This window comes from Herminiimonas contaminans, assembly GCF_015645465.1.
GTDB classification, from domain to species: Bacteria; Pseudomonadota; Gammaproteobacteria; order Burkholderiales; family Burkholderiaceae_D; genus Oxalicibacterium; species Oxalicibacterium contaminans.
This window is the reverse complement of the sequence record NZ_JADOEL010000005.1, coordinates 54,299-168,264: the sequence shown is the minus strand read 5'-3', so window position 1 is coordinate 168,264 and position 113,966 is coordinate 54,299. Positions and strand designations below refer to the sequence as shown.

The following is a 113,966-nucleotide window of genomic DNA, read 5'->3' as shown; positions in this document are numbered from 1 at the left end:
AACCGAAACACCGCCAGTCTCGGCATTCCGTAATGCTGCGCGCGGCCTGATAGGTCAGACCGCTGTCCGCGACATCAATCCTCATGCTTACCTTTTGGCAGAGCGCAAGGCCGGCAAGGCAGCATTCAAAGCGATGGCCGCTGGTGATGCTATGGAAGCTGCGATTCAGAAGCAGCGTGAGCTGCTGAATCACTATCTGTACAGGGAGGCAACTGCAGCACGGGAGGCCACAGACGAAATATATTCCTATGCCCGCAAATTCCTGAAGGGCAAAGCGCGCACCAAGTTCGGTAAAGCTGGGGCGACCTATCTGGAACAAATCGATGACCTGCTGGATCAGTACGAATTCGCCGATGTGTCGAAGACTGATATTGTCCGCCGTGAAAAGCTGCTGAATTTCATTTCTGAGAAACTTGAAAATGGCGAGTCGGTACAGATTCCTGATTCCGTCCTGCTGGACGCTGAGCGCCGAAACTACAAAACGCTGGCGTTCGACCAATTGCTTGCCGTTCGTGATGCCATCGCCAATATCGAACACCTGGTCAATCTGAAGACAAAACTGCTTACAGACAAAGCCAAGCGCGAGCTGGCGGATGTCGTGGCCGAGGGAGTCGAATCAATCGTCGATAACGCGAAGGGTGAGAAGCGCGCGCCAATTGGCACACGCACATGGCTGGATTCCGCCCGCGAGATGCGCGACGGCTACTTTGTTGCTCACCGCAAGCTGTCTTCATTGTTCGGCGAAATGGACGGCTTCAAGACCGAGGGTTTCATGTGGCGCACCTTCATGGCGCCAATCAATGAGGCAGGGAACCGTAAAGCGGTTTTGACTGAAGAAGCGACGCAGAAGTTGTCGGCACTGTATGACCTGCTCCGCAAGCCTGGTATCGGGAACAAGATCAAGGGATTGGGGCTGCTCTCAAAAGATTATTACCCGTCGCTGGGCATGAGCATGTCTAAGTCTGACATCCTTTCCCTGGCATTGAACTATGGGAACGATGGCAATCGCCAGCGTATCCGTGACGGCTACAACTGGACTGACCAGCAAGTGCTTGCCGCACTGGATAAATTGCAGCCGCACGAATGGCAGTTCGTAGAAGGCATGTGGAAATTGATAGATTCCTATTGGCCGGAAATATCAGCTCAGGACAAGCGCGTCAACGGGGTCGCTCCGGAGAAGGTTCAGGCGTCCGGCTTTGTGTTGCCAAGTGGCCGCCGCATCGAGGGCGGCTATTACCCCATTAAATACGATGAGCGCCACTCTGTGCGCTCCTACACCGATAGGGCGAAGGAAGAAGCCGACCGCATAATGCGCGGCGCTGTGGCGCGTCCTGGCGTCGATACGGGCTTCACTGAAGGACGTGCCGGGAAAATCATTAATCGCAAGATAAAGCTGGATTTGGGCGTCGGCCTGCAGCACATCGACACGGTATTGCAAACGCTCACACATCGCGAAGTGCTGATCGACCTTAACAAGATTCTCGGCTCATCAAAATTGAATGGTGCGATTCTCGACTATTACGGTATCGAGACTTACAAGGCGATTTCCGACGCGATAGTCGATGTTGCTGCCGGCGAGGTCGGAGCGCGCGACTCGGTAGAGCGGAGTATGTCGTGGTTGCGTAGCGGCGTGACCGTGGCGGCAATGGGCTGGAAGGTATCGACGGCACTGATGCAGCCTTTGGGCTTTACACAGTCAACCGTCAAGATCGGTGCCAAGTGGATGGGGCGCGGTATCTCGCGCTACATCGGCGACGCGCTGCATATGGAAAACGCCACGAAGTTTGTCTATGAGCGCTCTGACATGATGCGTCTGCGCACCAAGACTCAGAACCGTGAAATTGCTGAAATTCGCAACCAGATAAGTGCCGGCGGACTGAAGTCTGACATCGAATCCACCTATTTTTACATGATCGTAAAGATGCAAGCAGTTGTCGATATTCCCACATGGCTGGGGGCTTATGAGCGCTACATGAGCGAAACAAACAACGATGAGCCGCGAGCGATCGCACTTGCAGATCAGGCGGTAATTGACGCGCAAGGCGGCGGCCAGGTCAAGGATTTGGCCAGTGTGCAGCGTGGTGGGCCATTGAAAAAAATGTGGACTACCTTCTATTCATACTTCAGTTCGACATGGAACCTTACTGTCGAATCGGCCAAGCGTACCGACTTCCGCAAAGTTGACGATGTTGGACGTTTTGCCGTCGACATGATGCTGCTGTACACGATTCCGACTGTCCTTTCCGGCGCCCTGAAGGAAGCAATGGGAAAGGGCGATGATGACGATGACGAATGGTATGCATGGCTGGCCAAGGAACAATTGAGCTACATGACCGGTACCTTAATCGGTGTGCGGGAGTTGTCTGGCGCCATTCAGGGCATGTTTGGGTATAGCGGACCCGCCGGCGCGCGGTTCTTCGCCGAGGCATCAAAGTTGGTCAAGCAGGTCGGACAGGGTGAGGCGGACGCAGCCTTTATCAAAGCGGCGAACAACACGGCCGGGATACTGTTTCACTATCCTGCTGGGATGTTGCAAAACCTGGTGGATGGTTTTATTGCAATGAAAGAGGGTAAAACACAGAACCCTGCCGCGTTGGCATTCGGTGCGCCGCGTGAATAATTTCAATATGCAATTGATTTCTCCCGTTCTTTTCGCAAAAAATCGCGCACAAATGAATGGGGTGAAGCAATGACCGTACAGTCAACGAATAACAAGGTGTTTGCGCTAGGGGACGGGGTAACTCGGGAAATCCCCTATGGATTCCGCATTTACCGCGAATCTGACTTTGTTGTCATTCAAACCGACTTGCTTACCGGTATCGATTCCGCTCCATTGATTTTGCACACCGATTATGAGGTCACCGGTGCCGGCGGTTACAACGGCGGCAACATCGTTCTGACGAATCCTGCGCCGCTCAACACGCGGATTACTGGCATACGCCTTCTATCTACAACGCAGCTTACTGATTTGCGTAATCAAGGCAGCTATTTTGCGGAGATTCATGAAGACGTGTTCGACCGCCTGGCTATGGTCGGCCAACAACAGCAGGAACAAATTGACCGCTCGTTTAAGCTGCCCGTCAGCGTTAGCGATGTGTCAGCGGAATTGCCGCGCCCGGTACCCGGTCGCGGCTTAAAGTGGTCGGCTGATGGTACGAAGCTCATCAATAGCGATGTAGATCCGGATAGTCTTGCTAGTGCGGCTGCGGCAAGTGCGCAAGATGCTGCGAATAGCGCTTTCTCGGCGAATGTTTCATTGAATGCGGTTATCGAGGTGGTGAATGAGGTCGAAAATGCCCGACTTGATGCAGAGGCTTCAGCTAGTGAGGCGGAGGCGAGTGCGGCATCAATCAATCCTACGAATCTAGTGCACCGCACTGGCGGTGAATCCATCGCTGGCATCAAGACATTTACCGATTCGCCGATCGTCCCAACTCCAACAACTGCAAATCAAGCAACAAACAAATCTTATGTTGATGGACGAATCGGTCGGTTGATTGGCTTTCAAGTAATAACAGCAACTGGCACGTACACGAAAGCAACAAACAATCCAGCTTTTGTAGTGGTGGAGGTTCAAGGTGGTGGTGGTGGTGGAGGGGGTTCTGCTGCTACTTCGTCTGCTTCAGCCGGTGGTGGGGCTGGTGGTTATGGGATGAAAAAAATTCTTGCATCGGCTCTTGCTGCAAGTGAGACCGTAACTATTGGCAATGGCGGGACGGCTGGGGCCGTTGGTGGCACGGGTGGGAATGGTGGGGCGTCTTCATTTGGTTCTCATGTGACATGTTCCGGAGGCGGTGGTGGGGCTGGCAGCGCGTCTGTTGGCTCTCTTGTAGGCGGTGCAGGAGGGGTGTCAACTGGAGCGGATTTGAATTGTGTTGGTAATCCTGGAGGACGTTCCAATACTAATCAGAGTGTTTCAAACGGATACAACGCGTCTGGTGAAGGCGGTGCATCTCGTTTCGGTGGTGCAGGTTTTTCTGTTGCAAACGGATCGGATATGCGCGGTGGAAATGGTGCGGCTAACTCTGGTTCTGGTGGTGGTGGTAGTGCTACTAACGCGGCGGGACAACTTGGTTCAACTGGCGGCTCTGGAGTTGTCATCGTTTGGGAGTATGCGTAATGAAATATGCGCTGATATTTGAAGGGAGAATTGTCGACGTTGCAGCTCTCCCGTTTGACGTCCATGAATCAATGTCCTGGGTGCCTTGCCCGGACGACTGCACCATGTCCACCCATGAATATGTTGACGGTGTTGTGCGCGAAAAGGTGATTGAGCCAGAGCCTCCGGCAGTGCCGCAGGTTATCTCCCGCTTTCAAGGTATAGCGCAGTTGCATAAGGCCGGCTTGCTTGACCAGGTTAACGCGATCATGGCCGACCCAGCTACCGACCCGCTGACCGTTATCGCCTGGAACACTGTGCAGGAATTTCGCCGGCAGTCACCCATCATTCTTGCAATGGCACCATTGCTGGAATTGACGGATGAAGACCTTGATCAGCTTTTTACTCTGGCGGCTGGGATTGAAGGATGAGGCCGACAGAGAAAATAGGCGAGCGCCGTGCGACAGATCCTGTATTGAATGCCGTCAAAGGTCTGCAGCGCAGCTTTGACCAGCGACATACAGAGAGTGCAAACCATATGGAAATTTTAGAAGGCAAGGTCGACCGTGTCCTTGCTGGTTTCCCTGATGGCGATCCAGATGGTCATCGCCGGTTTCATGAATCCATGATTCGTAAAGCTGAAGCGCGGGAAAAATTCTGGAACGACATGCGCGCCAAGTTGATCGAACGCGGCGTGTGGGCGACTTTGTTGGCGCTTGGCGGAGCCGTGTTGTTTGCGACAAAGGAGTATTTGCACAAATGAACTTCGATGAAGCATTCGACCGTCTGATCGGACATGAGGCCGGTTTCAGCAAAGACCCAAAAGACCCGGGCAACTGGACTGGCGGCAAGCCGGGCGTTGGCGTTTTGAAGGGTACCAAGTTTGGGATTGCTGCAAACACCTATCCGGACATCGACATTGAAAATCTCACGCTAGCCACGGCCAAGGCGATTTACAAGCGCGACTGGTGGCTGAAGATCGGGGCTGACGAAATTGATGGGGCGATCATATTTCAGCTTTGGGACTTTGCTGTGAATGCCGGCATGGGGAATGCCAAACGTGCGTTGCAGCGCGCAGTAAGGGTGGCAGACGATGGGAAGATTGGCGCCATGACGATTGCAGCAGTAAAGGCGATGTCTGTGACTGATGTACTCATGCGTTTCAATGCGCAACGTTTACGCCACTACACATCATTGTCGACATGGCCAACATTCGGGAAGGGTTGGACAAACCGGGTAGCCGGAAACCTCGATTACGCAGCGGAGGATTCATGATCATGACCAAAGTCGGCGGACGGCGCTTTCTGCTCACGCTCGGATGCGGCATTGTTTGCACCTGGTTGATGTGGGAGGGGAAGATTACTGATGTCGTCTTCCGCGACATCATCATCGGTACGGTTGCAGCCTACATCGCTGGCAACACAGTGCAGAAAGTGAAGGAGCCGAAGGAATGAGCGTGACCGCCAAACTCGTCGCCGCGCTGGTATTCGTACTGGCGTTGGTCAGCTCCCACTGGTATGTCTATAACGCTGGCAACCGGAATGGATCCAATGCCGTCTTGGTCAAGCAACAGGAATCTGACCTGCAGGCGTGGAAAGACAGTGCCGCCGACATTGCAATCGAACTCGACCGCCAGCAAGCGGCTAACCTGAAGGTGTCCAATGACTATCAAAAAGAATTGCGCGATATTCGCGCTTATCAGCCTGCTGGCCGGTTGCGGCTCCCTGCCTCGACCTGTGACCAAATTGCCGGAAAAACCGAAACCACAGGTGCCAGCCGATCTGATGGTGCCACTTCCGGAACCATTGCACTTCCAGAAGACATTGAACGAAGACTTCGGGATCGTCGCAAAGAAGCAGACGGAGTGACAGCCATTTGTCGCGGCCTGCAGAACTGGGCTATCGAGAACGGGTTTTATCCGGCACCGGTGCCGCCGTCATAGCGTCCGCTGGATACGGCCGCAAGAAAGATCGCGCTATTTCCGGATTTCTGCATGACAGCCAATCATCCCAATCAGTAGCTGGCACAATCACGAGCGACCGCTTTTCCTCGCCTGGCTTGTGAAAGTGATTCATCAGCGGATGGTCATCGGCATTGATGGTCAGCTGCGTAAAGGAATGCACTGTTTCACCTTCAGGCGATTTTGATTCTCGCCAAAGGCCGGCCACCGCAAACGGTGACGCGTCGGCCATGCCTATTCCCCAGCGCACGTGCTTGCCGGTTTCCCAATTGGGCTCGTAGAACACTGTCATCGGCACCAGGCACAATTGACCCTCGCGCCAGGGCTTCGCGTAGCTGCGTCTTTCGCCAATCGTTTCCGCCCGCGCATTCATGGTGCTGAATTTCTTGCCGGTACCGTGTATCTGGTTCTGCGGCACCATGCCATACGAAGCGATGATTGTTTCCCGTTCGCCGCGATCATCAAATCGAATGATTGGCGCGTCATAGTCCTGCCATGTTTGATCCGGCCAGGTGGCGTCTGTTGGTGCCGGCGACCGGAATATCTCAGCTAATTCCTCGCGGCGGGAAGGCGTGTAGGTGACGCACATAGAACACTCTGTAGTTGTGGCTGACCGGCCATTTTGAAGCCTGTTCGCCGGGTTTGATATACTGTATTTTTGTACAGTAATTGGAGTGCATCATGAAAGATTGGACTTATATTGAATGCCACTATTTCGTCCGGACAATCGATCCAATAAGTAAGAAGTGGTACACGACGCGATGGCGCATGACCGAGCAAAACGCAAAGGAGCTGTACGCCGAAGGCGAGTATGAAATTTTGTGGGATACAAAAGTGGAGCGACTTCTTGGCGGCGATATGGAATCGATATGCTCAAGTTCGTTTTTGAAAAAACCGAAGCTGTGAATTTTTGCGTGGCAGAAAAATGCACACACCAATGAAAAAAGGCTCCCATTTCTGAGAGCCTTTTTTGATCTTCTACTACTGTATTCGTGGTAGGCCGTGCGGGATTCGAACCTGCGACCAACGGATTAAAAGTCCGCTGCTCTACCAGCTGAGCTAACGACCCGAAAGACAGCTATTATAGGAACGTTTATTACCCCTGTCAATCACATCTCTGCTTTTTCTCTAAGGTTTTTTCTATCCCGTGATTTGACACTGGCATAACCTGCACTTTCCCTCTGTATTCCCCTCTGTCTGTAGCCGCATGATGCCGGTCTTGCATTAGCGGGGTGGCACCTGCTACGGGCAAAAAAAATCGCCCGACTAGCGGGCGAGGGGGCAATCGTTAAAACATATTTACTGGCGACTATAAGCAGATCGTCCCCTGTATATATGAGTGCTGATTATTTAAAGTTTGCCAGGCGTTCTTTTGCGGTTTGCGCGGCCGGAGCATTCGGAAATTTTGCGACCAGGGATTCCAAGGTTTTCTTGGCTGCCGAACGGTCTTTCAATTCCACTTGCGAACTGGCGATGTTGAGCAATGCGTCAGCAGCTTTTGGATTGTCCGGATATTTTTTCAACAGTGCCTGCTGCGCAGCGATCGCATTTTTGTAGTCACGTTGCGCATAGTAGGCATTGCCTATCCAGTACTGGGCCGAAGGTGCGTATGCAGATTCAGGATAGCGCTGGATGAAGTCTGCAAACGAACTGCCTGACTTTTTGTAGTCGCCAGCCTTGAACAAGGCGAGGGCGTTGTCGTAAGCGTTCTGTTCTGATTGCCCGACCATTGCATCCTTGCCGTCCACTGCAACGACTTGCGGTTCCAGCTTGCGCAGGCGATTGTCGAGATCGACGTAGAAGTCTTTTTGTCTTTGCTGCAGGTTCTGCACTTCATTCGACAAGACTTCGATCTGGCCATTGAGGCGGGAAATTTCCTGCTTCAATGCGTCGTTCTGGTTGGAGAGCGTAAGCACTGCGGATGTTTCCGCTTTGCTTTGCTGGATACCGTCGACTTTGCTGCGCAGATCAATGATCGCTTTGCGAGCCTCATCGTCGCCGAACAGCGCAGCATGCGCTGACAGCGACGCACAAGAAAATGCGGCCATCAAGGCCGCAATAAGAGTCTTTTTAATCATTGGCTAGCAAAGATTAATAAACGATATCGGCACGGCGGTTTTCTGCCCATGCTGCTTCGTCGCTACCCAGTGCTTTTGGTTTTTCTTTGCCCAGGGAGACAGCTTCCATTTGCGATTCAGGTACGCCTAACAGGGACAAGGACTTACGTACTGCTTCTGCACGTTTTTGGCCGAGTGCCAGGTTGTACTCTGCGCCGCCGCGATCATCGGTGTTACCTTGGATGATGATTTTGCGACCCTGGTTGCTCTTCAGGTATTTAGCGTGGTTTTCAACGACTTGCTGGAATTCCGGTTTGACGATGTAGCTGTCGAAGTCAAAGTAGATGCTGCGTTTTGCCAGTACACCTTGTGGGTCGTTCAATGGATCGCTGGATGCATTGACGGTACCAACCGAGCGTGGATCAGCTGTTGCGCTTGAGCCAGTACGATCTTCTACTGGTGCTTTGTCGTCCAGTTTGGTTGACGAGCAAGCTGCCATCAGCAGTGCACTTGATAAGATAAAAACGGATGTTAAGGCGCGCATGTTATTCCCCTGTTTGTGTAAGTTAAGCGTTGGGTGTTAAAAATCGATATGGTGTGCATTATTTCATAAACGGGCCCCATGTGGGCTCACGTATATCGCCTGCCTGCGTGGTCAGGCGCTGTTTTACCTGACCATCAACCGAAACCACTGCCAGGGTGCCGCGACGGCCGGACTCGGTTGCATACATCAAATATTTACCGTTAGGCGAAAAGCTCGGTGATTCGTCTTTGACGGTATCCGACAAGCGTTGTTCCTGACCATTGGTCAAATCCAGCAGAAATAGTTGGAATTTGCCTTCGCGACGCGAAATATAGGCCAAATATTTGCCATCTGGCGAAATACGCGGGCTGATGTTGTAGCTGCCGCTGAAGGTGACGCGACGCGCTTCACCACCATTTGCGCCCATTTTGTAGATTTGCGGGCCGCCGCTGCGGTCACTGGTGAAGTAGATGCTTTGACCGTCAGCCGAGAATTGCGGCTCGGTGTCGATGCCGTTCGAGTTGCTCAGGCGGCGCAGGCCGGTACCGTCGGCGTTGACGACGAAGACCTGGGTCAGGCCGTCACGCGAGAGTGCGACTGCCAGGCGATTGCCGTCTGGTGCCCACGATGGTGCCGAGTTGCTACCCTTGAAGTTGGCGGCGACGGTACGTTTGCGGCTCACCAGATCCTGGATGTAGACGACAGGTTTTTTGTTTTCAAATGAAACATAGGCAACTTTGGTGCCGTCTGGCGACCATGAAGGCGAGATGATAGGTTCATTCGAGCGCAGTGCGACTTGAGTGCCTTCACCGTCGGAGTCAGCGATTTCGAGGCGGAATTCCTTGGCCGATTTGGTGACGTAAGCAATGCGGGTGGCGAACGCGCCCTTGATGCCGGTCAGTTTTTCATAGACGTCGTCAGCTACTTTGTGTGCCGAGACGCGCAGGAATTGTGGTTGCGAGGCCAGCGCCAGTGATGACAGCTGTGTACCTTTGACGGTGTCGAACAGACGATAACGCACTTCAAAGCGACCATCGGCCAGGCGCGATACGCTGCCGACTACGATCGCATCCGCGCCACGGGATTTCCAGTCGGCAAGGTTGAGCTGCGAGTTTTCGGTCAGGACGCCACCGGTATCGATGATTTTGAAGAAGCCGCTGCGTTGCAGGTCAGCCTTGATGATGGCGCTGATTTGCTGCGGAGCAAGCGTTTCGTCACCGAAGGCTGCAATCGCGACCGGAATCTGGTTGGCGCCGACACCTGCAATTTCCACCCGTAATTGTGCATGGGCGAGGGTGGTAATGAAGAGGGCAATTACCGCGAATGAGCGTAAGAAAGTCGTCTTTATCATGGCTTACTGATCTTTCGGTTTGTGAACGACGATAAAGCGGCTCGGAACGGTGCCGGATTTATCGGGTGGGAAAGGTTGCGAACGTTCGATCGCGCGTTTGACGGCTTCATCGAAACCGCCGACGCCTGATGACTTGCGCAGACGCGGTTCACCGCGCAGCGAGCCGTCAGGCAGCAGTTCGACATCGAATTCGACAGCAGGATTCCCGCTTAAGTTGTCAGGTACGATAAATGTCGTGTTTTGACGGATCTTGGCACGAATTTTATCGGCATAGCCACTATCCGCACGGCCGCTGCCTTGCGATTTGGCTGCTTCGCCGGTACCGCCACTGCCGACGGCACCAGTCAGGCGACGCATTTCGTCGGCACGTATCTTGTCGCGCACGGCGGCATCGGCTGCTTCCTGTTTGCGTTTTTTCTCAAGGTCAGCTTTTTGCTGTTGCTCGGCGGCTTTTTTATCGGCGGCCTGCTTATCCAGCTTTTGCTGTTTGTCCTGTTCAGCCTGTTGCTTGAGCTTTTTCTCTTTTTCTTCCTGCGCCAGTTTGTCCTTGCGCTCCTGCTCTTTGCGTTTCTTTTCGCGTTCGAGCGCGATGTCTACTTTCGGTGCAGGCGGTTCTATCGGCTCCGCTTTAGGCGTTTCCTTGATGATGGGCTTGGGTTCAGGTTTGGGTTGTGGCGTAGGCTCCGGTTCCGGCGGCAACGGTGCCGCTTCCTTTGCTTGCATGTCCCAGATCTCGGCTTGTACTGCGACCGGGGTTTCGCTTTGCCAGTCTATCCCTATCCAGAAAAACACCAGCAGCGCAGCATGCACCGCTGCCGCCAGCGTAATGGCGCGCCAGCGACCTGGTTCTTTCGGTACGGTGTACGGGGTGGTATCTGTCATAAAACTGCGGTTATAAAACTGGCTTCACTTGGTTGCCAGCCCAACTCGCTCTATCCCAAGTTTTTTGGCTTCCGAGATGGCTTGTATCACCTCGTCGTATTTGATGTTTTTATCGGCCGAAATCATGACTGGCAATTCCGGACGATCAGCGTGTATGGCTTGCAGTTTTTGCGCCAGTGCAGCGCGATTGGCGGCAGTCTCGGTTGCTGCCTTGCCGCTTTTGCTGCCCGCGATAGTCAGCGTGGCTGAGGTGTCCGGACGCAAGTCTATGCGTATGTATTCGGTCGGCGGCAAGGTCGATTTAGCTGCGTTCGGCAGATTGATGACGCCAGGATTGGTGAGCGGTGCCGCCACCATGAAGATCACCAGCAATACCAGCATGACGTCGATATACGGCACGACGTTGATTTCGGATTTGAACTTGCGGGAACGGCCGCCGCGCATGCTACCGGATGAGAATGACATCGCTGGCGTCCTTATCGGGTCTGGCGTTGCAGGATGTTCGAGAATTCTTCAACGAAGCTCTCGAAACGTATCGCCAGGCGATCGATATCGTGCGAGTAACGGTTGTAAGCAACCACGGCCGGGATCGCAGCGAACAGGCCGATTGCGGTTGCGATCAGTGCTTCGGCAATACCTGGTGCAACTGCAGCTAGGGTAGCTTGCTGTACGTTGGCCAGGCCACGGAACGCATTCATGATGCCCCATACAGTACCGAACAAACCGACGTAAGGTGACACCGAACCGACCGAGGCCAGGAAGGCGAGGTGAGATTCCAGTGCATCCATTTCACGCTGGTAAGCAGCACGCATGGCACGACGTGCACCGTCGAGGCGGGCATTGATGTGGAAAGCGTCGTTAGCACCCTTGGCTTTGTTGAATTCGCTCATGCCGGCTTCAAAGATGCGTTCCAGTGCTCCGGTCGAACCATTGTTTTTGCGACGGTTGGACGTGGCTTCGAGGTAGAGGGTGTTGAGGTCGCCACCGGACCAGAAGGCGCGTTCGAATTCTTCTGTTTGCAAACGCGCGTTTTTGATCGCGAACATTTTGCGGAAGATATAAGTCCAGCTCATGACCGACACGGCCAGCAAAAGCGCCATGACGAGTTGTACAAGAACCGAAGCGTTGGTGATGAGGTGGACGAAGGAAAGGTCTTGGGTGACGGTCATGGAAGTGTGATTTAGTCGAATTTGGTCAATTGTATGCGTATCTTGCTTGAGGCGGTGCGGTTTTGCCTTGCATTTGCCTTATGTATTTATGTCTGGAGCGCCTTGCGGGCAGATGTTTTACCGCTTAATCTGCCGCGCGTGGTTCCAGGGTTTTAATGCTATCCATTACCTGGCTGGGAATCTGGCTGGGTTTGAAGTTCTGTGTATCGACGCAACCGACTTTGATGCGTCCGGTCGCCAGCAATTCTTTATGCTCGCCGTTGATACGCCACGCTTCCTGTATGAACTGCACCGAAGCGCGGCCCATCCTTTCGACTACGACCGTTAATTTCAGTTCATTATCGAGTTTGGCTGGTGCGTGATAGTCCACTGCGGTGCTTTTGACGACGAACATGACGCCATGCGTTTCGGTCATCAATTGCTGGTTGATACCGGCGCTGCGCAGCCATTCGGTGCGCGCGCGCTCAAAGAATTTCAGGTAGTTGGCGTAGAAGACGACGCCACCGGCATCGGTATCTTCATAGTAGACGCGTACGGTCCACGTAAAATTTAACAACATCTTGGATATTTACCCTGGCTGGACAGTGCTGCAGCAGTGTCCTGTAGTGTGCTGATGAATACTGCAAATCAATGTTCGATTATCGATGATATTTAATCAGCATTACAAGCTTGTTACCTGAATTTACAGTTTTGGCTGCAGATAGCGCCTGCTTGCAGCCAAAATCCGGTGCTTTTAGGGGTCGCTTCAGGTATTGCGCTTGATGAACAGCGGTCCGAAACCCTGGCAAGTCGGCATCAATTCGATGTGGTTGATGTTGACGTGGGCGGGCAGGGTCGCGATCCAGTATGCAGTTTCGGCAATATCGGCCGGGCTCAGTGGCACCGTACCTTCATATACCTTGGCCGCAGCGGCATCATCTTTCAGCCTTACATTCGAGAATTCAGTGCCGCCAGCCAGACCCGGTGCGATATTCGACGCCCGGACGCCGGTTCCGACCAGGTCGGCACGCAGGTTGCGGGTGAATTGGTCGACGAAGGCTTTGCTGGCACCATAGACGTTGGCCCCCGGATAGGCATAAGCGCCAGCGCTGGAACTGATGTTGATGATGGTGCCGCGATTGCGCTTGAGCATTTCCGGCAGCAACAGGCGGGTGACGGTGACCAGACCCTTGCAGTTGGTCTCTATCATGGTTTCCCATTGTTCCAGCGAGGCGGATTGTGCCGGAGCGACGCCGAGCGCGAGACCGGCGTTATTGATCAGGACATCAATTTCTTGCCATTCCGGCGGCAGGCTGGCCAATGCTGCGGCGATGGATGCCTTGTCGGTGACGTCCATGGGAACGGTCAGTACCGACGCGCCGATTTCTGCGGCGAGCTCATCCAAGCGATCCTGGCGGCGCCCGGTAGCGATTACTTTGTGACCATGTTGTGCAAATTTGCGTGCCATTTCAGCGCCGAAGCCTGAAGTTGCACCTGTGACCAGAACGATCATGGGATTTCCTTTATGGAAAGAGTGCGTGCTTATGATGGGATAAGCAGTAGTACCGGATGCTGAATAAAACTGCGCATCCAGCCTTGCGGCCAGATGCGCATGGTTCTGCCTGGGGCTACCTTATTTGGCGGCTTGCGCGCGGTTAATCAGGAAGGTGGTCAGCAGGGGCACCGGACGTCCGGTTGAACCCTTGGCTGCGCCGCTTTTCCATGCGGTACCCGCGATGTCCAGATGCGCCCAGGTGTATTTCTTGGTGTAGCGCTCGAGGAAGCAGGCTGCGGTGACTGAGCCAGCTGCCGGGCCGCCGATATTCGCCATGTCGGCAAAATTCGACTTCAGTTGCTCCTGATAGCTGTCTTCGATAGGCAAGCGCCATGCGGTGTCGCCTGCAACTTTACCGGCTGTGAGCAATTCGTTGGCCAGCGCGTCGTGCGCATCGTCATTGCGGGTGAACAAGCCGGAGTTGTGATGACCGAGCGCGACGATACAGGCACCGGTCAGGGTTGCCACGTCGACTACAGCTGCCGGTTTGAAGCGTTCGACATAGGTCAGCGCGTCGCACAATACCAGGCGGCCTTCGGCATCCGTGTTCAGGATTTCGATGGTCTGGCCGGACATGGAGGTGACGATGTCACCTGGTTTGGTCGCGCTGCCGGACGGCATGTTTTCGCAGGTCGGGATGACGACGATGACGTTGAGCTTGAGTTTGAGCTCGGCAATCGCGCGCATGGTACCGAGCACGGAAGCCGCGCCACCCATGTCGTATTTCATTTCATCCATGGCTGCGCCCGGTTTCAGCGAGATGCCGCCGGAATCAAAGGTGATGCCTTTGCCGACCAGCACGACAGGCGCATCCTTGGCTTTGCCGCCGTTGTGCTTGAGGACGATGAATTTAGGTGGTTCGACGCTGCCGTTGGTGACGGACAGGAAGCTGCCCATTTTGAGTGCCTGCAATTGCTTGCGGTCCAGCACTTCGACGTCCAGCTTGAATTCTTTCGCCATTTTCTTGGCGGTATTGGCCAGGTAGGTCGGGGTGCAGACATTGGCCGGGAAGTTGCCCAGGTCCTTGGTCAGCTCCATACCGTTGGCCACGGCTACTGCCTGGGTAATCGCTTCCTTGGCGCTGTTGACTGCTGCCGACGGCACGGCAAAGGCGATTTTCTTGACGCCGTTGGGTGCCGGGTCTTTCTTGCTTTTCAGGCTGTCGAAACGGTAAGCCGCTTCGCGTGCGCTGAGGATGGTGCTGCGGATAGACCATGCGCTGTCGCGGCCGGTGACGGCGTCAAATGGCAGGGCAATGACAGCTTCGGTGCTGCCGAGGGTAGTAAATGCACGCACTACGGCCTGGGCCGCAGCGTTGAAATCCTTTTCAGACACCGCGTCCTGCTTGCCGAGGCCGACCAGCAATACGCGTTCAGCAACGCCGCCGTTCAGGCCGCGCAGCAGCAGGCTGGAGCCAGCCTTGCCGGTAATGTCGCCGGACTTGAGCGCAGCGCTGATTTCGCCCTTGCGATCCAGTGCCTGTGCTGCCGATGACAGTTTCTTATCTTCAAATACGGCAACTGCGATACAGCCCGTCTTGATAGCGCCGATAGTGCTTTTTGCGTCCAATGGTTTTATGCTAAAGTCCATGCGTTACTCTCCTTGTCGATTCACGATTATAGCCTCCCAATGATTTTTCAGCGCGCGCTCCGACGCGATTTGCTAAGTACCGCTGGCGCCGTCTTCACTACCCTTTTTACTATTACGATCACGGTCACCTTGATTCGTATTCTGGGGCAGGCTGCGGGTGGCAAGATCGCGTCCGCTGATGTGGTCGCGTTGCTCGGTTTTTCCGCACTCAATTACCTGCCCATCCTGTTGAACCTGACCGGCTTTGTCGCCGTGTTGCTGGTGGTAACGCGTAGTTACCAGGATTCCGAGATGGTGGTCTGGTTCGCGTCCGGCCTCAGCTTGGCCAAATGGATACGGCCGGTCCTGATGTTTGGCCTGCCTATCGTGACACTTACGGCAGTACTCAGCTTTTTCCTGACGCCCTGGTCCAATCAGCAAAGCGCTGTATATAAAGAGCGCTATGCGAACCGTGAAGATATCGCCCGCGTCTCGCCGGGTAAATTCCAGGAGTCTTCGTCGTCCGACCGCGTCTTCTTCGTTGAAGGTGTGTCCGGTGATTCGACCAAGGTGAAGAATATTTTCGTCAGCAGCATGCGCAACGGCAAGACCAGCGTGGTGGTGGCGAAAGAGGGCACGGTAGAGATAGATCCATCTGGCGATAAATTCCTCGTCATGCATCAGGGACGCCGCTATGACGGTGTGCCGACCCAATCCGATTTTGAGTTGATGGAGTTTGATCGTTACGGCGTGCTGGTTGCCAGCCAATCGAAAGCGCTGGTTGGCGATACCTCGGCGCGTGCGACTTCGACCCGTGAGCTCCTGAGCCAGCGGAATAACTTCAACGACGGCGAATTGTTATGGCGTATCTCGCTGCCTTTGATGGGCATCCTGCTGATGCTGCTGGCGATCCCGCTCGGCTTCGTCAATCCGCGTGGTGGCCGTTCGGCCAACTTGCTGATCGCGCTGTTCCTGTTTGTCTTCTATAGCAATATGCTGAGTTACGCACAGGCGACCGTGGTGCAAAACCGTTCGACCCTGTTGCTGGCCTGGTGGCCGGTGCATCTGGTGGCGCTGATCGTGCTCGCAGTTTTTTTTGCGTGGCGCCTGAAAGTGAATAGCCGTTATCACCCATTGGTGGCCTGGTCGGCGCTCAAGCGCACTTGCCTGGGACGGAAGGCGGCATGAAGATCCTGCAAAAATATTTTTCACTGGAAATCGGCCGTTCAGTCCTGTTCGTGCTGATCGCCTTCCTCGCCTTGTTTGCCTTCTTCGATATGGTCGGCGAGCTGAAGTCGGTCGGTCATGGCGGCTACAAGATCCAGCATGCTTTCCTGTACGTCGTGATGGAAATGCCAGGCTATGTGTATGAGCTGATGCCGATTGCTGCCCTGATCGGTACGATCTGGGCGCTGTCGCAATTCGCGGCACGGTCGGAATTCACCATCATGCGCGCATCCAGCATGTCGACTGCGATGGTGGGCATGATTCTGTTCAAGATCGGCGTGGTGTTCGCACTGATTACCTTTGTGTTCGGTGAATTTGTCGTGCCTATCACGTCGAATATGGCGGAGAAGATACGCGTCACCAGCCAGGGCGGTGCGCTGGCGCAGGAATTCCGTTCCGGCCTGTGGACCAAGGATGTGATTCGTACCAATGGCCAGGACGGTGAAGTCGTAGGCTCGCGTTTCGTCAACGTGCGTGAACTGAAGTCCGATGGCAAGCTGGTGAACCTGAAGATTTACGAGTTCAATCGCAATTTCCACCTGACCGCATTGATCACGGCAGGCTCGGCAGATTACGCCGGTGGCAATACCTGGACTTTGCATGACGGTACCGAAGCAGCATTCGGCGAAACCAAATTACAGGGTGCGGTCACCGCAACCGATATCACCACCGCGATTTCGACCAGCAAGTTTGCCAGCAAATCGCTGGTGTCCGAAATGACACCGGAGATCCTGTCGGTAGGCTTTACCGATCCGGCCACCATGTCCGCCATCGCACTGGTGAATTACACGCAATACCTGTCGGAAAACAATCGCGATACCGTGCGTTATGAAATCGCGTTGTGGAAGAAAATCGTTTATCCATTCGCCGTGTTCGTCATGATGGCGCTGGCCTTGCCGTTTGCTTATCTGCATTTCCGCTCCGGTGGCGTCAGCCTGAAGATTTTTACCGGCATCATGATAGGTGTCAGCTTCCAGTTGATTAACAGCCTGTTCTCGCATCTGGGTTTGCTCAATACCTGGCCGCCATTTGCGACGGCCATCCTGCCGAGTTTGTTATTCCTGACGGTGGCAGTGGGTGCCTTGCTGTGGGTTGAGCGTCACTGATGAAGACGCGTGCGCTGATCCTGTTTGCGCATGGTGCGCGCGATCCGCGCTGGGCCGAACCGTTCCAGCGCTTGCAGGCGCTGGTGCAGGCGCAATCGCCCGAGTCAGTGGTAAAGCTGGCTTTCCTGGAATTGATGACGCCGCGTTTACCTGAGCTGACTGCTGAGTTGGTACAGGCTGGCGTGACAGATGTGACGGTCGTCCCGGTCTTCCTTGGGCAGGGCGGTCATGTGCGGGCGGATTTGCCGCGCATCGTAGACGAATTGAAGCAACAACATCCTGCCGTCAGTTTCAAGATCGTTGAAGCAGTCGGGGAAAATGAACAGGTACTGAAGGCGATGGCCAGTTATTGCGTGGCCACGTTGGGTTGACTCTACTCAATCACGTGCGGCGAGCGCTGCACCTATCATCACCAGCACCGGTCCCTGCGTATCCAGCAAACCGCGTTCCAGTTCGCGCAAGTTCATGCGCACTATCTTTTGATTCGCCAGACTGCAGTTTTCCACGATGACGACGGGCAGGTCGGGGGATCGACCTTGTTCCAATAGTTTTTGTGCGGTGACCATGGCTTCACGGCCGCCCATGTACTGGATCAGCGTGTCGCAATCCGGCAGTGTGAGCTGGTCCGGTTGATTCGGTGCTGTGGCGGAAGTAAAAAAGGCAATGCTGCGTGCGATGCCGCGTTTGGTCAGCGGTAGCTGGGCCGCTGCGGCAGCAGCGAAAGCGGTGGTGATGCCCGGTATGATTTCGATTTCTATGCCGTGCGCTTCGAGCGCATGCAGTTCTTCATCGGCGCGTCCGAACAACATCGGATCGCCGCCTTTCAGGCGTACCACCAGTTTGTATTTGGCAGCGCAATCGACCAGCAGTTGATTGATCGCGAGTTGCGCGGTAGAGCGCTGGCCGCTGCGTTTGCCGACAGAGATTTTCTCTGCCTGCGGACACAGCTCCAGCATTTCTGGTGTGACCAGTGCGTCGTGCAGCACGACATCGGCTTGCGCCAGGATGCGCGCACCGCGTACGGTGATCAGATCGACGGCACCGGGCCCGGCACCGATCAGATAGACTTTGCCGTACGCTTTTTTCGTTTCAGTCATGCTGCAGTGTTTCTGGCTAGCGCCTCTTAAGCCAGACGGATCATGCCGGCAGCCACGGTTTGATGCGTGACTTCGTCAATCAGGATGAAGGAACCGGTGGAACGGATTTCATCATAGGCATCTGCGGCCAGTGGTTGCGCAACATTCAGCGTGACGCGTGCGATACCGTTGAGTTTGACTTCATCAGCAGGACGTTTTTCCTGGGTATTGATGTCGAGCAGGGTATCAATCTTGGTTACACGTGCAGCCACTTGACGGGTGGTGTGCTTGAGCCAGTATTTGCGACGGGTATCCAGCGCTTCTTCCGACAGCCAGCACAGGTCTGCAGTCACGGTCTTGAGCAATTCAGCCGGACGGTTTGCAGCGGACAACATGTCGCCACGCGAAATGTCGACATACTCTTCCAGCAGCAGGGTGATCGATTGACCGACCACTGCCTGTTCCAGCGAACCATCGAGGGTCTGGATATCTTTGACGGTGGCAGTCTGGCCGCTAGGCTGGATCACCAGCTTGTCACCCTTGCTGACTTTACCGGCTTCGATACGGCCCATATAACCACGGAAGTCATCGGCTTCATGGCCGTTGTGACGCGCGACCAGTTGTACCGGGAAGCGGAATGGTTCGTCGTGCGATTCATCGTAGACACTAAGCGATTCCAGCAATTCGATCAGGGTAGGACCCTGATACCACGGCATATTGCCTGCGCTTTCAACCACGTTGTCACCAGTGAGGGCGGACAGCGGGATAGGGCGGATGTCTTTCAGGCCCAGTGTTTTGGCGAATTCCGAGTAGGCTGCCACGATGCGGTCGTAGACGGTCTGGTCATAGTTGACCAGATCCATTTTGTTGACAGCCACAATGACGTGTTCGATTTGCAGCAAGTGTGCGATGGTCGAATGGCGTTTGGTCTGGATCAGCAATTTCACGCTGCCGTCGTCGCCCAGTTTGACCTTGGAGACGTCGATCAGGATGATGACGGCGTCTGCAGTCGACGCACCAGTCACCATGTTGCGGGTGTATTGCTCGTGGCCCGGGGTGTCGGCGATGATGAATTTGCGTTTAGGCGTAGCGAAGTAGCGATATGCTACGTCGATGGTGATACCTTGTTCACGTTCTGCTTCCAGGCCATCGGTCAGCAAGGACAAGTCGATGGTGTCGCCGACGGTGCGTTTGTGCTTGGCACGCGACATCGCATCCAGCTGATCAGCGAAGATGCCTTTGCTGTCGAACAGCAGGCGACCGATCAGTGTGCTTTTGCCGTCGTCGACGGAACCAGCGGTAATGAAGCGCAGCAGGCCGCGTTCAGCCGATGGGTTAGCGGCATTCTTGCCCGACAATTGATCTGCAACTACAGCGTTCATTAGAAATATCCTTCTTTTTTACGTTTTTCCATCGATGCTTCGGACGTCTGATCGTCCATGCGGGTCGCGCCGCGCTCGGTGATTTGGGTGACAGCTGTTTCTGCAATGATCGCTTCAACGCTATCGGCATCCGACGAGACCGGGCAGGTGCAGGAGATGTCGCCGACGGTACGGAAACGTACGGTCTGGGTTTCGACGGTTTCGCCTTCCTTGGCCGGGGTCAATGGTGTCAGTGGTACCAGCAAGCCATTGCGCGGAATTACTTCACGCTGATGCGCAAAGTAGATCGACGGCAGTTCGAGTTTTTCGCGGGCGATGTATTGCCAGACGTCGAGTTCGGTCCAGTTCGAGATCGGGAACACGCGCATGTTTTCGCCCGGGTGGACGCGGGTGTTGTACAGGTCCCAGAGTTCAGGACGTTGTGCCTTGGGATTCCATTGGCCGAATTCATCGCGGAAGGAAAAGATACGTTCCTTGGCGCGTGCTTTTTCTTCATCACGGCGGGCACCGCCTATGCAGGCGTCGAATTTGTGTTCAGCGATGGTTTCCAGCAAGGTCACAGCTTGTGCTGCATTGCGCGAGTCGGTCAAAGGATTGCGCAGGCGCACGGTGCCGCGTTTGATCGAGTCTTCGACCGAACCAACGATCAGGCGTTCGCCCAGTTCAGCCGCGCGCTTGTCGCGGAAGGAGATCACTTCGTCGAAGTTGTGACCGGTGTCGATGTGCACCAGCGGGAACGGGAATTTGCCAGGACGGAACGCTTTTTCCGCCAGGCGCAACATCACGACCGAGTCCTTGCCGCCGGAAAACAGCAATGCCGGGTTGGCGCATTCAGCTGCCACTTCACGCATGATGTGGATGGCTTCCGATTCCAGCCAGTCCAGGTGCTTGTTGCTGGCGCTATCGAGGAATAATTTGTCGACTACTGTGTTCATAGGATCTCAGGCGTTAGTTGCTACGGGTTTGATTCTGATCAGCTTGCCGTCTACGACGTGCAGGCCGCATTCCTTGGATTCCGGGTTTTCCCACCACCAGCGTCCGGCGCGTACGTCTTCGCCTGGCTGGATGGCACGGGTGCAGGGTTCGCAACCGATGGATGGATAACCTTTGTCGTGCAGCGGGTTGTATGGCACATGGTTGCTGCGTATGTAGTGCCAGACATCCTCTTCCGACCAATCCGCGAGCGGATTGAATTTGGTCATTGCATGCGCATCGTCCTGTTCCTGCACATCGAGTGCGGCGCGGGTGGTCGATTGCGCACGACGCTGGCCGGTCACCCACGAGTGCTTGCCTGCCAGCGCGCGGTTCAGAGGTTCCACCTTGCGGATACGGCAGCATTCTTTACGCATGTCGACGCTTTCATAGAAAGCGTTGAGGCCGTTTTGCTGGACGTACGCTTCCACCGCTTCCGGTTGCGGGCGATACAGCTCGACGTCGTAACCGTAGGTTTCCTTGATGCGGTCCAGCACGCTCAGCGTTTCTGCATGCAGGCGGCCGGTTTCCAGCGTAAAAATGCTGATAGGCAGTTTGTCGCGCAGGATCATGTCGGTCAGCACCATATCTTCCGCCGCCAAGCTGGAAGCGAAGACTGCAGGTGCGAATTGATCCGCTACGCGCTGCAGTATTTCCTTGGTGGCCGCTACCAGCGCGGCGAAATCTGCATCATTCATTTTGGTGCCGCAGCCTGACGATCTACACGACGGAACAAAGGTGTCTTTTTGTCCCACGATTGCTGATAGCTTTCGGAGAAGTCACTCAAGCCTTTCAATGCATCGTTGACGTCACGGTCAGCGCGCACTGCAAACGAGTTGAAGCCGACGCGCTGCATGTAGAACAATTGATCGCGCAATACATCGCCGACTGCACGCAGTTCGCCGGTGTAGTCGAAGCGCATGCGCAGGTTGTAAGCGATCGAGTAACCACGACCGTCACCAAATTTAGGGAAGTCGACTGCGATCATTTGCAGGGTGGCGGTGTCGTCTTTCAATGCTTCCGGACGTTCGTCGCTGGCGAGCCAGACGCCGACATCGTTGCGTGCTTTCAGGGTAGCAGCCTGTGCCTGCCAGACGGTCAGCGGGACGATGACTTTACCGGCTGGGACCACAACGGTTTCAGCAGTTTCACCTTCTGCCAGGCGCAGCAGGTTCCAGTCGTCGGTGCCGACTACGGCTTTGTCTTTGATGATGTTAAGCATATGCATCTTCTCCTGCGGCGTGCGCTACCTTGATCGGTGTTGCGTACACATGTTCCTTGAATGGCGTGACGCCGATACGGCGTGTGGTATCGATGAAGCGTTCATCTTCGATACGGTCGCGGACATAGACTTCGAGCAGGCGTTCGATCACGGTCGGCATTTGATGTGCCGAGAACGATGGGCCGATGATTTTGCCGATCGAGCTGGTATTGCCTTGTGCACCGCCGATAGATACCTGGTACCACTCAGCGCCGTCTTTATCGACACCCAGAATGCCGATGTTGCCGACGTGATGGTGACCGCAGGCATTGATACAGCCGGAGATGTTGAGTTCGATATCGCCGATGTCATGCTGGAAGTCGAGGCTGTCGAAACGCTCAGCTATCGCTTCCGCGATAGGAATCGATTTGGCATTGGCCAGCGAGCAAAAGTCGCCGCCAGGGCAGCAGATGATGTCGGTCAGCAAGCCGATGTTAGGTGTAGCGAGGCCGTGCGATTTAGCCGCTTCCCATACTGCGTAGAGATCGGCAATCTTGACGTCGGACAATACGACGTTTTGTTCATGCGTAACGCGCAGTTCGCCAAAGCTGTAGCGATCAGCCAGCTCCGCCATGAAGTCCAGTTGTTCGGCAGTTGCGTCGCCCGGCGGTACGCCGGTTTTCTTCAACGACAGCACGACTGCGGCATAGCCACTTACTTTGTGTGCCTTGACGTTGCGGCTGAGCCAGCTGTTGAAGGCTTTGTTTTCTGCCTTGTGCTGTTCAAACGCTGCATCTGTTGCTGGCAGGGTGTCGTAAGCAGGCATGGTGAAGAATGCGGAAACGCGTTGCAGCTCTTCTTCAGTCAGGGTGCCCGGACCGTCCTTGATGTCTTGCCATTCTGCTTCGACCTGGCGACGATATTCATCGATACCGATTGCTTTAACCAGGATCTTGATACGCGCTTTATAAATATTGTCGCGACGGCCGTATTGGTTGTAGACACGCAGGATTGCTTCCAGATAGGTCATGACGTGACGCCATGGCAGGAATTCGCAGATCACGCTGCCGAGGATAGGAGTACGGCCCATGCCACCGCCTACCATAACGCGGAAGCCGACTTCGCCTTGTTCGTTCTTGATCACGTGCAGGCCGATGTCATGCACGGCAGTTGCCGCACGGTCTTCGACTGCGCCATTGATGGCGATCTTGAATTTACGTGGCAGGTAAGCGAATTCCGGATGGAAGGTGCTCCATTCGCGGATGATTTCAGCATACGGACGCGGATCGACGATTTCGTCGGCGGCGACGCCAGCCAGTTCGTCCGAAGTGGTGTTGCGGATGCAGTTACCGGAAGTCTGGATCGCGTGCATCTCGACCGAAGCCAGTTCAGTCAGGATGTCTGGAGTCTGTTCCAGGTTGATCCAGTTGAACTGGATGTTTTGACGGGTCGTGAAGTGACCATAGCCGCGGTCGTACTTGCGGGCGATATGGCCGAACATGCGCATCTGCGCCGACGACAGCAGGCCGTACGGTACGGCGATGCGCAGCATGTAGGCGTGGCGTTGCAGGTAGAGGCCGTTTTGCAGGCGCAGGATACGGAATTCATCCTCTGCCAGTTCGTCGGACAAGCGACGACGGACTTGATCGCGGTATTGCGCGATGCGTTCTTTAACGATTTGATGGTCGTATTGATCGTAGCGATACATCTCAATTCCTTAGTAAACTAACTTGAAGGCAACGGTCGTCAGCGTGGTAGCCAACAGAACGCGCAATACTTTTTCCGGTATGGCTCGTGACGCCAGCGATCCGAGGGTGATGCCCGGCACGGAGCCCAGCAACAGCATGGCCAGTAATTCCCAATGGATCGATCCGAGCCACCAGTGGCCGAGCGCCGCAATTGCGGTCAAAGGCACTGCATAGGCTATGTCGGTACCGGCAATTTCGGCCGGTGTCAGGCGTGGATAAAGCAGAACCAGTATGGTGGCGCCGATTGCTCCTGCACCAATAGACGAGATTGTAACCAATGTACCGAGAATTGCACCCGAAACTATGGTCGCTATGACCAGTTTTTTGCCGTGGAATTGACGGTTGGGATGAGCGCTCATCCAGTTTTGCAGGCGGGTACGGAAAATCAGCGCGATCACGGTCAGCATGACGGAGCCGGCGATCGAGTAGCGTATGACCTGGCCGATTTCCTTGTCGAGGCCGCCGAGGTACTTCAATACGAGGGTAGTCAGCACCGCTGCAGGCAGTGCGCCCAGGCAGAGTTGCTTGACGATATCCCAGTGCACATTGCCCTTGTAACGGTGGGCAAAAGTGCCTGCGATCTTGGTGGTCGAAGCGAAGGCGAGGTCGGTCCCGACCGCTACCGTTGGCGAGACGCCAAACAGCAGGGTAAGGAGCGGTGTCATCAGGGAGCCGCCGCCGACACCGGTCAGACCGACCAGTAAACCGACAGCAAAACCTGAAACAATATAAGTAACCGACATAAGACCTCGCGCAAAGTAGGGCGAATAGTAATAAACTTGAGCCTTATTCCAAACTACTTACTAATTATTTGCTTATATGCTTTTTTGGCATAAGCAATAATGAAAAATGACTGGAACGCGCAAATGCGTGTATTCAGTTGAAAACATGAGGGGAAGACATGAATCTTCATCAACTTCGCTTCGTCCGGGAAGCGGTGCGGCAGAACTTTAATTTGACCGAGGCTGCCAAGGCACTGTTTACCTCTCAACCAGGTGTCTCCAAGGCAATTATTGAGTTGGAAGAAGAGCTGGGCGTCGATATTTTCTCGCGCCACGGCAAGCGTATCCGCGGCCTGACCGAGCCGGGACGGGCAGTTTTGAAGTCGGTTGAGCTGATCATGCAGGAAATTGACGGCCTCAAACGCATAGGCAATGAATTCGCCGCACATGACAGCGGCAGCTTTACGATCGCCACCACGCATACCCAGGCGCGCTATTCGCTGCCTAAGGTAGTACAGGCGTTTACACAGAAATTCCCCAAGGTGCGCTTGTCATTGCTGCAAGGCAACCCGAAGCAGGTCGCCGATATGGTGCTGATGGACCAGGCTGACCTGGCAATCGCCACCGAATCGATCGCCAGCATAGATGGCCTGATCTCCTTGCCGTGCTATCAATGGGAGCATCAGGTGGTGGTGCCGGTAGACCATCCCTTGCTCAAGTCCAAGTCGATCACGCTGGAAGAATTAACCGCTTACCCGCTGATTACATATGACAGCGCGTTTGCCGGACGCAACAAGATAGACCATGCGTTCAGTCTGCGTAACCTGAAGCCGGATGTGTTGCTGGAAGCGATCGATGCGGATGTGATTAAAACCTATGTCGAACTGGGCATGGGTATAGGCATCATCGCCGGTATGGCTTTCGATCCGGAGCGCGACAAGAACCTGCGTGCGATTCCGGCCGGACATTTGTTCGGTACCAATGTGTCACGCGTGGCGCTGAAGCAGGGCGCATACTTGCGCAGCTATGTATTTACGTTCATCGAGTTGCTGACGCCTACCCTCAACCGCAAGCTGGTCGAGCAGGTCTTGAACGGCGAAAAAGACATGTATGAACTTTGAATGAGTATTCACTATTTTGAACTGGAAGCAGAAGCAGCATGATTAAACCGGTAAACACCGATATGGCCGAGTACTACGCGGTCCGCGATAACTTCGATGAAGAGGATATCGAAAACCCGGACGGCGCAGATGCGCTGGACGACATCATGGACAATCTGCGCAACCTGATGACAGACCAGCATGTGCTGGAACTGGCGTGCGGCGATGGCTACTGGACCGATGAGCTGGCGGAATACGCGGCATCGGTGCTGGCAACCGACATCAATCCGGGTTTGCTGGAGCAAGCCAAAACCCGTGAGTTGCCGGAAGATATCGTGCAGTTTGCAGTTGCTGACGCGCTCGATCCCAAGGTTGAAGGTGAGTTCACTGCCTGCTTCGCCGGTTTCTGGTGGTCGCATGTGCGCCGCCAGGATCAGGTGGAAGTGATAGGTCGCATCCGCAAGATCATAGGTGCGGACGGCTTGCTGGTGCTGGTCGACAATTCGCAGGTCGATACCGAGAAAACCGTGATCGCGCGTACCGACCTGGAAGGCAATACCTACCAGATCCATGCGGCACCAAATGGTGAGCGTTACGAAGTCCTGAAGAATTACTACACCAGCAGCACCTTGCGCAAACGCCTGGGCCCTTTGCTGAAAGATATGCGTGTTCATTATTTTGAACATTACTGGATGCTGACCGCGCGTTTGCGCTAAGTCGCCTGTACCCTAAGCCGAGGAAAGTATGAGATCAACCAAAGCCACCGCCGCCGTTGAGCGACTGAAAGAACGTAGCGGGAATGAACACTATGCAATGGTGCGTACTTCTGAGGAGTTGTTTTATCTGGTCGATAACGCCGGTGATAAGCCGGTCATCGTCAGCGAACGTTTGCCGCTAGATGAATTCGTCATCTTCGTCAAAGCCTACGGTCCGCAGAAGCCGCGCCGCCAGACCAAGTCCGATATTGCTTTCGAAAAGCAACTGATCAAGCGCTGAATCTACAGTGCCCGCCGGACTGCGCGCATGACCGTAGAACAAACCGAACTGATAGATAGCGTCAGCCTGGATCAGGCGGGCGCAGTCTGCACTTTGGCTATCATCGACGACCTGGTTTGGGACGACCTGCATTTACAGCTGTTACAAACCAAGCTGAATACCTGTCTGCGCTATATAGAAAGTGGCGAAATTTTTGTCGCGTATCCGGCGTTGCAGGAACTGGTTGAGCAGGGGCTGGATTTTGCAATTGAGCTGCGCTGCATCTACGCACCCGGCAGCCACGCGAATTTGTTTCTCGAGAGTGCAGGAAATATCATCCGTGACGCAGGCTATATCCTGCGGGTAGGGCCACTCGGCTCTGACTATGCAGATGAGGCCTTGTAAGCCTGTAGTAAGGATTTGCAGCGATAAACGTCGGCATGTCAGTTGCATATGCGCTGCGTAAAAATCGTTATGAGGATACCGAATGAGGTATCCTTCCCCACCTAGGCGTAATATCCGTCGCCTTTGCCCTTAGCGATTCTGGTTTTGTGTTCTTTTTGGCATGCCTTGAGGCCGCAATCCCTGGAGCGTGATTTACTTTTTATAAGGATTGAATGATGAGACAACTATCCCGCGGCAGCAAATTACTCCTGTGCGCATTCGCAGCAGCAGCGAGTTTTTCTGCCAACGCCCTGGCCCAAAGCTGGCCAAATTCAACGGTAACGGTCGTGGTGCCTTGGCCACCAGGCGGTCCATCTGATATCGCAGCGCGTCCAGTCGCTAAACGTTTGACCGAAGACCTCGGCCATCCATTCGTGATCGATAACCGCGGCGGTGGCGGCGGCAACATCGGTAGTGCAGCAGTGGCACGTGCACCAGCAGACGGTAACACCCTGCTGATCACATCCAGCGCGCCTATCGTGATCAATCCTAGCCTGTACAAGAAAATGACCTTTGATCCGAGCAAGGATCTGGTACCTATCACCAACCTGCTGCGCGTGCCGCTGGTCCTGGTTGCCAACCCTGCCGTACCTGCCAACAATTTGAAAGAATTGATGGCATACATCAAGGCGCAAAAAGGTCAGTTCTCCTACGCTTCCGCTGGTTCGGGCACACCACAGCACATGACTGGTGAATTGTTCAAAAGCGTCACCAAACTGGAAATGACGCACGTTCCTTACAAAGGTTCGGCGCCAGCAATTTCCGATCTGTTGGGCGGTCACATTCCTGTGATGTTCGACAGTATGATCGCGATCATGCCGCACATTAAGAGTGGCAAGGTAAAAGCAATTGCAGTGTCCGGTGCACACCGTTCGCCACAATTGCCTGACGTACCTACTTTCGCTGAATCCGGCGTGCCGGCAGTGGTTTCCTACGCCTGGTACGGTTTCTTCGCGCCAGCAGGTACACCAAAAGCGATCGTGAACAAGATCAATGCTGAAACACAAAAAATCATGAAAGAGCCAGCATTCCAAAAAATCCTGGCAGATACCGGCTCTGACTATGTCGGCGACACCCCGGAAAACTTCGCTGCCTTCGTAAAAGAAGAGTCAGTGAAATGGGCGAAAGTCGTGAAAGAAAGCGGCGCGACCGTAGACTGATCATGACTTGCTATCCTGCATGGATAGCTAGCCAGTTAGCTCCCAAAGCCCTGTCCGAGACAGGGCTTTTTTTATTGTGTATTCAGTTTGCAGTGCTGATTTCGGTACACTACAGCTATCCCATTTTCATGAACCTCATCATGTCTGAAGCCATACGCCCGGCGACGCGCAACGATGCTGCGGCCATCTGCGAGATCTACAATCATTACGTGCTCAACACCGTCATCAGCTTTGAAACGGAAGCAGTGAGTGTGGATGAAATGCGGGCGCGCATAGACGACACGTTGCAGCAGTTTCCGTGGCTGGTGTACGAAGTTGACGGGCGCATACTCGGCTATGCCTACGCCAGCAAGTGGAAAGTCAGGAAGGCTTACCAGCATTCCGTCGAAGGCTCGGTCTATCTGTCGCAGGATAGTGGCGGACGCGGGGTTGGTACGCGCTTGTATCAGGCGCTGATCGGTGAACTGGCACAACTATCCGTACATGCAGTACTAGGCGGAATAGTCCTGCCGAATCCGGGCAGCGTGGCGCTGCATGAAAAACTGGGCTTTGTGAAAGTTGCGCACTTGCCGCAGATAGGGCGCAAGTTCGAGCAGTGGCTGGATGTCGGCTACTGGCAACTTATTCTGGACGAGAAAAACTGACCAGCTGCTGAGCTGCAACTGGTCGCTCGCGTTTTAATCCAGGGTTGCAATCACTGGTGTGTGATCTGAAGGTTGTTCCCATTTGCGCGGTACCTTGTCGATCACGCAGGCGGTGCAGCGTTTGGCCAGCGCGGGCGACAGCAGGATGTGATCGATACGCAAGCCACGGTTCAGGCGGAAGCCCATCTGGCGGTAATCCCACCAGCTATACAGTTTCTCCGGTTGCTCAAACATGCGGAAAGCATCGGTGAAGCCCATTTCCTGCATGCGTACAAACGCAGCGCGTTCCGGTTCCGAAACCAGTACCTGGCCTTGCCAAGCGACCGGATCGTGTACATCGCGGTCTTCCGGTGCGATGTTGTAGTCGCCGAGCAGTGCGACGTTTTCATGCTGCTTCAACTCCTGCGCCAGCAATGCATGCAAGCCTGCGAGCCAGCGCAATTTGTATTGATACTTGTCCGATTCCAGTGACTGACCATTCGGGATGTAGGCGCAGATGATGCGCACGCCTTGTATGGTGCCGATGATGATGCGCTGGTGTTCATCTTCAAACAGCGGATTGTTTTTGACTACATCTGTAATCGGATGGCGCGACAGGATGGCCACGCCGTTATAGGTTTTCTGACCGGTGTAGACGACGTGGTAACCGGCGGCCTCTATCTCCGCGACCGGAAATTTTTCATCGACAGTTTTGGTTTCCTGCAGGCAGAGCACATCCACCGGATTGTCGGTCAGCCATTGCAGGACTTGCGGCAGGCGGACTTTGAGGGAGTTGACGTTCCAGGTGGCGATTTTCATATGTGCAGCTATCCATTCGTGATGCGGGTGGGGCGTGCAGGCGGGGCAAAAGTTTGCACTTGTGCATGACGGCTGCGCGACAGATGCAGAATTGTATCAGTGCTACCGTGGTCGGCGTGACTGGCCGAATATTGTCATTTATTCATGCCATCTGCGCCGGCTGCCGCTTGCCGAAAACAGGCGCTTGTCGTAGAATCCTTGCACCATTTCGTCTCACGTGACTGGCGAATCCGGCTGATTTTCCTGCTGTTCTGGGTCAATTACGTCGTAAGGTGGGCTTACCCACCGTGAAGCGTGAGATTTCATTGCCGTGCGCCTGGGTAGCCCGAATGGAGAGTACGACTGAGGCTGCCTGCAAATTCCGGTTCCGGCCTCCTCATTCGATCCCAGGTAGTGTTGATTTAGCATGTTGTGATTCGTCACGGCCTGCGCGATTTAGCTTCCTGCCCATTTTTTGAACGATTGGAGTGATTCATGTTTTCAAAAGACCAGACCTTAGCAAAAACAGACGCAGAACTGTGGTCGGCCATCCAGAAGGAAAATACACGTCAGCAAGAACACATCGAGCTGATCGCATCCGAGAACTACACTTCGCCTGCGGTGATGGAAGCGCAAGGTACACAACTGACCAATAAATACGCCGAAGGTTATCCGGGCAAGCGTTACTACGGTGGTTGTGAATACGTCGATATCGTTGAGCAACTCGCGATCGACCGCCTGAAACAACTGTACGGCGCTGATGCTGCCAACGTACAACCGAACTCCGGCTCGCAAGCCAACCAGGGTGTGTTCCTGGCAGTCCTGAAACCAGGCGACACCATCATGGGCATGTCGCTGGCTGAAGGCGGTCACCTGACACACGGCATGGCATTGAACATGTCGGGCAAATGGTTCAACGTTATTTCCTACGGCCTGAACGACAAGGAAGAAATCGATTACGAAGCCATGGAACGCCTGGCACGTGAGCATAAGCCTAAGCTGATCATTGCCGGTGCTTCTGCTTATGCATTGCGTATCGACTTCGAACGCTTCGCCAAAATCGCCAAGGAAATCGGTGCTTACTTCATGGTCGACATGGCGCACTACGCCGGTCTGATCGCAGCAGGCGAGTACCCGAACCCGGTTCCTTATGCCGACTTCGTCACTTCGACCACGCACAAATCGTTGCGTGGTCCACGCGGCGGTTTCATCCTGATGAAGGCAGAGCACGAGAAGATCATCAACTCGGCCATCTTCCCAGGCTTGCAAGGTGGCCCGCTGATGCATGTCATCGCTGGTAAAGCGGTAGCGTTCAAGGAAGCATTGGCACCAGAATTCAAAACCTATCAGCAACAAGTCGTGAAAAATGCAGACGCGCTGGCGAAGGCATTGATCGCACGTGGCTTGCGCATTGTTTCGCATCGCACCGAATCGCATGTGATGCTGGTCGACCTGCGCGCGAAGAAGATCACCGGTAAGGATGCAGAAAGCCTGCTCGGTTCCGCGCACATCACCTGCAACAAGAACGCGATCCCTAACGATCCGGAAAAACCATTTGTCACTTCGGGTATTCGCCTCGGCAGCCCTGCGATGACGACCCGTGGTTTCAAGGAAGCGGAAGCGACCAAAGTAGGTAACCTGATCGCCGACGTGCTGGAAAATCCAAATGATGCGGCGACCATCGAACGCGTCAAAGCGGAAGTGAAAAAACTGACGGACGCTTTCCCGGTCTACGGTTGAGTTTGATTTAAAGTCTGTAGCATTACTAAAGCGTACTTCGGAAGAATGAAGCACGCTGCAGAATGGCCTTGTCGGGATGAGTGATCCAGGCAGGGCCATTTTGGGATGTAGACGGAAGCAGTCCCAGTATTTTCCCGGTAGTTATCGGTTAAGAATAATTAAATTCGATTGTTAAATTTTTGCTGATGTAACGATCCATAAGGCCAGGCACCGCGATGAAATGTCCTTTTTGCCAGCACGACGATACCCAAGTCCTCGACACCCGTGTCTCTGAGGAGGGCGACAGCATACGTCGTCGCCGCCGTTGTACCAGCTGTGATAAACGCTTCACTACCTACGAACGCATCGAATTGACGATGCCGGTCGTGGTCAAGAAAAATGGCAGTCGTACAGACTTCGATCCCAAGAAATTGCAGGGCAGTTTGCAACTGGCCTTGCGCAAGCGTCCTGTTTCGGCTGAAGCGGTCGATGCTGCCATCCATCGTATAGAACAAAAGTTGCTCTCCAGCGGCGCACGCGAAGTCGTTTCCGGCCAGATCGGTGAACTGGTCATGCGCGAATTGCAGCGCCTCGACAAAATCGCCTACATCCGCTTTGCATCTGTTTACAAGAGCTTTGAGGACGTGGCGGAGTTCCAGGATGCGATTGCGGAAATCGGTAAGCCTTCAGGGAAATAAGCGCGATGCAGTTTGCTTACACCATCATCTACGTGCCGGACGTAGCGGCGTCGCTGGACTTTTTTGAGCGAGCGTTCGGTTTTAACCGTAAATTCCTGCACGAGTCCGGTACCTATGGCGAACTGGAAACCGGTGCCACCACCCTGGCCTTTGCCGCGCATGAACTGGCGGATAAGAATTACAGCGGCGGACACATCGCTGCCCATACTTCACCGAAACCGCTCGGCATGGAGATCGCCTTCACCACGGACGACGTGGCGGCAGCACATGCCCGAGCCCTGGCTGCCGGTGCGACTGAATTATTCGCACCGATAGCCAAACCGTGGGGCCAGGTGGTTTCTTATGTGCGCTGCCCGGATGGTGCGCTGGTAGAACTCTGCACACCTATCGCGGCCTGATTGCTTATGTCAGATGCTCGCGTCGAACAACTGCTGAACGATATCAATCTGGTCAACCCGGAGCGCCATGAGTTGGTAATGGCAGCGCGGCGCGTCATTTATAAGGGAGTGAAGCAGGCGACGGAGCGTGTGATGTATGGCGGCTTCATGTTTGCCGCACCGAACGACTTCTGCGGCGTATTTGTCTACGCTGAACACATCTCCATCGAATTTGGCCGTGGCTGCGACTTGCAGGATGAGTGGCAGGTGCTGGAAGGCAAAGGCAAGCTACGTCGTCATATCAAGATCCATAGCCTGGATGAAATCAAAAGCAAGCATCTGGCGGATTATGTCAGGCAGGCGTTTGCAAACGCTAATGGCTGAGCACTAGTCCTGCTTACCCGCCACATTTTTTCATGTCTTTTTCTGCACTCGCTTTACTGATCACCGCTGGCTTTATTCATGCCGGCTGGAATATCGTAGCCAAGCGTGCGGGCGGTGATGCGCGTTTCGCCTTATTCACCAGTCTCTTCCTTGCCCTGGTCTGGACGCCGCTCGGTTTGTGGCTGGCGTGGGATGTGGTGCCGGGCTGGGGCTGGAAAGAATGGGCCATCATCCTGGTCAGCGGTATCCTGCACGTCATTTACTACGTCGTCCTATTGCGTGGTTATCGCAAGGCTGACTTAACGGTTGTTTATCCACTGGCACGTGGCTCCGGACCTTTGCTGTCATCAATGGCGGCGCTGTTATTCCTCGGTGAACAAATATCGGCGCTAGGTGTGGGCGGGATAGCAGGCGTCGTACTGGGCGTGTTCCTGATTGCCGGTGGCCCTAAGCTCTTCCTCGCCGCCAAGGATGCGGAACAGCGCAGGCGCGTGCACATTGGCATCTTCTACGGTTTGCTAACGGGTGCTTTCATCGCCTGTTACACGGTAGTGGATGGTTATGCGGTCAAGTTCATGCTGATGTCGCCTATCCTGATCGATTACATCGGCAACTTCATACGCATCGCGGTGCTGGCTCCGACTTACTTCCATGATCGCGCCACTGCGGCACAGTTGTGGCAGAAACAGTGGAAGTACGCGTTGATCGTCGGTGCGATCAGTCCCATTTCCTATGTGCTGGTGCTGTATGCTGTGAAGCTGGCTCCTTTGTCACATGTGGCTCCGGCACGTGAAGTGTCGATGCTGTTTGCCGCCATCATCGGTGGCCATTTGCTGAAAGAGGGTGATCGTACTGAACGCCTCATAGGTGCCCTCTTTATTGCGTTGGGTGTGATTGCGCTGGCGATAGCCTAGTCCTTGCTATCTTTCTTCAGCGATAATTTCCATACATAAATCTTCCCTGTCCTTTCGGGAGAATTCCGCGCGTCGCTAATCGTCATTTCCCATGTTGATGGGATGCGATTCGAGCTGCAACTTCACAAAATGTCTGTTCATTTTCGGCATGTTGTTTGTGTCACGGAGAACAGAAATGACGACTTCTGCGGCAGATGGCTTTTCACTGATCGAAGTATTGATCTCGATACTCGTGCTGACGGTTGGTGTAATCGGTGCTGCCAGCATGCAGCTCACCGCCTTGCAAACATCCCGCTGGTCTGCTTTTCAAACGACAGCCTTACACCTTGCTCTTGAGATGGCTGACCACATACGTAGCCATAGTCAGCATGTGCAATCGCGCGGTGTGAGCAATCCTTATCTGGCTATCGATTATCAGATTCCTTACCATCAGCCGGCGATCAATTGCTATGGAAGGGACGCCAATTGCAATGCAGAGGAGCTCGCGGAGTTTGAGATAGCGCTCTGGTTAAGGCGTGTCAGCAAAGAGCTGCCCACTGCACGCGTGCGGGTTTGCCGCGATACGCAACCATGGGATGCGAGCAGGCAGCGATATACATGGCGCTGCACCGAAAGCAGTGGCGCGCATTCCTATCCACTCATCTATATCAAGATAGGCTGGCCTGACCGGAGCGCAACAGACGTGGATTTTCCTCCCGTGCTGGTACTGCCTGTTGCGGCTCACTAGCCATGAAAGCGTTCTCCCACCAGCGTGGCATAAGCATCACGGAGCTGATGGTTGCCATGACTATCGGTTTATTCATCACATTGCTTGCGACTGGATTATTGGCGTCAAATCAGGCTGCGTATCTGGCGCAGGATCAACATGTACAAGTGCAGGAAACAGGGCGTTACGCGATGGAGATGCTGGCGCGTGCGATACGACAGGCCGGATACAAAAACCTGGCTGCCGCCAGCAGCAACGCAGATATTCATCCGCATGTGATCGGTATGGATGCGAGCAGCCTCAAGCGAACGACGGCAGGTATGGATGCTGCGGCTGCGTCTACGGTCGTAAATGGCAGCGACGTGCTGGCCTTGTCTTATTCCGGTGATGAGGCAATGTTTAATTGCGCCGGGTTGGCAGTGATACCTGGCGGCAAGGATGAAGAGGCCTGGAGCATGTTCTTTGTGGCACGGGACAGGGCGGGTGAGCCTGAGCTGCGTTGCAAATATCGCTCGAGGCGCGGCTGGAATGCGGATGCGATTGCGCGTGGCATAGAGTCGTTCCAGGTTTTGTATGGCATCGATGTGGATGGCAATGGCGTCGCGGATCGCTATCTCAATGCGAGCGACATCGTAGCCTTGGATGATGCAATGACCCTGAATGGAGAGAATGCGATAGCACGTCTGGCGGACAGGCAAAGCCGGACACACTGGAAGAAGGTGCGCGCTGTCAAAGTTTCGATATTGGTCAGGAGCGCGCATGCAGCGCGTGACGGAGATGCGCAAACGACGCATCACTTATTTGACACCTCCTATCAGAACGCGGGTGACATCGGAGTAATGATAGCCGAGCAGGATATGCCGCTTACCGAGCGCAAGCGGATACGCAAGGTATTTACGCAAACCATACAGTTGCGCAATGCCGGCGCGTCAAATGGTATCTAGGCGGCCCATGTGGCAAAGCAAATTCTCACAGGCCGGTGCGACATTGCTCACTGTGCTGGTGATGCTGTTGCTGATACTCATGTTGGGACTCGCAGCAGCGCGGATAGCCTTGCAGGGTGAGAAGGCAGCACGTAATGACAGGGACAGGCATATCGCTTTCCAGGCCGCAGAAGCTGGCTTGCTGGATGCAGAGATCGACATCGCACATTCTTTCGATGCCGCAATATCCCGTAGCCATATTTTTACTCAACACAGTGAGTCGGGCTTTCCCTTGTTACATGAGGAGGGCTGTAACAGGGGACTAGGCAATGCCCACCTGGGTTTGTGTCGCCCGGCTCCAGATGGCAGCGCAGCTGCGAGGGAAGGCATCAATTTTTTTGACGATACGGCCGACGGCGCCCATACGGTGCCTTATGGCCGCTTTACCGGGAATCAGTTTCTGGCCGGTATCGCTGCTTTGCCTGCAAGGGAGCCACGCTATGTCGTTGAATTGATGGTGGATCACAAGGTAAGTCAATTGACTGGCAAGCCTGCGTACTTTTACCGAATCACTGCCATAGGGTACGGCGCAAGTGTCGGCACGCAGGTGGTATTGCAAAGCGTTTACCGGAAGCGGCAGGCAGAGGCTTTAACTAAGGAGCAGCCATCCGTTGCTACCGGACGTCTGAGCTGGCGCGAGATTATTAACTGGCATGAACTGCATGCTGCAGGAAATTAAAACCGGAGGTGGAGATGCGTTGGCATAACGGGTTTACGCTGATAGAGGTATTGATCGCCTTGTTCATTATGGTGCTGCTCGCGGGTTGGGCTGTGCAGTCTTACCAACATGCTGTGGTGAAAGGCAAGCGGACGGAAGGCCGTGCTGCGCTGATGACGGTGATGCAGCAACAGGAACGCTATTACTCCGTGCATACGAGCTACAGGGCTTTCTCTTCGCACACGAATGATGAACATGTACACGGCATGAAATGGTTTTCAGGTGCAAGCAGTACCAGCAGCTCCTATGAAATCAGCGCGCAGCCATGCGGCGATGATGGCGTTCGACATTGCATACGCCTGATTGCACGCCCCGGGACCGAGCGCGTCAATTCTTCCTATCGCGATCCGCTATGCGGTACCTTGAGCCTGAATAGTCGCGGCGAAAAGACGGCAGATGCAGAAGGTTGCTGGTAAGGCTATGAGAGGCCGCGCGTATCACAGCGGATATTCGATAGTTGAACTGCTGGTGGCACTGGCGATAGTAAGCATCGTCCTGGCGAGCGGGGTGCCGGTATTTCAAAAGATCATACAAGCCCAGCGGCTGGCCACGGCATCGAATGCCTTGTTTATGGCTGTCAATCTGGCACGTTCTGAGGCCATTCATCGCGGGCGCCGGGTCGATCTGGTGCCGCTGGACGGCATGCAATGGCAGCGCGGATGGTTGGTGTTTATCGATGAAAACAATAATCAGCGACCGGACAGCCACGAAACCGTGTTGCACACCCATGCCGTGAAAGTAGCCGATTTGCAGATCACGCCACGCTTTAGTGATTCAAAAGTACAATATGTCGCATACAGCGGTACTGGCCGTAGCCATAGCAACGCTGGCAGGCAGGTCGCGCAGTCCGGGCACTGGCTGCTGGAGCTGGGACCATACAAGCGCAAGGTCGTGATCAATTTCCTGGGACGACCGCGCATATGTGACCCGCTGAAAGACAAGATCAGTTGCTGACAGGCGTATAGCGATATAGCGCACTGCAGCCGATATAACGACATCAACAGTAAAGATACACGTGGAAATTCATAGCGACGTACAAGGCATACGCCTGGCACTGGAACTGGCCGCCAAAGGCATGTTCACCACCACGCCCAATCCGCGCGTGGGTTGCGTCATCGTCAAGGAAAACAAAGTCATAGGCAGCGGCTATACGCAGCCGGTCGGTCATGCGCATGCCGAAGTGCAGGCGCTGAATGATGCGGCAGATCGCGGCTTTGATGTCAGCGGCTCTACTGTCTATGTCACGCTGGAACCATGCAGCCATCACGGCCGCACACCACCATGCGCCGATGCATTGATACGCGCGCGGGTCGGGCGGGTAGTGGCTGCCATCGCCGATCCAAATCCGCTGGTTGCAGGGCAGGGGCTGGCGCGGCTGGAAGCGGCGGGCATACAAGTAACGTGCGGCGTGCTGGAAGAAGAAGCACGCGAGATGAATATCGGCTTCCTGTCGCGCATGCAGCGCGGCAAGCCATGGGTACGCATGAAGAGCGCGGCCAGTCTGGACGGCATGACGGCACTGCATAACGGGATTAGCCAATGGATCACCGGTGACGAAGCGCGCGCCGATGGCCACTACTGGCGTGCGCGTGCCTGCGCCATCCTGACCGGTATCGGTACCGTGATGGAAGATGATCCGCAATTGAATGTGCGCGCCATCGACACCCCACGCCAGCCACAACGCATCGTGATCGATAGCCAGTTGCAGATCAGCCAGCACGCGCGTGTCTTGAGTGGTGGCGGCTCCCTGATCGTGGCTGCACAATCCAATCCGGAAAAAGAAAAGCCCTTGCGTGACCTCGGTCATGAAGTCATCGTGCTGCCGAACGCCAGCGGCAAGGTGGATCTGGCTGCGCTGATGCAGGAATTGGGACGACGCCAGATCAATGAATTGCATGTGGAAGCAGGCTTTAAATTAAATGGCTCACTGATACGTGAAGGCTGTGTCGATGAGTTGCTGGTGTATCTGGCACCGACGCTGCTGGGCGACGCGCAGCGCATGTTCAACCTGCCGCCGCTGGAATCGCTGGAGCATAAGAAAAACTTAACTTTCCATGAGGTCAAGCAGATCGGTGCCGATTTGCGTATCCTTGCTCGTTTCATCTAACTAATTTTCACGCCATCATGTTTACTGGAATCGTCGCTGCCATCGGCAAAATCACCCACATCACCCCGCTCGGCGATGCCGATGCCGGACACCGCCTGACCGTCGATGCCGGCGGCCTGCCGCTGGCTGACGTCGCGCTCGGCGATTCAATCACGCTCAACGGTGCGTGCATGACAGTGGTGGCTAAAACCGACAAACAGTTTGACGTCGACGTCTCGCGCGAAAGCTTGAATTGCACGGCAGGGCTGGATGCAATCGGCGAAGTGAACCTGGAAAAAGCAGTAACCCTGTCCGAGCGCCTCGGCGGTCACCTGGTTTCCGGCCACGTTGACGGACTGGGTACGGTCAGCAAGTTTGAGCCAGTCGGCGAGTCTTGGCTGCTGGCAGTCGACGCTCCCAAGGAACTGGGCAAGTTCATCGCGGTTAAAGGTTCTATCGTTATCAACGGTGTATCACTGACGGTGAATACCGTGGCCGATAGTGCAGCCGCATGTACTTTCTCGGTCAACCTGATTCCGCATACGGTACAGGTCACGACGCTCAAGCATCTTAAGGTAGGCAGCAAGGTCAATCTCGAGATTGATTTGATCGCGCGTTATGTTGAGCGCATGTTGTCGCAATCTAAATAAGTCACTGCATAAATTGCATCCATTTGGCCATGCTATTTCCAGCCTCGCTGGAATAGCTGGCTTGCCAGTAATTATCCTTTTTACGCTTTACTTCCCTCCATCGTACTGAATGCACTTTAGGGCATTTAGCTACACCCCAAAGTACGATTGCCTGCCTTACCTGCATAGCAGAGCATGAATCCCCGTGCCCGGGCTTTTCATGGGCTTCATGTATGTGCACCAGGATATCGGAAGGTAAATCGCATGCAAGCCCACTTTGCTTTGCCATTCCGTACGCTTACAGCTGTTATTCTCGGCTTGCTGCTCGCTTTTGCCGGTGCTCCGCAAGGACATGCGAACGACAAGCCGATACAGTTTTTTGATCCGGAAGACGGCAAGCTGGACCTGAGCGATTTTCTGCTTAACCACAAAGGTGCGCTGGTCGTGCCGACCATCATTACGGAACCGGCGATAGGCTATGGCCTGGGTGTGGGCATGGCTTTTTTTTCACAGTCAATTTCTGAAGCTGCCGCTGAAGCAAAGAATAGCGGCAAGGGTATGGCACCACCGAATATCACCGTGTTAGGTGGCGCAAAAACTGACAACGGAACCTGGGGCGCTGGCCTCGCGCATTTTCATACCTGGGACGCCGATCGTTATCGTTATCTTGGTGCCATCGCCAAGATGCATGCCAACCTCGACTACTATGGCCAGTCGAGTCGGCCCCGCGGCTATGAACTCGACGGTGTGTTTTTCATGCAGCAATTGCTGACGCGCGTGGGGGACTCCCATTGGTATGTCGGTCCGCGCTATGTCTACTTCGATTCGAATACGCGCTTTACCGGCGAAGTCGCGAATGAACTCAATCTCCCGGGCAGGGACCTGAAGATCGGTAAGCTGGGGCTGGTGGTTGATTACGATACACGCGACAACATGTTCTATCCGAGTCGCGGTACCTACGCTGAGTTTGAAGCGCAATTTGCTCGTGGTGCTTTCGGTGGCAAGCAGGATTTCAATCAATACAATGCGCGTGGCTATACCTGGCTGCCGCTTTCCGAGAAATGGATACTGGGCCTGCGTGCGGATGGACGTTTTTCCAGCGGCGATATTCCGTTCTATGCGCAACCTTATGTCGATCTGCGCGGGGTATCCAAAGGACGCTATCAGGATCAAAACGCCATAGTTACGGAGCTCGAGTTACGCTGGGATGTCACACCACGCTGGTCGGTATTGGGATTTACAGGTGCGGGCAAGGCTTATGGCAAATGGAATGACTTCTCGAGTGCATCAACCGCTACCAGTGTAGGCGCAGGCTTCCGCTATTTGATCGCGCGCAAGCTGGGACTTTCACTGGGTATCGATGTGGCGCGCGGCAAGGACGACAATGCGTTTTATATACAGATAGGAAGCGCCTGGCGTTGAGCTCAACGCGCTGCTCTACCAGTCCATGCGCATACCTATTTTGGCATCCCATGCATAGGCGGCCTTGTCGAAGGTTTGTTGATAACCGATGTTGCCGTAGAGGTAGGTGCGCTTGCTGCGCTTGGATGTCATGCCCGCCTTGATTTCCCACCAGCTGCCGCCCATGTCGGCACGAAACGGCAAATAGCCGCTGGCAGTCGATATCGATGTGACCGGATTGCCCCTGAATTCACGCCACACACTAAAGCGTACGCCGCCACCGGTGGCTTCTTCCTTGCCCTTGGTATCTTTGGCGATGCGCACACCCAGGCGCCCTTGCAGCGAATCCATATTGCTGAATTGCAGGGTAGAGCCAGCGTCTATCGCATCGTCCAGATGTAATGATTGATACACCAGTTGTCCTTGCGGTTCGACGATCCAGTCCTTTTCCATGCGTATCGGTTTGCCTATCTCTCCTGATACCGCCCAGCCCAGGCCATTTGTTTTCATGTCAGGCAGGCCGCGTTGTGAGCTGGCCTTGACGTCGTATTTGGTCACTTGCCCGATCAGATCTACATAAGCATCTTCTGCACTCATGTGTGTCCAGTAGCCGCCTATGCTGTAGCCGGTGAAGCGATTGTTGCCGGCCTGGGTTTGGTCATAGTGGATGACATTGGTTTTGGCGTAGCCTATCGCACCATAAATACCTGCCTGGTCCCTATGGCCATCTTCACGCGGCTTGCGATACAGATCGGTACCTACCTGTATGCCCTGGAAGCTGTAGTCGTAGCTGGGGCCATAGCCGTAGATGCCGCGCACGTCACCGTTGCGTGAACCGCGCATGCCGAGCAGGCGTCCCCACACATTGCGATCCTTTTTGTCGGCATCACCTGCAGCCAGGCCTGTTTGCGGGGACGGGCCTTCGCTGCGTCCTATGCGTTCATCCAGGGTATCGAGCAAGGTACTGCTGTATAGCAGCGCGCTAGGTGCGATCGCAGTGTAGACCGAGATTTCCGGACGGATGTATGGTGCAGGGCAGGGGGCACCCGGCATCGCACAGTCATTCTGCCGGGTGCGTAAATACCAGCCATCAGGATCACTGCCATCGAGTGCGCCGCGATGCAGTTCATATTCATACGGACCTGCCACCGCGGCGCGTCCCAGATGAAAAGCGCTGGTCGCCGTGGTACCACCAGCCAGGTTCTTGATTACCTGTATCCCGTTGCCGGTGGTGACTGCGCCGGGTCCGGTATTGTTGATAAGCAGGCTGGAGGTGCCGGATGCAGTACCACCGTTGATTACCAGTAAATCGGAAGGTGAGCCATCTGTAGCGAGGTAGGTGTTGAGGCCCAGCGAACCACCCTGGCCTATGTAGTTGTTAGTCGTCAGGGTGCGGTATGCACCGGCATACGGTGTGAAAGCAACCGTACCTGCATTCGTCAACGCCTGTGTAATCAGGGAGTTCGCGGTGACGTTCCAGCTCGCATTGTTGACGGTCACATTGGTGGCACCCAAGGAGGCACCGGTCCATGTTGTACCGGAAAGCAGTGTGAGGTCGGCGGTCGGTGCACCGGCAGCGGGTGCGGCGTATACGGCGCAGGGGCCGCCTACGAGTGGACCGGCGCTCTCTTCGAAGCAGTCACCTATACGTGTGCCCAGGTTGACTGCCACGCCGCTGACCCGTACATCGCCCGTTAGCACGCTATTGCCAGACGCCGTCAATTGCGCTTGTGCGCCGTTCGCCACATACAGCAGGTTGGCCGGACTGCTGACGCGCGCGCCATCGCCTATCGTCGCCACTAATAAGCCACCATAAGCTTCAATTGCATCACCCGAGGCACTGCTAAGTTCGCCGCCCGACATGTTGAAACGATTGGTATTGGCAGCTGAGTTATTGCTCGATACCAGGCCGCTGGTACTCGCGCCCGTTGCCCGCACTATTGAATTGTTCAGTGTGATGGACGCTTCGCCGGCAAAGGATTCGATGATCATGGCACCACCACCACCGGAACTTTGTATTTGCGTATTGTTGGCTGTAATTTGCGCTACATTGGCACCGGCTGCATTGGTCGTCGCTTTCAAACCATAGGAGGCATTACCTGTGGTCGTGATGGCATTGTTATCCAGTGTGACGGTGGCCGAGCCGGATGCAGTGGCGTTGGCCCATACGCCGTAACCGTTGCTAGGACTGACTTCTATTGTGGTGCCGCTACTGTAGATCGTACCGCCGCTGGTCGCCAGGCCGGCACGTGTGCTTGTCGCAGTCGATGTAAAACCGGTATACATCGCACCTGAAGCAGTCACGAGGTAGCCTGAGGATGAGGTGTACCAGCCCGCATTTTGGGACTGGCTGATGCGTATCAGATTGGTGCCGGTCAAACTAAGATTGCTACCTGCATTCACCATGACACCAAGTGTGGCATTGGCTCCCTGTATCGTCAGATTCTGTGCGCCAAGACTAGCACCACGTGTGACCACAACACCGGTACTGCCATTACCGGCACCGGCTCCGTTCAGATTGATCGTTATGCCGCTGCCCAGTGTGCTGCTCGTGTTATCAACCATCATGCCAACCGCGCCTATGCCTTGCATATTGATGACAGAGCCGGAGCGTAATCCAACCTGCCCACCATTGAGCATATAAATGCCGGTTGATCTTGCTCCGCCTGTGATGGTCGCGGCCGACGTCACATCCAGCAGGCTGCCACTGGCGGACGCGCCGAGTACGATGGAACTGGTGCCTGTGGTAGCTATATTGGTCGTGCCATGCAAGCGGATGCTGCTGCCGCTTTCTGCGACTGCACCGTAACCGGATGATGCACCGGTATTGTTGATGCTTACATTCGTCGCATCTATCTGGCCACCACTTAATCCGATCAAACCGCTGCCGGTACCGATAGTGCCGATGTTCACACCGCCATTGAGCGTGATGTTGCTGCCAGCGCCGCTCGCCAGTACCGCATGGCCGCCTGCAGACTGCAGCACCAGTTGTCCGCTTGATTGGATGTTGCCGCCTGTCGAGTTGAGGCCAATGCCGCTTCCGCCCGTGGTGATGTTGATCTGTCCCGGTGTCGGCCCGGCGGTGCTATCGAGTAGCAGCGTACCGCCGCTGTTGACGTTGATGGCGTTGGCCGCTGGCACTGTGATGTTGGTATTGCCGACCACAGTAGTAGTGGTGCCCGCAGCTACCGATGTTGTGGTCGTGACATTACCGGGACCTATGGTGATTTGTGCCTGGCTTTCATCTACCAGAAACAGGAGAAGTACGGCGGCACATGTCGGCGTACTTCTGCGGCATCGGGCTATGGCTGCGCTCATCTTTTTTTTCATGAGAAATCCTGACTAGATTCAGCGTGGTGGCTGTTTTTCTCAAATCATCCGGAGGTACAACTGAATGGCTATGGCGCGGGCATTCAAGGTGTCGTTTGAAGCTTGGTGCAAGCACGCAGAAATGGCACTTGTCTCTTGGTGATGGCGGGATTGTCCTTTAGGGCAAAAAACACGCTTAAGTCCCCGCGTATGAAGCGGGCTAAATTTCACGGAAAATTAACATTCGTAATTATTCCGGAGTGTCTGCCTGACCCCTGCACATTCGAAACAATTTGTTCCCCTTGTAACGTAACGGCGGAACACCATTTCCTCGCTCGCCGTGCCTGACGCATCAGCCGAATCCGAGTGGCGCTCCTAAGTTTCTATTTTTAAAGGATATTTTTCTTCCTGGTGGCGGGTGCTCAGTCGCGGATATGGAATTTTTAGCTGGCATGCAATGTGCAATTCATTACATGCCGCATCGTGCCTGAGGTGCCAAATGAGCCCAGGCGCAAACCGCGGCTTGAAAAAGTACAGCAGATTCAGACGGTCGAATGTTTAACCGATTGAAGAGAACTGTTCAACGAGGGGAAGAAATGGGATTTATTTCCAAATTGCGCGCTGCATGGGGCAGCAGCCAGTCCGCGAGCATGAGCAAACGCAATGTCGTTTTGCAGGAGCGCTGGCTGCACATCGCCCAGCCTGCTTTTTACGGTCGGGCTTACTGTTCCCCGAATATGCGTTGGCTGGTCGGCTGCAAGGGAGCGGATAACAATGATAGTGGCAGCGGCCAGGTCATATTGGTGAGCTATGTGGAAGACCTGGTAATGCACGAATTAAATTCCTTCGCCCATCCCAGGGGAGCGGCGGTTTCCAATGTCGGAATTTATATTGTGGCCAGTGCGGGAGACGGTTCGGAACTGGAGGGGGAGATAAGTGCGATTGACCAGAGCGGCAATCAGTTCTACCGCAAACCTTATCATGCGAATGTTTTCAATATCGGTATCTCGGACTGCGGACGATATGCGGCCGTACAAACGGCGAATGCCTTGAATGCGGATGCAGACCTGTTTGAAGTCATCGATATTAAACACGGCAGTCTGGTATTTTCGCGCCAGCCCGTGACCGGATGGCCGGACGATTATATTTTTGATGTGGATGAGCAAGGCGAATTGCAGGCGGTCGGCGTCGGACACAAATCCCTGGGAAAATTCTTTTATGCGCGCGATGGTGAGTTCCGCGATCAACAGCTGTTTCAGGATGCGCGGTTGCGGATAGGGCACTATGTCGCGAAGATATCCGCTGCGCGCGAGCTGCTGCAAAATACACCGACGCCGGATAACGCCATTCTTGCCTTGTATGCCGCAGACGAAGCGTTGCAAGAAGGTGCAGAGGACCGGGCGGATTGGGGCGGATTGGCGCATCGCATACGCGGGCAATCATATGAATTGCTGGGACAGTTTTCGGAGGCGAATGAGGCATTTGAGCAGGCATTGCGCCTGAATCCGAAACTGGATACCCAGCCCACTTTGCGCAAAAAGCAGAGCAGCGACAAGCTGGTTTAAGTGCGTGCGCAGTTCTTCGCAATCGGCAAGGTAATGATGAAGGTTGCACCACCCTTTGCTTCATTGATGACTTCGATCCGGCCGCAATGAACGTCAACGATGGTCTGCACGATGGCGAGCCCCATACCCATGCCTTCCGCCTTGGTGGTGTAAAAGGATTCAAAAATATTCGGCATGATGTTGGTCGGAATGCCGGGGCCCTGGTCGGTCACGATCAGGCATATGTGGCTGGCATTGCTTTGCTCGGTTTTGATCGAGAGTGTGCGCTCTGCAGGAGGGACGGCTTCCATGGCTTCCATCGCATTGGAGGCGAGGTTGATTAACACTTGTTGCAAATGGGTGCTGTCGCCCATGATCTGCGGCAAGTCGGGTGCCAGCTCTATGACCAGCGTGACATGATGTTTGATAGCCAGGTTGCCGAGCAGGCTGCGGGAAGTATTGATTACTTCATTCAATGAAACCGGCTTGGATTCCAGCGAGCGCTTGCTTAACAGCACGCGCAGTTTTTGGATAATCTGACTGGCGCGCAAATTGTCATCGCGGATGTCGGTCAGGATGGCGCGTAGTTCGTGATCCGGGTATGACTGCTGGTTGAGCATCATGGTTGCGGCATCGGCATTGGCCATGATCGCGCCCAGCGGCTGGTTGATTTCATGCACGATGGAGGCGGTGAGTTCACCGACACTTCCCAGTCGTGCAACGTGGGCGAGGGCGGTGCGCTGGCGATTCGCCTCTTCATCGGCTTTTAATCGCTTCCGGCGTTGCCATTGATAACCGAATACCAGCAGAAGAATGACAGCCGTCATCAACACAAAGGCTATGATCTGCGGCGCATTGCGTTCCCAAAATGTGGGGATATGGAAAGGACGGTCGCAGTCAGCGGGGATGTCTTTGAAATTCAAGCCCCAGCGCTGGATCTGGCGATCGTCGATGACACAACGGGTTTTCTGGCTGATCTGCGTGTACGGTCCGCCATGCGGATTATTTAATAGCTGCAGCGCGAGCAATCCCGCTTCACGTCCATGTTCACTCAGATTCATGACGTGACCACCGACGACGCCATTACCGATATAGCTGCTACGCATGCCATATACAGGAACGCTGGCCTGTGTCGAAATGCTGCGCAGGATTTCGTCGCTGGAGTAACGCACGCCGTCCCTGTCCCCGGCGATGGTCATGGCCAGCAAGACAGTATCTGCAGGTAAGGATGAGACCAGCTTCAACATATCCGGCAAAGGTTTCTGTCCGACGGTCTCGACTTTTAAGTCGGGGCGCCTGGCCGTAGCAATTGCATTGAGTTTTGTGTGGAGCGTCTGAACCTCGTCATTGTGTGACGATTGGACTAATTGAATGATGCGCTTAATGTCGGGTTGCAGCTGCAGTATTAATGCAAGGTTGGCTGCGTAGTCATGATCGACGAAGACGCCGCTGATGTGAGCCGAGTTGGGGCGCCAGTAAATGGCCGGACTGGATATCGAGTAATACATGGCCGGCGTGCCTGGCCAGATAGTTGCGCCGTTACGTTCGATAAAATTCAGCGCGCGTTCGCCACGGGCAACGATCAAATCGATACTGCGGTCATGGTATTTTTTTGCAATCAGCTCAATTGCATCAAGTTCCAGGTCACTGGGCGGGTCGGTATGCTTGACCAGGTACTCTGAGAGTATTTCGACTTTCTGTGAGGACTCGGAGAATACCTCGTACATCGCATGATCTATCAGTTGCGCATTGGGTGACAGCACTTCTGCAGGATTGATCACCAATATTGTTTTGACGTGATGCGCGCTTGCCGCGCAGGAGCAAGCCTGCAAAGCAATGAAGGCCATACATATCCGCAAGCGCTTGCTCGTCAGTATGCGATTCCATTGTGTATGCGTGTACCAGATTTAATGCGTCGCTGTGCCTGTCACGAAAACCGCGCTGAATTAAACGAGGTTTGGTATACCGAGTCGGATTCGATGTGCAGTTTTTCGATGACATGGACCAATTCGGCCAGCGTTTTGACTTCCATTTTTTCCATTACTTTGGCGCGATGTGCTTTCACAGTGCGTTCGGCTACGTCGAGCTTGGCACTGATCTGCTTGTTCAGCGCACCTCGGGTCACCATGGCCAGCACTTCTTTCTCGCGTGGGGTCAATGTTGCATAGCGTGCTTCCAGTTCGCACAGTTCTTGGCTTTTCTGTCGCTTGCACGCGGCGTCTTTGAGTGTCTTGTCCAGTGTGCTGAGCAGGGCAGCGCTATCCAGCGGCTTGCAGAAGAAATCTACTGCACCCGCTTTCATCGCCCGTATGGAATCGACCACGGTCGCTTCACCGGTGACAAAGATGATGGGGAGTGGATGTGCATCGGCCGCCAGCATCTCCTGCAGGTCGAGCCCGCTAGGGCCAGGCATATGGATATCAAGGATGATGCAGCCGGATTCGTTGCCTATGCCGGATAAGAGCATGTCACCAACCGAGCCGTAGTCGAGTACGCGATAACCGGTGGTCTGGAGCAAGCGCTGCAATGCGCGTCGGAAGGATGGATCGTCATCGACGATGCGGATGACTGCAGGTTCAGCTTGGTTCTGTAGTTCTATTACGTTCATGCGACATCTCCCAAAAGTCGACGCGACAAAATACGTGGAACAAAACGCTACTGATTTAACAAATTATGACTTTATTCCTTTATTTTCCTTGCGGCAACTTTTCCTTTGCTTTCATTTAACTATCGAAAGTCTAAGAGAGGGGATAGCATCATGCGCCTGATCCTATAGGCAAGAATATTGACCTAAAGGGCAGAGGGTACTGCACTAAAGTGCATGTTATTTTTGTTATTTCTTGCTGGAATGTTAAATGTGAAGCGCTCACTCCGCAAGCAAAATTGTTATCAATTGTCATCTTTTTTTAAAGATGATTGCCGGCGAGTGAGCACAACGATATTTACTTGGTCTTGGCGATGCTGCCAGGTGGGAAGCCGGCAAACATTTTGTTCAGTGAGGCGTCCAGCAGGGTGGTGGCTTGGTCTGGTTTGTCCGGGATGGTTGCTTCTGCCGTGCCACGCCAGATGGCTTTCTTGCTCGCTGTATCGAACAGATCGACGACCAGCGTGCCAGTCTGATAAGTATCGACTACCGTGGTTGCACTACCCATGCCCGGTGCAGGCATCGCACGCCAGCCCCAGCCAGCATACGGGCCGGAATCATAGAAAGTGCTGATCGATTGTTTTTGCGCGGTTGCGACATGCGCTACGACGGTGACTTCACCTGCATCACTTTTGCGCCAGCCAGCAGCCTGTAGTTGCTCGTCAACACCATTCATGATGCGTTGCTGAAACAAAGGATTGCTGACTTGTGGTCGGGCCAGCCAGGTATAGCTGCGGTATTTCGCGAAGTTGACGGCAGGATCGCTGTCGACGTTGACAGTAGGGCTGCTGGCACATGCCCCCAATAATGTAGTCAGGGCCAGCAGCATGATGGCGCGCAGTTTCATGTGTTTCTCCTTTTTAGAGTAGATCAGTCTGCTTCAGGCAATCCCTTACCTTCATGGCCAGCGACTGGCCGGTAAAAGGTTTGGGTAAGTACAGCTTTCCTACACCCTGGACGCGCAAGCGTATTTTTTCATCGTCCTGGGCTGTAATAAAAATGATGGGGATATCCTTGCCTGTGCTCCGTATCTGTTCGAGCAATTCAAAGCCCGACATGCCCGGCAGATAGAGATCGAGCACCAGGCAATCGATGTCTTCGCCCGGTGCTGACTCCAGATAGCCTTCCGCAGATGCGTAACCTATGGGTTTCCAGCCGCACGCAGTGAGCATGCGCAGGATGGCGGCGCGCAGGCCGTTGTCGTCCTCCACCACCGCGATATTCCATGGTGTGTAAGCAAGACTCATGGGTCAGCCTCCAAACGAAATTGCGATCCGAGTATTCATATCAGTGACACGCGCCTTAGTGATCGTTGCCATTCGTTTGTAGGTGATCGTTTGTTTGATGTCCTGCCTCACGCCGTCGGAAATACAGCCAGCATCCGGCTTCGTGTGATGAAAGCGTGAAGCACCAGGGCTTTTTTTAATATTGGCGATTGAGGCAGGTGTCTATGCACGTTGGTGCATATGGCACTGCAAAATTTTTTTGTATTGATGGATCTGCACCAAGGGGCATGTATCCGGTCACCAAGATACAAGTGCAAACAAAACACGTTTTATCCATGCTGTGTGCACATCGCCACCTTCATGGAGAGCAAACATGTTGCGCAAATACCTGATGATTGCCGGTTCCCTGACTGTCCTGCTGCCTTGCGCAGTACATGCAACGGAAGGCACGATGGGGCGGCCTATCACGGCGCAACAGATTTCCTCGAATGCCGGCATCGTGCCGCCGGAACCGGGGTGGGCGATTTCAGTCCAGAGTATTTACTTTGATGGTGATATAGGTGCATCCAAACAAGTGCCGGTCGCGGGTGAAGTCGCAGCGGGTATCAATAGCAAGGCTTCTTATACGATAGCGAACGTCACCCGCATCTGGGATACCGGCCCAGGCAACTGGAACTTTGCATCTGCCATCGGCATACCCTTGCAATACGTCAAAGTCAGGACCTCCTTGCAGGCGGGTTCCATGGCCAGCGGCAGTTCCGACTCCACGACCGGTATCGCTGACATCCTGGTCACACCTATCATCGCGGGTTTTCATTTCAGTAAAACCGAACATATGTCGCTGTCCTTGCCCATCTACGCGCCGAGTGCAAGTTATGACTCCAAGAAACTGGCCAATGACGGACAAAATACCTGGACCTTCATGCCCAGCATTGCTTACACCCGTTTAGGTACGGACGGCAGCGAGTTCACCACCATGGGCATGCTGCAGTTTTATACCAAGAATAAGGACACCAATTATCGCAATGCGCCCTTGCTGATATCGGAAGCCTTGTGGACGGCACGCGTCGCCAAGGACACCAACCTGGGTGTGGTGGGCGGCCTGATTTATCAATTGGGTGACGACAAGGGACCTACTGCTGATCGTTTGAATGGTTTCCGCGGTCATGCCGTTGGTCTCGGACCTATCATGAACTGGAGCGGCAAGATCGGTGGTCATCCTGGTTCTTTCAGTGCACGTGCGGTGTGGGATGTAGAGACCAAGAACCGGCCCAAGGGTTATTCCATCGGTGTCAGCCTGAATATGCTCTTCATGTAATCACCGTCCCATGATCGCACCTAGGCCGACGACACGATCAGCGCTGCTCTTCATGGCGCTGTCCGTCGTTGCGATCAGTGCAGGCGTATGCCATGCACAGAGCGATGCGCTGAGCGCAACGCATGAAATGACGGTGAATGTGAATGAGGCTGGAAAATTTTCTGAAGAAAAGAAAGGCGAACAAGGCGGCGCCCCGGAAAAGAAAACCAACTTTGTCGTCCTGCCGATTCCGCAATCCAATCCGGCCCTGGGATCGGGCCTGACCCTGGTCGGTCTGGCCCTGTACAACCCGAATGCGAGTGAACGCCCATGGGTGAGCGGCGTCGCCGTCATGAAGGCAGGTTCCAGTACGATGGTCGGTCTGGTGCAGTCGGCGACCTTTATGCAAAATCGTTTGCGGGTGACAGCGGGCATAGGGCATGCAGATCTGGATCTGAAGTTTTACGGCATAGGGACTGCGGCGGGTGAGCGAGGTGTCTCGATTCCATTGAATCAGGTCGGTACCGGCGGTATGGTGCAGGCGCTGTATCAAGTGGGTGATCACTGGTTCCTGGGTTTGCGTTACCAGAATGTCCATCTCAAGAGTGCGATGGATTTATCGCAATTGCCGGGCATAGGCGCAGTGATACCCGAGGCCGATCTCAGGCGCACCACCGCTTCACTGGGACCTGCCGTCGAATACGATACGCGCGACGATAGTTTCTATCCGACCACTGGTACCTATGCCAAAGCCAATCTCAATTTCTTCACTTCCGCTTTCGGCAGTGATGTCAGCTTCCGTCAATTCTCCGCATCATGGAATCGCTATTGGCCCTACAGCGCCGGGACTATCATCGCCGCGCGCGTAGCGACTTGCGTGGTGGGCGGGAATGTCCCGTTCAGCGATCTGTGCATGTATGGCCGTAGCAATGATTTGCGCGGCTACACCACCGGTCAGTATCGCGATAAAGCCATGCTGGCCGCGCAGGCTGAAGTGCGCTGGAGCCTGGCGCATCGTTGGGGCGCAGTGGCCTTTGGCGGTATCGGCACTATTGGTCCTTCGTTTGCTGAATTGCCGCAACAAAAAATGTTGCCGTCACTGGGTGCCGGTTTGCGCTGGCAAGCCAGCAAGGACTACAAGGTCAATGTCAGCCTGGATGTTGCCTTCACCAAAGATGATCGCGCAGTCTATTTATATGTCGGCGAAGCATTTTGATCGGTATGCATCAAAGGGCATGTCCATTCGCACCATAGATCAATTTTATTCAGCGTGATGAGTCTGCATGATCAATGCTCATCCCGTATTTCAAGTAGTCCCGGATTCTTACACCACACAGGAGAAACGCCATGCTTATCCAAGCTACCAGCCTCACATTACTCGCCCTGGCTTTATCAATTAACCCGGCCCATGCACAGGATGTCAAAGCACCTGCGGCTGCACCCGCCGGTGGTGAAGTACTGGTCGTCGGACGCGGCAAGGGCGTGGTCGCTGCTGCTGGCAAACGTGTGGTGCGCGGCACGATTACAAATGTGAACGCAGAACGCCGCGAATTTACCGTCAAGCGCAGCACTGGTGAAGAAGTGGTGGTGCCGACTGGCCCTGAGGTAAAGAATTTCAATCAAATCAAGGTTGGTGACCAGGTCGTATTGCGCGAAGCGGAATCGGTGGTCCTGAGTTTGCAGAAAGCAACGGCCGGCAAGGAATTGCGTCAGCGTTCGGTCGCGGAAACGATGTATGTCGCACAACCAGGTGACAAGCCTGGTATCGCCGCCACGCGTGAAACACATGTGGTCGCAGACGTCATCGCGGTGAATAAAAAAGAAGGTAGCGTTACGCTCAAGGGCACGAGCCGGACCCGTGTCTTCTATCTGGATGACAAGACCGCACTGGACAATATCAAGAAAGGTGACCAGGTCGAGGCTGTGGTGAAAGAAGGCGAGTCGCTTTCGATAGAAACACCGCGTGCACCTTAAGCCATCAGCGAGTGACTTCAGGTAGCGCAGTCTGCCTGAAGTTGCCTGGCCGGATGCACCAAAGGGCAATGGCTTTGCTCACTAATGAACGATTTTTTTCTTTTTCCCCCTGGGTAATGATGAGCAGCATAAGTGCAAGGCTGTAACGCACATCCGATCCGCCTGAAAAATTGATGAGAGACGCATATGTTGAGCATCAGCGCAGGAGTAAAGCAGGGCGAGGCTGAGCACCGGCTGATGTCGGCGATGAAGATCGTGCTTGCGATGCGGATGGATGACAGCGGACATCAACAACAGCTGTCAGCGCAGCCAGGCTCGGGTCAGCACCCGGGTTCGGGCGGGAGTGCTGAATCGGACGTGCGTGTTGGCAGGCCATTCAGTGGCGGTCCCTTATACAAGATCCAGGGTGTGGTCGGCCTGTTGCAAGACGGTAAGCCGAATGTGGGGCGACGCGCTTTGCTGGCGATGGCCTTGTGCTGGTTGCCGCTGGCATTCCTGAGCGCGCTGCCCGGATATGACAACAGCAGCTTCTGGCCGGATTTTGGCACCCATGCACGTTACCTGATCGTCGTGCCCTTGCTCATCCTGGCCGAACGCATCTGCATACCACGCATAGGTGCACTGGCATCGCATTTCCTTGAATCGGGCATCGTCGCGGAGCAGGAGCGTCCGGCCTTCCTGGGCATACTGGCATCTACCCAGCGCCTGCTCAACTTGCTGTGGGTAGAGATAGCGGTCGTGGTCCTGGCCTACCTCGCCATCGCAACAATGTATGAAGCGCGACCTTTTGCAGGGATTCCGGCCTGGCTCATTGTCAGTACGCCTGTGGGCAAAGTGCTTTCTCCTGCCGGTTGGTGGGGCTTGCTGGTCAGCTTGCCGCTCATGCTGTGCTTGCTGCTGAGCTGGGTATGGCGGTTATGCCTGTGGGGGCGTTTCCTGTACCTGGTGTCCAGGCTGGAGTTGCGTTTGACTCCGGCGCATCCGGATGGCGCGGCCGGGCTTGGTTTTATCGGTTATTCATCACAGGCGTTTGCAGTACTGGCCATCGCGCTGGGTGCGCTGGTCGCCGGTGCCATTGCCAATAGCATTTATGCCGGGGCATCACTGACGTCCTATCACTATCTGATTCTCTTTTTTGTCCTGGGCGTCGTCCTGTTTTTCAATTTCCCCTTGCTGGTATTCCTCGGTCAGATGCTGCGGGCCTGGCGTCGCGGCACGCTGGAATACGGTGGCCTGGCCGATCGCTTCGGTCTTGAGTTTGAGCGTAAATGGTTGCGCGATCCGCAGATGGCCAGGGAATCCATGATGGACCGCCCGGATTTCTCATCGGCCACCGATTTATATCAAGTGGTCGATCGCGTGTATGCGATGTGGCTGCTTCCTGTACATCCCAAGAGTGTGCTGCTGTTGGCAGTGTCTGCCTTCCTGCCGTTTATTCCGGTCGCGCTGATGGCACTGCCGTTTGACGCCATCGTCGACAAACTCACAGGCCTGCTGTTTTAGCGCGGCTCCCCACATGGATAGCAAAGGATAGAAATGGAAAAGGACGAAGCGGGTAGCAATGTGGTCGAAGATGAGCGCGGCTGGTTTGCGCGTCTGCATGATCGCTTCCTCGGCGTTAAACGTCACGAAGGACGGTTTGATGTCCAGCCCACAGCGGAGAGTCATTTCTCATGGTTGCGCACGCGCATGAGCCTGGAGCGCACCCTGATGTCGTGGGTGCGCACATCGACTGCGCTGATCGGCTTCGGTTTCACCATTGTGCAGTTCTTTCACAGCAATCTCATCAGTACCAGTGCGGTGCCATTCCGTCATCCGGAGATGCCGCGTTATATGGGTCTGGCCCTGATCGCAGCAGGAGTGCTCGCGCTGCTGGTGGCTTTGTGGCAGTACCGCGCTTTTGCCAATTACTTGTGGAGCCATGATTTCGCCTCAGTGGCGGGACCTGCGCGCGCACCTGTGGAGACGCCGATTTTTGCGGTCGCCATCTGCCTTTTACTGATTGGCTGCTATGCATTCCTGGCAGTGCTGATACGTGCGATTTGAAAGTAGTGTGCAGTAGACGTTCGAAGGTTTTGGTCCGGCTTGGATGCTTAAGGCTGCAGGTCGTTATTTTAACTATCGTAAAGGAATGGACATGGCAAAGAAGAGCGGTGGTAAACAAAATATCCTCGTCATCTGGGGTGACGATATCGGCATCTCGAACCTGAGCTGTTATTCCAAAGGCTTGATGGGGTACCAGACCCCGAACATCGATCGCCTTGCGAAGGAAGGCATGATGTTCACCGATTCCTATGGTGAACAAAGTTGTACTGCCGGGCGTTCTTCCTTCATTACGGGGCAAAGCGTGTATCGCACTGGCCTGTCCAAGGTTGGTATTCCGGGTGCGGCGATAGGTCTGAGTGATAAGACCGTCACCATCGCGGCCTTGCTGAAAAACCAGGGCTACGCTACTGGCCAGTTCGGCAAGAATCACCTTGGCGACCTGAATCATATGCTGCCTACCAATCATGGCTTCGATGAATTCTTCGGCAATCTGTACCACTTGAATGCAGAAGAAGAACCCGAGATGTATGACTACTATCCGGAAAAGGACTTTCCGAATTTGCGCAAAACCGTTGGCCCACGCGGGGTCATCCACAGCTGGGCTACCGACAAGGATGACGCGACCGAGCAGCCACGTTGGGGCAAGGTCGGCAAGCAAAAAATCACCGATACCGGTCCGCTGACCACCGAGCGTATGGAAACCTGTGACGATGAATTCGTCGCCGCGGCCAAGGATTTCATCAAGCGTCAACACGACGACGATAAGCCTTTCTTTGTGTGGCTCAATACCACACACATGCATATGTTCACGCATACGAAGAAGTCCAGTCTCGGACAGGCTGGTCGCTGGCAGTCGCCGTATCACGACACCATGATCGATCACGATAAAAATGTTGGTGAGATGCTCGACTACCTGGATGAACTGGGTATCACGGAAGATACCTTCGTCATGTATTCAACCGATAACGGTCCGCATATGAATTCCTGGCCGGATGGTGGCATGACGCCATTCCGCAGCGAAAAAAATTCCAACTGGGAAGGCGCTTTCCGTGTCCCTCTGATCGTGCGCTGGCCTGGCAAGATCGAAGCCGGCAAGGTTTCCAACGAAATCGTCCAGCATCATGACTGGTTACCTACCTTCCTCGATATTGCCGGTGAGCCGGATATCGTCGAGAAAGTAAAGAAAGGTGTGACCGCAGGCGGGCGCAAATACAAAAATCATCTGGATGGCATGAATTTGCTGCCTTACCTGACCGGCAAGGAGAAGGAAAGCCCACGTAAGCTGTTTGTCTACTTCAGTGATGATGGCGATGTGCTGGGCATACGCTATGACCACTGGAAGATCGTGTTCATGGAACAGCGTTGCAAGGGGACCATGCAGATCTGGGCCGAACCGTTCACACCTTTACGCTTGCCCAAGCTGTTCAATCTGCGTACCGACCCGTATGAACGGGCGGATATTACTTCCAATAGTTATTACGAGTGGTTCCTGTATCACGCTTATATCCTGTACGGTGCTTACGCGATTGCGGATAAATTCGCTGCCACCTTCAAGGATTTTCCGCCGATACAAAAGCCGAACTCCTTCACCATCGATGATGCACTGGAAAAAATGGCGAGTGCTACAGCCGGCGGTTAAGGCGGGGCAGGGCATAGCACTCCGGCTCGGAGTGCTATGCCCATTAATGGATATGTACCTGCCTGGGTGGGTGCGTCGGGAGCATTGCTAGCGCGAAGGAGCGGTCATGAGTCAGACAGTAGCAGTGGCTGGATTGAATCGTTTGCATATGATTAGCAAGGATGTGGCATGAACGCCGTACCGCAAGTGCCGGTACAGAGCAGTTCCTGGCTCACGCGCTGTTTGCCGATACTGTCATGGGCACCGCATTATCAAGGCAAATGGCTGGGCGCCGATGTGCTTGCAGGTGTAACGGTAGCGGCTTTTTGCATACCGGAGAGCATGGCGTATGCCGGCCTGGCGGGATTGCCGCCACAGGCCGGTTTGTATGCCAGCTTGCTGGCGGTATTTGCCTACGTCTTGTTTGGTACTTCCAGGCAGGCGGCGATAGGCCCGACCTCTGCTTTGGCGATACTGGTTGCTACCGGACTGGCCGGTGTGGTCAGCCATGATGTTGCGCGTTATGGCGAGATGGCTGCACTACTGGCTATCCTGGTGGGTTTGATTGCAATCGTGGCGCGCGTGTTGCGACTCGGCTTTCTCGTTAATTTCATTTCCGAATCGGTACTGACCGGATTCTCTGCGGGCGCGGCTATTTATATAGGGACGACGCAACTGGGCAAGTTGTTTGGCATAGAGGGCGCGACCGGTGAGTTCACTGATCGCATCTACTTTATCGTCACGCATCTGGGTGAGACCAATCTCTACGCGCTTACCCTCGGCCTATTCGGCATTGTCTTCCTGTTGCTGACCGAGAAGCTGGCACCCAAGGTGCCGTGGGCGCTGGTGTTGGTCGCGCTCTCTATCTTGCTGATGATGTACACCACGCTGAATGCGGCAGGGATCAAGATCACCGGCCAGATCCCGAGCGGCTTGCCACCTATGAAGCTGCCCTCATTCTCCTTGGCTGATGTACAGGCTTTGTTGCCGACCGCGTTTGCGGTGTTCCTGCTGTCCTATGTCGAAGGTATGGGCGTGGTGCGCACTTTTGCCGCCAAACACAAGTATCCGGTCGATGCCAACCAGGAATTGCTGGCGGTAGGTGCGGCGAATGTTTTGTGTGGCCTGGGTGCGGCGCAACCTGTGGGTTGCAGCATGTCACGCTCTGCAGTCAATGACGAATCAGGTGCGAAGACGCCGTTGGCTGGCGCCATCTGCGGCATCCTGCTTGGCGTAATCGTCTTGTTCTTTACCGGCGTATTTACGAATCTGCCGGAACCGGTACTGGCAGCGGTCGTGATTATCGCGGTCAAGGGATTGATCGATATTCCGGCGCTGCTGCGTTTGTATCGCGTCAGCCCTAAAGAGTTCTGGATTGCCCTGGCGGCGATGCTGGGTGTACTGGTGTTCGGCATGCTGGAAGGTGTGATGATAGGTACGGTGCTGTCTCTGCTGATGCTGGTCTGGCGCGCCAGCAATCCGAGCACGGTGCTGCTGGGACGCATCCCGGGCAGCGAGCTCTATAGCGACCTGGCGCGTCATCCGGAAAACGAAACCGTACCGGGCGTGATGGTTTTTCGTGCGAATGCCGGTTTGTTCTACGCCAATGTTTCCAAGATTAAGGACGACTTGCTGGACGCCATAGAGCGGCAGACTGCGCCGGTCAAGCTGGTGGTGTTTGACCTTTCCTCTTCGCCTTACTCGGATATCGCCGCTGCGGAAATGCTGCTCGACCTGCAGGGTGAGTTGCAGGAGCGCGGCATCACGCTGAAGTTATCCAACCTCACTGGTGAAGTGCGGGATCTGTTGCGGCGTGATGGCCTGGATCTGAAGTTTGATATCGGGCCGCGTGCCGGGGTGGAATCCATCGTGCGTGAATGGAGTGCCAATGGTGGCAAGCCGGTCACCGGACGTCTGAGTAATCTGCCGCAAGGCTGATGGTATGACTCAATTTTTTTGGGGGAAGTAATGACGGAATTCACCGACATACTGACACGTATCTGGACCGACCTGATGTCACGCCCCAGCGGGCCGATGGCGTTCCGCTTCATGCTGCAGCCGACGATGGGCATCATTATCGCTTTGCTGGATGGCATTAAGGATGCACGTACCGGTCGTTCACCATACTTCTGGACCCTGGTACACCGCCCGGAAGCACGTGTCGGCCGCATCAAGGAAGGGCTGAAGGCGACCAGCCGCATCATTTTGCTATCGCTGGGCATGGAAGCGATCTACCAATACAAAGTACTGCATACCTTCTACGTAGCCGAAGCGCTGATCATTACTTTCTGCCTTGCGGTACTGCCTTACCTCTTGTTGCGCGGGCCATTCGCACGCATTGCACGCTACTGGATCGCCAAAAAAAATAACCAGCAATAAGGTCTAACCATTAGTTCAATTTCAACCAGGGGATAGCACATGCATATGGATACGCAGCTGCAAGCATTCGCCGATACGGCCAAGCATACGTCCACACCAGACTTGCGGAATATGGCGTGGATCCCGGGCGGGAAATTCCTGATGGGGTCCAACGATCACTACCCGGAAGAGGCGCCGGCACACAAGGTCGTGGTCGATAGCTTCTGGATGGACAAGTATGTGGTGACGAATAGCGACTTCAAACGCTTCGTGGACGAGACCGCTTACGTCACGATGGTCGAGCGTGAAGTGAATCCGGCTGACTATCCCGGCGCCTTGCCGGAATTGCTGGTGCCGTCATCCGTGGTATTTCAAAAAACTGCGACGCGTGTGGTGCTGGATGATCCGCATCAGTGGTGGAAGTATGTGGCCGGTGCCGACTGGAAGCATCCACGTGGCCCGCAATCTTCGCTGCAAGGTTTGTGGAAGCATCCGGTCGTGCATATCGGTTACGACGATGCGCTGGCGTATGCCGAGTGGGCCGGTAAATCATTGCCGACCGAAGCCGAGTGGGAGTTCGCTGCACGCGGCGGCCTTGATGGTGCCGAGTATGTGTGGGGTGATGAGTTCATGCCCGGCGGACGTTATATGACGAATCACTGGCAGGGTGATTTCCCGCATCAGAATGCCTTGCTGGATCGTTATGAGTGGACTTCGCCGGTCGGCGCTTTTCCTGCGAATGGCTATGGCTTGTATGACATGGCGGGCAATGTGTGGGAGTGGACGGTCGACTGGTACCAGGAGCACAACAAAATCCAGCACGCCTGCTGCACCATCAACAATCCACGTGGCGGTGAGCCGGACGGCAGCTTTGATCAGCGTCTGAAGAATGTACAGATTCCGCGCAAGGTCATGAAGGGCGGTTCACACCTGTGTGCACCTAATTATTGTCGTCGTTATCGGCCCGCAGCAAGGATGGCACAACCGATAGATACCGCGACCTGTCATCTGGGTTTCCGTTGCATCGTCCGCGCCAGTGCTGCGCCAGGGAGTGCCACATGAAAAATGATTCCGGATACGCATTGCTGCAGCGTGCTTTCCTGCAAGGACTGCTAGCCCTTTCGTTGCTGGCGGCATGGCCTGCCAGCTGGGCGGCTGATGCCCTGCCTTCCTGGCGCGACGGCCCGGCCAAGCAAGCCATCATCAAGTTCGTCACCTCGGTGACGGATACCAATGCCAAAACCTATGTCAGACCGGATGACCGTATAGCCGTGTTTGATAACGACGGCACTTTGTGGAGTGAGCAGCCGTTTTACTTCCAGATTTATTTCATGGCAGACCAGGTGCGCGCGGCTGCGCCCAAGCATCCGGAATGGCAGGAACTGCCTGAGTTCAAGGCACTGATGGCGCGTGACATGCCTGCCCTCATGAAGATAGGTCCCAAGCCGGTACTGGAGTTACTGGCGCAAGCCAACTCGGGCATGACGACCGACGAGTACGACAAGGCGATAGATGACTGGCTGTTTTTTTCGCGGCATCCGCGTTTCAACCGGCCGTATACCGACCTGGTGTATCAGCCTATGAAGGAATTGCTGCGCTATCTCGAAATGAACTTCTTTAAGAATTTCATCGTGTCCGGCGGTGGCATCGAGTTCATGCGGGTGTGGAGCAAGAAGGCCTATGGCATTCCGCCGGAACGGGTGATAGGCAGCATCGGTGAAGTCAAGTTTGAAGAGAAGGATGGCAAGCCGGTACTGACCAAATTGCCCAAGCTGGGTTTCCTGGATGACGGTCCCGGCAAGCCGGTCGGCATTTATCGCAACATCGGTCGTCAGCCTATCTTTGCCTTTGGTAACTCGGATGGCGATTTACAGATGTTGCAGTGGACTGCTGCCGGGAAGGGGCCGCGCTTCATGGGATTGGTGCATCACACTGATGACAAGCGTGAATGGGCGTATGACCGCACATCGCATATCGGCAAGCTGGACAAGGCACTGGATGAAGCACAGGCCAAAGGCTGGGTCGTCGTCGATATGAAGAAGGAGTGGGCCAAGGTCTATGCATTTGACTAGGCCGGACAGGTACATCAGGGCAAATGATGCGTCACCAAGATCCAATGTTGCGAATCGGATCATTTGCCCACAATGAGACGGCGCAGTTTTGTTCGGAATGCTGACATGGTGAGGAGTGGTCATGAATGCTGCAGGCTATCGCTTTGGTTTGATGTTGCTGGTTCTGGCGTGCTGCGTTACCGGTGGTGCTCACCGCACGGTATTTGCGGCGGATACCAAGACGTATGAACGTACCGGTGCGATCGGCAAGGAGTCATCCTGGCCGCTGGCCATCACCTCCGCTTCTACCAAATTGACGGTATACCAGCCGCAGCTGGATGCGTGGGATGGTTTTCACCTGACTGCACGCATGGCAGTGCGCGCCAGTACCGGCAGTAAAGCAGCGCAGGTGACTTACGGCATCGTCACGATGCAGGCCCAGACGCTGACGGATAAGGGAACGCGGGTCGTCACTATCAATAACGCGGTGATTGTGAAGAGCGATTTCAGTTCCGCCACTGCTGCGCAAACACAAGCCTGGACCAAGGCTATAGAACAGGACTTCGCCGGCAAGTCACACACGATAGCGCTGGATCGTTTGCAACAGCAGCTGGCGATCAATGCGGCACAGAAAAATGACGGCAACGTACCGCTGCGCAATATACCGCCGGAGTTCATCTTCTCCAGTGTCCCGGCCATCCTGATCTATGTAGATGGCAAGCCGGTCTATCGGACGCTACCAGGTTTGCCGTTTGAGCGGATTATCAATACCCGTCCTTTGGTACTGCGTGACAGCACCAGTACGTATTACCTGAAAATATTCGATGGCTGGATGACCGCGCCTGCGCTCACCGGCCCATGGCGTTTGTTGCATGCGACATCCGCGTATCTGGATGAAGCCTACAAACAAACTTCAAATGCATACCTGATCGATGCCCTGAGTGGACAGTCGGCACCGGACAAGCCGGGGCCGTCGCTGAAAAGCATAGTGCCGAATGTGCTGGTGGCGACCAGGCCGACTGAGTTGATCGTCACCGATGGCGCTCCCAGGTATACCGCGATCAGCGGCACCAATCTGTCGTATGTGAGCAATACCACTGGCCATGTCTTGCGCCATGCGCCGGATAATAAAACCTATGTCCTTGTATCGGGGCGCTGGTTTCGCGCTTCCGGAGAACTGGGACCATGGGAGTTTGTCGCGGCCAATGACCTGCCTGCCGATTTCGCCCGTATTCCGGATGACAGTCCCGTGGAGAACATTAAAGCCTCGGTCGCCGGTACTGCGCAGGCAGCCGATGCTGTGATCGCGGCGACGGTGCCGCAGACAGCGGCAGTCAATATCGTCGGCACGCAACTGGCACAGCCGCAGTTCGATGGCGCGCCGCTTTTCAAAACCATAGAGGGCACCACGCTGGAGTATGTGGCGAACTCGGCAACGCCGATAGTGCGGGTTGCAGGTTCGGGTGTTTATGCGGTGCAGGATGGCGTCTGGTTCCGGGCTTCGTCGGTGAGCGGCCCGTGGTCGGTGGCGACCATGGTACCGCTGGTGATTTACAGCATCCCGCCCAGTTCACCTTTGTATTACCTGACTTACGTCAAGATCTATGCGGTCAGCGGTAACACGGTGTATGTCGGGTATACGCCGGGTTATCAAGGCGCATATATCGATCCGTTGACAGGTGTGGTGGTGTACGGCACCGGTTATGCGTACGAGCCATGGGTCAGCAGTTATTGGTATGGTGATCCGGTGACTTATGGTTATGCCGCCTCAATAGCCTATACGCCGTGGACAGGCTGGGCTTACGGTTTTGGCTTTGGCTGGTTCTGGGGTGCGGCGACGGTTGCATATGGCTGGGGCTGGGGCCCTTATCCGTATTGGGGACCATGGGCTTATCCAGCCTGGGGTCGTGCCTGGGGCGCTGCGGGGGGCTCGGTCGCCTGGGGCCCGGGTGGCTGGGCCGGATACAGCGGCAATATTTACCAGCAGTGGGGCAACCGTGCCAGCGTGTCGCGTGAGTATGGTGGCTTCGATGCGTGGACCGGCAATGAGTGGGCAGGTCGTGTCGGCGCTTCCTACAATTCGCGTACCGGCATTGCCTCGGCCGGACAGCGCGGTGCGATTGGCAATGTTTACAGCGGTAACTATGCGGCTGGTGCACGCGGTGTCGCTACCGGACCGCAGGGCAATGTGGTGGTCGGTGCACGCGGTACGGCTGGCAATGCTTATAGCGGCAATGAAGTGCACGGTAATCGCGGCGCGTATTACGACAAGAGCACCGGACAGTGGACTACCTTTGGCGGTGCCAGTGGACAGGATGGTGGCCACGTTGCCCATGTCGGTGATGACGTATACGCAGGCAAGGACGGCAAGGTCTATCGCAATACCGGTGACGGCTGGCAGCAGCATACGAGCAATGGCTGGCAATCGGTCCCTGGCAGCAACCAGGGACAGGCGACCCGTGATGCCAGCGGTGGTCTGGGTGCGTCACACAACATGCAGCCATCCGCGACAAATATGCAGCAGGCCCATCCGGAAGAACTGGAACGCGAGCGCAATGCGCGCATGGCGGGTGGACAGCAGACCCATCAACTACGTCAATCTTCGATGGGCATGCACAGGGGCGGCTTCCGTCGTCGCTAGCGCTGGCACAACTTTTTTCCGGGCAGGACAGGACGGGCAGCCATTGCACCAAAGGGCACATGGTTCTGCCTGTATGCCCGATATTCTCCGGCTTTCATTTTGACTATGGTGAGCAATGCAGCGGATTCCTCAGGAAATGCCGTGCCAGTTTTCATGACAGGCCACGCTCAAGCTATTTGCAGCGCCGCAATGGACGATGGCGCATGAGAGCAGTGGCATGCCGAAGTTTCAGGTATTCATGGGCCTGAACTTGCAGTTCACTTTGTAGACAGTCGTCATTTGAACCACAGGGCCGAGTTGATTCGGGTAATGCACGCAAGGATTTGACAAGGAGGAGTAATGAGTAAGCTCATACCCGGATTGCTACGCGCACTGGCGCTGGTCTTATGTTTGCATCCCGTGCTGGCAGCGGCACAGGCCGCACCGCCACCGCTATCGAAAGAACAGCTGGATCAACTGGTCGCCCCGGTGGCTTTGTATCCTGACACCCTGTTGTCGCAAGTGCTGATGGCGGCGACTTATCCGGCTGATGTGGCCGATGCGGCCAAATGGTCGGCCGCCCATGCAAATATGAAAGGTGACGATGCGGTCAAGGCAGTAGACGCGCAGCAGTGGGATCCCAGCGTCAAGGCACTGGTGGGCTTTCCTCAGGTATTGCAGATGATGGGGCAGAAACCTGACTGGGTACAAAAACTGGGTGATGCCTTCCTCGCTTCATCGAAAGATGTGCTGGACTCGGCGCAGCGCTTGCGCGCACGTGCGCAAAAAGCCGGTAACCTGAAATCAAATGAACAGCAAAAAGTGGTGGTCGATACCTCGCAAACCACGCAGGTGATCCAGATCCAGCCAGCCAATCCGCAAGTCGTCTATGTCCCTGCGTATAACCCGACTGTGGTGTACGGCACCTGGCCTTATCCATCATATCCACCGTATTACATGCCACCACCTCCGGCCTACTATCCGGGTGCAGCGCTGGCTTCCGGTATTGCTTTCGGCGTGGGTGTCGGTATTACCGCTGCCTTGTGGAGCGATTGTGACTGGCATCACGGCGACGTCAACATCAATGTCAACAAGTACAACAATGTGAACGTCAATCACAAGATCAATGCGAATCAGACCACCTTCCAGCACAACGGTGCGAACCGGCGCGGTGTGCCGTATCGCGACGCGGCCAGCCAGCAACGTTACGGCAAGAGTATTCCTGGTGCGGCTGATCGCCAGGACTTTCGCGGTCATGATCAGGCACGTGATGCACAACGCAAGCAGGCGCAGGGCACATTGCAACAACGTGGCATGGACCCGGCTGCAGAACGCAATCGCTTGCGCAGCGATCCGCAGGCCCGTGATCGCGCGCAGAATGCAGCGCGTGACAATAACCGTAACCAGCTGGGTGGCGCGACCCGCAATCAACCGGCACGCGGCGATAACGCACTGCGCGGAGCAGGGAATGGCCAGCAGATGCGGCAACAGGCTGATCGTGGCAATGCCAGCCGTCAGTCCATGGCGCAGCACACTAACGCAGCACCCGCGCGCGCCGGTGGTGGTCGTGCCGCAGGCGGTGGCGGCGGTGGTCTCGGACGTCATCACTAGGAGCAAGTGACATGAACAACAAACTAAACCCTTCCTCCTTCTTCTTCGCTAGCGGCTTGCGCCAGGTGCGCATGTTCTTGCTGGCATTGCTGGCCATACTGACGACGTCTGCCGTCTGGGCGCAGCAAAATTTTCCGTCTGCCGATGATGCGGCAAATGCATTTGTCGACGCACTGAGCAAGCAGGATGCAGAACAACTGAACAAGGTGCTGGGCAAGGACTGGAAAACCCTGATCCCGACGCATGACGTCGCACAGCAGGACGTACAGGACTTCCTGAATGCATGGAAGCAGGGACATCGCATCGTCAGTCAGACCCCGGAGCGTGCCATCGTGGAAGTCGGTACACAGGGCTGGACTTTGCCTATGCCGGTGGTGAAACGTGCGACGGGTTGGCAATTCGATATACAGGCCGGTTCGGAAGAAGTGCGCACCCGTCGTATCGGACGTAATGAGCTGAACACCATGCAAACCATGCTGGCCTACTACGATGCACAGAAAGAATATGCGAGTGTCGACCGGAGCAAGGATGGCGTGCTGCAGTATGCGCAGCAATTCAAAAGCAGCCCGGGCAAGCATGATGGCTTGTACTGGCCAGCCTCGGATACTGAAGCGGCAAGTCCGTTTGGCTCTTTAATTGCCGACCTGAAACCGGGTGAGGGTTACCACGGTTATCACTACCGCATCCTGACCGCGCAAGGCGAGAATGCGCCGGGCGGTGCATACAGCTACGTCATCAAGGGACGCATGGTGAGCGGCTTTGCACTGGTGGCCTGGCCCATCAACTACGGACAGACCGGCATCAAGAGTTTCATCATCAGCCACGACGGCAAGGTATATGAAAAAGACCTGGGCCCGAATACATCCGTCCTCGTCAAACGCATCAAGATTTTTGATCCGGACAAGAGCTGGCAAAAAGTGGCATTGCCGGAACCGGTTTCCCATACGGCCAGCAATGCGAATAATCCTGTTCGGTGACGCGGATCGGATATGCGTCGGCTACCGGGCTGGCTTTGTGCGACAGCGCTATCAGCCTTGTGCATCTGCGCTTACGGCAAGGAAGTACTTGAGCGTCCGCGCATAGGCCTGGCATTGTCGGGTGGCGGCGCGCGTGGTGCCGCGCATGTCGGTGTGCTGAAAGTATTGGAAGAGTTACGTGTGCCGGTCGATTGCGTGGTCGGCACCAGCATGGGTTCCATCGTCGGTGGCGGTTTTGCGATAGGCATAGCGCCGAAGGAAATGGAGCGCATCATTTCGACGACTAACTGGAATGAAGTCTTCACCGATCATCCGCCGCGCAATGAAATCCCGATGCGACGCAAGGATGATGATTACAAAAACCTCTTCGCGCCGGAATTTGGCGTACGCGGCACACAAATCCTCGCACCCAAGGGAGTGATTGCAGGTATCTCCATCGAAAGCTTTTTGCGCGACTTCACCGCTGCTGGTACGCAGAACAGCGATTTTCAAAAACTCCCGATTCCCTATCGCGCGATTGCGGCCGACCTTGAAACCGGCAAGCCAGTGATACTGGAGCGCGGTAGTTTGCCCGCTGCGATGCGTGCCAGCATGTCGTTACCGGGCGTAGTGCCGCCCGTAGAAAGCAACGGTCGTTTACTAGTCGATGGCGGCATCGCTAACAACCTGCCTATCGACGTCGCGCGCGAATTGTGTGGTGACGTCATCATCGCCGTCAACATCGGTACGCCACCGTTGAAACGCAAAGAGATAGGTTCCATCATCTCCATCGTCGGCCAGCTGGTCAATTTGCTCGGCAATGATTCCGTCGAGCGCCAGCTCGCCACGCTGGGCGAGAAAGACATCCTCATCAAACCGGAACTGGGTGATATCTCGGCCGCCAGCTTTGATCGTGCCAGTGAAGCGATCATAATCGGCGAGCAGGCAGCACGCGCGATGAGTGCTTCCTTGCAGCGCTATAGCCTGACGCCGGATGCATATGCGCGCTTGCGCAAAACCCAGGCTGCCAAACCGGCCAGCTTGCGCGTGATTGATGAGATTCGCTTTGAGGGTTTGCAGAAGACCAATGCAGCGGTCCTGCGCAACCTGATCAATACCCGCACTGGTGAGCCATTATCCGAACAAAAGATAGGCGAAGACCTGCGGCGCATATACGGCCGTGGTGATTTTGAAGGCGTGAACTATCACATCGATGATGAAGAAGGTCGTCGTGTATTGGTCATAGATGCCCATGAAAAATCATGGGGGCCGGATTACCTGCGCTTTGGCGTCTCCCTGCAAACCGACTTCCGGGGTGAAAACGATTTCAATGCAGGCGTCAGTTACAAGCGCACCTGGCTGAGCAACCTCGGAGCAGAGTGGAGCGTGGATGCACAGGTCGGTCGCGATACTTTTATCTCCAGCGAGTTCTATCAACCATTTGACGAAGCGGAGCGCTTCTTTATCGCACCCTACGGCAAGATCAGCCAAAACACCCGACCCGTGTTCCTCGGGGAAGACCAGGTGGCGCGCTATCTGACGCAGCAGTTCCGGCTCGGTGCTGATCTCGGTATCTCTATGGGGCCGTGGGGTGATGTGCGTGTGGGGCCGGTGTACAGACGGATTAACGCTGAGGTCAACACGGGGTCACCTATCCTGCCCGACTTTAAATCCGATGGTGGTGGAGTACGTGCGCGCTTCTTCCTGGATCAGCTGGATCGTCCATTCCTTCCGCGCGAAGGTTACTCCATGGTCATGACGGCAGAGCGCTGGTTCGATAAGGAGGCGTATAACAAGCTGGAAGGACGGGCTACTTACGTCAAAAGTTTTGGCCAACACACCTTCAGCATGACCGCTTCAGGTGGCTCCAATCTTGGTACCGAGATTCCATACTTTGACTCTTACCGCCTGGGTGGTCCTTTCAGATTGTCGTCATACCGGATAGATCAGTTCGCCGGTAGCAACTACGCGCTGGGTCGCCTGATGTACTACAACCGCATCTTCAATCTGCCATCGCCGTTGGGTAACGGTGTCTACCTGGGCGGATCACTGGAAGTCGGGCGCGTTGCATCCATACTGGACAAACGCGACGGACAGGGCACGCTGAAATCGGCATCGGTATTTTTTGCGGCGGATACCTTCCTTGGACCAGGCTTCCTGGGCTTTGCCGGTGGTGGGGGCGAGACTTCCATTTATTTGATGTTTGGGGTGCCGTATTGATGAAAGAAGTATCAGGACTGCCTAAAAAAGTGAACTGGTGTTAAAACGCCATCCTGATTCCAAACGTAGCGGTAAAGGTGTAGCTATCGCCGAAGTTCTTCAGGCTGGTATTAAGCATACCTTGCCCGTAGACCATGTACTTGCCGTCAGCCCAGCTATACGAAGTACCTGCACCTATCCCGCCCCACAAGCGCTCATTGCGATTGGCGAAACCAACGCCTGCAACGTCGACCCGTGTGCCATCCAGGAACTCGTTGTACAGGTTGGCAATGGCGTAATGCCGCTGATGCCTGGCTTTGCCGCTGCCGTCCAGCGATGCACTTTCATGCGCTATCGATAGTCCCAGTCGTCCCAGCAGGCTCGCCCCTTTGTCGAGCGTGACTTGGGTGCCGAAGGCATCCTTGAAACTATCGAACTTGACCTTCGAGTAAATCAGCTGTGCCTGCGGTGTCAGCGTCCAGCCGGATTCCTGCTTGAGGTCCAGGCCGAGCTCGCTTGATATTGCATAGCCGCTGCCATTGTTGCCATTGACGAGAGCGGCACCGGTCAATTTTGAGTTCAGGTCGCTGTCGTAGATGTTGAACTGCAATTGGTTGTCGACATACAAGCCGTTGTTGCCAAACCAGCTCAGGGTCGCACCCACTCCGTAAGCGTTGGTATTGATTTTGCCGGCTCCGAAAGGAGACGAAGTTGCGGTGCGGCCGTTGATGTATTGCGCAAACAAACCGCCTATCAGTTGACCGGAAGTGGCATCTTCGTGCAGCAGGGTGTCGACACCTGCCTGCAGTTTGTAGATATTGCTGTCGTAGTGGGCCTGGCTATCCGAGATGGCCGGCTTGATGCTGTGATGACGGCCTTCCATACGGCCCCAGGCACCGGTACGCACTGCGTCGTTGTTTCCCGCGTTGATGCCGCTGGCATCGGTCCACACCCGGTTGCCCAGCCGTTGTTGCAATGTTGCGAGGGTATTGAGTTCCAGCAGGACTTGTGGATAGGCTTCATAGCTGGGGACCCCGGCCTGGTATAGCGCTACTTCCTTTTGTTCTATCAATTGCGAGCGTAGATACCAGTCACCATCATTCGGGCTATTGATACCGTTCTTGTGCAGAGTGTACGCATACGCACCACCGACCACGGCTTGCTGGCCCTGGATGACATAGTCGCCATTGAGGGAGAAATTGGCGTTGGAAACGCCAAGGACATCAATGATCTTGATGCCGTTGATGGTCTGTGCGCCGCTGCCACCGGCGTTTTTGATCCGGATATTCCCCGTCCCTGTAGTGTTGCCTTCGACCAGCAGCTTGTCTGTCAGCGAGTTGTCGTCGCCTAGTATGGTATTGAGCTGGATAGTGCCGTTGCTTGAGTCGAAGTTATTCTTTACCGTCAGGGTCATGGGGCTGAAATTGCCGCTATTGGTGTAGACCACAGAGGAGCCACTCAGCGATAAACTGCTCAGTGTTGAATCGCCACTCATATTCCACATCGACTTATTCTTCAACGTCATGTCGGAAGTGTTGCCGCTACCCAGTCTGGCTGCCCCGTTCAGTACCGAATTATTAGCAGTCAACTTAAGGATAGCCACATTGCCAGCGGCGCCGTCGACTTCGATGACATTGGTTTTTCCACTGACGGTCGAGTTTGTCAGCGACACTTCCAGTGTGCTTGCATCTGCCGCTGTACTGCCCACGACCCGTATGCCGGCAGCTTGCTTCGATGTGATCGTACTGTTGGTGATGGTTGCCTTGTTGGCTCCGCCAACTTGGTAGGTGCTTGCGATCAGGCCGCTTGCATTCGCGCCGTAGGTGGTGATATTGGTGCTGTCAAGTTGCAATTCGGCAGCGCTACGCATGTAAGCACCATAGGCATTGTCTCCCCTGGTCGTAATATTGATCCCGCTTGCTTCGATACGGGCGGCTACAGGTGTTGCGCCAGTCGGTCCACCTACTCCTACCACAAACAAGCCGTGAGCCTGCGAGCCTGCGGTCGTGATTGATCCGCCGTCCAGGATGACTTTGCCACCTAATTGTGCCACCGCTCCCATGCTGGAGTCGCCCAGGGTTTGTACATACACCTGGCTTGCCGTGATCCTGCCCTGGCTCAAGGCTGTCAGGCCGTAAGCATTTGCAGATTCGGTCACGATGGAGCCACCATTCATTGTTAACACTGAAGAACCGGCTGTGCCGCTGGAGGAATTGATGTCATTGATGCCGTCGACCCAAACACCATCTCCACCCGTACCCGTCGTATGAATACTGACATTTTCAAGGTGCATTTTTCCGACATTGATTTCTGCACCACGCGCATTGAGACCTGATGTTTTGATACGGGTGCCGTTTGCGGTCAGGCTAATCGAATTGGTATCTGAATTAATGACATATAAACCAGCGGAGCGTTCTCCCATGGTGGTAACGGAACCACCAGTCAGTTCAACGCTGCCTTTTGTGTTTACTTCCACGCCGTGCTTGAACCACGTACCCGTACCGGTTGCAGTGATGGCGACGTCTTTTCCTATGAATTTACCGCCAGTAAGAGCATATACACCTTTCTTTCCTGTGATGGCGCCGCCGGTCGCGCGAATCAGTCCGTTATCGACAACTCTTGCACCGATGGAGTCGGTTCCGGTCACTTCTACGTTTGCATTGTTAACAATGATCTCTGAGTCAGTCCCTGCTGCACTTAGTCCCATTGTGGTGCTTCCGGTACCACGGATAGTGGCGCCATCCGTAAGCAAAATTTTCCCGCCGGTTTCTGCATTCACAGGGTTGGCACTTGGTCCTCCGGTTTTGATGGTCACCGGACCCGTACTTTGGATCGTGCCGCCTTTCTCTGCAAACAGGCCATAGCCGGACATGTAAGAAAGTATGCCGGTATCGATGGTGCCGCTGACTGATTCCGTGCTGCCATTCGCATGCACTTGCTGAGCCATCGATCGCTCCGCGTTAAGAAGTAAAAGAGTAATGGCTACACTTTTGCTTAATCCTACTGAGATGGCGATCGATTTCTTTTTCATTTTTAAACCTCTTGAGTAATGACTATCTGGCAGGCATCAGAACTAGAAGGTCATCCTGATTCCGAAGTTGGCGGTGAAGGTATGGCTATCCCCGAATTACTGCCATCGGCGCTGCAGCCAGCCGTGCTTACAGTCAGTTTGTTGAAAGTGAGGGTCGCCCTTCAGTTGATAAGCATCGAGGCGAGTGTTTGATGCACTGAAGGGAGTGCTAGGACGGATTGTCGAAGTTGCGCAGAAAAACGTATTTGACGTTCGTTCGAAATCGGCACTTTCGTCCGCCAACTTTCTAAACAATCGTTAACGGATGAGCTTTAATGAAAAACCAGGGAGTACAAGTTTTTTATAGCAATAGCTGTAAGCAAGATATGCATCTGTATGGTGAGAAATAAATGCATATTTCCATGTGGAAATTAAAAAAGTGATGAAGACGATCCGCGTTACGTATCAGACGATGGCTTTGCATGCGTTGAATTGATAACGATTGTTACCTGTATTTACAGCGAGAAAATTGCTGATAAGATAGAAACGCAAGACAAGATAAAAGCGAATATTTTTGCGAAAAATCACCCTAGATAGTCGGGCGGCAGAATGGGCCAATTATTTTCAACTGAAAATACGCAACTCCCTTCTTCGTCGTCCATACCTTTGCCCGACGAATCCCCTGATATCCTTTCCTCCACCAAGAAAATAATTCGCCCGCAATTCCTGCTCAGGGAAACACCGATGGTGTTCGACGCGAGCCGCGAAATCATACGTGCCAGCGATGGATTGGGTTGGTCGAATATGGCTGCCGTGCTGGCGCGTACGGATCCCTTCGAAGAAGTTGTTCCGCCCATCTCTTCCCTGTTCATCGCAGTGCCCCAGCAAAAAATTAAAATCGTGCTGGAAAAAGACGGCAAGACTTTCCAGGGGGAGATGGCGGCCAATAGCCACAATATTATTGCGCCGGGCAATGGCTATGCCGTGCAAGGTTTCGACTTGATTAACGCTTTTTATGTCTACATCAAGAATGAGATATTGCGCGAGCTGGCAGATGAAATTTACGGTCGGCGACTGGATGAAATCGATTTGCTCGCGCCGACTGAAACCGCCGATCCGAGCCTGACTTACCTGCTGGATACTTGCAAGCATATGCTGAGTGAGCCTGCCGGTACCAACCTGAGTAGCGACTATCTGGCGCAGGCGATTGTGGCTTGTGTCTTTTCACGGCATTCGCAATTACGGGATGTGCCTCGCAGCGCGGATAGCAGGGTTCCACTCTCCCAGGCACAGATGCAGCGCGTCAATGATTATTTGCAAGCCAATCTGGATGGCAGTTTCCAGGTCGCCGACCTGGCCGCCGTCATTGGCCTGAGCAGGACCATATTTTTTGAGCGCTTTACCGTGACGACCAAGGCAACGCCCAATCAGTATTTGCAGGTACTACGGATCAATCGGGCCAAGCAACTGCTACGTGATGGGAAGTTATCGCTGGTGGACATAGCGTTTGCTTGCGGCTATGCCGATCAGTCGCACCTTGCGCGCTTTTTCAAACGCTTTGTCGGGGTGGCGCCGGGCCGCTACCGCAAGGATACGCACTGAGTTGCGGAGCTGGCCGGCGGTATTGCTGCCGACCTGAGTTCACATCTTGTCGCAGAAGGAAAAATGCGTTCCGGAAGAAATCAATCTTTCGGAACGCATGCATAACATCCAATAATGACCGTCTTACTTTGCCGCCGGATCCGGCGCGTAGAGCAGGTATTCCTTCTTGTCTGCAACGCCTATCCAGTCTTCCGCATCCGCCGGAACCGTTCCTTTCTGTGTAATGGCCGGCCAGCTTAGCGCAAGGCTCGCATTCAACTCCACGAATACGAGTTCCCTTTCCGTTGCATCACCCCTGGCCTTGATGGCCTGGGTCGGACACACCATTTCACACAGTCCGCAGTTGACGCAGGTATCCGGATTGATCACGACGAAGTTTGCGCCGGCATGGAAGGCATAGGTCGGACAGACCTCTATGCAATCCATGAATTTGCAGCGTATGCAGGCTTCGGTAACGATGTAGGCCATGTGCAGACTCTAGTGGAGGTCAGAATCCGGCATCAACATCGAAGAAGACGTTAGGCTTGCGGTAGACGGCGAGGATGATGCAACCTTCATCCGAACGCGTTTCATGCAAGGAGCCAGGTTTGCGCCAGGTATATTCACCGGCCCGGGCAATGCCGTCGTGGTCATAGAAGGAGCCCTCGACTACATAGGTTTGTTCTATTTCCGGGTGACGGTGGAAGGGCAGGATGGTGCCTGGTTCCCATTTCAACAGGCAGGTCAATTCACCTTTGGACGGGTCTTCGTACAAGACCTTGATCTGTATGCCTTTGTGTTTGGTCGGTTTCCATTCCAGTTCTGCCGGTTTGACGTAGGTCGATCCATTGATGGTTGGTTCCAGCTTGCCCTTTAAGCGGGTTTCTGTGACTGTGCTCATTTCCTTCTCCTTTAAAAAACGCGGGCATCCCGCAAAAAATTCTTACAACGATTCGTGACGTGTTTCGCGTGCTGCAATGGCGGCAACGAGGGTGACGGCGGCCAGCAGGATCAACATGATGGAGACCCCGGTCGTGCCACCGAAGTAAGCCATCAGGCCGGTGGCGATGATCGGTGAGAGTCCGCCGCCGACCGCCGCTGCCACCTGGAAGCCGAGCGTGGCGCCGCTATAGCGCACGTTGGCGCCAAACAGTTCCGGGAAGTAGGTGGCTTCCGGTGCAAACATGAAACCGTGGCCTAGGCTGAGCGCGACGATCATCACACCGATAATGATGGCGCTGTCCTTGGTCTCGAGCAGGGTGAAGAGCGGGAAGGCCAGTGCCACCGTGAAGAGTGCACCCCAGATATACATCGGTCGTCGCCCGACCTTGTCCGATAGCAGGCCAAACAATGGAATCGTGATCACTTCCACCAATGCCGCATAAAGGATGCCGTCGAGGATGAGCGACTTGGGTAATTGCAGATTGTTGGTCGCATGTACCACGATGAACACGGTCAGGATGTAGACCCAGGAAACCTCGGAGATCTTCAGGCCGATGGCGGTCAGGAAGGCGCGTGGGTTTTTGAGGATGGCATCGAGTACCGGTTGTTTGGATAGCTCGTTCTTGGCTTTCATTTGCAAAAAGATCGGTGACTCTTCCACCTTGCTGCGGATCACATAGCCGACCACCACCAGCACGACGCTCAGCAGGAAGGGAATGCGCCAGCCCCAGGACAGGAAGTCGGCTTCCGGCAATTTCGATACGATGGCAAAGACGCCGGTAGCGAGCACCAGGCCCAAGGGAAAACCAACCTGCACCAGGCTGCCATAGAAGCCGCGCCGATGTTTCGGTGCGTGTTCCAGTACCATCAGCGCCGCGCCGCCCCATTCGCCGCCAAGTCCGACGCCCTGGATAAAGCGCAGAATGATCAGCAGGACAGGAGCCCAGATGCCGATGTGTTCATAGGTGGGCAGGCAGCCGATGAGGACGGTGCCTATCCCCATGATGAACATGGTCAGCAATAACATCGACTTGCGCCCGACGCGATCACCGAAGTGGCCGAAGATAGCGCCACCCAATGGTCGTGCGAAGAAGCCGACCGCGTAGGTGCCCAGGGCCGCCAGCGTACCGATGACCGGTGATACATTGGGAAAAAACAGTTTGTTGAATACCAGTGCTGCCGCCATGCCGTAAATCAGGAAGTCATACCATTCGATGATGGTGCCGATGGAACTCGCTGCCGCAATCGTTCCGATTTTTGATTTCTTCACTCCTTTGCTGGCGACGCTGACGTCGCCGCTTGTCGATATTTCCATTCCTTGTCTCCTTCGTGTGTTTTTGTGGAGTGGTTAGATATCGGACTTGGTTTCCCGGCGAAAGAAGCGAGGTTCTTAATATGAAACTATTTCTCTGCGCAATCTCGACTTGGGCAACAAATACGTATCAATATTCCACTTCTTTCCATATCAACTTATCCGTTGATGAAACAAAATATATGATAAGGTATACAAATAGTAAACTTAAACTTTAAAAGTTTCACCAAAAGGAGACGGAAATGAAATTCGGAATATTTGTATATCCAGATGTAGAACCTGTTGATTTGGCAACTTTTGGTGTGTTGTCGATGGCCCGTCGGGCCTACCCCGATATCCAGATCCATACGATTGCGCCGACCAGCGGCGAAGTGTTGCTGGCCAACGGTTTACGGGTGATAGCAGAGTACGGCGTTGATGATGCACCGGCGTTCGATGTAATCGTGGTGACAGGTGGCGCAGGGTGGAAAGAGCAGGTGAAAAATCCGGCGACGCTGGCATTTTTGAAAGCGAGGTCGCGGGATACGATAATGACCTCGGTTTGCACCGGTGGTATGATACTCGCAGCCGCAGGAGTTCTTAATGGGAAACAAGCGACGACAAAATGTGAAGTCATCCCACCGGAAATATCTCCGTTGTCCCTGATGAAGGAACAGTACAAGGATATTGCGACTGTCCATAGCAGCGTGGTGGATCAGCAGACGGTGGTGACCGGTGGTGGCGTGACACTTTGCATAGACGTGATGTTGCACCTGTTGAAAACACGCATCAGTCCCGAGGTAGCAAATGAAACCGCGCGCATCATTGAGTACAGTCGTGCGTGGCAGGCAAATAAAGCTGCATTACCCCCTATAGAATCGTAAATATGGCAGAAGCAATTACTACTGATTTACCTCCCGAACTGTCTGATATCGAACTTCGCCTTGGTCGCCGGGTTTCTGAATTACGTACTGCGCGCGGTTATACGCAGGACAGGCTGGCCAGCGAGACGGGGTTCACCAAAGGTTATCTTTCGAAGATAGAAAATTCGAAGATCATTCCGCCGATAGGTACGCTGATCAAGATCGCGCAAGCCTTGCACACTGATCTTGCCGAGCTGCTCGGAACGGAAACCGCCGAGCGCAGCGATGCCATTTGCATCGTGCGTTCATGGGAGCGTGAATCGGTAGTACATGGCGAAGAAGCCTTCGGCTATGACTATGTGGCCCTCGCCAACAAGCGTCGTCATAAGCACATGGAACCCTTCATCATGGTGTTCCCGAATGAGATGGCGCATGAAATGCGCTTCGATCACGAAGGCGAGGAATTCCTCTTTGTGACCGATGGCAAAGTAGAGTTCAGCTTCATGATCGACGGCCGTGAACAGCAGTGGATATTGTCGGCCGGCGACAGCCTTTACTTCGACTCCAACATCCCGCATCGCGGCCGCAGCATCAAAGGCGAATCGAAAGCCCTAGTCGTCATCTTCCGCCCGCCGGATCAAGCGGATGACGCGCAGAAGCGGCCGCCACATACCATCTTTGGCAGCTGACACCCTATAAGTTTTGGTGATCCGAATTTTGCTTCAATGCGAATACTTGCCTTAATCCAAAACCCGTAGCGATTTGCGTTGCGGGTCTATTTCCACTGCCGCGCCATTCGGGATAGTCGCAGTCACATCGACATCAAAACCAGCCAGCATGGTCAGGCCGCCAAAGGCCGCACCTTGTACCAGGATGGGATTGACGGTATTGAAGACGATGGCCAGCGGCATTTTATTGCGCGAGGCCATTTCATGCAGCATCCAGGCACTGGCGACGCCGCCTTTGGCGGTGTCCAGCACCAGGATCTTGCCGACATACGACAGACCAGCCAGCTTGTGTGCCGGACGCGAGAAGGTGCCGTTGATACGGTCCAGGTCATAGCGTGCCGAGAAGCCATCATTGGCGACCAGCGTCGCACCGCTTACTTTTTCACCGATCGCGTGACGCGCGATGAGTTCTATCATTTCAATTTCCCGGTTACTGCTGCGTCTATGCAGCGTTGCATCGAGGCGAGCATAGGCACATAGCCATAGCCGCCGAGGATGTTGACCAGCTTGGCGCTATTCGTCGCGAGACGTTTCCAGCCGTTGGCATCGGCCATTTCACGCGCGTACGACTGGTAGAAACACATGCCGGACAGGACTTGTCCACCCGCTGCTTCGATGCGTGCGGTGAAGCCCATGCGATCTGCATCCGGTTTCACTTGCGGGCTGGTCACGGCCAGCATCGGCTTGATGAATTGCTTGCCGTCGCACAGCTTGGCGATCTCACGCAATTCGTACAGGCTGAGCTGCGGTGCGGAGAATACGACGACGTCGATTTCATCTGTCACTGCATAAGCAGTTTGCAGCGCTTTAACTTCAGCTTCACCGACGCGATGTGCGACCGGCAGCTTGTCGCCGCCCACATCTTCGATGCGGTAGGCTTCCGGCGTGATGCCGACCAGATGGTAGAGCGCACTGGAGCCGAAGCTGGCCATGGCCGCGCCAAAGTGTTTGAGCTGATCCGAAGTCGGCGCACCTTCCAGTCCTTCGACGACAGGTACCGTCCAATAGTTGGCCGACAAACGTCCGATCACACCGCCGAGCGCGCCCCAGTCGTTCAGGGTTTGCGGTGTCCAGTCCACGCGTATGCGCAGTGTTGCCTGGCGTTGACTATCCAGATGGAAGCCATAGCGTGGCGTGCGACCGGTCAGGCCAGCGGCGAGGGCAGACGGGCCGCCTTCGAAGTTGGAGCGTGCACCGCATACCGAGTTGGAATAAATGACCACGCCGGTATCGCCAAAGGCGACGTGTTCACCGCGTGTCGGTGCGGCGATGGTCTGGTAGTTGATGCAGGTATCCGTCATCGAGACGCCGAGTCTGACGAAAGCATCGATCGCGCGTTGTTCCAGGTCCAGCATCCAGCCATCCTGTTTGAGCACCGACGACTTGGCGAAGTCGGTACCGCGTGGATCGGTGATGGTCGGTATCCGTACCTGGCGTTGACCTTCGGTGATCTCACCCAGCTGCTCCAGCCAGATCACACCGGCCTGACCGAGACTTTCGGTATCGGCCATGATGTGCGCCTGGCTGACCGGAACGAAGTCTTCTGCGCCAAAGAAATCGCCGACAGCGATCTGGTGCTGCAAGGCTAGTTGCGGGACTCGTCCTTGCTCACCGGCGAGGATGGATTTTTCTTCTTCATTCAGCTTCATTAAATACTTTCTTTACTAAACAAATCAGTCGATCTGCGCGCCAGACTCGTGTACTGCTTTGCCCCATTTTTCCAGTTCATTGCGACCGAACCTGGCATATGGGCCAGGCGGGATGGAGACAGGTGTTACACCGAGACTGGTCAGGCGATCACGGAAGGACGCAGACGCGACGATCTCGGCGATGTTTTTACTGAGCTGGCTGGCAATCGCTGCTGGCAGATTGGCTGGTGCATAAATCGCCCACCAAGCTTCCGCTTCAAATTGCTTGTAGCCGGATTCCGCCACGGTAGGCACTTGTGGCAATACAGGTGAACGTTGTGCGCCGCTGATCGCGAGTACGCGCAGCTTGCCCGACTGGATATGCGGCAATACCGATTGCACCGGATCGAACATGACTTCGATTTGCTGACCCAGCAAGTCTGTCACTGCCGGTGCGCTGCCACGATAAGGGATGTGCGCGAATTTGATACCCGCTGCGGTCGAGAACATTTCACCGGTCAGATGGCCGGGTGTGCCGTTACCAGCCGAGCCGAAGCTGATGCTGGCTGGTTTCTTCTTCGCTGCGGCGACCAGGTCAGCCAGTGTTTGGTATGGCGATTTTGCATTGACGACGATCGCGACCGGCGCTGCCGCGACTACACCTAGTGGTGTGAAATCGACTGCAGGATCGTAAGGCAGTTTTTTATACAGAGCGGCATTGATGGCTTGCGTGCCGACAGTACCGACCAGCAGGGTGTAACCATCTGCCGGAGACTTCGCTACCGAGTCCGCTGCGATCGCACCACCGGCACCGCCCTTGTTTTCGATGACGACGGTTTGCTTCAGCTGTGCCGACAAGTCATGCGCCAGAGGACGTGCAACGATATCGGTAGGGCCGCCAGCCGGGAACGGCACGACCAGTTTGATCAGGCGATCCGGATAAGCATCGGCAGGTGCGGCCAGTGCCGTGGAGCCAACGACCAGTGCGCTGATGCCAGCGATGAGGTGCAAGAAGAAACGCTGGTGTTTAACAAGCGGGGTGGAGAGTCTGGAGCTAAGAGTCATGAGCATATCCTGTGATTGATAGTTAACAGGCAGCTATTTGTCGACATGCAGATTGTGTCCGTCATGTCATCCACACAAGACGGAGGATTTTCCATCGGCGACCTGGTGCAAGGTGCCGGATAAAAACTGATCAGAACCCGACTACGGAGAGTGAGGCAGATAGCGTTAGCATGGAGCAAGCAAGGTGTCTTCTGGTGGAGCTGCCATACCTTGATTCATCATTTGCTTGGAAGCTAATGAGCGATGAACAGATAAGGAAGCGCAATGATTACACTTGCCCGTCATATGCAAAACGAATCTTTTTGCATGTCGATATTTGGAAAATAAATACACGGCGGCAAACAACACGCTCATGTCTATCAAACGACAGAAGTCGTTACCGGATGCATAAGCTTATTGAAAAGAGTTCGTTGTAAAGCAAGGTGTGCGCCTGTAATCTGGCAACATTGTTTAACGGGATTGCGTCAGTGATGTCGTGAACATGTGCATGACCATACCGGAGCCGGCGGTTCGAAAATATACCGGTACCAATTCTAAAAAATGATTGCCTTAATCATTTTTTTAAAAATTATCCGTATTCCCTGCATCCAATTTTTTTATCTCGTCCTGCCTTGCAAGCGAACTGAATACGGTAGCGGTTCTCGCCATGACTCTTGCCGTAAGCGGTATTCGTTAGCATACGCATGCAAGAAAATGAAACGCGACGGTTTGGCCGGCAGTAATTGCGCACTTTTTACTCCTGCGAGTAAATGGTAAGGCCGATATAGTCAGCGCGGTATTTACCCGGCGATACGCCGACAAAGCGTTTGAAAAAACGGGACAGATGCGACTGGTCGGCATAGCCGCAGGCAAAGGCGACATCGACCAGTGATAATTTGCGGTCGTGTAGTAATTGCTTGGCGCGATTAACCCTGAGTATTTGCAGATACTGGTTAGGCGTGTACTTCATCGTATGTACAAAGCGCTCAAAGAAAACAGTCCTGCTCAAGCCAATGCTGGCCGCCAGGTCGGCGATTTGGAAAGTGCCGTGCAGATGGGCTTGCAGGTAATCGTTAACCCGTTTCATCTGTCCCTGCGACAGCGGCACCCTGCTATCCATGACCCGTGGTACATCGCGCAACTGCGTATGTTTCGTATAGAACTGGGCCACTATCGCCTGTGCAATATAGTCGCTGCGAAAACTGCTGTCATGTGATTCATTCAACATGTGGCGGCAACTGTGGAGCAGGGATTGCAAGCCTTTATCCGTTTCCTGCAAAGGCGAAAACATATCGACGTCATCCAGCCGTTTGCCAAAAATCTCATCCGCTACATTCACCAAAATCTCATTCTTGATGAATAGATAGAAGAAGGTGCCTGGCCGCTGCAATTCAACCGTGTAGCTCACGCCGGGGGCAATAATGCCGTGGCTATCGGCCGGCATTTCAGCCTGGTGTATCCGGCCTTCGGTTTCGATGGCCAGGGGCATATTTTCGAGCGGGACGGCAAAAAACAGCGAAGAATTGGCAGGGACGAAATCTTCCAAGGGTTGACTGCGCGTGAGCGCCGCCACCATATTGTTCCACCCGAGGCCATCGCTGCCCTGGATGAGTTCGCGTTTTTTTTCAAAGACTAATGTTGTTTCGTTGAGGATAAATTCAGAGTGTGCCGATGATAATGGCCTGAGATCGCGAGCTGTATCTTCCGTGATAACGGAAGTGGGAAGGGGGAGTGGCGTAGTATGGTTTTCGCTTGAAAATACTTGTTTCATGTTGCGCCTCGACGATCAAGAAATATTCTTGCTACAGACTTGTCGGCACATGGTCTTGCTTGCTGATTTATACAATCCAAAAATAGAAATAAATGGAGTTGTTGAAATTCATCTTATCAGGGTTTTTTCGCTTGTAAACACCGCTTGATATGCGTAGGCCAATTTTTTGTGCACAAAACAAATCCGGATATATGCGTGCCTGTCATACCGGCATGGCTAGCTATTGCTAGAACAGGATCCGGAGTCCGACGGTCGCACCCAGCGAGGTGCTTTCGCCAAAATTATTCAGGCTGGTGTTGACGCTGCCCTGGCCGTAGACCATGTATTTGCCATCTGCCCAGCTGTACGAAGCACCGAGGCCCAGGCCGCCCCACAAGCGTGTATTGCGATTGATGAAGCTGAGGTCAGATACATGGACCTGCGTGCCATCCTTGAATTCGTTATAGAGGTTGACGATGGCGTAAGTATGTTGACGGTTCGCCTTGCCGCTGCCGCCGTGCCATATCTTTTCATTTTCCAGCGACAGGCCCAGGCGTGCGCGCAGGCTGCTGCCCTGGTCCAGCGATACGCGTGCGCCGAAGCCATCGGTGAAGTCATCAAATTTCACCGTGCTATAACTGAGTTGCGCCTGTGGTGTCAGCGTCCAGCCGGGTTCTATCCGAATACGTTGGCCGGCTTCGATCGACGCCGTATAGGCCCGGCCATCATTGCCTTTGGCCAGGCTGATGCCTGCGGTCGGGGAGCTGATGTCGCTATTGTAAAAATTGGCCTGTACTTGTCCGTCGGCATAGAAGCCATTATTGCCATACCAGGTCAGGCTGGCACCGACACCGTAGCCGACGGTATTGATGCGGCCATTGCCGGCGGGCGAAGATACGGCGCTGCGGCCGTTCGCATATTGTGCCGAGAGGCCGGCGATCAATTTGCCACTTGCTGCTTCTTCATAGAGCAAGCCGTCTATGCCGCCCTGGATCCGGTAGATGTCCGTGTTGTAGCTGGCTTCGGAGGTCGAGCGCGCAGGATTGATGTTATCGCGCCGACCTTCGATATTGGTCCACATCCCGGTACCGGCCTTGTCGCTGCCATAGCGAGTCGCCGCAGCGCTTGCATCAGGCTCTGCCCACATGCGATTGCCGACGCGTTGCTGCAAGCTGGGCAGGCTGCTCAGCGCCAGCAAGGTGTGCGGATAGCTTTCATACGTTGGTATGCCGGCCTGATAGCGTGAGTGCAAATACCAGCCGCCATCGGCTGGAATGCCGACACCGTTCTGTTGCAGGGTATATGCATATGGGCCGACCACCATCGCCGCCAGGTTGTCGATGCGGTAGTGGCCCTTGAGCTGGAATGTGCCATTGGAAGCGCCGGCGACATCGATGATCTTGATGCCGGTACCGGTAAGGGCACCAACCCCGCCGATATTATTGATGACGACCGTCGTTGTGCCGGTTGTATCACCTTGTATATTCAATTTATCGGTGGCGCTGTCGTCGCCACCCAGTGCCGTGTTGAGTACGATGCTGCCACCGTTGCCGCTGTAATTGCCGCTAACGGTCAAGACATTGTTCAAACCGCTGCTGGCGATATTGACGCGGCCACCATTATCCAGGCTCAGCAGCGTTTGCTGGAAGCCACGGGTGTCGAGGGTGCCACCGGCTGTTATCGTGTAATCCGAATTGGCACTGAAGCGATTCGCTGCGCCAGCCGCCAGCGTGCCGCCCGAGACCGTGGTGCGGCCAAAATAGTCATTCGCACCGGTCAGGATGGTCGTACCGGCTAACTGATGCACTTCGCCGATCATGGTGTTGTCGAGAGAGATGATGTCGGGAGAAAAGATGTAATCATCGTTGAGGTGATTGAAGACGATTCGGCCAGCGCCGAAGCCAAAGTAGATAAGCGGCGTGTCCAGTGTGCCGGCAGCTTCAGCGGCTGCGCCCGTTGCACCGCCGATCGCAAGTGTGCCGTTTGCATTGCCAAAACTCCCGATACTTACAACGGGTGTGCTGACGACGCCGCCATAGGCTATACGTAGTAAAGCTTCTCCATCGTAGCCGATAGAGATACCCCCGTCATTTTCCCAGCGTGAGCCTGTACCTGTGACATGTACCTTGCCTGGCGCAGTAATGCCAAAACTTATGTAAGCGAGACTGTCGCGCAGAATACCGCCATCCTTTATATGTAATTCACCTTCGCCGGTAAAGCCTACGATGGTCATATTGCCGCTATTGAATTTGCCGCCGGCTCCTATCGTCACTCTGCTGGTGCTTGCCGGGCCACCTATCTGGAGATTGGCTGCGTTGACGATACCGCCCGCATTGACATTGAGTTCACCGCTACCGACGGAACCGACAACCAGGGTATCTCCGACATTCCACGGCGATGCCAGCGTGCCCGGCACGTTGACGACTTCGTCATTCTCTATGTAGACCTGCGCCATGGCTGGCGCAGCGCCCAAAGACAGCAGCATGGCGAGGGCGCTTTGGCTTGACCAGACCAGGCAATGCCGACGTGGAGTGGTAATTGAACATTCGTACAAATTTGGCGAAAAGGCTTTCATGGCTAATCCAATTCCATAGTTTTGATCCGGCTGGGTGAGCCGGTATGCAAGGCGACGCAAAACTTTTTGGGGAATGCGCGCCGCCAAAAACATTTATTGCCGCAATGCAATAGGAATGTTCTTGTCTTGTAAGGATTATCTGTAAATAGCTGTTTCCGATATTTAACTATCGTTCATATTTTGGATAATCGTCCTTAAATTTTTATTTTCGGAAAAATTGTCTTTGGAGTAAGGATGCGAATGCGCTGTCTATGTGCATGGCGCGTATTTGGCTGCATCTTCATAGGCAGTTTGCATGTCCGTGAACAGGTGTTTTTATTTTTTAATATCGTTCAGGGCGCTTCTCTTTTGAACCTTGGCCCTTGAGTTTGCTTCCTCCTGGGAGGATGGCTGATTGTCAAAGTAGTCCTCCAGCACTTCTGCCGGCGACGCTATCCGATGCACTTCCCGTTCATACAGATTTCCGGACGATCATTCTCGATCTGGATGATCGTCAAATATTTCCTGAACGCCATCTTGGACAATGGTCCACGCTGACGCTCAAGCCGAGGCATAGGGAGATGCAGAAACCACCAACATAAAACCACCCGCAGAGGTGGTCTTCATGACTTGGTGCGATGCATCAAATGGTATTTCTGTAATCAGGAATTCAGGAAGGATGCAATGAAATTCACCTTGTCCGGTGTACGTCCATCTTCGATGGTGCGGCCTAGTCATGCCCATCGTTTTCTTCATTCACAACACATAAAAATCAAGCTGCGCAATCTGCCTGAAGGTCGGGCATCGTCTTCTTGCGGATGGTGATTTGCTTCACGTCATTGAATGTACTTTTTGTATTCCGGCAAAAACATGATGGATGAAACAGAAAACGGCAATTTGAGTAGTGACTATATCGCCTGGACTATCGTGGCGAATGTCTTGGCGAAGCAGATGAATATGGCAGGCCCGTCCGCTGCGTATAACGGCCAGGCACCATTGTCGGAAGCGCAGATGAAGCGGATACACGACTATTTTTTTGGTCGTTTGCATGGCGGCTTCCAGATCGCGGAGCTGGCCGCCACCCTAGGCATGAGCAGGACCAGTTTCTTCAAGCGCTTTGGCCGAACGGCCAGGGTCACGCCGAATCAATATCTGCAAATATTACGGGTCGAAAAAGCGAAAATCCTCTTGCGGAACGAGAATCTCACCCTGATAGAAATTGCCTTTGCCTGCGGCTATGCCGACCAGTCGCACCTGGCGCGCTTCTTCAAACGTTATGTGCGGATGTCGCCGGGACGTTACAGGAGCAAGATGCGCGAAGAAGATGTCGCTTAGTTAATGAGATATGCCCATCGCTATGGGTGTGCACGACGATGGTGTGGTGCATCCGATATGCGGCCTGCAGCATACCGGCGCTGCAGAATTTGGATAGAATAGGGGCTTCGTAGTGGTACTCACCCTGGTAAAGCTAAATCGTGGATATCCCCGTCAAGAAATACTTCGCCTTCGCCGTCTTGGTCATGTTTGCATTCGTGACCAACGTTGGCTTATGGAGCGATGATCATTTCAATTGGCTGACCCACGAACTCGAACACAGCGTCAATGTAGTGCCTGATACTGCCACTGCCGATTTTGTATTGCTGCACCAGACCGAGTTGGCGGATGGCACTGACGCAAGCAATTCCATCGCGGTCGAACATGAATTGCTGCATGCGGCGAGTCACCTGCAGCTTTTCCTCGGTATCAGTACGCAGCTCGCCTTCCTGCCGGCAGAGAAATCCGCCGGCGCCTGTTTTCATCTGGTCCAGTCTCCTTGCACAACTGCTGACGCGCCTTTCCGTCCTCCCCGTTTTTCCCCTGTCCTGAGCTAGTAATCCGTCCGTCGTTGCGGACGCGTGTTACCTGGCCTCAATCTCAAAACAATGCAGTGCATCCTGGCCGGACTTCATCCGGTTGTATTGGAGGACGCTGCATGCGCAGCATTTGCAGCACGGCATACGTATAGCTGAAAAAATATAAAGAGATTCAGATGGAAAATTTGCATCCTATTCACGGGCTTGATGGGAGTGGCTTGTCGTCGTACAAACTGACAGTAGTGGTGCCGCTTTTTAATGAAGAAAGCGTATTGCCCTTGTTCCATGCGCGACTGGAAAGTGTGTTGGAAAGTATCCAGCATGACTGGGAAATCATCTATGTAGATGACGGCAGCACCGATCAATCACCCCTTATCCTGCAGCAAATAAAGGCTGCCAATGCACGCGTTGGCGTGGCCCGTTTTACGCGGAATTTCGGCAAGGAAGAAGCGATGAGTGCGGGCCTGAGCCTGGCAAGCGGCGACGCCGTCATCATCATAGACGCAGACTTGCAAGACCCGCCCGAGCTGATACCGGCGATGCTGGATGCCTGGCTGGCCGGTGCCGACATCGTCAATATGCGCCGGTTGCAGCGCAGCGGTGAGTCGTGGTTCAAGAAGGCGACCGCACATGCTTTTTATCGCGTCATCAACCGCCTGAGTGAAGTACCGGTGCCGGAAGATGTCGGCGATTTCCGTTTGCTCAGCCGGCGCGCGGTTGATGCGCTGAATTTGCTCGAAGAAAGAAACCGCTTCATGAAGGGTTTGTTCGCATGGATAGGTTATCGCAATGTGACGCTGGACTATAACCGCGATGCGCGGGTGGCGGGCAAGAGCAAATGGCAGTACTGGCGACTCTGGAATTTTGCACTGGAGGGGATTACCGGCTTTTCGGTTGCGCCGCTGAAGATTGCTACTTATCTCGGTTTGGCTTGTGCCGGCATTACTTTTATTTACGCGGCTTACTTCTTCCTTAAAACCTTGTTGGTCGGCGAATCAGTAAAGGGTTTTCCCACCCTCATCGTGACTGTGATGATCCTCGGTGGCCTGCAGTTAATGGCGATAGGGATTATCGGTGAGTACCTGGGGCGGCTGTTTGTTGAAAGCAAACGGCGGCCGCTTTACCTGCTGGAGGAGTATGACGCGCCGAGGGCATCGGAAGACCTGCATGCGTACCGCGAGCAGCGGAAGTGATGCGGATGTGCGCAGGATGGTACTGCGGACGGAAAAATAAAAAGGGGGCAGATGCACTTCCGGATCTGCCCCTGCTATGCAATATGCCATCTGGCGCCAGCTTAGCCGCTGTACAACTCTCTGTCGATACGCTTGCTTTCGCCGCTGCGTTTGCTTTGTTCCAGCTCTTTTTTGATTTGCTCGCGTGTCTTGGTGCTTTTTTCTTGCGGCAGGACCGGATAGTCACTATCACGAACCGACATCAGCCCTTTTTCATACGCTTCTTGCAGTTCGCGTTTTACTTCGGCACGTGTTTTAGCCGGGCCGTAGGACTGGAGTACCGGATAGTTGGATTCCTCGGCCTGTGCGATTTGCGCGCTGCTTGCATGACTGGCATTTGCAGCAGGGATAAAGGCGATGCCGGCAACGATAGAGAGTGCAGTCGCTGCGATGATTTTTGTATTGAGGTGTTTCATTTTATTTCTCCAGATAAAAGGTTGTGGTCATGAATCTCTGCGCTATGTTGCTTGTACTCCTTGCGGTTCAACGTATCGATGACTGCAGTGTAGGAAGGCAGTGCGCACACAGACATGACGACAGCTTTACAAATTTGTAATCCATCCGCGGTTTGCTATCAGCGAGAATCCGGATTCATACAAGACGGGAAGTGGTGCATGAAAATACTTTTGGTTGAAGATGAAATCAAATCGGGCGAGTACCTGCGCAAGGGGTTGCGTGAAGCAGGTTTTGTGGTTGATTGGGCGCGGGATGGTGCAGATGGTTTACACCTTGCGCTGCAGGATAGCTATGACCTGGTCATTCTTGATGTGATGTTGCCGGTATTCGATGGCTGGCATTTGCTGCGCGAGCTGCGCAAGACACGTGACACGCCTGTGCTCTTCCTCACCGCGCGCGACGAAGTCGAAGATCGGGTCAAAGGGCTGGAATTGGGCGCAGACGATTATCTGGTCAAGCCTTTCTCGTTTATGGAACTGACAGCCCGGGTACGCACTTTGTTAAGGCGCGGCCCGGTACGCGAATCAGGCCTGATCGAGATAGCTGATATGCAGATCGACGTATTGAAGCGCCGGGTGATGCGGAACGGTGAACGGATAGACTTGACGGTCAAGGAGTTTGCGCTATTGCACCTGTTGGCACAGCGTCGCGGCGAAGTGCTGTCGCGCTCGGTCATCGCTTCGCAGGTGTGGGATATGAACTTCGATAGCGATACCAATGTGGTGGATGTCGCGGTACGCCGCTTGCGCGCCAAACTGGATGATGCGTATGCGCACAAGCTGATACAGACAGTGCGCGGTATCGGTTATGTGCTGGAGGCGGGAGAATGAAGCTGATCCGGCATATGTCCCTGACGACCAGGATAGGTTTGTTGTTCTTCCTGGTCGCCATCTTCACTTTTATTGCCGTGGGTACGTATTTGTATCGCTCCTTGTTCAATCAGCTGGAGTATCGCGATGATCAGGAATTGATAGGGAAGATTACGCTGATGCGCCATCTGGTCGAAGAGTCGGGAAGCAGCGCGGCGATACGCGCCAACCCGCATGCCTTTCTGGATGCCGCCGCCCATCATGACCGCCTGATCGTCATGCTGAAGGAAATGAATGGAGAGACCATCCTGCATACGAATGCTGACCAGGGGCATTTGCCTGTGATTTCGGTATTGCCTGCCGATATGGCGGTCACGCAAAAGGCCATCACTTTGCTGTGGACTTCCCATGGTTTGGCCGCGCGCGCAATTGCAACCAAAAGCAGATTGATGAACGGTGAGCAAATACTCATCGTGGTGGCACGTACGGCGTCGGATCGCATGGAGTTACTGAAGGCTTACCGGATGGAAGTGTGGATAGCGGCGTTGGCCGGAACCCTGCTGGTGGCAATTTCTGGCTACTTTCTGGTGCGGCGTGGCTTGCGTCCGCTACGTATGATTGCGGCGCAAGCCCGATCCGTCACTGCGCATAAATTGGATAAGCGGCTTGATATTGCTTCGGCTCCTCAAGAGCTGCATGACCTGGTGCAAGCGTTTAATGCGATGCTGGATAGACTGGATAGTAGCTTTCAACGGCTCAGTCAGTTTTCCGCCGACCTCGCACATGATTTGCGTACGCCTATCAACAACCTGATGGTGCAGACGCAGGTGGCGCTGGTGCAGGCGAGGAGCGTGGAGGATTACCAGACGCTGCTGATCTCCAATGTGGAGGAGTATGAGCGGCTGGCGCGCATGGTAGAAAGCATGTTGTTCCTGGCGCGCGCCGAACATACGCATGTAGTGGTGAATAAAAGCGTGGTTTCACTGGCGGAAGAGTTGCAGCGTATCGCTGATTACTTTGAAGGCCTGGCGGAAGAAGCGGGGGTACGGATAGCAGTCCACGCGCAAGGCAAGGTCTATGCAGATGCCATCCTGCTGCGACGCGCACTCGGTAATCTGGTGGCGAACGCGATCCGTTATACCCCGCGCGGAGAAGTTATTTCACTGCATGGTGAGACCAGGACAGACGGTGCCACGATACGTATCGTCAATCCTGGCCCCGGGATTGCGACAGAACACATCCCACATCTGTTTGATCGCTTTTACCGTGCTGATGCAGCACGGTCCAACACAGCGAGTTCGGCTGGATTGGGTCTGGCGATAGTGCAATCCATCATGACCCTGCATGGTGGTAAAGTCGCGGTGCGCAGTGAAAAAGATGGTCTGACGGTGTTTGCACTGATATTCCCTGCCAAATAAAAAGCCCCGTCGTAACGGGGCTGTTTGCTCGATCAGTAACGCTGGCTTACACCGCTTCTGCGCTGTGGATCTCGGCGATTTGCTCGGCCGAGTACCCCAGTTCTGCCAGTACTTCATCAGTGTGCTCACCCAGCAGCGGCGAACCTGTGATTTCCACGGTGGCACCGGACATCTTGATCGGGCTGCCGACGGTCAGGTATTTACCGCGGACTTTGTGCTCGACTTCGACGATGGACTTGCTACGACGCAGCGATTCGTCATACGCAATTTCTTTCATCGACAAGACCGGGCCGCAAGGGATGTCGAATTTGCGCAGGATTTCAATTGCTTCGAACTTGGTTTTATCTGCCAGCCAGGTTTCGATGTAGCCAAAGATATCGAAGATCTTGTCTTGACGTGCTTTGGCGGTCGCATACGCAGGATCGTTGACCCATTCAGGTTTGCCAATCGCGCGTGCAGTTGCTTCCCATGCCGTGCCCTGGATGGTGAAGTAGATGTAAGCGTTCGGATCTTGTTCCCAGCCTTTGCATTTCAGGATCCAGCCTGGCTGACCGCCGCCGCCGGCGTTACCACCGCGTGGTACGACGTCGGTGAAAGTGCCGTGCGGGTACTGTGGATATTCTTCCAGTACACCGGTGCGTTCCAGGCGCTGCTGGTCGCGCAGTTTGACGCGGCACAGGTTCAATACGGCATCCTGCATCGAGACGGCAACCTTTTGCCCGAGACCGGTCAGGTGACGATGCTGGAGTGCAGCGAGGATACCGATGGTCAGATGCATGCCGGTGTTGCTGTCGCCGAGTGCCGCGCCGCTGATGGTCGGTGGGCCGTCCCAGAAACCGGTAGTGGTTGCCGCACCACCTGCTGCCTGTGCCACGTTATCGTAGACCTTCAAGTCTTCATAGAAGTGACCATCGCTGAAACCTTTGACCGATGCCAGAATCAGGCGCGGGTTCAGGCTCTGGATGTGCTCCCAGGTGAAGCCCATGCGATCCAACGCGCCTGGTGCGAAGTTCTCGATCATGATGTCCGAGGTACGGATCAGTTTTTCCAGCACTTCCTTGCCCGCTGCTTTCTTGGTGTCCAGTGTGAGTGAACGTTTGTTGCTGTTCAACATGGTGAAGTACAGGGCATCGGCATCTGGAATGTCGCGCAGGGAAGTGCGCGTTGCATCGCCGGAACCTGGACGTTCTACCTTGATGACGTCGGCACCGAACCACGCCAATTGCTGGGCACAGGAAGGACCGGCCTGGACGTGGGTAAAGTCGATAATCTTGATGCCGTCTAATGGCTTACTCATGATATGCATTCCTTTTAATCGTTTGCTTGGCTGGATTGGCATTTTCGGTAGCTAGTCTTGAAAGCGCCTGTTCCAGATAAAAATCACCACTTGAACAAGACGTCTGCGGAGCAGCTGCAAGGCGCTTATCGGATGGTTCGAAAACGATTCTGCACAGTATGGAAAGGCATTGCCACGCCTATTTTTGGCTTGTCCGTAGAAGGTGGAAGCGCGTCATGACATGAGCGCAGATGTGGCTGAAAATGATCTATGTATAAAAAATGGCCATGTGGGTAAATGGCTGAAAAACGACATTTGACGAAATTTCGCCGGGCGCTATTCCTTAGCGGCGAAGCGCCGCCGATACTCGGCCGGGCCTATCGAAATCCGCCGCATAAACGCTTTACGCATCGCATCCAGGCTGCTGAAGCCACAGCGTTGCGCTATGCGTTTCAGTGGCTGCTTTTGTTCTTCTATGAGGCGACGTGCGTGGTCCAGCCTGGCAGCTTCGACGAAGGAGGCGGGCGTGCTGCCGCTTTCCGCTTTAAAGATGCGGGAGAAACTGCGCTCACTCATGCGTGCACGTTCGGCCAGTGCAGGCACTGACAAATCAGCGCGTAAATTGGCGAGTACATACGCTTGTATGTGGCCGATCGCCGAACCTTCCGTTTGTTGTGCTGCGAGGTGGGTACTGTATTGCGATTGACCGCCTGGCCGTTTGACGAACATCACCATCTCGCGCGCGACCCTGAGCGCCAGTTCACGGCCGTAATCCTCTTCCACCATCGCTAATGCCAGATCCATGCCGGCAGTGACACCAGCTGAGGTGTAGAGCTGACCGTCGCGCAGGTAGATGCAATCCGGATCGACTTCGGTGTGTGGGAACATGGCGGCGAGTTTTTCTGCGCTGTTCCAATGCGTGGTGATGCGTTTGCCTTCGAGCAGGCCTGCCATCCCGAGTATCAATGCACCGGTGCAAACCGAACCCATGCGTCGCACATTCTTCGCACGTTTGCGCAGCCACGCATCGCGTGTGCTGTTCTCTGTGATGACGTCGGTATCCGGACTGCCCGCCACCAGTAGCGTATCGATGTTGCCTCTGTATGTTTGCAGTGTGGCGTCGGGTGTGACCTGCAAGCCGGACGAAGATTTGAACGGGCCGGATTCGGTACCTATGATGTGTACACGATAGGCGGAGGCGTCATTGAGTTGGCGCGCCGCTTCCATGAACACATCGGCAGGACCGGCGATGTCGAGTAATTGCACGCCCGGAAAGGCGAGGATGGCGACCTGGATAGTCATAGGCTAGGAAGTAAACCAATTTGGCGGAAAACGACGTAAATATACAGTTTCCGCCAATTCTTTAACAGTTCAAAATAAACGGCATACCGGATGACATGGTCATCGCGACTACCGGGCTGGTCGCGTGTATGGCCATAGAGCATCCCTATTAAATCCCGGCAGCGCATGCAGATACGCAAACATGCTGTTGCCCGGCACAGGCTATCTTGCATGGAAGCCTGGCCTGGATTTCTCCATTTGAACTGAATTAAAGGAAGTACTATGAGTAAAGCGCTTGCAGGTCTCCGCATTCTTGATATGACCCACGTACAAGCCGGTCCTTCGGCTTCACAGTTGTTGGCATGGATGGGTGCGGACGTCATCAAACTTGAACCACCACAAGGCGACATCACACGCGGTCAGTTGCGTGACATTCCTGGTGTCGACAGTCTTTACTTTGGTACGCTGAATTGCAATAAGCGTTCTCTTACCGTGAACATGAAAACGGATGAGGGCAAGGCCATCTTCGCTGACCTCCTGACCAAGTGCGATGTGCTGATGGAAAACTTCGGCCCTGGTGTGCTGGACCGTTTTGGCTTTACCTGGGAGCGGGTGCACGCGATCAATCCTATGATCATCATGGCGTCTATCAAAGGCTTTGGTTCGACCGGTCCGTATGCCGATTTCAAAGCGTATGAAAACGTCGCGCAAGCCATGGGTGGCGCGATGGCGACCACCGGTTTCAGCGATGGGCCGCCGTGCGTGTCAGGCGCACAGGTCGGTGATTCCGGTACCGGCCTGCATTTTGTCATCGGCATCCTGGCTGCGCTGCATCACCGCGTGCAGTACGGCGAAGGACAGTACGTCGAAGTAGCGATGATGGATAGCGTACTGAATCTGATCCGTATGAAAATGCGCGATCACGAGCGTCTGCAAAGCGGACCCTTGCCCGAGTACTCGGTACCGACCGAAGGATTGTTTTCAGTGCCGCGTGGCGGTAATGATTCCGGCGGCGGCCAGTTGGGCAATGTCTTGTGGTGCGCGCGCGGTGGTGCCGAGGAATATCTGTACGTCGTGGTGCAGGAAGCCGTATGGCCTGCGCTGGCGAAGCTGGTGGGCGGCGAGCATTTGCTGGAAGATCCGCGCTTTGCCACTATCGATGGTCGTCGCGCCAATCAGCAGGCGATGTGGGCAATATTGAATGGCTTCGCCGCGCAATACACCAAGAGTGAACTGATGGCAGTGCTGAATGAAATCGATGTGCCTTGCGGCCCGGTGCTGTCTACTTCCGAGCTGGCAGAGAATGAACATTTGCATGCACGCGAAATGTATATCGAAGTCGATCATGCAAAGCGTGGCAAGTACTGGACGGTAGGGATGCCGATCAAGTTGTCGGCATCGCCCGCGGTTGTGACACCAGCGCCATTGCTGGGTGAGCATACGGATGAGATCCTGCAACAAGTGCTGGGTTATGACGCCTCTCGTATTGCGCAGCTGCGCATGGCCAAGGCGGTCTAGCGCGATAAATCAAAGTGTAAATAAAAAAGGCCGGGTCTTATGGACCCGGCCTTTTAGTTTGAAGTCAGCAAGACTTCAGTGCTGATTCAGTGTTGATTAACGCTCGCCAAATGGACGACGTGTCGCGCCTGCATCACCGGTACGTGGACCTTTGCCGTAGCTGTTGCCGTCTTTACGCGGTGCGTTAGGCTTGCTGAAGGTGCGTTGACCTGGTTTGGAGTTGCGGTTGTCGCCTGGTTTCCAGCCACCTGGTTTGTGGTTAGGACGCGAGGTCGACGCGCTGCGTTTTGGTTCAAAACCTTCGATGACTTCGACCGGGATCAATTGCTTGATGAAACGTTCGATACGTTTAACGTTCATGCTTTCTGCGTGGTTCACCAGCGATACTGCGATACCGTTACGACCGGCACGACCGGTACGACCGATACGGTGCACGTAGTCTTCCGGGAATTTTGGCAAATCGTAGTTGACGACGTGGGTGATGCCAGGAACGTCGATACCACGTGCAGCAACGTCAGTCGCTACCAATACGCGGATCTGGCCACGACGCAAGCCGTCCAGGGTGCGGTTACGCGCGCCCTGGTGCATGTCGCCGTGCAATGCAGCAGCAGCGAAACCAGCGATGTTCAGACGATCAGCGATGGTGTCTGCATCACGTTTGGTAGCGGTGAAGACCACAGCCTGATCCAGGGTTTCGTCGCGCAGCAGGTGGTCCAGCATGCGATTCTTGTGCGACAGGTCGTCAACGAAGTGGATGCATTGCTTGATGTTTTCGTGCTTGGTAGCGGAGCTGGCGATCTGGATGATCAATGGATCTTTGGTGATGCGTTTCGCCATGTTGCCGACCATACCGTCGAGGGTCGCCGAGAACAGCATGGTTTGACGGCCTTCCGGTGTTGCTGCGACGATTTTTTCGATGTCGTCGATAAAGCCCATGTCCAGCATACGATCTGCTTCATCCAGTACCAGGATTTGCAGTTGCGAGAAGTCGATCTTGCCCGATTCCATGTGGTCGATCAGACGACCAGGGGTTGCCACCAGAATTTCAGGATTACGCGACAACAATTGCATTTGTTTCGGGTAAGGCATACCACCCAGGATGGATACAGCCTTGACGCGTTTCATGAACGCGCCGTATTTGTCAGTCGATGTAGTAACTTGCAGTGCGAGTTCGCGGGTTGGGGTCAACACCAGCATTTTCGGTTGTGCAGGTTTGAAACGAGGGCGATCGCCACGTGAACGGGCCGATTGCGCTTCTTGGTTAGGAGTTCTGCCGGTTTGCGGCTGGTCGCCTTCGGAGGCGAATTTGTGCAGGGCAGGCAACATGAATGCTGCAGTCTTGCCGGAGCCTGTTTGCGACGAAACCATCATATCGCGGCCTTCAATTGCTGCAGGGATCGCCTGAGCTTGCACACCAGTTGGGGCTGTGTAGCCGGATTCGGTCAGTGCTTTGATGATGGACGCGTGGAGGCCTAGTGATTCAAAAGTCATTATTTTTCTTTCGTGTATATCAGCGCGACAGCGCGCATCGTGGATTGTGTCCACGATGAATGTCTGCGAGTGCGCAAAAAATGCAACGCTAACCAACGAAACAACTAAGAAAGCTCAGAGAGATTTCGGCACAAAAGCTTTGCGCCGGGACGGTGTTTAAGATTCAACACCAGAAGGCGGGAGGGCTTTATCGTTAATGCTAACGGGTTCGCGATGCTGCAAAGTGCGATGTCTGTACAAAGCACAGCGCGCATTATAGTACGGAATGCCCCTGCTGTCGAGTCATGTACTCGGATCGGCGGGCAGACACCGGAAGTGCTGCCTTGCCATCACTTGTGTCTCTGCCAATAAAAAACGCGGCAAAACCTCTGCCGCGTCCTTCATTTACACAGGGGAGGAATGAATTATTCCAGGCCGCCCATGCCGCCAACCACGTGCGAGAAGCCGCCGTCGACGTAAGTGATTTCACCTGTAATCCCGCCCGACAGGTCGGACAGGAGGAAGGCTGCGGTGTTGCCGACGTCTTCAATCGTGACGTTGCGACGCAGTGGTGCGTGATCCTTGACGAAGTTGAGGATCTTGCTGAAGTCCTTAATGCCGCTGGCTGCCAGCGTTTTGATCGGACCAGCCGAGATGCCGTTGACGCGTACGCCTTTCGGGCCCAGCGATTCAGCCATGTAACGAACGCTGGCTTCCAGCGACGCCTTGGCCAGGCCCATGGTGTTGTAGTTAGGCAGTGCGCGCATCGAACCGAGGTAGGTCAGGGTCAGCAATGCTGCGTTCGGGCGCAGCAAAGGCAGAGCTGCTTTAGCCATGGCTGGGAAGCTGTAAGCCGAAATATCGTGCGCAATTTTGAAGCCTTCACGCGAGATGCCGTCGAGGAAGTCACCGGCAATTGCTTCGCGTGGCGCAAAACCGATCGCGTGTACCAGGCCGTCGAGGTGATCCCAGGATTTGCCGAGGTCGGCAAACAAAGCGGTGATTTGCTCGTCGCTGCCGACGTCGCAATCGAATACCAGCGAGCTGTCGAATTCTTTGGCGAATTCGGTGATACGGTCCTTGAAGCGTTCACCGACATAGGTAAATGCGAGTTCAGCGCCTTCGCGCTTGCAGGCGGCAGCGATGCCGTATGCGATGGAGCGGTTCGATAACAAACCGGTGATGAGAATTTTTTTGCCTTGCAAAAATGCCATGAACGACTCCAGTGTCTTCTTAATTAGGTACGCGGGAATAAGCGCGGAATGGGCAAGATTGTAGGGGCTAGCAGGCGCAACGGCAACTTTTGTCTTGATTCTTTGCTTTTTCGGGCTTGGGCCGGGCTACATCGGCAGTGTCAGAGGGCGGCTGTTTCTGTAGAATAGCCAGAACGTCAATATTGGCTATCAGCATGTAATCAGCATCAATATCTGCATCAGCATCCATATGCGCAGGTATTTGTGTAATGAATTCCAGTGACAGGTGTATGGCTAAATTACTTCCTTCTTTTCTGCTGATCAGTTGCCTTTCCTTGCCTGGCTCCGCTGCCTTTGCCGCGCATGCATTCTCCCTCTACGACACGCCCAAATATCCGCCCGGCTTCACGCATTTTGATTTTGTGAATCCGGATGCGCCCAAGGGTGGCGAGTTATTCCTGGCCAATCCGGATCGTCGCACCAGCTTTGATAAATTCAATCCTTTCTCGATGAAAGGGGTGTCGGCAGCGGGTTTGACCACGCTGATGTTTGAAAGCCTGACCACCAACTCCAGCGGCAGTGAAGCGATTACCGATGAAGTCGCGACCATGTATGGTTTGCTGGCCGAGGATATGGAGCTGGCACCGGACCGCATGGCGATGACCTTCCGCCTGAATCCCAAGGCACGTTTCAATAATGGCGATCCGGTGCTGGCAGCAGACGTCAAACATTCCTTCGATACGCTGGTGGCCAAAGGCGCACCGCAGGTTAAATCCCTGCTTGAGAACGTGAAGCAATGCGTGGTGCTGAATGAGCGCACCGTGCGCTTCGACTTCAAGACGCTGAATCGTGAAATGCCATTGATCGTTGGCAGCGTGCCGGTGTTTTCGCGCAAATGGGCGGCGGGTACCGACTTCGACAAGATACAACTGACTGCGCCCATCACGACCGGTCCGTATCTGATCGACCGTTACGATACCGGTCGCTCCATCAGCTACAAGCTGAACCCGAATTACTGGGGCAAGGACATCCCGACGCGCAAAGGCATGTACAACTTCAATCGCATCAACTATCGCTTCTATAACGATAACGTGGCGAGACTGGAAGCCTTCAAGGCAGGCGAGTTCGACCTGGTGGTCGAGAATAGTGCCAAGAACTGGGCGCGCAGCTATATCGGCCCAAAATTCAATAACGGCAGCATCATCAAGCGCGAGCTGGCACATTCCAACGGCGCCGGCATGCAGGGTTTCCTGATGAATCTGCGCCGTCCGCAATTTCAGGATGTGCGGGTGCGCCAGGCGCTGGGGCTGGCACTCGACTATGAATGGATGAATCGCCAGCTCTTCTTCGGTTCCTATAAACGCATTTACTCTTTCTTCAATAACAGTCCGATGGCCGCAACCGGCCTGCCTTCGGCCGAAGAGCTGGTGTATCTGGAACCACTGCGTAAGAAACTGGATCCGGCCGTATTTGGTGCTGCACCGATCCCGCCTGACACCAATCCTCCCGGCTCGTTGCGTGCCAATTTGCTGAAAGCCGTAGAACTATTCCGTCAGGCTGGCTGGGAATACCGCGACGGCGCTTTGCGCAATGCCAAGGGCGAAGTGTTTGCATTTGAAATCATGGATGACCAGTCCGCGATGACACGTGTGATCGCTGTCTATGTACGCAACCTGCAAAAGCTGGGCATACAGGTGACGCAACGCACGGCTGACTATGCTTTGCTGCAAAAGCGCATGGAAGAGTTTGATTATGATATGACCAGCATCCGCTTCCCGGATGTCAGCACGCCGGGGAATGAAATGTTCGATATGTTTGGCTCCAAGGCAGCGGATGAAAAAGGCTCGAGTAATTTCTGGGGCCTGAAAGATCCGGCCGTCGATCGCCTGGTTGAAGGGCTGGTGGCCGCGGACAGCCGCTCCCAGCTGCAAGGGGCGGCACGCGCACTGGATAGGGTGCTGCTGAATAAATACATCGTGATCCCGCACTGGTATTCATCGACGCACAGGATCGCTTACTGGAATCGTTTTGGCATGCCGGGCAAGCTGCCGCTGTACTACCAGCCAGATCCGTATGTGATTTCAACCTGGTGGCAGGACAAAGCTAAATGAGGATGCCGCGATGAATCTGTGGTCTTACATAATCAAGCGCGTATTGCTGATGCTGCCCACTTTGCTGGGCGTGATCGCGATTACTTTTGCCGTGATCCAGTTCGTCCCCGGCGGACCGGTTGAGCAGGCACTGGTCGAACTGAAGGGACAGTTTGGTGCCGGAGGTGAAGCGGGCGGTGGTGGCGGTGGTGCGCAGTATCGCGGACGGCAGGGTATAGATGCGGAACGCGTGGCTGAGATCAAGGCGCTGTACGGTTTCGACAAACCGCCGATAGAACGCTTCTGGCAAATGCTGAAGGGCTTTGCCACCTTCGACCTCGGACAGAGCTTCTATCATCACAAGGATGTGTGGGAACTGGTGGTATCCAAATTGCCGGTATCGATCACGCTAGGGATGTGGACCTTCTTCCTGACCTATTTCATTTCGCTGCCGCTGGGCATCGCCAAAGCGGTGCGCGAAGGCAGTCGCTTTGATTCACTCACTACCATGGTGGTGCTGGTCGGTTATTCGATCCCGGGTTTTATCCTCGGCGTGTTCCTGCTGGTGATGTTTGGCGGTGGCAGCTTTGTACAGTGGTTCCCCTTGCGCGGGCTGACCTCGGATAACTGGGAACAGCTGTCGCTGATCGGCAAGGTGCTTGATTACCTGTGGCACATCGCCTTGCCGGTAACGGCATCGGTCGCAGGTTCGTTTGCGGTGATGACCATGCTGACCAAGAACACCTTCCTCGAAGAAATCCGCAAACAGTATGTGCTGACTGCGCGTGCCAAAGGCCTGAGCGAAAACAAGGTGCTGTACAAGCATGTCTTCCGCAATGCGCTGATTCCCCTGGTGACCGGTTTTCCGGCGGCCTTCATCGGTGCATTCTTCACCGGCAGCTTGCTGATCGAAACCCTGTTCTCGCTCGATGGCCTCGGTTTGCTGTCGTATGAATCGGTGATACGACGCGATTATCCGGTAGTGATGGGGACGCTGTATCTCTTCACATTGATAGGGCTGGTGGTCAAGTTGCTGGGCGACCTTTGCTATGTCTGGGCTGATCCGCGCCTGCAGTTTGAAAGCCTGAACTCATGAACGAACTTGCTACCGCAGCACCGGTTTCACCGGGACGCCGGGTCTGGCTGCGCTTTAAAAAGAATCGTCGTGGCTACTGGAGCCTGATTATATTCAGTGTGCTGGTGCTCATCAGTTTACTGGCCGAAGTGCTGTCGAACGACAAACCACTGGTGGCGAAGTACAACGGCGAGCTGGTATTCCCGATACTGAAGACCTATTCGGAAAAGAAATTCGGCGGTGATTTTGAGTCGCCAGCAGATTATCTCGATCCGTTTATCCGCGAGCAGTTCGAGAAAGATGGCAACTGGGCGATCTATCCATTGAACCGCTATCGCTATGACACCCTGAATTACTTTGCGACCTCGCCGAATCCGGCACCACCTTCTGCCGAGAACTGGCTGGGTACCGATGATCGCGGGCGTGATGTAGTGGCCCGCTTGTTGTACGGTTTCCGTGTCTCTGTGTTGTTCGGCCTGGCGCTGACGTTCACTGGAGTGTTGCTGGGCTTGGTTACAGGTGCGATCCAGGGCTACTTCGCGGGCAAGACGGATTTGTTCTTCCAGCGCTTCATGGAAATCTGGGGCGCGATGCCTGAGCTGTATCTGCTGATCATCTTCGCTTCCATTTTCCAACCCAGCATAGGTTTGCTGCTGATCCTGTTGTCACTGTTTGGATGGATGGGTTTGTCGGATTATGTGCGTGCCGACTTCCTGCGTAACCGCAACCTGGAATATGTACAGGCGGCACGTGCACTCGGTTTGTCGAATGGCCAAATCATCTGGCGTCACGTCTTGCCGAACAGCCTGACGCCGGTCGTGACCTTTTTACCGTTCCGCATGAGCGGTGCGATCCTGGCTTTGACCAGCCTGGACTTCCTTGGACTCGGCGTACCAGCAACGACTGCCAGCCTCGGTGAATTGCTGGCACAGGGTAAAAACAATCTGGATGCGTGGTGGATCGCCTTGTCTACCTTTGTGGTGCTGACCATGATGCTGCTCTTGCTGACGAACATAGGCGATGCCTTGCGTAACTCGCTGGATGTGCGGAGGAAAGCATGAGCCTGCTCGATATACAAAACCTGCAGGTGTCCTTCGATACCAGCAAGGTGGTCAACGAAGTCAGCTTCAGCATTGCTGCCGGTGAAAAATTTGCGCTGGTCGGTGAGTCCGGTTCTGGCAAAACGGTGACCGCACTGTCCTTGTTGCGCCTGAATCAGGATGCGACTTACGGCGGCAAGATATTGTTTGAAGGTCAGGACATCCTGCAAAAGACCGAAGCAGCGATGCGCTCGGTGCGCGGTAATGACATCGCGATGATCTTCCAGGAGCCGATGACGGCACTGAATCCCTTGTTCACGATAGGCAATCAGATCGCGGAAGTGCTGATGTTGCATGAAGGCGTCAGTGCGAAAACGGCCGCCTTGCGTACCGTTGAATTGCTGGACAAGACCGGCATCCCTGAGCCGCAACGACGCGCCTTGTCTTATCCGCATGAATTGTCTGGCGGCCAGCGTCAGCGCGCGATGATAGCGATGGCATTGGCGTGCAAGCCCAAGCTGCTGATTGCCGATGAACCGACCACCGCACTCGACGTCACGATACAGGTGCAAATCGTTGAGCTGCTGAATCAGTTGCAGCGCGAAGAGAATATGGCCGTGCTGATGATTACGCATGACCTGAACCTGGTGCGCCACTTTGCAGATCGCGTCGGCGTGATGGAAAAAGGGCGCTTGCTGGAAGTGGCGACGACACAGCAATTATTCAGCGCACCGCGCGAGGCCTATACCAAGAAACTGCTGGCCAGCCAGCCGCATCAATTGGTGAATGTGGTGAGTGCGGCGGCGACGCCCTTGCTGCAGGCCGAGCAGGTCAGCTGTACCTTCGATATAAAAAAAGGCTGGTTCAAGAAACTGCCTTTTGTCGCCGTCGATCAGGTCGACGTGCAGGTCAGGCCGGGCGAGACGCTGGGCATAGTCGGTGAATCCGGTTCCGGTAAATCAACGCTGGGTCTGGCTTTGCTGCGCCTGTCGAGTGCGCATGTAAAAGGTGAAATCAGTTTTGCAGGGCAGTCGATTACCAGCAAGAGTCGCGACGCCTTGCGTCCTTTACGTGCGCGCATGCAGATCGTGTTCCAGGATCCGTTTGCTTCGCTGTCACCGCGTCGTACGGTCGAGCAGATAGTCGGTGAAGGACTGGCTTTGCATCAGCCGCAGCTCGGGCCGCATGGCATACGCAAAGCGGTGGCAGATGGTTTGCAGGAAGTGGGTTTATCTGCGGAAATGATGACGCGTTACCCGCACGAATTCTCCGGCGGACAGCGGCAGCGGATTGCGATTGCGCGTGCGCTGGTGCTGAAGCCTGATTTGATTTTGCTGGATGAGCCTACTTCTTCACTGGACGTCTCGGTGCAGCATCAGGTCTTGTTGCTGTTGGCCGATCTGCAGAAGAAATACGGCATGGCTTATATCTTCATCAGCCACGACCTGGCCGTGATACGCGCCATGGCGCATCGTGTGATGGTGATGAAAGACGGCAAGGTAGTGGAGCAGGGCCTGACGCAAACTGTGTTGTCCAAACCAACTGAAGCTTATACCCAGCGCCTGCTGGCTGCTTCGGTCTATGCCCGTCCTGATGAGGTGGTGGTGTAAGCGTCGATGACGACGCTTACTTGAGCTTGTTTACTTCAGATTGATTTTGCCGCTGGCGGATGCAACGTTGATTTTGGCTGGTGCCTTGTTACCAGATTTGTTGGAAGCGACTGTGGTTTTGGCTTTGCTCGATTTGGCAGGGCTACGGCTAGCCTGCTTGGTGGATTTCGCTACAGCCTTGCTCGGTGCTGCTTTGGATTTGTTGTTGCTTGCGACGGCTGCTTTGTACGGTACGTGCAATTCCAGTTTCTGACCGCTGGCCAGTTTGTCGTGGCTCAGGTTGTTCCATGACTTGATTTGCGCGATCGTGACCTTGTAGCGGCTTGCCAGCGTATTGATGGTGTCCTTTTTCTTGACGGTCACATTGATGCGCTTGGTATCCGGTACGTCCGGTGCCATCGCCAACGTCGCATTGTCGGCGACTTCCTGGGTAATGTCTTTTTGTGCAGTTTCGTCAGTGCGTGGTACCAGCACGGTCGAGCCAGCCTTCAACACCATCTTCGGCGGAATATTGTTCACCTCGCGTATGACTTGCGGCGTGGTGTGGAATTTCGCGGCGATGGTTTCTATGCGTTCACGTGCGCCGGTCACCTTGTGCGCGGTCCATGACGACAGTGCATGGCTCCATTTCGCCAGGTTAGCCTTGAACTTCTCGGCATTGCTTTGCGGCAGCAGGATTTGCGTGTTGCTGCTACCGGTAATCACAGGGCGGTTGAATTGCGGATTCAGTGCCTTGAATTCATCCATGGGCAACTCAGCCAGTTGCGCCGCCAGCTTGACGTCGATGTCGCGGGTTTTGGCGATGCTGACGAAGTAAGGCTGATTATCGACCTTCAGCAGGGTAATGCCGTAGGCGTCTGGTGTAGCGATGATGTTCTTGACCGCTTGCAGCTTCGGTACATAGTTACGGGTTTCTGCTGGCATGTAGGCCGACAGGCTGTTGAAGTCGGTGCCTACGCCTGCTGCTTCTGCTTTCTTGATGGCGCGCTGAACCGAGCCTTCGCCCCAGTTGTACGCCGCCAGCGCCAGTTGCCAGTCGCCGAACATGCCATACAGTTTTTGCAGGTAAGTCAGCGCAGCATCAGTCGAGGCCAGCACGCTGCGACGCTCATCCTTGAACATATTCTGTTTTAGGTTGAAGTCGCGACCAGTCGATGGAATGAATTGCCACATGCCTGCCGCTTTGGCGGTCGAATAGGCTTGCGGGTTGAATGCGGATTCGATGAACGGCAGCAGTGCCAGTTCTGTCGGCATGCCGCGTTTTTCCAGTTCTTCAACCACGTGGTACAGATACAGCGAAGCACGTTTGGTGGTGCGGCCGATGTAATCAGGGCGCGAGCTGTACCAGATGGTCTGGTTGATCACCAACTGGTTGTCGGTCAGGTCAGGTATGCCAAAGCCCTTGCGGATACGCCCCCAGACGTCATCTTCACCGGTGACGACAAATTCACTGAGGGGATCGTTGGCGAGGGAGGGATTGTCTTGCAGGGCTGCGTCTTTTACCCAGTTGTAGGGCGGTAGCGAGAGATCGCTGGCGTGGGAGAGGCCGGCGAAGCTTAGCAGGACGGCGGCGGTGATGGTTTTGTAGGGCACTTTAAAATCGGATGTAGGCATGGGATCTCGCAAAATTACCGACCCATGAGCAGCCGGTTGAAAAGGATAATGGCCGAGTGTAAGTAATGCGCATTTTGCTAGTCAAGACAATTTACACAACAGCTAGTGTTTATCGCCCGTTTTTACACTAAAGGCAGATATCAAAAAGATAATATTTCTCTCGAAAAACCGGCGTTTGCCGGTCTTTGCTTGCTCATGGGGAATTATTCGGGGTGTTGATAAGAAAATACTGAAATTGCTGGCAGCCTGCTAGAAGTTATTTTTCCACTCGCGCAGGGCGGCGAAGACGGTGACCGGATCGCCATTTTGGGCTTTGCCATTGGCTACCATGTGCTGCGCTATCGCCGGGACACGCGCACGCAGGAAGGGATTGGTCGATTTCTCCAGGCCGATATTCGACGGTACGGTCGGGATATTTTGCTTGCGTTTGGCCTGTTCCGCCTCGAAGCGGGCTGCCAGTGCGGTATTGGCTGGTTCTGCCGCCAGCGCAAAGCGCAGGTTGGAGATGGTGTATTCGTGTGCGCAGTAGACTTTGGTGTCATCCGGCAGCGCGGCTAGCTTGTCGAGCGAAGCCAGCATTTGCGTCGGCGTGCCTTCAAAGATGCGGCCGCAACCACCTGCGAACAGTGTGTCTCCGCAGAACAGCCAGCCTTGCTCTGGCGCGACGTAAGCAATGTGGCCCAGCGTGTGGCCGGGTACATGCAGGACCGACAATTTCAGGCCGAGTTCAGGAATGGTGACGCTATCGCCTTCATCCAGTGGCTGTGTGACGTTGGCGATAGGGTCTTTGCGCGGTGCATAGACCGGGACTTTGAAATGCTGCAACAAAGTAGATACACCGCCGACATGGTCACTATGGTGATGAGTCAGTAGAATAGCGACCAGAGAAAGTTTATGCGCTTCCAGCGCGGCAAGTATCGGTTGGGCATCGCCCGGATCAACCACGGCAGCATGGACGCCATCGTGGATAATCCACAGGTAATTGTCGTTAAAAGCGGGAACAGTCAGTACACTCAACATACGCATGGAAACATCTTCTACAGAAAAGTCCATTATATCCCTCGGCCCCTGGCTTGAGACAGCGACCGGCAACTATGTGCGGGATTGGGAACACGCGCGTCTGGATGAGTTGACTGTAGACATCTTTGGTTTCAACGCCACTCAGATCGGTTTGCCGCAAATCCAGGCCTTGCGTGCCAACCGCATGCCGCACACCTGGTTGACCGACACCGGCTTTCCGGCCAAGGGGCATGACAACGAAGCGAAGCCGCTGGTGGTGGTGCAGGATTTTGAAGAATTGCCGTATGCATCGGCCAGCATAGACCTGGTCATCCTGCCGCATGCCTTGGAGTTCGCGAAGGAGCCGCATCAGGTGCTGCGTGAAGTTGAACGTGTGCTGATCCCGGAAGGGCAGGTCATCATTTGCGGCTTTAATCCGTATAGCTTCTGGGGTGCACGCCAAATCATCGGACGTCTGAGCGAATCCTACTTTCTGCCGCAACAAGGTGAATTCATCAGCCTGCCACGCGTGAAGGATTGGCTGAAGTTATTGAATATGGAAGTCAGTGGCGGTTACTTCGGTTGCTATGCGCCGCCGTGTGAAACGCAGAAGTGGCTGGATCGCTTTAACTTCCTGGAAAACATAGGTGAGCGCTGGTGGCCTTACCTCGGTGCGGTCTACGTGGTGCAGGCAGTCAAGCGCGTGCGTGGCATGCACCTGATAGGCCCGGCCTGGAAAACACAAAAAGCCACTGCGCCGCAAGGCGTACCGGCGACCAACAAAATACATAAGTCACACAAGTAGCAGAGAGAAAAGAAAGTAGCATGGACAAGATAGATATATATAGCGATGGCGCATGCAAGGGCAATCCTGGCCGTGGCGGCTGGGGCGCATTGCTGGTAATGGGCGAGCATGAGAAAGAAATATTCGGCGGCGAACTCAACACCACCAACAACCGTATGGAACTGAAAGCAGTGATCGAGGCGCTCAACTTGTTGACGCGTCCGTGCGAAGTGGTGGTGCATACCGATAGCCAGTACGTACAAAAAGGCATTAGCGAATGGATACACGGCTGGAAAGCGCGCGGCTGGAAAACCGCGTCCAAGGAACCGGTCAAGAATGTAGACCTGTGGCAGGAGCTGGATGCAGCGCAGGCGCGTCATAAAATCGAATGGCGCTGGGTGCGCGGACATAACGGCCATGCCGGTAATGAACGCGCCGATGCGCTGGCCAATCGCGGCGTTGAAGTCGCTGCCTGAGTGCAGCAATTATTTTTATACTTTTGAATACTGATTAAGCATGCGACAAATTGTTCTCGATACCGAAACGACAGGGCTGAACCCACGCTCGGGTGATCGCATCATTGAAATCGGTTGCGTTGAGCTGGTAAACCGACGACTGACCGGAAATAACTTTCATCACTACATCAATCCGGAGCGCGACTCGGAAGAGGGCGCGCTGGCAGTGCACGGATTGACCACAGAATTCCTTAGCGACAAACCGAAGTTTGCGGAAATCGCCGACGAGTTCCGCGACTACATCGCCGGTGCGGACGTCATCATCCACAACGCACCGTTCGATATCGGCTTCCTCGATGCCGAGTTGAAGCGTGTTAACACGCCGACTTTCAAGGAGCATGTAGGCGAAGTCATCGATACGCTGGTGCAGGCCAAGGAAATGCACCCGGGCAAACGTAACTCGCTGGATGCACTGTGCGATCGTTACGGCATCTCGAATGCACACCGCGCATTGCACGGCGCGTTGCTCGATGCGGAATTGCTGGCAGAAGTCTATCTGGCGATGACACGTGGTCAGAACAGCCTCAGCATGGATTTGGGTGGCGGTGACGTCGATAGTGATGGTGTGGTGCTGGAAGCGGTAGCGATAGCACCGGTGCAGTTGCAACTGGCCAGCGAGGAAGAGCTCGCCGCACACGCAGTGCTGGTAGAAGGTCTGGACAAGCAAGTGAAAGGGCAATCCATCTGGCGCAAGCTGGAGTCGGAGTCTCCGGAATCCTGAGCAACTGCTGTTTTATGAGATAATTTGCCGACTCCGGGAGGTTAGCTCAGGGGTAGAGCGATCGCCTCACACGCGATAGGTCACAAGTTCGAAACTTGTACTTCCCACCAAAGTTTCTCCTATGAGAATTCGATATTCTCATCTTTTCAGGGATAGTTCAGGGATAGTTGCATTGCAAGACTGCTAACTTTTAGCTGAATTCACTACTCCTATTTGCGCCTCGATCTTGTCCATCTCGCGGTCATCATCTTGATCCGCAATCCAGTCTGCATAATCCCGATAGAACACTTCAAGGCTATGGCCTAGCTGAGCCGCCATGTAGGCCGGTCTAGCGCCTGACATTAAGCCTATGGTCGCATAGGTCGCCCGCGTGTTGTATGGCTTCCTGTAGCGTATTCCTAGGAACTTTAGTGTCGGCTTCCAGTTTGGTTCGCTTAGGTTCTGCTCTTTCGCCCACGGCTTATTCGTAGCAGGGTTATGGAATACACGGCCTGAATCGCTTAAAAACGTCCATGCCTTTTGACGCTTCAATGCCTCAAACGCTCGATTAGTCAGCTTTACCGTTCGCTCGCTCGATGTCTTTGTTTCCTGCATCTTGCCTCTAACAAACGACTGCTTGACGACGACGACGCGCTTATTCATGTCGATGTTCGCCCATTCCAGCCCTAGGCCTTCTCCGGTACGCAATCCACTGAAAAACATAAACTCGTAGAAGTTGGCAACCTGCTCATGGCGCTTTTCGTGCAGGCTGGCAATGATTCGATTCGCCTCTACGATGCTGAAAGGGTCAGGCTTTTTGCGCTGCCATTGCGCGCTTTCAATCGTGATGCATGGATTCTTCGGGATAAGTCCATCGGCAACAGCCAGGTTAAACACGGCGCGCAGCATGTAGAGCATGTTGTTGCGAGTCCGGTTGCTGCTCCATGTGCCGGTCTTTAGTGCGGCAGTAATGTCTGAATGCGTAATGCGCTCGATACGCTTTTTGCCGATAGCCGGTTTCCAGAAGTTTTCCTTCATGCGGCGATACTCGGAGAGCGTCGAATCCTTTAATTCTAGCTGCGCAAACCATTTGTCCATGAATTCGCCAACGGTTCCGGCTTGATTAGCCTTGGCGCGTGGCGAGTTTGGGAAATAATCGGCATACGAGAATAGGCCATTGCTGACCTTATCGCGCACCTCAGCGGCGATTCTTATGGCGTGCTTGATGTTCGGCGGGGTAGGCGCAAGCGGCTCGTTATTAAAGCAGAGCGTTTCCCTGCGCTGCTTTCCTTCAAATGAAAAGACGATCCGAATGCTGGTTTCCCGAACATCAACGCCGCTTACTGATTTCCCATTGCCCATTCGTTATATGCCGGTAAGTTCATTACAATGTGACCGTCTGGAGCCTTGCGGTAATGGACGCCTTCTATCCATTTACCTTTGTGAATCTTTGTCTCCACGGCGCGCTTAGTGTAGCCGGTCAACTGGCAGAAGACCGGAATCAGCACCCATTCGACGTTTATCCTGGCGTTCATTTATCCTCCTTGGCCTTGCCGATTTCAGCTACATCCTTCCGCAGCCTAGCTATCTCCGCTTCTTGTTGTTCGATGTGGTCGAGCAATGACAGGATGGCGGATGGATTGCACGACTCGACGTATGCTGCATTTGCGCGCACCTCTGCATTCAACTCATGATGCATTCGACCAAGCTTAAATATCGCCTGCATACCACTGCGCACTCGGAATGTTATTTGCGATCCACTTTCGTAGAATTTCCATTCATCCGAGTTAGTAGCAGCCTCAGCCAATCTACGCAGTTCTTTAACACCAATCATTGTTTATCCTGACTTTTTCATTATTGAAAACTTAAGAGTCGTAATGTCATACCCGCGAGCTTCTAATTCTTTAACCAGATTCGTCCCCGACTCGGGTAATGCAACATGGTAGAAGAAGTGAAACAATACGTGTGAATCACGCTTTGTTGCTCCGCCAGCGCCCCAGCAGATCATTAAATCAGGATCGTCGTGGCGCTCCTTGCCGTAGGCGATCTTCAATTCACCCGGCTTGGCTACTGGTGCGCGCCATCTCTTACGAGTGCTCACTTATCCACCTCTTGCGCTGGTTGGTCGGGTTGCGTCTCGAACATATCGATCGTGTTTTCATCTGGCAACGGTGGGATCGGCGTGCCGACTGCAACGAATGCCGTGCAACATGGCTGGCCGTCTTTGCCGTATTGCCATTCTTTCGGATAGTCTTTGTCGCCTACGCTATAGGCCATCGTCATCAGCACGATCTGGCAGGTTTCGGATTCGTCGCACAAATCCCAATCCTTTTCACCGTTCAGATGCTTGTCACGTGCGCATTGCTCACACCACACTGATCTAAAAATGTCGCCCTCGGTGCCGTTGCTTGGCTGATATGGTTCGCCTGCGCTGTCCTTGCACATGTCCGCAAAGTCAGCTGGATAAATTCCTTGTGCGTTCATGACTGGCTCCCCGCATCACTAGCCTGCAATTCGCTTACAACTTCGCCGCTGTCCACGTAGTACCAATCGGCATCGGTCAAATTGTTGATCAGCATGTTCTCGAATGCGCCTGATGGCATCTGTGTGCGTACGCGCTTTGTTTTGGCGGACGGCCCGCGCCACGTAGGCTCGACACCAGCCAGCTTTGCTGCCGCTAGATTGTGGTGCCCATCCAGTAGCACGCGGTAGGCTTTGCCGCGCAGTTCGACATCCATGGTGCGTACAACGAACACTTGGAACCTGCTTGCCTTGCGCTCGACAATGGCATGATCGAGATGACGCTGGCTGCTAATAAGCGGTGCGCTCATTGATCACCACCTTTCTGCTCACTAGCCTGCACTGGCGATTGTTGTGATTGCAGGGCGTATAGCGGCGTCCATGCAAGGCGTCCATGTGGCTTTTCGCTTGGCGGATGCTCCGGCTCACATACTCGATCAGCCCACGGTACAGCCAGCAAATATAAATCGCGTGTGAATGAACCGTGCATTGTGATCGCATAGCCTTCAGACCAAGCCAGTACGCGCGCCATCGTGAATATGCGCGCATAGTCTGGGTCAACGATTCCGTATGGCAATCCCGCCTGCATCGCCACTGCTGGTGCTGTCTGTGCGATGGATTCTAGCGGTAGGACATCGACTTCCGTATGCTGCGCGGCGTACTCGCTATCTTCAAATGAGCAAATCTGTTGCAGCGGCTTACTTGAATCATGGTGAGCGTATTTAGCTACCAAACCGCAACCGTGCGTTTCCAGAACAATCCACTTTTCATCGCTGCCGATGTAGCTGAAGGTAGTCCCGAGCGGCAACGTATGGAAATAACGTCGCGGAGCTGGCAACTCACCAGATTGCACTGCTGGTGCGGGGAATGGCTGCGGGGTGGCGTACTTAAGCATCGCGTCAATGGCTGCATCTGCAAGCTCTGCAACACGCTCTCCATCCTCAGAGACAAGAAGAAAATCATCCCGCCTCATCGTTCCATAGCTCCATGCTGACCAGACACGCATGCAATCGTATGCATCGCCCAAAACGTCAGCTATAGCATCACGGACAGCTTCAATCTGCGCGTCACTAACTTGCGCAGCCTGTGGCGCTGGCTGGGTGGATGCGAGAGCGGCTTGCCATGCATCCCAAGAATTTTGCACGCTCATATGCTTGTATCTGCCGTAAATCTCACATGTCGCAAGATAATCGCTATTCCCGCCAATTGAGCGAATCCATCGCTCAAACTTAGCGCGCTCATCCGCACCTGATTGATCTGCTATTGCCTGCATCTGCTCAGGCGATACGTATACGCGCTCGCCGTCTTGGTGGTTGTTGGTCATGCCGCCCTCAAATATCTGCAAGAGTTTCAGCCGGCCCCGGTACAGGGAACCAATTCGGCAATGCTTCAAAGCTGTCACGCATCTTCATGATCCCGCCGAAACATTCCAGATCGCCCAGCCCACCAAGAACGAACGTCAATGGGCTATCGTTATCGCGCGTGAAGAAGCGGATCGATTCGCCGAATGTCTTGCCGATTGAAAGGGCGTCGTTAAGGTAGGAGGGATTGACCGCGCCAGATATTCCTTCGCGATAGCCGATGGTGCTGGCAACGCGTTCGATGCGTGGATACGAACCTTCGATAATTGAATTGCCAGGCTGAATAAACAAGGGCTGTGCAACATCGCCGGAAATCATTGCATTGCCGTTCGATAAAATATCGAGCGTGTGCTTAGCGTTGGCCGAGTGTTTCAGCGCGTCTTTGCTTAGGCCGACAACAACTTCCTTCTCGGCATACCCGTTTGGATCGCGCACGACAATGTAGCGATGCCCGTTTGTGGCGACGATCATCACGGAGCCGTCATCCAGCGGACGAATGTTTATACCGTTGAGATAGAAGCGTATGTCGTTTTGCGCTGCGAACGGATAAACCAGCTTCACTGCGACAGCGCTGATGCGGACAATCATGTGCGTGTTTTCTTCGGCTTCGGGCAAGCCTTCAATTACTGCCTGGTCGGGTGCGTTCATTTCATTTTCCTTGTCAACATTCACATTAAATAAGTCCCGGCTTTATCCCGCTATCGCAAGATGTACGGACCCGGGCGCCCTCGGAAATCAAAACGGCGGTTTATCGTCCATGCCGCGAGATGCGGGCTTTGACGCTGGTGCCGGTGCTGCGTCGGACTTTGCCTCTTTGGGCTCAATCGACAGGCTGATGAATTCACCTTTAGCGCCGGTTTTCATCCAGGCAGATAGCCAGAACTCTTTCCCGCCCACATTGATGCTGCCCTTGTAGTCAGGGTGCTTGTCGCCTTGCTTGCGGTCATTGATAAACATGGCGCCGCGATTTGTGTTGTCGTATTCAGCCATGTGGTTCTCAGTAGTTAATGGTTACGGATGGGATCTGATTCTTCGCGATCATTGTGATGACCAGCTTTGCGTCGTCTTCGGTGATGCCGCCGGCTACCAGCGCCGCAACGGCCGCACGATTGATCTTGCCCAGATGTGCTTTGTTGGCTTCACGTTTAGCCTGGGCGTCTGCCTCTGCTTTGGCAGCGGCGGCCACGCGCTCTTGCTCGGCTCTCACCGCACGTTGTTTGTCTGCTTCTGCGCGTTCAATTGCCGCCAAACGGTCGCGCTCAGCGGACTGCTCGGCCTCGACACGGCGACGTTCGGCGTTCTCGGCGGCGAGTTTTAATTCAAGTTCGCGGCGGGCAGCGGCTTCCTGCTCACGCTGCGCCTTGTCGCGCTCATCCTGAATGGCGCGTTCTGCTGCTGCTTTTTCTTCTGCCGCCTTGGCTTCAGCGCGTGCAATTGCTGCTTGTTCGGCTTCGCGTCGGATCGCTTCTTCGCGATCTTTCAGCGCACGCGCTTCGGATTCGGCGCGCAGCTTGGCCAGTTCGGCGGCTTCCGCTTCGCGCTTCGCTCCTTCATAGATAAGCCGTTCCAGCGTCGCAACAACAGCATCCTTTGCCTTGGCCGCCTCCAGCTCGAACTCAGCAAATGACTCGTTCACGATTATTTCCTTAGCGAGAAGCAATCGGTCGCGCAGTTGTGCGGTAGTGGCCACGTTGCAATCATCATCCAGCGTTGATGCCAGGGCGTGGATCATGCTGATGCGGCTTTTCAATGCCTCAACGCGATCTGTTTCAAGTTGCTCGATCCGGTCAATCTCAGCCTGGTGAACGGCAATCATGGCTTCAATGCGCGCAGAAATATCCTTGGCTTCGCTATCAACAGCGCGGCCTTTAATAAGGAATTCTTCCTTTTGCTCTTTACGGACACGCTCCAGCGCACCCTTGGTCAGGCGCAGCGTATTGATATGGCTACGGGCTTCCTTGTTGCCTTTTTTGTCGGCGTAATTGAAAACCAATTTCGCATTGTTTTCTTCGAGTTCGGCAAGCTGGGCATAAAAAGGGCTATATGCAGCGATTGCGGACGTTGGAGCGTCCAAGAGTTCGGTTGTCATGCTGCTTCCTTCATGCGGAAAATGGTTTCGTTTTTATCGACTACGCGAGAAAAGGCCAAAAGCTGCTCCACCATGTCATCGATAAATTCTTCGTTTCGCTCGACGCGCTTTGTGAATAACTGCTTCCCCACGCTTTCAAGCTGCGGCGCGTACATCACGAAGTCGCAATATTTGCGGCCGGTGATCCACAATCCACCTTGAATCTGGTGCATGTAGGCGGACAAGTCCTGATCGCGCCACATTTCCAGCACGCCTATGGCGGATGCGAGGCACTTAATCTCAATCAGGCCGTCGCCGTTCAATTCGCCGTCTGTGCTGTAGCCGAATAGGCGGTCATCAGTGAGAACGACGCCGGACTCGCTGGCCAGATTGCCGGTGCGCGATTCGTATTCCATGCGCGCCTTTGGCTCCAATTCCGTACCGCGTCGCATCTGCCACGAGTTGAATACTTCGTCGCAGGGCAGGCCGCTGATGCGCTCCAGCGCAACCTGTGCGGCATAGAGCTCTGACTTGGCGGTTGGCTTGCCATTGGCGGTGGTTTCTACGGCATCACGGAATTTGCTGGCGGTAATCACGCCACAACGGGCCTTGTGCCATTCCTCAGTGCCTTGCTCGCAATTTATGAAAATCATGGGTTACTCCGGTGTATAGGTTGCGTCGAAATCGGCCATTGCTTTGGGCTCGGGCTTTTTGAAATCAGTACCGCGCGCGGCGACTGCGGCCTTGAACTCGTCGTACGCAGTCATATCGCCGGTCGGCTTGATTTCTGCCAGCCCGTCAGTCCAGACCTTTTGCAGCGCGTCGGCATCCGGCGCGGCTCTGGCTGCATTCACCCATTTGGAGCGCAGGGCAGGGTCGCTAACCGGCGCGCCGGTCGATTCATGTGCCCGCAACTCTTCCGGCAGGTCTTCAATGTCCTGAGTGAAAATGTCGGATGCTGCAGTGACGTTGAGCGTCATCGCGATCATGGCGCGTTTGCAGGCCATCTTCAGGATGGTGTTCGCCAGGTCAGCGGCTTCTGTGCGAATCTGTGTTTTCTTATCGATGCCACCCTGGCGACCTTTGGCGAACTTGATGCGGCGCATTGTTTCCGGAGTCAGATCGAACTCTTCAGCACAAAGCGCGCCGCGCCACTTATATTTTTCTTCGGCGGATGAACATTCGCCGGCACCTTCGCCAAGCGCCATGCCGGTAGGTTGATGGCGACCAACGCAAATCACACGGAATCTAGCGACAAGTGCATCGCTCAAATCCTCTATGCGGTACTCCTGCGCAATACGGAACGTCACACACAATTGCTCTGCGCCCGGCTTGTACAGCGTCGGCTTCGGTGTGCCTGGGATAGTCCCGTAGTGGGTATCCTTTTGCATGACCGCCTTCATTACTTGCTGCACCAGGTTCACGCGATCGCGAATCTCGGAAACAGAAAAGCGGTTCACTTCATTTGCAACCAGGCCGGCGCTTTCTCGGCGAGGCATTTCAATAACGTCATTCATTTGATTTCCCCCAAAGCCAACATCTCATTGGCCTGCTTGTTTAAGTTGTGCCATTGCTCTGCGCGCTGGCGGTTGATGGCTTCGCTCTTCGCTGCTGCCATGATTTCGGCGGTATATGCCGCGTTTTCCTGCTCTGCCTGCATGTCGGACGTGCCGACAAGTCCGTAAGCAATAAGCAAGCCGACAATGGCGCTTGCAATCAGAATGCGTTCAATGATCTTGTTCATCGGATCTCCATTTATTTTTGGTGCCGCTACATTTCCCGACCGGCGGCCCCGGTAGCAGGGCTTTGAACATGTCCCCCATGTGCCTGTGAGCGTTCAGGCTCGCTTGTTGGCTGTCGGGCTACCTTCGTCTTTACAGATGAACCTGCATCTGTCGGCTAAGCCTGTGCAGGTATTCCGGGATCGGGTACTAGCCGTCCAACTAC

At 54.5% G+C, this 113,966-nt stretch carries 113 protein-coding genes, 2 tRNA genes and 1 riboswitch (1 of these 116 cut by a window edge); of the genes, 61 read left to right on the top strand and 54 right to left on the bottom strand.

Features of this window, described 5'->3' with window-relative positions:
* The 7 genes from IXC47_RS08935 to IXC47_RS08905 form a co-directional block, all read left to right on the top strand.
* Positions 1-2,620, top strand: the final stretch of a protein-coding gene (locus tag IXC47_RS08935) for an ADP-ribosyltransferase-containing protein (protein WP_195875354.1). It extends 4,034 nt beyond the left edge of the window; 2,620 of the gene's 6,654 nt are visible here — the last part of the coding sequence; its start codon lies beyond the left edge, outside the window; the stop codon is at positions 2,618-2,620.
* A gap of 69 nt (positions 2,621-2,689) precedes the next feature.
* A complete protein-coding gene (locus IXC47_RS08930) occupies positions 2,690-4,120 on the top strand; it encodes a glycine-rich domain-containing protein (RefSeq protein WP_195875353.1) in 1,431 nt (476 codons plus the stop codon).
* Positions 4,120-4,530, top strand: coding sequence for a hypothetical protein (locus tag IXC47_RS08925; protein ID WP_195875352.1), 411 nt, complete (start codon positions 4,120-4,122; stop codon positions 4,528-4,530). Before IXC47_RS08930 ends, IXC47_RS08925 begins: the two co-directional genes overlap by 1 nt.
* 44 nt (positions 4,531-4,574) lie before the next feature.
* Positions 4,575-4,862, top strand: a complete 288-nt coding sequence (locus IXC47_RS08920) for a hypothetical protein (RefSeq protein WP_195875351.1) — start codon at positions 4,575-4,577, stop codon at positions 4,860-4,862.
* Complete coding sequence (locus tag IXC47_RS08915) at positions 4,859-5,374, top strand: glycoside hydrolase family 108 protein (protein WP_195875350.1); 516 nt, start codon at positions 4,859-4,861, stop codon at positions 5,372-5,374. Before IXC47_RS08920 ends, IXC47_RS08915 begins: the two co-directional genes overlap by 4 nt.
* Entirely contained in the window at positions 5,371-5,553 is a 183-nt protein-coding gene (locus tag IXC47_RS08910; RefSeq protein ID WP_195875349.1) for a hypothetical protein, read from the top strand. Before IXC47_RS08915 ends, IXC47_RS08910 begins: the two co-directional genes overlap by 4 nt.
* Entirely contained in the window at positions 5,550-6,041 is a 492-nt protein-coding gene (locus IXC47_RS08905) for a hypothetical protein (protein ID WP_195875348.1), read from the top strand. The genes IXC47_RS08910 and IXC47_RS08905 overlap by 4 nt, the downstream gene beginning before the upstream one ends.
* Here the strand turns inward: IXC47_RS08905 and IXC47_RS08900 are convergent.
* Positions 5,998-6,648, bottom strand: coding sequence for an SOS response-associated peptidase (locus IXC47_RS08900; protein ID WP_195875347.1), 651 nt, complete (start codon positions 6,646-6,648; stop codon positions 5,998-6,000). The genes IXC47_RS08905 and IXC47_RS08900 overlap by 44 nt on opposite strands.
* 92 nt (positions 6,649-6,740) lie before the next feature.
* On the opposite strand from IXC47_RS08900, the gene IXC47_RS08895 reads away from it, so the two are divergent.
* On the top strand, positions 6,741-6,965 hold the full coding sequence (locus tag IXC47_RS08895; RefSeq protein WP_195875346.1) for a hypothetical protein: 225 nt from the start codon (positions 6,741-6,743) through the stop codon (positions 6,963-6,965).
* A gap of 87 nt (positions 6,966-7,052) precedes the next feature.
* On the opposite strand, the gene IXC47_RS08890 is transcribed toward IXC47_RS08895, so the two are convergent.
* The 10 genes from IXC47_RS08890 to IXC47_RS08845 form a co-directional block, all read right to left on the bottom strand.
* A tRNA-Lys gene (locus tag IXC47_RS08890) sits at positions 7,053-7,128 on the bottom strand.
* A gap of 277 nt (positions 7,129-7,405) precedes the next feature.
* Positions 7,406-8,137 carry a tol-pal system protein YbgF gene (gene ybgF, locus IXC47_RS08885; RefSeq protein ID WP_195875345.1) on the bottom strand — a complete coding sequence of 244 codons (732 nt, stop codon included), beginning with the start codon at positions 8,135-8,137 and terminating at the stop codon, positions 7,406-7,408.
* 13 nt (positions 8,138-8,150) lie between these two features.
* On the bottom strand, positions 8,151-8,660 hold the full coding sequence (pal, locus tag IXC47_RS08880) for a peptidoglycan-associated lipoprotein Pal (protein WP_175626387.1): 510 nt from the start codon (positions 8,658-8,660) through the stop codon (positions 8,151-8,153).
* 58 nt (positions 8,661-8,718) lie between these two features.
* Positions 8,719-9,990: a Tol-Pal system beta propeller repeat protein TolB gene (gene tolB / locus IXC47_RS08875; protein ID WP_175626388.1), complete on the bottom strand. Its 1,272-nt coding sequence runs from the start codon at positions 9,988-9,990 to the stop codon at positions 8,719-8,721.
* 3 nt (positions 9,991-9,993) lie between these two features.
* Positions 9,994-10,872: a cell envelope integrity protein TolA gene (tolA, locus tag IXC47_RS08870; protein ID WP_175626389.1), complete on the bottom strand. Its 879-nt coding sequence runs from the start codon at positions 10,870-10,872 to the stop codon at positions 9,994-9,996.
* Positions 10,873-10,896: 24 nt separating this feature from the next.
* Positions 10,897-11,337, bottom strand: a complete 441-nt coding sequence (locus IXC47_RS08865) for an ExbD/TolR family protein (protein ID WP_175626390.1) — start codon at positions 11,335-11,337, stop codon at positions 10,897-10,899.
* Between the two features lie 11 nt (positions 11,338-11,348).
* Positions 11,349-12,041 carry a protein TolQ gene (gene tolQ, locus IXC47_RS08860; protein ID WP_175626391.1) on the bottom strand — a complete coding sequence of 231 codons (693 nt, stop codon included), beginning with the start codon at positions 12,039-12,041 and terminating at the stop codon, positions 11,349-11,351.
* 124 nt (positions 12,042-12,165) lie between these two features.
* The gene (gene ybgC / locus IXC47_RS08855; RefSeq protein WP_195875344.1) at positions 12,166-12,600 is read right to left on the bottom strand and encodes a tol-pal system-associated acyl-CoA thioesterase; all 435 of its coding nucleotides are present in this window, start codon (positions 12,598-12,600) and stop codon (positions 12,166-12,168) included.
* Positions 12,601-12,786: 186 nt separating this feature from the next.
* Complete coding sequence (locus IXC47_RS08850) at positions 12,787-13,533, bottom strand: SDR family NAD(P)-dependent oxidoreductase (protein ID WP_175626393.1); 747 nt, start codon at positions 13,531-13,533, stop codon at positions 12,787-12,789.
* 120 nt (positions 13,534-13,653) lie between these two features.
* Positions 13,654-15,165, bottom strand: coding sequence for a leucyl aminopeptidase (locus IXC47_RS08845; protein ID WP_195875343.1), 1,512 nt, complete (start codon positions 15,163-15,165; stop codon positions 13,654-13,656).
* A gap of 39 nt (positions 15,166-15,204) precedes the next feature.
* Here IXC47_RS08845 and lptF point away from each other — a divergent pair, with 39 nt between their 5' ends.
* From lptF to IXC47_RS08830, 3 genes are read left to right on the top strand one after another with little or no spacing between them, the layout of a single operon-like run.
* Positions 15,205-16,332, top strand: a complete 1,128-nt coding sequence (gene lptF, locus IXC47_RS08840) for an LPS export ABC transporter permease LptF (protein ID WP_195875342.1) — start codon at positions 15,205-15,207, stop codon at positions 16,330-16,332.
* Positions 16,329-17,477 (top strand): LPS export ABC transporter permease LptG, encoded by a 1,149-nt coding sequence (gene lptG / locus IXC47_RS08835; RefSeq protein ID WP_195875341.1) that lies wholly within the window; start codon positions 16,329-16,331, stop codon positions 17,475-17,477. Before lptF ends, lptG begins: the two co-directional genes overlap by 4 nt.
* Positions 17,477-17,848, top strand: a complete 372-nt coding sequence (locus IXC47_RS08830) for a sirohydrochlorin chelatase (protein WP_195875340.1) — start codon at positions 17,477-17,479, stop codon at positions 17,846-17,848. Before lptG ends, IXC47_RS08830 begins: the two co-directional genes overlap by 1 nt.
* 6 nt (positions 17,849-17,854) lie before the next feature.
* On the opposite strand, the gene cobA is transcribed toward IXC47_RS08830, so the two are convergent.
* From cobA to IXC47_RS08795, 7 genes are read right to left on the bottom strand one after another with little or no spacing between them, the layout of a single operon-like run.
* On the bottom strand, positions 17,855-18,574 hold the full coding sequence (gene cobA, locus IXC47_RS08825) for a uroporphyrinogen-III C-methyltransferase (protein WP_195875339.1): 720 nt from the start codon (positions 18,572-18,574) through the stop codon (positions 17,855-17,857).
* 26 nt (positions 18,575-18,600) lie between these two features.
* Complete coding sequence (locus IXC47_RS08820) at positions 18,601-19,935, bottom strand: sulfate adenylyltransferase subunit 1 (protein ID WP_195875338.1); 1,335 nt, start codon at positions 19,933-19,935, stop codon at positions 18,601-18,603.
* A complete protein-coding gene (gene cysD, locus IXC47_RS08815) occupies positions 19,935-20,870 on the bottom strand; it encodes a sulfate adenylyltransferase subunit CysD (RefSeq protein ID WP_124575326.1) in 936 nt (311 codons plus the stop codon). The genes IXC47_RS08820 and cysD overlap by 1 nt, the downstream gene beginning before the upstream one ends.
* 6 nt (positions 20,871-20,876) lie before the next feature.
* The gene (locus IXC47_RS08810; protein ID WP_195875337.1) at positions 20,877-21,605 is read right to left on the bottom strand and encodes a phosphoadenylyl-sulfate reductase; all 729 of its coding nucleotides are present in this window, start codon (positions 21,603-21,605) and stop codon (positions 20,877-20,879) included.
* Positions 21,602-22,129: a DUF934 domain-containing protein gene (locus IXC47_RS08805; protein ID WP_175626401.1), complete on the bottom strand. Its 528-nt coding sequence runs from the start codon at positions 22,127-22,129 to the stop codon at positions 21,602-21,604. The genes IXC47_RS08810 and IXC47_RS08805 overlap by 4 nt, the downstream gene beginning before the upstream one ends.
* The gene (locus IXC47_RS08800; RefSeq protein WP_175626402.1) at positions 22,122-23,816 is read right to left on the bottom strand and encodes a nitrite/sulfite reductase; all 1,695 of its coding nucleotides are present in this window, start codon (positions 23,814-23,816) and stop codon (positions 22,122-22,124) included. Before IXC47_RS08800 ends, IXC47_RS08805 begins: the two co-directional genes overlap by 8 nt.
* Positions 23,817-23,825: 9 nt before the next feature.
* Positions 23,826-24,599 carry a sulfite exporter TauE/SafE family protein gene (locus tag IXC47_RS08795; protein ID WP_124575322.1) on the bottom strand — a complete coding sequence of 258 codons (774 nt, stop codon included), beginning with the start codon at positions 24,597-24,599 and terminating at the stop codon, positions 23,826-23,828.
* 158 nt (positions 24,600-24,757) lie between these two features.
* Here IXC47_RS08795 and IXC47_RS08790 point away from each other — a divergent pair, with 158 nt between their 5' ends.
* The 6 genes from IXC47_RS08790 (at position 24,758) to IXC47_RS08765 (ending at position 28,901) form a co-directional block, all read left to right on the top strand.
* Positions 24,758-25,699, top strand: coding sequence for a CysB family HTH-type transcriptional regulator (locus IXC47_RS08790; RefSeq protein ID WP_175626403.1), 942 nt, complete (start codon positions 24,758-24,760; stop codon positions 25,697-25,699).
* A gap of 38 nt (positions 25,700-25,737) precedes the next feature.
* The gene (locus IXC47_RS08785) at positions 25,738-26,394 is read left to right on the top strand and encodes a class I SAM-dependent methyltransferase (RefSeq protein ID WP_175626404.1); all 657 of its coding nucleotides are present in this window, start codon (positions 25,738-25,740) and stop codon (positions 26,392-26,394) included.
* A gap of 28 nt (positions 26,395-26,422) precedes the next feature.
* Positions 26,423-26,674 (top strand): hypothetical protein, encoded by a 252-nt coding sequence (locus tag IXC47_RS08780; protein WP_175626405.1) that lies wholly within the window; start codon positions 26,423-26,425, stop codon positions 26,672-26,674.
* Positions 26,675-26,701: 27 nt separating this feature from the next.
* Positions 26,702-27,058, top strand: coding sequence for a DUF6572 domain-containing protein (locus IXC47_RS08775; RefSeq protein ID WP_195875336.1), 357 nt, complete (start codon positions 26,702-26,704; stop codon positions 27,056-27,058).
* Between the two features lie 215 nt (positions 27,059-27,273).
* Positions 27,274-28,257: a Bug family tripartite tricarboxylate transporter substrate binding protein gene (locus IXC47_RS08770; protein WP_124575318.1), complete on the top strand. Its 984-nt coding sequence runs from the start codon at positions 27,274-27,276 to the stop codon at positions 28,255-28,257.
* A gap of 140 nt (positions 28,258-28,397) precedes the next feature.
* Complete coding sequence (locus IXC47_RS08765) at positions 28,398-28,901, top strand: arsinothricin resistance N-acetyltransferase ArsN1 family B (RefSeq protein ID WP_195875335.1); 504 nt, start codon at positions 28,398-28,400, stop codon at positions 28,899-28,901.
* 33 nt (positions 28,902-28,934) lie between these two features.
* Here the strand turns inward: IXC47_RS08765 and xth are convergent, their stop codons facing one another.
* Positions 28,935-29,699, bottom strand: coding sequence for an exodeoxyribonuclease III (xth, locus tag IXC47_RS08760; RefSeq protein WP_175626408.1), 765 nt, complete (start codon positions 29,697-29,699; stop codon positions 28,935-28,937).
* Positions 29,700-29,906: 207 nt separating this feature from the next.
* A riboswitch (ZMP/ZTP riboswitch) is annotated at positions 29,907-30,028 on the top strand.
* 145 nt (positions 30,029-30,173) lie between these two features.
* On the opposite strand from xth, the gene glyA reads away from it, so the two are divergent.
* The 13 genes from glyA to IXC47_RS08695 all read left to right on the top strand — a co-directional run bounded on the left by glyA (position 30,174) and on the right by IXC47_RS08695 (position 40,314).
* Complete coding sequence (glyA, locus tag IXC47_RS08755; RefSeq protein ID WP_175626409.1) at positions 30,174-31,418, top strand: serine hydroxymethyltransferase; 1,245 nt, start codon at positions 30,174-30,176, stop codon at positions 31,416-31,418.
* A 215-nt stretch (positions 31,419-31,633) separates the two neighbouring features.
* The gene (nrdR, locus tag IXC47_RS08750) at positions 31,634-32,095 is read left to right on the top strand and encodes a transcriptional regulator NrdR (protein WP_175626410.1); all 462 of its coding nucleotides are present in this window, start codon (positions 31,634-31,636) and stop codon (positions 32,093-32,095) included.
* A gap of 5 nt (positions 32,096-32,100) precedes the next feature.
* Entirely contained in the window at positions 32,101-32,493 is a 393-nt protein-coding gene (locus IXC47_RS08745; protein ID WP_195875334.1) for a VOC family protein, read from the top strand.
* Between the two features lie 6 nt (positions 32,494-32,499).
* Complete coding sequence (locus tag IXC47_RS08740) at positions 32,500-32,856, top strand: DUF1801 domain-containing protein (RefSeq protein WP_195875333.1); 357 nt, start codon at positions 32,500-32,502, stop codon at positions 32,854-32,856.
* A gap of 32 nt (positions 32,857-32,888) precedes the next feature.
* Positions 32,889-33,770 (top strand): EamA family transporter, encoded by an 882-nt coding sequence (locus IXC47_RS08735; RefSeq protein ID WP_195875332.1) that lies wholly within the window; start codon positions 32,889-32,891, stop codon positions 33,768-33,770.
* 175 nt (positions 33,771-33,945) lie between these two features.
* Positions 33,946-34,497: a type IV pilus modification protein PilV gene (pilV, locus tag IXC47_RS08730; protein ID WP_195875331.1), complete on the top strand. Its 552-nt coding sequence runs from the start codon at positions 33,946-33,948 to the stop codon at positions 34,495-34,497.
* A 56-nt stretch (positions 34,498-34,553) separates the two neighbouring features.
* Complete coding sequence (locus IXC47_RS08725) at positions 34,554-35,420, top strand: PilW family protein (protein ID WP_230089469.1); 867 nt, start codon at positions 34,554-34,556, stop codon at positions 35,418-35,420.
* 7 nt (positions 35,421-35,427) lie between these two features.
* Positions 35,428-36,138: a pilus assembly PilX family protein gene (locus IXC47_RS08720; protein ID WP_195875330.1), complete on the top strand. Its 711-nt coding sequence runs from the start codon at positions 35,428-35,430 to the stop codon at positions 36,136-36,138.
* A 14-nt stretch (positions 36,139-36,152) separates the two neighbouring features.
* Positions 36,153-36,593, top strand: a complete 441-nt coding sequence (locus tag IXC47_RS08715; RefSeq protein WP_195875329.1) for a type IV pilin protein — start codon at positions 36,153-36,155, stop codon at positions 36,591-36,593.
* Between the two features lie 4 nt (positions 36,594-36,597).
* A complete protein-coding gene (locus IXC47_RS08710) occupies positions 36,598-37,131 on the top strand; it encodes a GspH/FimT family pseudopilin (protein ID WP_230089468.1) in 534 nt (177 codons plus the stop codon).
* A gap of 61 nt (positions 37,132-37,192) precedes the next feature.
* Positions 37,193-38,284, top strand: a complete 1,092-nt coding sequence (gene ribD, locus IXC47_RS08705) for a bifunctional diaminohydroxyphosphoribosylaminopyrimidine deaminase/5-amino-6-(5-phosphoribosylamino)uracil reductase RibD (RefSeq protein ID WP_175626418.1) — start codon at positions 37,193-37,195, stop codon at positions 38,282-38,284.
* A gap of 17 nt (positions 38,285-38,301) precedes the next feature.
* Complete coding sequence (locus tag IXC47_RS08700) at positions 38,302-38,913, top strand: riboflavin synthase (protein ID WP_195875327.1); 612 nt, start codon at positions 38,302-38,304, stop codon at positions 38,911-38,913.
* 243 nt (positions 38,914-39,156) lie between these two features.
* Positions 39,157-40,314, top strand: a complete 1,158-nt coding sequence (locus tag IXC47_RS08695) for a BamA/TamA family outer membrane protein (protein WP_230089467.1) — start codon at positions 39,157-39,159, stop codon at positions 40,312-40,314.
* Between the two features lie 15 nt (positions 40,315-40,329).
* Here IXC47_RS08695 and IXC47_RS08690 read toward each other — a convergent pair whose 3' ends face one another.
* Positions 40,330-43,623 (bottom strand): autotransporter outer membrane beta-barrel domain-containing protein, encoded by a 3,294-nt coding sequence (locus IXC47_RS08690; protein WP_195875326.1) that lies wholly within the window; start codon positions 43,621-43,623, stop codon positions 40,330-40,332.
* A 575-nt stretch (positions 43,624-44,198) separates the two neighbouring features.
* Here IXC47_RS08690 and IXC47_RS08685 point away from each other — a divergent pair.
* Positions 44,199-45,167 (top strand): tetratricopeptide repeat protein, encoded by a 969-nt coding sequence (locus IXC47_RS08685; protein ID WP_195875325.1) that lies wholly within the window; start codon positions 44,199-44,201, stop codon positions 45,165-45,167.
* On the opposite strand, the gene IXC47_RS08680 is transcribed toward IXC47_RS08685, so the two are convergent.
* The 4 genes from IXC47_RS08680 to IXC47_RS08665 all read right to left on the bottom strand — a co-directional run bounded on the left by IXC47_RS08680 (position 45,164) and on the right by IXC47_RS08665 (position 49,037).
* A complete protein-coding gene (locus IXC47_RS08680) occupies positions 45,164-46,993 on the bottom strand; it encodes a sensor histidine kinase (protein WP_175626422.1) in 1,830 nt (609 codons plus the stop codon). The genes IXC47_RS08685 and IXC47_RS08680 overlap by 4 nt on opposite strands.
* A gap of 80 nt (positions 46,994-47,073) precedes the next feature.
* On the bottom strand, positions 47,074-47,754 hold the full coding sequence (locus tag IXC47_RS08675) for a response regulator transcription factor (RefSeq protein ID WP_195875324.1): 681 nt from the start codon (positions 47,752-47,754) through the stop codon (positions 47,074-47,076).
* A 334-nt stretch (positions 47,755-48,088) separates the two neighbouring features.
* A complete protein-coding gene (locus IXC47_RS08670; protein ID WP_175626424.1) occupies positions 48,089-48,637 on the bottom strand; it encodes a DUF4136 domain-containing protein in 549 nt (182 codons plus the stop codon).
* Between the two features lie 13 nt (positions 48,638-48,650).
* Positions 48,651-49,037 carry a response regulator transcription factor gene (locus IXC47_RS08665; protein WP_175626425.1) on the bottom strand — a complete coding sequence of 129 codons (387 nt, stop codon included), beginning with the start codon at positions 49,035-49,037 and terminating at the stop codon, positions 48,651-48,653.
* Between the two features lie 352 nt (positions 49,038-49,389).
* Between IXC47_RS08665 and IXC47_RS08660 the strand changes: the two genes are divergently transcribed.
* The 14 genes from IXC47_RS08660 to IXC47_RS08595 all read left to right on the top strand — a co-directional run bounded on the left by IXC47_RS08660 (position 49,390) and on the right by IXC47_RS08595 (position 67,767).
* The gene (locus IXC47_RS08660; RefSeq protein ID WP_175626426.1) at positions 49,390-50,334 is read left to right on the top strand and encodes a SphA family protein; all 945 of its coding nucleotides are present in this window, start codon (positions 49,390-49,392) and stop codon (positions 50,332-50,334) included.
* 10 nt (positions 50,335-50,344) lie between these two features.
* Positions 50,345-51,529, top strand: a complete 1,185-nt coding sequence (locus tag IXC47_RS08655) for a BamA/TamA family outer membrane protein (RefSeq protein ID WP_195875323.1) — start codon at positions 50,345-50,347, stop codon at positions 51,527-51,529.
* Between the two features lie 131 nt (positions 51,530-51,660).
* Entirely contained in the window at positions 51,661-52,287 is a 627-nt protein-coding gene (locus IXC47_RS08650; protein ID WP_195875322.1) for a hypothetical protein, read from the top strand.
* Positions 52,288-52,473: 186 nt separating this feature from the next.
* Positions 52,474-53,790, top strand: a complete 1,317-nt coding sequence (locus IXC47_RS08645) for a hypothetical protein (protein WP_195875321.1) — start codon at positions 52,474-52,476, stop codon at positions 53,788-53,790.
* 33 nt (positions 53,791-53,823) lie between these two features.
* Positions 53,824-54,333 carry a YidH family protein gene (locus tag IXC47_RS08640; RefSeq protein WP_175626430.1) on the top strand — a complete coding sequence of 170 codons (510 nt, stop codon included), beginning with the start codon at positions 53,824-53,826 and terminating at the stop codon, positions 54,331-54,333.
* A 91-nt stretch (positions 54,334-54,424) separates the two neighbouring features.
* Positions 54,425-55,972: an arylsulfatase gene (locus tag IXC47_RS08635; protein WP_175626431.1), complete on the top strand. Its 1,548-nt coding sequence runs from the start codon at positions 54,425-54,427 to the stop codon at positions 55,970-55,972.
* A gap of 168 nt (positions 55,973-56,140) precedes the next feature.
* Positions 56,141-57,889, top strand: a complete 1,749-nt coding sequence (locus IXC47_RS08630; RefSeq protein WP_195875320.1) for a SulP family inorganic anion transporter — start codon at positions 56,141-56,143, stop codon at positions 57,887-57,889.
* Positions 57,890-57,919: 30 nt separating this feature from the next.
* Entirely contained in the window at positions 57,920-58,330 is a 411-nt protein-coding gene (locus IXC47_RS08625; protein ID WP_175626433.1) for a hypothetical protein, read from the top strand.
* Positions 58,331-58,369: 39 nt separating this feature from the next.
* A complete protein-coding gene (locus tag IXC47_RS08620) occupies positions 58,370-59,371 on the top strand; it encodes a formylglycine-generating enzyme family protein (RefSeq protein ID WP_230089466.1) in 1,002 nt (333 codons plus the stop codon).
* Positions 59,368-60,381 carry an HAD family hydrolase gene (locus IXC47_RS08615; protein ID WP_175626434.1) on the top strand — a complete coding sequence of 338 codons (1,014 nt, stop codon included), beginning with the start codon at positions 59,368-59,370 and terminating at the stop codon, positions 60,379-60,381. Before IXC47_RS08620 ends, IXC47_RS08615 begins: the two co-directional genes overlap by 4 nt.
* Positions 60,382-60,502: 121 nt before the next feature.
* Entirely contained in the window at positions 60,503-63,001 is a 2,499-nt protein-coding gene (locus IXC47_RS08610) for an RHS repeat domain-containing protein (RefSeq protein WP_195875319.1), read from the top strand.
* Between the two features lie 339 nt (positions 63,002-63,340).
* Positions 63,341-64,591, top strand: a complete 1,251-nt coding sequence (locus IXC47_RS08605) for a DUF3300 domain-containing protein (RefSeq protein ID WP_195875318.1) — start codon at positions 63,341-63,343, stop codon at positions 64,589-64,591.
* 11 nt (positions 64,592-64,602) lie between these two features.
* Positions 64,603-65,568, top strand: a complete 966-nt coding sequence (locus IXC47_RS08600; protein WP_195875317.1) for a DUF2950 domain-containing protein — start codon at positions 64,603-64,605, stop codon at positions 65,566-65,568.
* 12 nt (positions 65,569-65,580) lie between these two features.
* Positions 65,581-67,767, top strand: a complete 2,187-nt coding sequence (locus tag IXC47_RS08595; RefSeq protein WP_195875316.1) for a patatin-like phospholipase family protein — start codon at positions 65,581-65,583, stop codon at positions 67,765-67,767.
* Positions 67,768-67,807: 40 nt separating this feature from the next.
* On the opposite strand, the gene IXC47_RS08590 is transcribed toward IXC47_RS08595, so the two are convergent.
* Positions 67,808-70,693 carry an autotransporter family protein gene (locus IXC47_RS08590; RefSeq protein WP_195875315.1) on the bottom strand — a complete coding sequence of 962 codons (2,886 nt, stop codon included), beginning with the start codon at positions 70,691-70,693 and terminating at the stop codon, positions 67,808-67,810.
* Positions 70,694-71,365: 672 nt separating this feature from the next.
* On the opposite strand from IXC47_RS08590, the gene IXC47_RS08585 reads away from it, so the two are divergent.
* Positions 71,366-72,358: a helix-turn-helix domain-containing protein gene (locus IXC47_RS08585; RefSeq protein WP_175626440.1), complete on the top strand. Its 993-nt coding sequence runs from the start codon at positions 71,366-71,368 to the stop codon at positions 72,356-72,358.
* A gap of 123 nt (positions 72,359-72,481) precedes the next feature.
* On the opposite strand, the gene IXC47_RS08580 is transcribed toward IXC47_RS08585, so the two are convergent.
* The 3 genes from IXC47_RS08580 to IXC47_RS08570 are packed head-to-tail and all read right to left on the bottom strand — an operon-like array spanning position 72,482 to position 74,594.
* Positions 72,482-72,826, bottom strand: a complete 345-nt coding sequence (locus IXC47_RS08580) for a ferredoxin family protein (protein WP_195875314.1) — start codon at positions 72,824-72,826, stop codon at positions 72,482-72,484.
* A 19-nt stretch (positions 72,827-72,845) separates the two neighbouring features.
* Entirely contained in the window at positions 72,846-73,238 is a 393-nt protein-coding gene (locus tag IXC47_RS08575; protein ID WP_195875313.1) for a cupin domain-containing protein, read from the bottom strand.
* A 42-nt stretch (positions 73,239-73,280) separates the two neighbouring features.
* Positions 73,281-74,594, bottom strand: coding sequence for an MFS transporter (locus IXC47_RS08570; RefSeq protein WP_195875312.1), 1,314 nt, complete (start codon positions 74,592-74,594; stop codon positions 73,281-73,283).
* A gap of 239 nt (positions 74,595-74,833) precedes the next feature.
* On the opposite strand from IXC47_RS08570, the gene IXC47_RS08565 reads away from it, so the two are divergent.
* Positions 74,834-75,454 (top strand): DJ-1/PfpI family protein, encoded by a 621-nt coding sequence (locus IXC47_RS08565; protein ID WP_195875311.1) that lies wholly within the window; start codon positions 74,834-74,836, stop codon positions 75,452-75,454.
* A gap of 2 nt (positions 75,455-75,456) precedes the next feature.
* Positions 75,457-76,122, top strand: a complete 666-nt coding sequence (locus tag IXC47_RS08560) for a helix-turn-helix domain-containing protein (protein ID WP_195875310.1) — start codon at positions 75,457-75,459, stop codon at positions 76,120-76,122.
* Between the two features lie 51 nt (positions 76,123-76,173).
* Here the strand turns inward: IXC47_RS08560 and IXC47_RS08555 are convergent, their stop codons facing one another.
* The 5 genes from IXC47_RS08555 to IXC47_RS08535 form a co-directional block, all read right to left on the bottom strand.
* Positions 76,174-76,578 carry an aconitase X swivel domain-containing protein gene (locus IXC47_RS08555; RefSeq protein ID WP_195875309.1) on the bottom strand — a complete coding sequence of 135 codons (405 nt, stop codon included), beginning with the start codon at positions 76,576-76,578 and terminating at the stop codon, positions 76,174-76,176.
* Positions 76,575-77,810, bottom strand: a complete 1,236-nt coding sequence (locus IXC47_RS08550; RefSeq protein WP_195875308.1) for an aconitase X — start codon at positions 77,808-77,810, stop codon at positions 76,575-76,577. The genes IXC47_RS08555 and IXC47_RS08550 overlap by 4 nt, the downstream gene beginning before the upstream one ends.
* A 24-nt stretch (positions 77,811-77,834) precedes the next feature.
* Positions 77,835-78,854 carry a Bug family tripartite tricarboxylate transporter substrate binding protein gene (locus IXC47_RS08545; RefSeq protein WP_195875307.1) on the bottom strand — a complete coding sequence of 340 codons (1,020 nt, stop codon included), beginning with the start codon at positions 78,852-78,854 and terminating at the stop codon, positions 77,835-77,837.
* 733 nt (positions 78,855-79,587) lie between these two features.
* A complete protein-coding gene (locus IXC47_RS08540; RefSeq protein ID WP_195875306.1) occupies positions 79,588-80,604 on the bottom strand; it encodes a helix-turn-helix domain-containing protein in 1,017 nt (338 codons plus the stop codon).
* 226 nt (positions 80,605-80,830) lie between these two features.
* A complete protein-coding gene (locus IXC47_RS08535) occupies positions 80,831-83,068 on the bottom strand; it encodes an autotransporter family protein (protein ID WP_195875305.1) in 2,238 nt (745 codons plus the stop codon).
* Between the two features lie 939 nt (positions 83,069-84,007).
* Here IXC47_RS08535 and IXC47_RS08530 point away from each other — a divergent pair.
* Positions 84,008-84,472: a helix-turn-helix transcriptional regulator gene (locus IXC47_RS08530; protein WP_230089465.1), complete on the top strand. Its 465-nt coding sequence runs from the start codon at positions 84,008-84,010 to the stop codon at positions 84,470-84,472.
* A 212-nt stretch (positions 84,473-84,684) separates the two neighbouring features.
* Here IXC47_RS08530 and IXC47_RS08525 read toward each other — a convergent pair whose 3' ends face one another.
* Positions 84,685-84,936: a hypothetical protein gene (locus IXC47_RS08525; protein WP_195875304.1), complete on the bottom strand. Its 252-nt coding sequence runs from the start codon at positions 84,934-84,936 to the stop codon at positions 84,685-84,687.
* A gap of 230 nt (positions 84,937-85,166) precedes the next feature.
* On the opposite strand from IXC47_RS08525, the gene IXC47_RS08520 reads away from it, so the two are divergent.
* Entirely contained in the window at positions 85,167-86,183 is a 1,017-nt protein-coding gene (locus IXC47_RS08520; RefSeq protein ID WP_195875303.1) for a glycosyltransferase family 2 protein, read from the top strand.
* A gap of 101 nt (positions 86,184-86,284) precedes the next feature.
* Here IXC47_RS08520 and IXC47_RS08515 read toward each other — a convergent pair whose 3' ends face one another.
* Entirely contained in the window at positions 86,285-86,638 is a 354-nt protein-coding gene (locus tag IXC47_RS08515; protein ID WP_195875302.1) for a DUF4148 domain-containing protein, read from the bottom strand.
* Positions 86,639-86,836: 198 nt separating this feature from the next.
* On the opposite strand from IXC47_RS08515, the gene IXC47_RS08510 reads away from it, so the two are divergent.
* Together IXC47_RS08510 and IXC47_RS08505 are read left to right on the top strand one after the other, a co-directional pair.
* Positions 86,837-87,508 (top strand): heavy metal response regulator transcription factor, encoded by a 672-nt coding sequence (locus IXC47_RS08510; RefSeq protein WP_195875301.1) that lies wholly within the window; start codon positions 86,837-86,839, stop codon positions 87,506-87,508.
* Positions 87,505-88,905 carry a heavy metal sensor histidine kinase gene (locus tag IXC47_RS08505; protein WP_195875300.1) on the top strand — a complete coding sequence of 467 codons (1,401 nt, stop codon included), beginning with the start codon at positions 87,505-87,507 and terminating at the stop codon, positions 88,903-88,905. Before IXC47_RS08510 ends, IXC47_RS08505 begins: the two co-directional genes overlap by 4 nt.
* A 46-nt stretch (positions 88,906-88,951) precedes the next feature.
* On the opposite strand, the gene frc (IXC47_RS08500) is transcribed toward IXC47_RS08505, so the two are convergent.
* Positions 88,952-90,202, bottom strand: a complete 1,251-nt coding sequence (frc, locus tag IXC47_RS08500; protein WP_175626478.1) for a formyl-CoA transferase — start codon at positions 90,200-90,202, stop codon at positions 88,952-88,954.
* Positions 90,203-90,517: 315 nt separating this feature from the next.
* Positions 90,518-91,477 carry a GlxA family transcriptional regulator gene (locus IXC47_RS08495; protein ID WP_195875398.1) on the bottom strand — a complete coding sequence of 320 codons (960 nt, stop codon included), beginning with the start codon at positions 91,475-91,477 and terminating at the stop codon, positions 90,518-90,520.
* A 267-nt stretch (positions 91,478-91,744) separates the two neighbouring features.
* Between IXC47_RS08495 and frc (IXC47_RS08490) the strand changes: the two genes are divergently transcribed.
* Positions 91,745-92,980, top strand: a complete 1,236-nt coding sequence (frc, locus tag IXC47_RS08490; RefSeq protein ID WP_195875299.1) for a formyl-CoA transferase — start codon at positions 91,745-91,747, stop codon at positions 92,978-92,980.
* A gap of 96 nt (positions 92,981-93,076) precedes the next feature.
* Here frc (IXC47_RS08490) and IXC47_RS08485 read toward each other — a convergent pair whose 3' ends face one another.
* Both IXC47_RS08485 and fabI read right to left on the bottom strand, forming a co-directional pair.
* A complete protein-coding gene (locus IXC47_RS08485; RefSeq protein WP_195875298.1) occupies positions 93,077-94,471 on the bottom strand; it encodes a DEAD/DEAH box helicase in 1,395 nt (464 codons plus the stop codon).
* 404 nt (positions 94,472-94,875) lie between these two features.
* A complete protein-coding gene (gene fabI, locus IXC47_RS08480; protein ID WP_175626481.1) occupies positions 94,876-95,664 on the bottom strand; it encodes an enoyl-ACP reductase FabI in 789 nt (262 codons plus the stop codon).
* A gap of 269 nt (positions 95,665-95,933) precedes the next feature.
* Between fabI and IXC47_RS08475 the strand changes: the two genes are divergently transcribed.
* From IXC47_RS08475 to IXC47_RS08460, 4 genes are read left to right on the top strand one after another with little or no spacing between them, the layout of a single operon-like run.
* On the top strand, positions 95,934-97,754 hold the full coding sequence (locus tag IXC47_RS08475; RefSeq protein ID WP_195875297.1) for an extracellular solute-binding protein: 1,821 nt from the start codon (positions 95,934-95,936) through the stop codon (positions 97,752-97,754).
* A gap of 10 nt (positions 97,755-97,764) precedes the next feature.
* Positions 97,765-98,829 carry a microcin C ABC transporter permease YejB gene (locus tag IXC47_RS08470; RefSeq protein WP_175626483.1) on the top strand — a complete coding sequence of 355 codons (1,065 nt, stop codon included), beginning with the start codon at positions 97,765-97,767 and terminating at the stop codon, positions 98,827-98,829.
* The gene (locus tag IXC47_RS08465; protein ID WP_195875296.1) at positions 98,826-99,869 is read left to right on the top strand and encodes an ABC transporter permease; all 1,044 of its coding nucleotides are present in this window, start codon (positions 98,826-98,828) and stop codon (positions 99,867-99,869) included. The genes IXC47_RS08470 and IXC47_RS08465 overlap by 4 nt, the downstream gene beginning before the upstream one ends.
* Positions 99,866-101,458, top strand: a complete 1,593-nt coding sequence (locus IXC47_RS08460; protein ID WP_195875295.1) for an ABC transporter ATP-binding protein — start codon at positions 99,866-99,868, stop codon at positions 101,456-101,458. The genes IXC47_RS08465 and IXC47_RS08460 overlap by 4 nt, the downstream gene beginning before the upstream one ends.
* Positions 101,459-101,488: 30 nt before the next feature.
* Here the strand turns inward: IXC47_RS08460 and IXC47_RS08455 are convergent, their stop codons facing one another.
* Together IXC47_RS08455 and gloB are read right to left on the bottom strand one after the other, a co-directional pair.
* Positions 101,489-103,072 (bottom strand): transglycosylase SLT domain-containing protein, encoded by a 1,584-nt coding sequence (locus IXC47_RS08455; RefSeq protein ID WP_230089463.1) that lies wholly within the window; start codon positions 103,070-103,072, stop codon positions 101,489-101,491.
* A gap of 249 nt (positions 103,073-103,321) precedes the next feature.
* Complete coding sequence (gloB, locus tag IXC47_RS08450; RefSeq protein ID WP_175626856.1) at positions 103,322-104,092, bottom strand: hydroxyacylglutathione hydrolase; 771 nt, start codon at positions 104,090-104,092, stop codon at positions 103,322-103,324.
* 4 nt (positions 104,093-104,096) lie between these two features.
* On the opposite strand from gloB, the gene IXC47_RS08445 reads away from it, so the two are divergent.
* The 4 genes from IXC47_RS08445 (at position 104,097) to IXC47_RS08430 (ending at position 106,201) form a co-directional block, all read left to right on the top strand.
* Complete coding sequence (locus IXC47_RS08445) at positions 104,097-104,876, top strand: class I SAM-dependent methyltransferase (protein WP_195875294.1); 780 nt, start codon at positions 104,097-104,099, stop codon at positions 104,874-104,876.
* Between the two features lie 20 nt (positions 104,877-104,896).
* Positions 104,897-105,331, top strand: a complete 435-nt coding sequence (gene rnhA / locus IXC47_RS08440) for a ribonuclease HI (RefSeq protein WP_124575257.1) — start codon at positions 104,897-104,899, stop codon at positions 105,329-105,331.
* A 40-nt stretch (positions 105,332-105,371) separates the two neighbouring features.
* Entirely contained in the window at positions 105,372-106,091 is a 720-nt protein-coding gene (dnaQ, locus tag IXC47_RS08435; RefSeq protein ID WP_175626487.1) for a DNA polymerase III subunit epsilon, read from the top strand.
* Positions 106,092-106,126: 35 nt separating this feature from the next.
* Positions 106,127-106,201 (top strand) — tRNA-Val (locus IXC47_RS08430).
* Between the two features lie 73 nt (positions 106,202-106,274).
* Here IXC47_RS08430 and IXC47_RS08425 read toward each other — a convergent pair.
* The 13 genes from IXC47_RS08425 to IXC47_RS08365 form a co-directional block, all read right to left on the bottom strand.
* On the bottom strand, positions 106,275-107,432 hold the full coding sequence (locus IXC47_RS08425; protein ID WP_195875293.1) for an Arm DNA-binding domain-containing protein: 1,158 nt from the start codon (positions 107,430-107,432) through the stop codon (positions 106,275-106,277).
* Positions 107,411-107,605 (bottom strand): excisionase family protein, encoded by a 195-nt coding sequence (gene xisR / locus IXC47_RS08420; protein ID WP_195875292.1) that lies wholly within the window; start codon positions 107,603-107,605, stop codon positions 107,411-107,413. The genes IXC47_RS08425 and xisR overlap by 22 nt, the downstream gene beginning before the upstream one ends.
* On the bottom strand, positions 107,602-107,904 hold the full coding sequence (locus IXC47_RS08415) for an ead/Ea22-like family protein (RefSeq protein WP_195875291.1): 303 nt from the start codon (positions 107,902-107,904) through the stop codon (positions 107,602-107,604). Before IXC47_RS08415 ends, xisR begins: the two co-directional genes overlap by 4 nt.
* A gap of 3 nt (positions 107,905-107,907) precedes the next feature.
* Positions 107,908-108,171 carry a hypothetical protein gene (locus IXC47_RS08410; protein ID WP_195875290.1) on the bottom strand — a complete coding sequence of 88 codons (264 nt, stop codon included), beginning with the start codon at positions 108,169-108,171 and terminating at the stop codon, positions 107,908-107,910.
* Positions 108,168-108,554, bottom strand: coding sequence for a hypothetical protein (locus IXC47_RS08405; protein ID WP_195875289.1), 387 nt, complete (start codon positions 108,552-108,554; stop codon positions 108,168-108,170). Before IXC47_RS08405 ends, IXC47_RS08410 begins: the two co-directional genes overlap by 4 nt.
* On the bottom strand, positions 108,551-108,901 hold the full coding sequence (locus IXC47_RS08400; protein WP_195875288.1) for a tudor domain-containing protein: 351 nt from the start codon (positions 108,899-108,901) through the stop codon (positions 108,551-108,553). The genes IXC47_RS08405 and IXC47_RS08400 overlap by 4 nt, the downstream gene beginning before the upstream one ends.
* Positions 108,898-109,914 (bottom strand): hypothetical protein, encoded by a 1,017-nt coding sequence (locus IXC47_RS19355; RefSeq protein ID WP_230089462.1) that lies wholly within the window; start codon positions 109,912-109,914, stop codon positions 108,898-108,900. Before IXC47_RS19355 ends, IXC47_RS08400 begins: the two co-directional genes overlap by 4 nt.
* Positions 109,915-109,921: 7 nt before the next feature.
* The gene (locus IXC47_RS08390) at positions 109,922-110,599 is read right to left on the bottom strand and encodes a hypothetical protein (RefSeq protein WP_195875287.1); all 678 of its coding nucleotides are present in this window, start codon (positions 110,597-110,599) and stop codon (positions 109,922-109,924) included.
* Positions 110,600-110,686: 87 nt separating this feature from the next.
* Entirely contained in the window at positions 110,687-110,941 is a 255-nt protein-coding gene (locus IXC47_RS08385; protein WP_195875286.1) for a hypothetical protein, read from the bottom strand.
* Positions 110,942-110,948: 7 nt separating this feature from the next.
* Entirely contained in the window at positions 110,949-112,040 is a 1,092-nt protein-coding gene (locus IXC47_RS08380; RefSeq protein WP_195875285.1) for a coiled-coil domain-containing protein, read from the bottom strand.
* Positions 112,037-112,672, bottom strand: a complete 636-nt coding sequence (locus IXC47_RS08375; protein ID WP_195875284.1) for a lambda exonuclease family protein — start codon at positions 112,670-112,672, stop codon at positions 112,037-112,039. Before IXC47_RS08375 ends, IXC47_RS08380 begins: the two co-directional genes overlap by 4 nt.
* 3 nt (positions 112,673-112,675) lie before the next feature.
* Positions 112,676-113,536 (bottom strand): hypothetical protein, encoded by an 861-nt coding sequence (locus tag IXC47_RS08370; protein WP_230089461.1) that lies wholly within the window; start codon positions 113,534-113,536, stop codon positions 112,676-112,678.
* Positions 113,533-113,763, bottom strand: a complete 231-nt coding sequence (locus IXC47_RS08365; protein ID WP_195875283.1) for a hypothetical protein — start codon at positions 113,761-113,763, stop codon at positions 113,533-113,535. Before IXC47_RS08365 ends, IXC47_RS08370 begins: the two co-directional genes overlap by 4 nt.
* Positions 113,764-113,966 lie beyond the last annotated feature (203 nt).

Bases quoted from the DNA above. Each gene is read 5' to 3' on its own strand.
- IXC47_RS08585 (WP_175626440.1), top strand. From the start codon at position 71,366: ATGGGCCAATTATTTTCAACTGAAAATACGCAACTCCCTTCTTCGTCG.
- IXC47_RS08545 (WP_195875307.1), bottom strand. From the start codon at position 78,854: ATGACTCTTAGCTCCAGACTCTCCACCCCGCTTGTTAAACACCAGCGT.
- IXC47_RS08735 (WP_195875332.1), top strand. From the start codon at position 32,889: ATGTCTTTTTCTGCACTCGCTTTACTGATCACCGCTGGCTTTATTCAT.
- pilV (WP_195875331.1), top strand. From the start codon at position 33,946: ATGACGACTTCTGCGGCAGATGGCTTTTCACTGATCGAAGTATTGATC.
- IXC47_RS08535 (WP_195875305.1), bottom strand. From the start codon at position 83,068: ATGCTGCTGTCTTTGGGCGCTGCGCCAGCCATGGCGCAGGTCTACATA.
- IXC47_RS08800 (WP_175626402.1), bottom strand. From the start codon at position 23,816: ATGTATCGCTACGATCAATACGACCATCAAATCGTTAAAGAACGCATC.
- cysD (WP_124575326.1), bottom strand. From the start codon at position 20,870: ATGAACACAGTAGTCGACAAATTATTCCTCGATAGCGCCAGCAACAAG.
- IXC47_RS08770 (WP_124575318.1), top strand. From the start codon at position 27,274: ATGAGACAACTATCCCGCGGCAGCAAATTACTCCTGTGCGCATTCGCA.
- IXC47_RS08895 (WP_195875346.1), top strand. From the start codon at position 6,741: ATGAAAGATTGGACTTATATTGAATGCCACTATTTCGTCCGGACAATC.
- IXC47_RS08380 (WP_195875285.1), bottom strand. From the start codon at position 112,040: ATGACAACCGAACTCTTGGACGCTCCAACGTCCGCAATCGCTGCATAT.
- IXC47_RS08515 (WP_195875302.1), bottom strand. From the start codon at position 86,638: ATGAAACACCTCAATACAAAAATCATCGCAGCGACTGCACTCTCTATC.
- IXC47_RS08470 (WP_175626483.1), top strand. From the start codon at position 97,765: ATGAATCTGTGGTCTTACATAATCAAGCGCGTATTGCTGATGCTGCCC.
- IXC47_RS08655 (WP_195875323.1), top strand. From the start codon at position 50,345: ATGATCGCACCTAGGCCGACGACACGATCAGCGCTGCTCTTCATGGCG.
- IXC47_RS08745 (WP_195875334.1), top strand. From the start codon at position 32,101: ATGCAGTTTGCTTACACCATCATCTACGTGCCGGACGTAGCGGCGTCG.
- IXC47_RS08475 (WP_195875297.1), top strand. From the start codon at position 95,934: ATGGCTAAATTACTTCCTTCTTTTCTGCTGATCAGTTGCCTTTCCTTG.
- IXC47_RS08570 (WP_195875312.1), bottom strand. From the start codon at position 74,594: ATGGAAATATCGACAAGCGGCGACGTCAGCGTCGCCAGCAAAGGAGTG.
- pal (WP_175626387.1), bottom strand. From the start codon at position 8,660: ATGCGCGCCTTAACATCCGTTTTTATCTTATCAAGTGCACTGCTGATG.
- IXC47_RS08810 (WP_195875337.1), bottom strand. From the start codon at position 21,605: ATGAATGATGCAGATTTCGCCGCGCTGGTAGCGGCCACCAAGGAAATA.
- IXC47_RS08595 (WP_195875316.1), top strand. From the start codon at position 65,581: ATGCGTCGGCTACCGGGCTGGCTTTGTGCGACAGCGCTATCAGCCTTG.
- IXC47_RS08710 (WP_230089468.1), top strand. From the start codon at position 36,598: ATGAGAGGCCGCGCGTATCACAGCGGATATTCGATAGTTGAACTGCTG.
- IXC47_RS08600 (WP_195875317.1), top strand. From the start codon at position 64,603: ATGAACAACAAACTAAACCCTTCCTCCTTCTTCTTCGCTAGCGGCTTG.
- IXC47_RS08905 (WP_195875348.1), top strand. From the start codon at position 5,550: ATGAGCGTGACCGCCAAACTCGTCGCCGCGCTGGTATTCGTACTGGCG.
- IXC47_RS08460 (WP_195875295.1), top strand. From the start codon at position 99,866: ATGAGCCTGCTCGATATACAAAACCTGCAGGTGTCCTTCGATACCAGC.
- IXC47_RS08540 (WP_195875306.1), bottom strand. From the start codon at position 80,604: ATGAAACAAGTATTTTCAAGCGAAAACCATACTACGCCACTCCCCCTT.
- IXC47_RS08690 (WP_195875326.1), bottom strand. From the start codon at position 43,623: ATGAAAAAAAAGATGAGCGCAGCCATAGCCCGATGCCGCAGAAGTACG.
- IXC47_RS08775 (WP_195875336.1), top strand. From the start codon at position 26,702: ATGACCGTAGAACAAACCGAACTGATAGATAGCGTCAGCCTGGATCAG.
- IXC47_RS08555 (WP_195875309.1), bottom strand. From the start codon at position 76,578: ATGATAGAACTCATCGCGCGTCACGCGATCGGTGAAAAAGTAAGCGGT.
- IXC47_RS08715 (WP_195875329.1), top strand. From the start codon at position 36,153: ATGCGTTGGCATAACGGGTTTACGCTGATAGAGGTATTGATCGCCTTG.
- IXC47_RS08765 (WP_195875335.1), top strand. From the start codon at position 28,398: ATGTCTGAAGCCATACGCCCGGCGACGCGCAACGATGCTGCGGCCATC.
- IXC47_RS08740 (WP_195875333.1), top strand. From the start codon at position 32,500: ATGTCAGATGCTCGCGTCGAACAACTGCTGAACGATATCAATCTGGTC.
- IXC47_RS08575 (WP_195875313.1), bottom strand. From the start codon at position 73,238: ATGAGCACAGTCACAGAAACCCGCTTAAAGGGCAAGCTGGAACCAACC.
- IXC47_RS08550 (WP_195875308.1), bottom strand. From the start codon at position 77,810: ATGAAGCTGAATGAAGAAGAAAAATCCATCCTCGCCGGTGAGCAAGGA.
- IXC47_RS08820 (WP_195875338.1), bottom strand. From the start codon at position 19,935: ATGAACGCTGTAGTTGCAGATCAATTGTCGGGCAAGAATGCCGCTAAC.
- xisR (WP_195875292.1), bottom strand. From the start codon at position 107,605: ATGAACGCCAGGATAAACGTCGAATGGGTGCTGATTCCGGTCTTCTGC.
- ybgF (WP_195875345.1), bottom strand. From the start codon at position 8,137: ATGATTAAAAAGACTCTTATTGCGGCCTTGATGGCCGCATTTTCTTGT.
- tolQ (WP_175626391.1), bottom strand. From the start codon at position 12,041: ATGACCGTCACCCAAGACCTTTCCTTCGTCCACCTCATCACCAACGCT.
- IXC47_RS08900 (WP_195875347.1), bottom strand. From the start codon at position 6,648: ATGTGCGTCACCTACACGCCTTCCCGCCGCGAGGAATTAGCTGAGATA.
- IXC47_RS08665 (WP_175626425.1), bottom strand. From the start codon at position 49,037: ATGAGTCTTGCTTACACACCATGGAATATCGCGGTGGTGGAGGACGAC.
- IXC47_RS08425 (WP_195875293.1), bottom strand. From the start codon at position 107,432: ATGGGCAATGGGAAATCAGTAAGCGGCGTTGATGTTCGGGAAACCAGC.
- IXC47_RS08365 (WP_195875283.1), bottom strand. From the start codon at position 113,763: ATGAACAAGATCATTGAACGCATTCTGATTGCAAGCGCCATTGTCGGC.
- dnaQ (WP_175626487.1), top strand. From the start codon at position 105,372: ATGCGACAAATTGTTCTCGATACCGAAACGACAGGGCTGAACCCACGC.
- IXC47_RS08925 (WP_195875352.1), top strand. From the start codon at position 4,120: ATGAAATATGCGCTGATATTTGAAGGGAGAATTGTCGACGTTGCAGCT.
- IXC47_RS19355 (WP_230089462.1), bottom strand. From the start codon at position 109,914: ATGACCAACAACCACCAAGACGGCGAGCGCGTATACGTATCGCCTGAG.
- fabI (WP_175626481.1), bottom strand. From the start codon at position 95,664: ATGGCATTTTTGCAAGGCAAAAAAATTCTCATCACCGGTTTGTTATCG.
- IXC47_RS08695 (WP_230089467.1), top strand. From the start codon at position 39,157: ATGCAAGCCCACTTTGCTTTGCCATTCCGTACGCTTACAGCTGTTATT.
- frc (WP_175626478.1), bottom strand. From the start codon at position 90,202: ATGAGTAAGCCATTAGACGGCATCAAGATTATCGACTTTACCCACGTC.
- IXC47_RS08720 (WP_195875330.1), top strand. From the start codon at position 35,428: ATGTGGCAAAGCAAATTCTCACAGGCCGGTGCGACATTGCTCACTGTG.
- gloB (WP_175626856.1), bottom strand. From the start codon at position 104,092: ATGTTGAGTGTACTGACTGTTCCCGCTTTTAACGACAATTACCTGTGG.
- IXC47_RS08790 (WP_175626403.1), top strand. From the start codon at position 24,758: ATGAATCTTCATCAACTTCGCTTCGTCCGGGAAGCGGTGCGGCAGAAC.
- IXC47_RS08725 (WP_230089469.1), top strand. From the start codon at position 34,554: ATGACTATCGGTTTATTCATCACATTGCTTGCGACTGGATTATTGGCG.
- IXC47_RS08910 (WP_195875349.1), top strand. From the start codon at position 5,371: ATGATCATGACCAAAGTCGGCGGACGGCGCTTTCTGCTCACGCTCGGA.
- IXC47_RS08700 (WP_195875327.1), top strand. From the start codon at position 38,302: ATGTTTACTGGAATCGTCGCTGCCATCGGCAAAATCACCCACATCACC.
- frc (WP_195875299.1), top strand. From the start codon at position 91,745: ATGAGTAAAGCGCTTGCAGGTCTCCGCATTCTTGATATGACCCACGTA.
- cobA (WP_195875339.1), bottom strand. From the start codon at position 18,574: ATGACTGAAACGAAAAAAGCGTACGGCAAAGTCTATCTGATCGGTGCC.
- IXC47_RS08610 (WP_195875319.1), top strand. From the start codon at position 60,503: ATGAATGCTGCAGGCTATCGCTTTGGTTTGATGTTGCTGGTTCTGGCG.
- tolA (WP_175626389.1), bottom strand. From the start codon at position 10,872: ATGACAGATACCACCCCGTACACCGTACCGAAAGAACCAGGTCGCTGG.
- IXC47_RS08780 (WP_175626405.1), top strand. From the start codon at position 26,423: ATGAGATCAACCAAAGCCACCGCCGCCGTTGAGCGACTGAAAGAACGT.
- IXC47_RS08400 (WP_195875288.1), bottom strand. From the start codon at position 108,901: ATGAGCGCACCGCTTATTAGCAGCCAGCGTCATCTCGATCATGCCATT.
- IXC47_RS08795 (WP_124575322.1), bottom strand. From the start codon at position 24,599: ATGTCGGTTACTTATATTGTTTCAGGTTTTGCTGTCGGTTTACTGGTC.
- ybgC (WP_195875344.1), bottom strand. From the start codon at position 12,600: ATGTTGTTAAATTTTACGTGGACCGTACGCGTCTACTATGAAGATACC.
- IXC47_RS08510 (WP_195875301.1), top strand. From the start codon at position 86,837: ATGAAAATACTTTTGGTTGAAGATGAAATCAAATCGGGCGAGTACCTG.
- IXC47_RS08385 (WP_195875286.1), bottom strand. From the start codon at position 110,941: ATGGCTGAATACGACAACACAAATCGCGGCGCCATGTTTATCAATGAC.
- IXC47_RS08805 (WP_175626401.1), bottom strand. From the start codon at position 22,129: ATGCTTAACATCATCAAAGACAAAGCCGTAGTCGGCACCGACGACTGG.
- tolB (WP_175626388.1), bottom strand. From the start codon at position 9,990: ATGATAAAGACGACTTTCTTACGCTCATTCGCGGTAATTGCCCTCTTC.
- IXC47_RS08650 (WP_195875322.1), top strand. From the start codon at position 51,661: ATGCTTATCCAAGCTACCAGCCTCACATTACTCGCCCTGGCTTTATCA.
- IXC47_RS08865 (WP_175626390.1), bottom strand. From the start codon at position 11,337: ATGTCATTCTCATCCGGTAGCATGCGCGGCGGCCGTTCCCGCAAGTTC.
- IXC47_RS08530 (WP_230089465.1), top strand. From the start codon at position 84,008: ATGATGGATGAAACAGAAAACGGCAATTTGAGTAGTGACTATATCGCC.
- IXC47_RS08625 (WP_175626433.1), top strand. From the start codon at position 57,920: ATGACGGAATTCACCGACATACTGACACGTATCTGGACCGACCTGATG.
- IXC47_RS08505 (WP_195875300.1), top strand. From the start codon at position 87,505: ATGAAGCTGATCCGGCATATGTCCCTGACGACCAGGATAGGTTTGTTG.
- nrdR (WP_175626410.1), top strand. From the start codon at position 31,634: ATGAAATGTCCTTTTTGCCAGCACGACGATACCCAAGTCCTCGACACC.
- IXC47_RS08405 (WP_195875289.1), bottom strand. From the start codon at position 108,554: ATGAACGCACAAGGAATTTATCCAGCTGACTTTGCGGACATGTGCAAG.
- IXC47_RS08590 (WP_195875315.1), bottom strand. From the start codon at position 70,693: ATGGCTCAGCAAGTGCATGCGAATGGCAGCACGGAATCAGTCAGCGGC.
- IXC47_RS08580 (WP_195875314.1), bottom strand. From the start codon at position 72,826: ATGGCCTACATCGTTACCGAAGCCTGCATACGCTGCAAATTCATGGAT.
- lptG (WP_195875341.1), top strand. From the start codon at position 16,329: ATGAAGATCCTGCAAAAATATTTTTCACTGGAAATCGGCCGTTCAGTC.
- IXC47_RS08645 (WP_195875321.1), top strand. From the start codon at position 52,474: ATGTTGAGCATCAGCGCAGGAGTAAAGCAGGGCGAGGCTGAGCACCGG.
- IXC47_RS08670 (WP_175626424.1), bottom strand. From the start codon at position 48,637: ATGAAACTGCGCGCCATCATGCTGCTGGCCCTGACTACATTATTGGGG.
- IXC47_RS08390 (WP_195875287.1), bottom strand. From the start codon at position 110,599: ATGAACGCACCCGACCAGGCAGTAATTGAAGGCTTGCCCGAAGCCGAA.
- IXC47_RS08520 (WP_195875303.1), top strand. From the start codon at position 85,167: ATGGAAAATTTGCATCCTATTCACGGGCTTGATGGGAGTGGCTTGTCG.
- IXC47_RS08560 (WP_195875310.1), top strand. From the start codon at position 75,457: ATGGCAGAAGCAATTACTACTGATTTACCTCCCGAACTGTCTGATATC.
- IXC47_RS08630 (WP_195875320.1), top strand. From the start codon at position 56,141: ATGAACGCCGTACCGCAAGTGCCGGTACAGAGCAGTTCCTGGCTCACG.
- IXC47_RS08660 (WP_175626426.1), top strand. From the start codon at position 49,390: ATGTTGCGCAAATACCTGATGATTGCCGGTTCCCTGACTGTCCTGCTG.
- IXC47_RS08680 (WP_175626422.1), bottom strand. From the start codon at position 46,993: ATGGCCTTCATTGCTTTGCAGGCTTGCTCCTGCGCGGCAAGCGCGCAT.
- IXC47_RS08635 (WP_175626431.1), top strand. From the start codon at position 54,425: ATGGCAAAGAAGAGCGGTGGTAAACAAAATATCCTCGTCATCTGGGGT.
- lptF (WP_195875342.1), top strand. From the start codon at position 15,205: ATGATTTTTCAGCGCGCGCTCCGACGCGATTTGCTAAGTACCGCTGGC.
- IXC47_RS08850 (WP_175626393.1), bottom strand. From the start codon at position 13,533: ATGATCGTTCTGGTCACAGGTGCAACTTCAGGCTTCGGCGCTGAAATG.
- IXC47_RS08375 (WP_195875284.1), bottom strand. From the start codon at position 112,672: ATGATTTTCATAAATTGCGAGCAAGGCACTGAGGAATGGCACAAGGCC.
- IXC47_RS08785 (WP_175626404.1), top strand. From the start codon at position 25,738: ATGATTAAACCGGTAAACACCGATATGGCCGAGTACTACGCGGTCCGC.
- IXC47_RS08685 (WP_195875325.1), top strand. From the start codon at position 44,199: ATGGGATTTATTTCCAAATTGCGCGCTGCATGGGGCAGCAGCCAGTCC.
- IXC47_RS08615 (WP_175626434.1), top strand. From the start codon at position 59,368: ATGAAAAATGATTCCGGATACGCATTGCTGCAGCGTGCTTTCCTGCAA.
- IXC47_RS08525 (WP_195875304.1), bottom strand. From the start codon at position 84,936: ATGAAAACAGGCGCCGGCGGATTTCTCTGCCGGCAGGAAGGCGAGCTG.
- IXC47_RS08455 (WP_230089463.1), bottom strand. From the start codon at position 103,072: ATGCCTACATCCGATTTTAAAGTGCCCTACAAAACCATCACCGCCGCC.
- IXC47_RS08830 (WP_195875340.1), top strand. From the start codon at position 17,477: ATGAAGACGCGTGCGCTGATCCTGTTTGCGCATGGTGCGCGCGATCCG.
- IXC47_RS08565 (WP_195875311.1), top strand. From the start codon at position 74,834: ATGAAATTCGGAATATTTGTATATCCAGATGTAGAACCTGTTGATTTG.
- IXC47_RS08605 (WP_195875318.1), top strand. From the start codon at position 63,341: ATGAGTAAGCTCATACCCGGATTGCTACGCGCACTGGCGCTGGTCTTA.
- IXC47_RS08620 (WP_230089466.1), top strand. From the start codon at position 58,370: ATGCATATGGATACGCAGCTGCAAGCATTCGCCGATACGGCCAAGCAT.
- xth (WP_175626408.1), bottom strand. From the start codon at position 29,699: ATGAAAATCGCCACCTGGAACGTCAACTCCCTCAAAGTCCGCCTGCCG.
- IXC47_RS08930 (WP_195875353.1), top strand. From the start codon at position 2,690: ATGACCGTACAGTCAACGAATAACAAGGTGTTTGCGCTAGGGGACGGG.
- IXC47_RS08675 (WP_195875324.1), bottom strand. From the start codon at position 47,754: ATGAACGTAATAGAACTACAGAACCAAGCTGAACCTGCAGTCATCCGC.
- IXC47_RS08465 (WP_195875296.1), top strand. From the start codon at position 98,826: ATGAACGAACTTGCTACCGCAGCACCGGTTTCACCGGGACGCCGGGTC.
- IXC47_RS08845 (WP_195875343.1), bottom strand. From the start codon at position 15,165: ATGGACTTTAGCATAAAACCATTGGACGCAAAAAGCACTATCGGCGCT.
- rnhA (WP_124575257.1), top strand. From the start codon at position 104,897: ATGGACAAGATAGATATATATAGCGATGGCGCATGCAAGGGCAATCCT.
- glyA (WP_175626409.1), top strand. From the start codon at position 30,174: ATGTTTTCAAAAGACCAGACCTTAGCAAAAACAGACGCAGAACTGTGG.
- IXC47_RS08415 (WP_195875291.1), bottom strand. From the start codon at position 107,904: ATGATTGGTGTTAAAGAACTGCGTAGATTGGCTGAGGCTGCTACTAAC.
- IXC47_RS08485 (WP_195875298.1), bottom strand. From the start codon at position 94,471: ATGACTTTTGAATCACTAGGCCTCCACGCGTCCATCATCAAAGCACTG.
- IXC47_RS08370 (WP_230089461.1), bottom strand. From the start codon at position 113,536: ATGAATGACGTTATTGAAATGCCTCGCCGAGAAAGCGCCGGCCTGGTT.
- IXC47_RS08445 (WP_195875294.1), top strand. From the start codon at position 104,097: ATGGAAACATCTTCTACAGAAAAGTCCATTATATCCCTCGGCCCCTGG.
- IXC47_RS08915 (WP_195875350.1), top strand. From the start codon at position 4,859: ATGAACTTCGATGAAGCATTCGACCGTCTGATCGGACATGAGGCCGGT.
- IXC47_RS08640 (WP_175626430.1), top strand. From the start codon at position 53,824: ATGGAAAAGGACGAAGCGGGTAGCAATGTGGTCGAAGATGAGCGCGGC.